Annotated in this window: 102 protein-coding genes (2 of these 102 only partly in view); 42 read left to right on the forward strand and 60 right to left on the reverse strand. The window is 41.5% G+C overall.

Going from position 1 to position 115,343, the window contains the following annotated elements:
* The 6 genes in view from ACH3Z1_RS12935 to rnr are tightly spaced (at most 45 nt apart) and all read left to right on the forward strand, a layout consistent with a single transcriptional unit that may run on beyond the window.
* Positions 1–434 carry the 3' portion of a DUF3822 family protein gene (locus ACH3Z1_RS12935; protein ID WP_490822393.1) on the forward strand. The gene continues 403 nt to the left of window position 1, outside the view, so 434 of the gene's 837 nt are visible here — the last part of the coding sequence; its start codon lies beyond the left edge, outside the window; it ends in the stop codon at positions 432–434.
* Positions 431–973, forward strand: coding sequence for an RsmD family RNA methyltransferase (locus ACH3Z1_RS12940; protein WP_490822394.1), 543 nt, complete (start codon positions 431–433; stop codon positions 971–973). Before ACH3Z1_RS12935 ends, ACH3Z1_RS12940 begins: the two co-directional genes overlap by 4 nt.
* Before the next feature lie 45 nt (positions 974–1,018).
* Positions 1,019–1,708, forward strand: a complete 690-nt coding sequence (bioD, locus tag ACH3Z1_RS12945; protein ID WP_490822395.1) for a dethiobiotin synthase — start codon at positions 1,019–1,021, stop codon at positions 1,706–1,708.
* Position 1,709: 1 nt separating this feature from the next.
* Positions 1,710–2,279, forward strand: a complete 570-nt coding sequence (locus ACH3Z1_RS12950) for a 5-formyltetrahydrofolate cyclo-ligase (protein ID WP_490822396.1) — start codon at positions 1,710–1,712, stop codon at positions 2,277–2,279.
* Positions 2,269–3,354, forward strand: a complete 1,086-nt coding sequence (gene lpxK, locus ACH3Z1_RS12955; RefSeq protein ID WP_490822397.1) for a tetraacyldisaccharide 4'-kinase — start codon at positions 2,269–2,271, stop codon at positions 3,352–3,354. Before ACH3Z1_RS12950 ends, lpxK begins: the two co-directional genes overlap by 11 nt.
* Entirely contained in the window at positions 3,351–5,372 is a 2,022-nt protein-coding gene (rnr, locus tag ACH3Z1_RS12960) for a ribonuclease R (protein ID WP_490822398.1), read from the forward strand. Before lpxK ends, rnr begins: the two co-directional genes overlap by 4 nt.
* Positions 5,373–5,376: 4 nt before the next feature.
* On the opposite strand, the gene ACH3Z1_RS12965 is transcribed toward rnr, so the two are convergent.
* Positions 5,377–6,687, reverse strand: a complete 1,311-nt coding sequence (locus ACH3Z1_RS12965; protein WP_490822399.1) for a saccharopine dehydrogenase C-terminal domain-containing protein — start codon at positions 6,685–6,687, stop codon at positions 5,377–5,379.
* A 174-nt stretch (positions 6,688–6,861) separates the two neighbouring features.
* Between ACH3Z1_RS12965 and ACH3Z1_RS12970 the strand changes: the two genes are divergently transcribed.
* The 4 genes from ACH3Z1_RS12970 (at position 6,862) to ACH3Z1_RS12985 (ending at position 13,118) form a co-directional block, all read left to right on the forward strand.
* The gene (locus ACH3Z1_RS12970; protein WP_490822400.1) at positions 6,862–7,590 is read left to right on the forward strand and encodes a head GIN domain-containing protein; all 729 of its coding nucleotides are present in this window, start codon (positions 6,862–6,864) and stop codon (positions 7,588–7,590) included.
* 218 nt (positions 7,591–7,808) lie between these two features.
* Positions 7,809–10,460, forward strand: coding sequence for a DNA gyrase subunit A (gene gyrA, locus ACH3Z1_RS12975; RefSeq protein ID WP_490822401.1), 2,652 nt, complete (start codon positions 7,809–7,811; stop codon positions 10,458–10,460).
* A gap of 11 nt (positions 10,461–10,471) precedes the next feature.
* On the forward strand, positions 10,472–11,845 hold the full coding sequence (locus ACH3Z1_RS12980; protein ID WP_490822402.1) for a hypothetical protein: 1,374 nt from the start codon (positions 10,472–10,474) through the stop codon (positions 11,843–11,845).
* A 112-nt stretch (positions 11,846–11,957) separates the two neighbouring features.
* Positions 11,958–13,118 (forward strand): PQQ-dependent sugar dehydrogenase, encoded by a 1,161-nt coding sequence (locus ACH3Z1_RS12985; RefSeq protein ID WP_490822403.1) that lies wholly within the window; start codon positions 11,958–11,960, stop codon positions 13,116–13,118.
* 76 nt (positions 13,119–13,194) lie between these two features.
* On the opposite strand, the gene ACH3Z1_RS12990 is transcribed toward ACH3Z1_RS12985, so the two are convergent.
* From ACH3Z1_RS12990 to ACH3Z1_RS13000, 3 genes are all read right to left on the reverse strand, one after another.
* On the reverse strand, positions 13,195–13,596 hold the full coding sequence (locus ACH3Z1_RS12990; protein ID WP_490822404.1) for a septal ring lytic transglycosylase RlpA family protein: 402 nt from the start codon (positions 13,594–13,596) through the stop codon (positions 13,195–13,197).
* Complete coding sequence (locus ACH3Z1_RS12995; protein WP_490822405.1) at positions 13,571–14,560, reverse strand: glycosyltransferase; 990 nt, start codon at positions 14,558–14,560, stop codon at positions 13,571–13,573. Before ACH3Z1_RS12995 ends, ACH3Z1_RS12990 begins: the two co-directional genes overlap by 26 nt.
* Positions 14,561–14,789: 229 nt before the next feature.
* Positions 14,790–15,692 carry a hypothetical protein gene (locus tag ACH3Z1_RS13000; RefSeq protein ID WP_490822406.1) on the reverse strand — a complete coding sequence of 301 codons (903 nt, stop codon included), beginning with the start codon at positions 15,690–15,692 and terminating at the stop codon, positions 14,790–14,792.
* 175 nt (positions 15,693–15,867) lie between these two features.
* Between ACH3Z1_RS13000 and ACH3Z1_RS13005 the strand changes: the two genes are divergently transcribed.
* Positions 15,868–18,303, forward strand: coding sequence for a TonB-dependent receptor domain-containing protein (locus tag ACH3Z1_RS13005; protein ID WP_490822407.1), 2,436 nt, complete (start codon positions 15,868–15,870; stop codon positions 18,301–18,303).
* A 96-nt stretch (positions 18,304–18,399) separates the two neighbouring features.
* Complete coding sequence (locus tag ACH3Z1_RS13010) at positions 18,400–18,711, forward strand: phosphoribosylpyrophosphate synthetase (protein ID WP_490822408.1); 312 nt, start codon at positions 18,400–18,402, stop codon at positions 18,709–18,711.
* Positions 18,712–18,789: 78 nt separating this feature from the next.
* Here the strand turns inward: ACH3Z1_RS13010 and ACH3Z1_RS13015 are convergent, their stop codons facing one another.
* On the reverse strand, positions 18,790–19,437 hold the full coding sequence (locus tag ACH3Z1_RS13015) for an energy transducer TonB (RefSeq protein WP_490822409.1): 648 nt from the start codon (positions 19,435–19,437) through the stop codon (positions 18,790–18,792).
* Positions 19,438–19,649: 212 nt separating this feature from the next.
* Here ACH3Z1_RS13015 and ACH3Z1_RS13020 point away from each other — a divergent pair, with 212 nt between their 5' ends.
* The 3 genes from ACH3Z1_RS13020 (at position 19,650) to ACH3Z1_RS13030 (ending at position 21,995) form a co-directional block, all read left to right on the forward strand.
* Entirely contained in the window at positions 19,650–20,666 is a 1,017-nt protein-coding gene (locus tag ACH3Z1_RS13020) for an isoaspartyl peptidase/L-asparaginase family protein (RefSeq protein WP_490822410.1), read from the forward strand.
* A gap of 80 nt (positions 20,667–20,746) precedes the next feature.
* Positions 20,747–21,469: a copper homeostasis protein CutC gene (locus ACH3Z1_RS13025; protein WP_490822411.1), complete on the forward strand. Its 723-nt coding sequence runs from the start codon at positions 20,747–20,749 to the stop codon at positions 21,467–21,469.
* 16 nt (positions 21,470–21,485) lie between these two features.
* Positions 21,486–21,995: a HEAT-like fold family protein gene (locus ACH3Z1_RS13030; RefSeq protein WP_490822412.1), complete on the forward strand. Its 510-nt coding sequence runs from the start codon at positions 21,486–21,488 to the stop codon at positions 21,993–21,995.
* 80 nt (positions 21,996–22,075) lie between these two features.
* Here ACH3Z1_RS13030 and serA read toward each other — a convergent pair whose 3' ends face one another.
* A complete protein-coding gene (serA, locus tag ACH3Z1_RS13035; RefSeq protein ID WP_490822413.1) occupies positions 22,076–23,314 on the reverse strand; it encodes a phosphoglycerate dehydrogenase in 1,239 nt (412 codons plus the stop codon).
* 100 nt (positions 23,315–23,414) lie between these two features.
* Between serA and ACH3Z1_RS13040 the strand changes: the two genes are divergently transcribed.
* Both ACH3Z1_RS13040 and ACH3Z1_RS13045 read left to right on the forward strand, forming a co-directional pair.
* Positions 23,415–24,614: a serine hydrolase domain-containing protein gene (locus ACH3Z1_RS13040; RefSeq protein ID WP_490822414.1), complete on the forward strand. Its 1,200-nt coding sequence runs from the start codon at positions 23,415–23,417 to the stop codon at positions 24,612–24,614.
* 106 nt (positions 24,615–24,720) lie between these two features.
* A complete protein-coding gene (locus ACH3Z1_RS13045) occupies positions 24,721–27,132 on the forward strand; it encodes a sodium-translocating pyrophosphatase (protein ID WP_490822415.1) in 2,412 nt (803 codons plus the stop codon).
* A gap of 61 nt (positions 27,133–27,193) precedes the next feature.
* Here ACH3Z1_RS13045 and ACH3Z1_RS13050 read toward each other — a convergent pair whose 3' ends face one another.
* Positions 27,194–30,025 carry a hypothetical protein gene (locus tag ACH3Z1_RS13050; RefSeq protein WP_490822416.1) on the reverse strand — a complete coding sequence of 944 codons (2,832 nt, stop codon included), beginning with the start codon at positions 30,023–30,025 and terminating at the stop codon, positions 27,194–27,196.
* 160 nt (positions 30,026–30,185) lie between these two features.
* On the opposite strand from ACH3Z1_RS13050, the gene ACH3Z1_RS13055 reads away from it, so the two are divergent.
* The 3 genes from ACH3Z1_RS13055 to ACH3Z1_RS13065 all read left to right on the forward strand — a co-directional run bounded on the left by ACH3Z1_RS13055 (position 30,186) and on the right by ACH3Z1_RS13065 (position 33,202).
* A complete protein-coding gene (locus tag ACH3Z1_RS13055; RefSeq protein ID WP_490822418.1) occupies positions 30,186–30,662 on the forward strand; it encodes a hypothetical protein in 477 nt (158 codons plus the stop codon).
* 189 nt (positions 30,663–30,851) lie between these two features.
* A complete protein-coding gene (locus tag ACH3Z1_RS13060; RefSeq protein ID WP_490822420.1) occupies positions 30,852–31,232 on the forward strand; it encodes a BlaI/MecI/CopY family transcriptional regulator in 381 nt (126 codons plus the stop codon).
* Positions 31,232–33,202: a M56 family metallopeptidase gene (locus ACH3Z1_RS13065; protein WP_490822422.1), complete on the forward strand. Its 1,971-nt coding sequence runs from the start codon at positions 31,232–31,234 to the stop codon at positions 33,200–33,202. The genes ACH3Z1_RS13060 and ACH3Z1_RS13065 overlap by 1 nt, the downstream gene beginning before the upstream one ends.
* A 73-nt stretch (positions 33,203–33,275) precedes the next feature.
* Here the strand turns inward: ACH3Z1_RS13065 and ACH3Z1_RS13070 are convergent, their stop codons facing one another.
* The 4 genes from ACH3Z1_RS13070 to ACH3Z1_RS13085 form a co-directional block, all read right to left on the reverse strand.
* Positions 33,276–34,274 (reverse strand): PorP/SprF family type IX secretion system membrane protein, encoded by a 999-nt coding sequence (locus ACH3Z1_RS13070; protein ID WP_490822424.1) that lies wholly within the window; start codon positions 34,272–34,274, stop codon positions 33,276–33,278.
* A 28-nt stretch (positions 34,275–34,302) separates the two neighbouring features.
* Complete coding sequence (locus tag ACH3Z1_RS13075) at positions 34,303–37,965, reverse strand: PKD domain-containing protein (protein ID WP_490822426.1); 3,663 nt, start codon at positions 37,963–37,965, stop codon at positions 34,303–34,305.
* Positions 37,966–38,170: 205 nt separating this feature from the next.
* Positions 38,171–41,803 carry a gliding motility-associated C-terminal domain-containing protein gene (locus tag ACH3Z1_RS13080; protein WP_490822428.1) on the reverse strand — a complete coding sequence of 1,211 codons (3,633 nt, stop codon included), beginning with the start codon at positions 41,801–41,803 and terminating at the stop codon, positions 38,171–38,173.
* A 95-nt stretch (positions 41,804–41,898) separates the two neighbouring features.
* Positions 41,899–42,519, reverse strand: a complete 621-nt coding sequence (locus ACH3Z1_RS13085) for a WbqC family protein (protein WP_490822430.1) — start codon at positions 42,517–42,519, stop codon at positions 41,899–41,901.
* Positions 42,520–42,925: 406 nt separating this feature from the next.
* Here ACH3Z1_RS13085 and ACH3Z1_RS13090 point away from each other — a divergent pair, with 406 nt between their 5' ends.
* From ACH3Z1_RS13090 to ACH3Z1_RS13100, 3 genes are read left to right on the forward strand one after another with little or no spacing between them, the layout of a single operon-like run.
* Entirely contained in the window at positions 42,926–43,855 is a 930-nt protein-coding gene (locus tag ACH3Z1_RS13090) for an IS1595 family transposase (RefSeq protein ID WP_490822432.1), read from the forward strand.
* A 16-nt stretch (positions 43,856–43,871) separates the two neighbouring features.
* Positions 43,872–45,284, forward strand: a complete 1,413-nt coding sequence (locus ACH3Z1_RS13095; protein WP_490822434.1) for an AAA family ATPase — start codon at positions 43,872–43,874, stop codon at positions 45,282–45,284.
* The gene (locus tag ACH3Z1_RS13100; RefSeq protein WP_490822436.1) at positions 45,284–45,772 is read left to right on the forward strand and encodes a hypothetical protein; all 489 of its coding nucleotides are present in this window, start codon (positions 45,284–45,286) and stop codon (positions 45,770–45,772) included. Before ACH3Z1_RS13095 ends, ACH3Z1_RS13100 begins: the two co-directional genes overlap by 1 nt.
* Before the next feature lie 292 nt (positions 45,773–46,064).
* Here ACH3Z1_RS13100 and ACH3Z1_RS13105 read toward each other — a convergent pair whose 3' ends face one another.
* From ACH3Z1_RS13105 to ACH3Z1_RS13115, 3 genes are all read right to left on the reverse strand, one after another.
* Positions 46,065–46,529 (reverse strand): MAG6450 family protein, encoded by a 465-nt coding sequence (locus tag ACH3Z1_RS13105; protein WP_490822438.1) that lies wholly within the window; start codon positions 46,527–46,529, stop codon positions 46,065–46,067.
* The gene (locus ACH3Z1_RS13110; protein ID WP_490822440.1) at positions 46,510–46,989 is read right to left on the reverse strand and encodes a Panacea domain-containing protein; all 480 of its coding nucleotides are present in this window, start codon (positions 46,987–46,989) and stop codon (positions 46,510–46,512) included. Before ACH3Z1_RS13110 ends, ACH3Z1_RS13105 begins: the two co-directional genes overlap by 20 nt.
* 155 nt (positions 46,990–47,144) lie before the next feature.
* Entirely contained in the window at positions 47,145–47,363 is a 219-nt protein-coding gene (locus tag ACH3Z1_RS13115; RefSeq protein ID WP_490822441.1) for a hypothetical protein, read from the reverse strand.
* 504 nt (positions 47,364–47,867) lie between these two features.
* Between ACH3Z1_RS13115 and ACH3Z1_RS13120 the strand changes: the two genes are divergently transcribed.
* Positions 47,868–48,320 carry an LEA/WHy family protein gene (locus ACH3Z1_RS13120; RefSeq protein ID WP_490822443.1) on the forward strand — a complete coding sequence of 151 codons (453 nt, stop codon included), beginning with the start codon at positions 47,868–47,870 and terminating at the stop codon, positions 48,318–48,320.
* A 111-nt stretch (positions 48,321–48,431) separates the two neighbouring features.
* On the opposite strand, the gene ACH3Z1_RS13125 is transcribed toward ACH3Z1_RS13120, so the two are convergent.
* Together ACH3Z1_RS13125 and pyrE are read right to left on the reverse strand one after the other, a co-directional pair.
* Positions 48,432–48,836, reverse strand: coding sequence for a heavy-metal-associated domain-containing protein (locus ACH3Z1_RS13125; protein ID WP_490822445.1), 405 nt, complete (start codon positions 48,834–48,836; stop codon positions 48,432–48,434).
* A gap of 123 nt (positions 48,837–48,959) precedes the next feature.
* Entirely contained in the window at positions 48,960–49,592 is a 633-nt protein-coding gene (pyrE, locus tag ACH3Z1_RS13130) for an orotate phosphoribosyltransferase (protein ID WP_490822447.1), read from the reverse strand.
* An 80-nt stretch (positions 49,593–49,672) separates the two neighbouring features.
* On the opposite strand from pyrE, the gene ACH3Z1_RS13135 reads away from it, so the two are divergent.
* A complete protein-coding gene (locus tag ACH3Z1_RS13135) occupies positions 49,673–50,074 on the forward strand; it encodes an NUDIX hydrolase (RefSeq protein ID WP_490822449.1) in 402 nt (133 codons plus the stop codon).
* Positions 50,075–50,215: 141 nt separating this feature from the next.
* Here ACH3Z1_RS13135 and ACH3Z1_RS13140 read toward each other — a convergent pair whose 3' ends face one another.
* The 6 genes from ACH3Z1_RS13140 to thrS all read right to left on the reverse strand — a co-directional run bounded on the left by ACH3Z1_RS13140 (position 50,216) and on the right by thrS (position 55,822).
* Complete coding sequence (locus ACH3Z1_RS13140; RefSeq protein WP_490822451.1) at positions 50,216–50,671, reverse strand: hypothetical protein; 456 nt, start codon at positions 50,669–50,671, stop codon at positions 50,216–50,218.
* A gap of 88 nt (positions 50,672–50,759) precedes the next feature.
* The gene (locus ACH3Z1_RS13145) at positions 50,760–52,190 is read right to left on the reverse strand and encodes a type III PLP-dependent enzyme domain-containing protein (RefSeq protein ID WP_490822453.1); all 1,431 of its coding nucleotides are present in this window, start codon (positions 52,188–52,190) and stop codon (positions 50,760–50,762) included.
* 147 nt (positions 52,191–52,337) lie between these two features.
* Positions 52,338–52,682, reverse strand: coding sequence for a 50S ribosomal protein L20 (gene rplT / locus ACH3Z1_RS13150; protein ID WP_295204209.1), 345 nt, complete (start codon positions 52,680–52,682; stop codon positions 52,338–52,340).
* A gap of 77 nt (positions 52,683–52,759) precedes the next feature.
* Positions 52,760–52,960: a 50S ribosomal protein L35 gene (gene rpmI / locus ACH3Z1_RS13155; protein ID WP_133475824.1), complete on the reverse strand. Its 201-nt coding sequence runs from the start codon at positions 52,958–52,960 to the stop codon at positions 52,760–52,762.
* Positions 52,961–53,232: 272 nt separating this feature from the next.
* A complete protein-coding gene (infC, locus tag ACH3Z1_RS13160) occupies positions 53,233–53,823 on the reverse strand; it encodes a translation initiation factor IF-3 (protein ID WP_490822456.1) in 591 nt (196 codons plus the stop codon).
* Between the two features lie 61 nt (positions 53,824–53,884).
* The gene (gene thrS, locus ACH3Z1_RS13165) at positions 53,885–55,822 is read right to left on the reverse strand and encodes a threonine--tRNA ligase (RefSeq protein WP_490822458.1); all 1,938 of its coding nucleotides are present in this window, start codon (positions 55,820–55,822) and stop codon (positions 53,885–53,887) included.
* A gap of 244 nt (positions 55,823–56,066) precedes the next feature.
* Between thrS and ACH3Z1_RS13170 the strand changes: the two genes are divergently transcribed.
* Positions 56,067–57,350 carry a hypothetical protein gene (locus ACH3Z1_RS13170; protein WP_490822459.1) on the forward strand — a complete coding sequence of 428 codons (1,284 nt, stop codon included), beginning with the start codon at positions 56,067–56,069 and terminating at the stop codon, positions 57,348–57,350.
* Between the two features lie 136 nt (positions 57,351–57,486).
* Here ACH3Z1_RS13170 and ACH3Z1_RS13175 read toward each other — a convergent pair whose 3' ends face one another.
* Together ACH3Z1_RS13175 and ACH3Z1_RS13180 are read right to left on the reverse strand one after the other, a co-directional pair.
* Entirely contained in the window at positions 57,487–59,838 is a 2,352-nt protein-coding gene (locus ACH3Z1_RS13175; protein WP_490822460.1) for a TonB-dependent receptor, read from the reverse strand.
* A gap of 54 nt (positions 59,839–59,892) precedes the next feature.
* Complete coding sequence (locus ACH3Z1_RS13180) at positions 59,893–60,477, reverse strand: DUF3347 domain-containing protein (RefSeq protein ID WP_490822461.1); 585 nt, start codon at positions 60,475–60,477, stop codon at positions 59,893–59,895.
* An 85-nt stretch (positions 60,478–60,562) separates the two neighbouring features.
* Between ACH3Z1_RS13180 and ACH3Z1_RS13185 the strand changes: the two genes are divergently transcribed.
* Complete coding sequence (locus ACH3Z1_RS13185; RefSeq protein WP_490822462.1) at positions 60,563–62,536, forward strand: ABC-F family ATP-binding cassette domain-containing protein; 1,974 nt, start codon at positions 60,563–60,565, stop codon at positions 62,534–62,536.
* A 101-nt stretch (positions 62,537–62,637) separates the two neighbouring features.
* On the opposite strand, the gene ACH3Z1_RS13190 is transcribed toward ACH3Z1_RS13185, so the two are convergent.
* Positions 62,638–63,564, reverse strand: coding sequence for a fasciclin domain-containing protein (locus ACH3Z1_RS13190; RefSeq protein WP_490822463.1), 927 nt, complete (start codon positions 63,562–63,564; stop codon positions 62,638–62,640).
* A 685-nt stretch (positions 63,565–64,249) separates the two neighbouring features.
* Between ACH3Z1_RS13190 and ACH3Z1_RS13195 the strand changes: the two genes are divergently transcribed.
* The 3 genes from ACH3Z1_RS13195 (at position 64,250) to ACH3Z1_RS13205 (ending at position 67,066) form a co-directional block, all read left to right on the forward strand.
* Positions 64,250–64,525 (forward strand): hypothetical protein, encoded by a 276-nt coding sequence (locus tag ACH3Z1_RS13195; RefSeq protein ID WP_490822464.1) that lies wholly within the window; start codon positions 64,250–64,252, stop codon positions 64,523–64,525.
* 335 nt (positions 64,526–64,860) lie between these two features.
* On the forward strand, positions 64,861–65,967 hold the full coding sequence (locus tag ACH3Z1_RS13200) for a hypothetical protein (RefSeq protein WP_490822465.1): 1,107 nt from the start codon (positions 64,861–64,863) through the stop codon (positions 65,965–65,967).
* Positions 65,968–66,004: 37 nt separating this feature from the next.
* A complete protein-coding gene (locus tag ACH3Z1_RS13205; RefSeq protein ID WP_490822466.1) occupies positions 66,005–67,066 on the forward strand; it encodes an Ig-like domain-containing domain in 1,062 nt (353 codons plus the stop codon).
* A 20-nt stretch (positions 67,067–67,086) separates the two neighbouring features.
* Here the strand turns inward: ACH3Z1_RS13205 and ACH3Z1_RS13210 are convergent, their stop codons facing one another.
* From ACH3Z1_RS13210 to ACH3Z1_RS13240, 7 genes are all read right to left on the reverse strand, one after another.
* Positions 67,087–68,187, reverse strand: coding sequence for a Gfo/Idh/MocA family protein (locus ACH3Z1_RS13210; protein ID WP_490822467.1), 1,101 nt, complete (start codon positions 68,185–68,187; stop codon positions 67,087–67,089).
* A gap of 132 nt (positions 68,188–68,319) precedes the next feature.
* Entirely contained in the window at positions 68,320–68,775 is a 456-nt protein-coding gene (locus ACH3Z1_RS13215) for a hypothetical protein (protein WP_490822468.1), read from the reverse strand.
* Between the two features lie 749 nt (positions 68,776–69,524).
* Positions 69,525–69,962 carry a hypothetical protein gene (locus ACH3Z1_RS13220; RefSeq protein WP_490822469.1) on the reverse strand — a complete coding sequence of 146 codons (438 nt, stop codon included), beginning with the start codon at positions 69,960–69,962 and terminating at the stop codon, positions 69,525–69,527.
* 173 nt (positions 69,963–70,135) lie between these two features.
* Positions 70,136–70,543 (reverse strand): hypothetical protein, encoded by a 408-nt coding sequence (locus tag ACH3Z1_RS13225; RefSeq protein ID WP_490822470.1) that lies wholly within the window; start codon positions 70,541–70,543, stop codon positions 70,136–70,138.
* Positions 70,544–70,687: 144 nt separating this feature from the next.
* On the reverse strand, positions 70,688–71,614 hold the full coding sequence (locus ACH3Z1_RS13230) for a hypothetical protein (protein ID WP_490822471.1): 927 nt from the start codon (positions 71,612–71,614) through the stop codon (positions 70,688–70,690).
* A 322-nt stretch (positions 71,615–71,936) separates the two neighbouring features.
* Positions 71,937–73,094: an acyl-CoA dehydrogenase gene (locus ACH3Z1_RS13235; RefSeq protein ID WP_490822472.1), complete on the reverse strand. Its 1,158-nt coding sequence runs from the start codon at positions 73,092–73,094 to the stop codon at positions 71,937–71,939.
* A gap of 260 nt (positions 73,095–73,354) precedes the next feature.
* Positions 73,355–74,164 (reverse strand): N-acetylmuramoyl-L-alanine amidase, encoded by an 810-nt coding sequence (locus ACH3Z1_RS13240; RefSeq protein WP_490822473.1) that lies wholly within the window; start codon positions 74,162–74,164, stop codon positions 73,355–73,357.
* A 191-nt stretch (positions 74,165–74,355) separates the two neighbouring features.
* On the opposite strand from ACH3Z1_RS13240, the gene ACH3Z1_RS13245 reads away from it, so the two are divergent.
* The 3 genes from ACH3Z1_RS13245 to ACH3Z1_RS13255 are packed head-to-tail and all read left to right on the forward strand — an operon-like array spanning position 74,356 to position 76,945.
* Positions 74,356–74,976 carry a hydrolase gene (locus ACH3Z1_RS13245; protein WP_490822474.1) on the forward strand — a complete coding sequence of 207 codons (621 nt, stop codon included), beginning with the start codon at positions 74,356–74,358 and terminating at the stop codon, positions 74,974–74,976.
* A 30-nt stretch (positions 74,977–75,006) separates the two neighbouring features.
* Complete coding sequence (locus tag ACH3Z1_RS13250; protein ID WP_490822475.1) at positions 75,007–76,347, forward strand: M24 family metallopeptidase; 1,341 nt, start codon at positions 75,007–75,009, stop codon at positions 76,345–76,347.
* A 1-nt stretch (position 76,348) separates the two neighbouring features.
* Complete coding sequence (locus ACH3Z1_RS13255) at positions 76,349–76,945, forward strand: methyltransferase domain-containing protein (RefSeq protein ID WP_490822476.1); 597 nt, start codon at positions 76,349–76,351, stop codon at positions 76,943–76,945.
* A 133-nt stretch (positions 76,946–77,078) separates the two neighbouring features.
* On the opposite strand, the gene ACH3Z1_RS13260 is transcribed toward ACH3Z1_RS13255, so the two are convergent.
* The 10 genes from ACH3Z1_RS13260 to ACH3Z1_RS13305 all read right to left on the reverse strand — a co-directional run bounded on the left by ACH3Z1_RS13260 (position 77,079) and on the right by ACH3Z1_RS13305 (position 87,628).
* On the reverse strand, positions 77,079–78,116 hold the full coding sequence (locus ACH3Z1_RS13260) for an agmatine deiminase family protein (protein WP_490822477.1): 1,038 nt from the start codon (positions 78,114–78,116) through the stop codon (positions 77,079–77,081).
* Positions 78,117–78,187: 71 nt separating this feature from the next.
* On the reverse strand, positions 78,188–79,063 hold the full coding sequence (locus tag ACH3Z1_RS13265; RefSeq protein WP_490822478.1) for a carbon-nitrogen hydrolase: 876 nt from the start codon (positions 79,061–79,063) through the stop codon (positions 78,188–78,190).
* A 103-nt stretch (positions 79,064–79,166) separates the two neighbouring features.
* Positions 79,167–79,895 carry a bacillithiol biosynthesis deacetylase BshB1 gene (bshB1, locus tag ACH3Z1_RS13270; protein ID WP_490822479.1) on the reverse strand — a complete coding sequence of 243 codons (729 nt, stop codon included), beginning with the start codon at positions 79,893–79,895 and terminating at the stop codon, positions 79,167–79,169.
* Between the two features lie 198 nt (positions 79,896–80,093).
* The gene (locus tag ACH3Z1_RS13275; RefSeq protein ID WP_490822480.1) at positions 80,094–80,891 is read right to left on the reverse strand and encodes a hypothetical protein; all 798 of its coding nucleotides are present in this window, start codon (positions 80,889–80,891) and stop codon (positions 80,094–80,096) included.
* 92 nt (positions 80,892–80,983) lie between these two features.
* Entirely contained in the window at positions 80,984–81,793 is an 810-nt protein-coding gene (locus tag ACH3Z1_RS13280) for a hypothetical protein (protein ID WP_490822481.1), read from the reverse strand.
* A 153-nt stretch (positions 81,794–81,946) separates the two neighbouring features.
* Complete coding sequence (locus ACH3Z1_RS13285) at positions 81,947–82,198, reverse strand: type B 50S ribosomal protein L31 (protein WP_490822482.1); 252 nt, start codon at positions 82,196–82,198, stop codon at positions 81,947–81,949.
* 185 nt (positions 82,199–82,383) lie between these two features.
* A complete protein-coding gene (locus ACH3Z1_RS13290; RefSeq protein WP_490822483.1) occupies positions 82,384–82,875 on the reverse strand; it encodes a YajQ family cyclic di-GMP-binding protein in 492 nt (163 codons plus the stop codon).
* 328 nt (positions 82,876–83,203) lie between these two features.
* Positions 83,204–85,651 carry a TonB-dependent receptor domain-containing protein gene (locus ACH3Z1_RS13295; RefSeq protein ID WP_490822484.1) on the reverse strand — a complete coding sequence of 816 codons (2,448 nt, stop codon included), beginning with the start codon at positions 85,649–85,651 and terminating at the stop codon, positions 83,204–83,206.
* A 249-nt stretch (positions 85,652–85,900) separates the two neighbouring features.
* Entirely contained in the window at positions 85,901–87,058 is a 1,158-nt protein-coding gene (locus tag ACH3Z1_RS13300) for a prolipoprotein diacylglyceryl transferase (RefSeq protein WP_490822485.1), read from the reverse strand.
* Between the two features lie 153 nt (positions 87,059–87,211).
* Positions 87,212–87,628 (reverse strand): BrxA/BrxB family bacilliredoxin, encoded by a 417-nt coding sequence (locus ACH3Z1_RS13305; protein WP_490822486.1) that lies wholly within the window; start codon positions 87,626–87,628, stop codon positions 87,212–87,214.
* A 226-nt stretch (positions 87,629–87,854) separates the two neighbouring features.
* On the opposite strand from ACH3Z1_RS13305, the gene ACH3Z1_RS13310 reads away from it, so the two are divergent.
* The 5 genes from ACH3Z1_RS13310 to ACH3Z1_RS13330 all read left to right on the forward strand — a co-directional run bounded on the left by ACH3Z1_RS13310 (position 87,855) and on the right by ACH3Z1_RS13330 (position 91,181).
* Complete coding sequence (locus tag ACH3Z1_RS13310; protein WP_490822487.1) at positions 87,855–88,283, forward strand: Hsp20/alpha crystallin family protein; 429 nt, start codon at positions 87,855–87,857, stop codon at positions 88,281–88,283.
* Between the two features lie 131 nt (positions 88,284–88,414).
* Positions 88,415–89,287 carry a TraB/GumN family protein gene (locus ACH3Z1_RS13315; protein ID WP_490822488.1) on the forward strand — a complete coding sequence of 291 codons (873 nt, stop codon included), beginning with the start codon at positions 88,415–88,417 and terminating at the stop codon, positions 89,285–89,287.
* A 9-nt stretch (positions 89,288–89,296) separates the two neighbouring features.
* Entirely contained in the window at positions 89,297–89,797 is a 501-nt protein-coding gene (locus tag ACH3Z1_RS13320; RefSeq protein WP_490822489.1) for an RNA polymerase sigma factor, read from the forward strand.
* Between the two features lie 10 nt (positions 89,798–89,807).
* On the forward strand, positions 89,808–90,437 hold the full coding sequence (locus ACH3Z1_RS13325) for a DUF8845 family protein (protein WP_490822490.1): 630 nt from the start codon (positions 89,808–89,810) through the stop codon (positions 90,435–90,437).
* Positions 90,438–90,635: 198 nt separating this feature from the next.
* On the forward strand, positions 90,636–91,181 hold the full coding sequence (locus ACH3Z1_RS13330) for a hypothetical protein (RefSeq protein WP_490822491.1): 546 nt from the start codon (positions 90,636–90,638) through the stop codon (positions 91,179–91,181).
* Positions 91,182–91,263: 82 nt separating this feature from the next.
* Here ACH3Z1_RS13330 and ACH3Z1_RS13335 read toward each other — a convergent pair whose 3' ends face one another.
* The 4 genes from ACH3Z1_RS13335 to pyrR all read right to left on the reverse strand — a co-directional run bounded on the left by ACH3Z1_RS13335 (position 91,264) and on the right by pyrR (position 93,907).
* On the reverse strand, positions 91,264–91,701 hold the full coding sequence (locus ACH3Z1_RS13335; RefSeq protein WP_490822492.1) for a hotdog fold thioesterase: 438 nt from the start codon (positions 91,699–91,701) through the stop codon (positions 91,264–91,266).
* A 10-nt stretch (positions 91,702–91,711) separates the two neighbouring features.
* Entirely contained in the window at positions 91,712–92,179 is a 468-nt protein-coding gene (gene coaD / locus ACH3Z1_RS13340; protein WP_490822493.1) for a pantetheine-phosphate adenylyltransferase, read from the reverse strand.
* A 154-nt stretch (positions 92,180–92,333) separates the two neighbouring features.
* Positions 92,334–93,254, reverse strand: coding sequence for an aspartate carbamoyltransferase catalytic subunit (locus ACH3Z1_RS13345; protein ID WP_490822494.1), 921 nt, complete (start codon positions 93,252–93,254; stop codon positions 92,334–92,336).
* A 131-nt stretch (positions 93,255–93,385) separates the two neighbouring features.
* Entirely contained in the window at positions 93,386–93,907 is a 522-nt protein-coding gene (gene pyrR, locus ACH3Z1_RS13350; RefSeq protein WP_490822495.1) for a bifunctional pyr operon transcriptional regulator/uracil phosphoribosyltransferase PyrR, read from the reverse strand.
* 81 nt (positions 93,908–93,988) lie between these two features.
* On the opposite strand from pyrR, the gene recF reads away from it, so the two are divergent.
* A complete protein-coding gene (recF, locus tag ACH3Z1_RS13355) occupies positions 93,989–95,110 on the forward strand; it encodes a DNA replication/repair protein RecF (RefSeq protein WP_490822496.1) in 1,122 nt (373 codons plus the stop codon).
* Here the strand turns inward: recF and ACH3Z1_RS13360 are convergent.
* Positions 95,081–95,554 (reverse strand): c-type cytochrome, encoded by a 474-nt coding sequence (locus ACH3Z1_RS13360; RefSeq protein ID WP_490822497.1) that lies wholly within the window; start codon positions 95,552–95,554, stop codon positions 95,081–95,083. The two genes, recF and ACH3Z1_RS13360, sit on opposite strands and share 30 nt — an antisense overlap.
* Positions 95,555–95,622: 68 nt before the next feature.
* Here ACH3Z1_RS13360 and ACH3Z1_RS13365 point away from each other — a divergent pair, with 68 nt between their 5' ends.
* A complete protein-coding gene (locus ACH3Z1_RS13365; protein ID WP_295204327.1) occupies positions 95,623–95,904 on the forward strand; it encodes a DciA family protein in 282 nt (93 codons plus the stop codon).
* A gap of 163 nt (positions 95,905–96,067) precedes the next feature.
* Here the strand turns inward: ACH3Z1_RS13365 and ACH3Z1_RS13370 are convergent, their stop codons facing one another.
* The 3 genes from ACH3Z1_RS13370 to ACH3Z1_RS13380 are packed head-to-tail and all read right to left on the reverse strand — an operon-like array spanning position 96,068 to position 98,759.
* A complete protein-coding gene (locus ACH3Z1_RS13370) occupies positions 96,068–97,111 on the reverse strand; it encodes an ABC transporter permease (protein ID WP_490822498.1) in 1,044 nt (347 codons plus the stop codon).
* A 10-nt stretch (positions 97,112–97,121) separates the two neighbouring features.
* Entirely contained in the window at positions 97,122–98,210 is a 1,089-nt protein-coding gene (locus ACH3Z1_RS13375) for a BT_3928 family protein (protein WP_490822499.1), read from the reverse strand.
* A 3-nt stretch (positions 98,211–98,213) separates the two neighbouring features.
* Positions 98,214–98,759, reverse strand: a complete 546-nt coding sequence (locus tag ACH3Z1_RS13380; RefSeq protein ID WP_490822500.1) for a DUF1599 domain-containing protein — start codon at positions 98,757–98,759, stop codon at positions 98,214–98,216.
* 68 nt (positions 98,760–98,827) lie between these two features.
* On the opposite strand from ACH3Z1_RS13380, the gene folP reads away from it, so the two are divergent.
* On the forward strand, positions 98,828–99,655 hold the full coding sequence (gene folP / locus ACH3Z1_RS13385; protein ID WP_490822501.1) for a dihydropteroate synthase: 828 nt from the start codon (positions 98,828–98,830) through the stop codon (positions 99,653–99,655).
* A gap of 60 nt (positions 99,656–99,715) precedes the next feature.
* Here the strand turns inward: folP and ACH3Z1_RS13390 are convergent, their stop codons facing one another.
* Entirely contained in the window at positions 99,716–100,633 is a 918-nt protein-coding gene (locus ACH3Z1_RS13390; protein ID WP_490822502.1) for an FKBP-type peptidyl-prolyl cis-trans isomerase, read from the reverse strand.
* Positions 100,634–100,640: 7 nt separating this feature from the next.
* Positions 100,641–101,648 (reverse strand): DHH family phosphoesterase, encoded by a 1,008-nt coding sequence (locus ACH3Z1_RS13395; RefSeq protein WP_490822503.1) that lies wholly within the window; start codon positions 101,646–101,648, stop codon positions 100,641–100,643.
* Between the two features lie 139 nt (positions 101,649–101,787).
* On the opposite strand from ACH3Z1_RS13395, the gene ACH3Z1_RS13400 reads away from it, so the two are divergent.
* A complete protein-coding gene (locus tag ACH3Z1_RS13400; protein WP_295204350.1) occupies positions 101,788–102,204 on the forward strand; it encodes a nucleoside-diphosphate kinase in 417 nt (138 codons plus the stop codon).
* 175 nt (positions 102,205–102,379) lie between these two features.
* Here the strand turns inward: ACH3Z1_RS13400 and ACH3Z1_RS13405 are convergent, their stop codons facing one another.
* The 8 genes from ACH3Z1_RS13405 to ACH3Z1_RS13440 all read right to left on the reverse strand — a co-directional run.
* A complete protein-coding gene (locus ACH3Z1_RS13405; RefSeq protein WP_490822504.1) occupies positions 102,380–103,168 on the reverse strand; it encodes a carboxylesterase family protein in 789 nt (262 codons plus the stop codon).
* Positions 103,169–103,177: 9 nt separating this feature from the next.
* Positions 103,178–104,566, reverse strand: coding sequence for a glucoamylase family protein (locus ACH3Z1_RS13410; RefSeq protein ID WP_490822505.1), 1,389 nt, complete (start codon positions 104,564–104,566; stop codon positions 103,178–103,180).
* Positions 104,567–104,646: 80 nt separating this feature from the next.
* Positions 104,647–105,537: a LamG domain-containing protein gene (locus ACH3Z1_RS13415; RefSeq protein ID WP_490822506.1), complete on the reverse strand. Its 891-nt coding sequence runs from the start codon at positions 105,535–105,537 to the stop codon at positions 104,647–104,649.
* A gap of 27 nt (positions 105,538–105,564) precedes the next feature.
* Entirely contained in the window at positions 105,565–107,112 is a 1,548-nt protein-coding gene (locus ACH3Z1_RS13420; protein WP_490822507.1) for a RagB/SusD family nutrient uptake outer membrane protein, read from the reverse strand.
* A 22-nt stretch (positions 107,113–107,134) separates the two neighbouring features.
* Positions 107,135–110,416: a TonB-dependent receptor gene (locus ACH3Z1_RS13425; RefSeq protein WP_490822508.1), complete on the reverse strand. Its 3,282-nt coding sequence runs from the start codon at positions 110,414–110,416 to the stop codon at positions 107,135–107,137.
* A 248-nt stretch (positions 110,417–110,664) separates the two neighbouring features.
* Positions 110,665–111,858, reverse strand: coding sequence for a FecR family protein (locus tag ACH3Z1_RS13430; protein WP_490822509.1), 1,194 nt, complete (start codon positions 111,856–111,858; stop codon positions 110,665–110,667).
* A gap of 159 nt (positions 111,859–112,017) precedes the next feature.
* Positions 112,018–112,596, reverse strand: a complete 579-nt coding sequence (locus ACH3Z1_RS13435; protein ID WP_490822510.1) for an RNA polymerase sigma-70 factor — start codon at positions 112,594–112,596, stop codon at positions 112,018–112,020.
* A gap of 379 nt (positions 112,597–112,975) precedes the next feature.
* On the reverse strand, positions 112,976–115,343 hold the 3' portion of the coding sequence (locus tag ACH3Z1_RS13440) for a beta-L-arabinofuranosidase domain-containing protein (protein ID WP_490822511.1). Its footprint extends 680 nt past the window's final position; 2,368 of the gene's 3,048 nt are visible here — the last part of the coding sequence; the start codon falls outside the window, past its right edge; it ends in the stop codon at positions 112,976–112,978.

Below are 115,343 nucleotides of genomic sequence, written 5' to 3' on the forward strand. Positions count from 1 at the left end.
CCATTATCGATCAGGCAGTACGTCATTTTCATTTGTTTCAGGCACATCATTTGTACAGCCAGATAACCAGAGATTTGTTTGGAAGAACAGAACTACCCGTTCATTTTCTAAAAATACAGGTCTACCCAGGCACACTAATTGCAGCGCTGATGATTAACCAGCAATTGCAAATGATTCAGACTTTTTCATTCGAAACAACCGAAGATGCCTGCTTTTATCTATTATCCATGCTGAAAGAACATGGCATCAGTACGCAGGAAACACAGATTGAAATGAGTGGTTTTATTGAGCCTCATGCGGATCTTCACAGGAGATTGCAACAATTGTTTACCAACAGACATTTTCACAATTTGCCCGAAGAATCATTATTACCGGGTATGCTGGAACAATACCATCCACACACATTCACTCCATTTTTTAATACGGTAGCATGAGGATCATTTCAGGAAAATGGGGTGGAAGAAGAATCAGTCCACCGGCCAATATGCCGCATACACGTCCAACTACGGATATAGCCAAAGAAGGGCTTTTCAATATTCTACAGAACAGGATGGATTTCGAAGACAGTAAAACACTTGATCTGTTTGGCGGAACAGGTTGTATCAGTTATGAACTGGCATCGAGGGGTGCTGCCAATCTTACGATTGTAGAGAAGGATACTGTTATGCATGGGTTTATCAAAAAAAATGCTGAAATGCTGGGTATGCAAAACCATAAGATATTAAAGATGGATGTGTTTGCCTACCTGAATAGTTGTACAGAAGATTTTGATTTCATTTTTGCCGGCCCCCCTTATGCACTTGGTGCAATCGATGAAATTCCCAAAATCATCGTGTCCCGTAAAATGATTCGTAAGGGTGGTTTTTTTGTACTTGAGCATACACCCAGGAATAACTATGAAAAATTTGAAGGCTTTGGTTTTCAAAGAAATTATGGAACGACTTTGTTTTCTTTTTTTATAAAAAACGAATGACGGCCGTGAATGGTGAATGATGAAGCGTCAATAAAACGCTTGCCATTGACCACTCACGCTTCACCATTCACTATTCACCTCATGCCCCATCCCATACTCATCACCGGAATAGGTACCGATATCGGTAAAACGCTGGTAGCAGCCATTGTTACCGAAGCATTGGGTGCCGATTACTGGAAACCTGTACAGGCAGGTTATGAAACAGGCACCGATGCACAAACCGTTGCCTCCTTAATCAGTAACCAGACGAGTGTGATTCATAAAGAATCATATTGTCTGGCAATGCCTGCTTCACCACATATTGCAGCAGCAAAAGAAGGAGTAGAAATAGAAATGGCAGTTCTGCAAAATAGCTGTTCAACCATTTTGCATAGTATCGGTAATAAACCGCTGGTTGTAGAAGGTGCTGGAGGATTACTGGTTCCACTGAATCAAAATGAAACAGTGGCTGATCTTGCGAAAGCCATTGATGCCCGTGTAATTTTGGTGAGCAGGAATTATCTCGGCAGCATTAATCATTCCAGACTTACGGCTGCTTATTGCAGACAGGCAGGGCTGAATGTGGCCGGATGGATATTCAATGACCAGTACCTCGATTATGAAAAAGAAATTGTGCAATGGACGGGATACCCCTCTCTTGGAACTATTGCGTATCTTGAAAATAAGGATCCAAAAACGATTCGTATGTATGCAGATCAGTTGAGGTATTCATTACAAAACTTGATAGCAGGTTAACATGACCAAACAGCAGTTAAGACAACAACTCATCGCCGAAAGGAAAAAAATTTCCGCACGAGACCGTATGCTGATGGACGACCTGCTGCTAATACAGTTCCAGCGTTTGCCTTTGGGTAGCTGGCAAACTGTGTTGAGTTATGCACCGATGGAACAAAAGGGAGAGCCCAATATTTCTTTGTTTGAAGGTTACCTGGATCATTTTATTCCTCAAATACAATTTGCCTATCCGGTAAGTGATTTACAGCAGCATACCATTACCGCTCACCTGGTAACGGAAGCTACCTTATTCCAAAAAAATGAATGGGGTATTGAAGAGCCACTGTATGAACCGGTATTGGATCCCTTACAGATCGATATGGTTTTTGTTCCGATGCTGGTCTGCGATGCCCATGGCTACCGCGTGGGTTATGGGAAGGGTTTTTATGATCGCTTCCTGCCACAATGCCGACCCGATACTGTTAAAATCGGATTTAGTTATTTTGAACCTGTTCAGTCTATTACAGACACCCACGAATTTGATGTACCTTTGAACTACTGTATCACGCCGAAGGATATCTATGAATTTTAATACCCTTTTCCTCAAATCATTTCGTGTTCTGCTCTTACCTGTTGCATTAATTTATGCACTCGTCATCCGCATCAGAAACTGGCTGTTTGATAAACACTATTTAAAATCATCCAGTTTTAATTTTCCATTGATTTGTGTAGGTAACCTGGCTGTTGGAGGCACAGGCAAATCACCTATGGTAGAATATTTACTGTATCTGCTCAACCCACAGTTTAAAGTAGGAACACTCAGCAGGGGGTATAAACGAAAAACCAAAGGATATGCACTAGCGCATGCCAATACTACAGCACTTGAAATAGGGGACGAGCCGATGTTGTTTCATATGAAATTTCCAACTGTTCCTGTTGCCGTGGGAGAAGAAAGATTAGTGGCCATTCCCCAATTATTACAGGATATTCCCGATCTGCAGGCCATTATTCTGGATGATGCTTTCCAGCACCGTTCCGTTAATGCGGGCTTTAATATTCTCCTTACAGAATACAGCAATATTTATGTACATGATTTTTACCTGCCTACCGGCGACCTGCGAGATGAAAAAGCATCAGCCAAAAGAGCATCTGTTATCGTAGTCACCAAATGCCCGCAGGATCTGAGTAATGAAAAAAAACAACAGATCATACGAAACCTGAAACCAAGAGCAGACCAGAAAGTATTTTTTACACGGATAGCTTATGGGGTGCCTTACCATATTTTTAACTACGACGATGAATGGCTGCTCACGCCACGCGATGAAGTATTACTGGTGTGTGGTATTGCCAACCCCAAACCATTGAAAGACTATTTACACGAAACCACCCATACTTATTACCAGCAGGATTATTCAGACCATCATATTTTTTCGATTGATGACCTGAATGATATCAGAAAAAAATTTGAACAGATATACGCTAAAGATAAAATCATCCTAACCACCGAGAAGGATGCGGTTCGACTCATGAAATTCAGGGAAGAACTGGCCAATTTGCCCATGTATGTATTACCCATCCGACATGAATTTTTGTTTGGAGAAGGTGAACAATTTAATATCATGGTTACTGATTTTATCAGGAACTTTAGCTTCAAGTCAATGACATGAGCAGAAAACCATCCAAACAGAAACAAAAACAGAAACAGAAGGCCAAATCCTCACAGGTACAGGTGCTGAAAGGAAAACTTGAAGTAACCCGTTCCGGTATGGGATATGTAGTGATAGAAAACGGAACAGGCGATGTACTGGTGCGTCCCGGCGATTTTATGAATGCACTGAATGGCGATATTGTTCGTGTAAAAGTGGTAAAGGAAAATGGCCGCACCGGAAAGAAAGAAGGAAAGATCACAGAAGTAGTTACACGTCGTCAGACAGAATTCATCGGGTATGTTCAGCTCTCCACCAATTTTGCCTTTTTTGTACCGGATACCGATAAACCCATGCCCGATCTTTTTATTCCACTGACTTCCTTAAATGGGGCTAAACATAAAGACAGGGTAGTAGCAAGGCTCGTTAAATGGGATAAGGACGATAAAAAACCAGTAGGTGAAATTGTCAACGTCATGCAACCCGAGGATGAGAATGATGCAGCCATGAAAGAATTGCTGGCTCAGGCAGGTTTCCCGCTTTTCTTTTCGGAAGATGTATTGGAGGAAGCGGAAAGATTACCGGAAATACTTGACAGCGAAGAACTCAAAAAAAGAAAGGATTGCCGTAATATTCTAACATTTACCATTGACCCGGTTGATGCAAAAGATTTTGATGATGCATTGTCCATCCGTTTACTGTCGAATGGTATTTATGAAATAGGTGTACATATTGCAGACGTAAGCTATTATGTGGAACCGGAAACTGAACTCGACGAAGAAGCCTATAAAAGAGCCACATCTGTATACCTGCCCGATCGCGTAAACCCGATGTTGCCGGAACGCATATCCAATGAACTCTGTTCACTGAGACCGCATGAAGACAAGTTTACTTTTTCTGCCATTTTCCAGATGAATACAAAGGGTGAAATAAAACAATACTGGTTGGGCCGTACAGCTATTCATTCGGATCATCGGTTTACCTATGAAGATGTACAGGAAATCATTGAAAAGAAAGAAGGAAAATACCTGGATGAAATTTTACTGTTGAATGATCTCGCACAGCGGATGCGAAAAAAACGATTCAGTAAAGGAGCCATCAATTTCTCTTCACAGGAAGTGCGCTTTAAACTCGATGAAAAAGGGAAGCCTGTTGGCATCATGGTAAAAGAAAGTAAGGAAGCGCACCAGCTTATTGAAGAGTTTATGTTACTGGCCAACAGAACGGTGGCTGAAAACATTTCGAAAATACAGATCAATAAAAAACCACTGCCTTTTCCATACCGGGTGCATGACCAGCCAGATGCTGAAAAACTGATGCCTTTTATGGATTTTGCTAAAAAGTATGGACACAAATTCGATCTGGGATCACCAGAATCGATTGCGCGTAGTTTTAATTCCATGCTGGAAGCCGCGAAAGGAAAACCAGAACAGCATGTGCTGGAACAACTGGGTATACGAACCATGGCCAAAGCAGTTTATACAACAGAGAATATTGGTCACTATGGACTTGCCTTTGAACATTACTGTCACTTCACCTCACCCATCAGACGTTACCCTGATGTACTGGTACACAGGGTACTGGAATCGGTACTACAGGGCAAGCCGCTGATCGATAAGAAAATGGAAGAAAAGTGCAAACACAGCAGCGACAGAGAACGCGCTGCCATGGAATGCGAACGCGCTGGTAACAAATACAAACAGGTAGAATACATGCGCGATTACCTGGGTGAAATGTTTGAGGGAGTGGTGAGCGGTGTTTCCAGTTTTGGTTTCTGGGTAGAAACTGTGGCCCATAAATGTGAAGGACTGGTAAGTCTGATCAGTTTATCTGATTATGATGATTTCAGACTGATCGAAAGCGACTACAGCCTTGTTGGCAGAAGAAGTGGCCGCACATTCCGCATGGGAGACAAAGTGATGATCAGGGTAGTAGCAGCCAATCTCGAAAAACGACAGCTTGATTATGAATGGGTATTGGGTGGGGAGGAAGAAAAAAATCAAAAGTCAAAAGTCAAAAGTCAAAAAAAGAAAAAATAAAAACTTACCCTTCTTTAAATACGATTCCTTCTTTCTCTAGCATGACCAACACAGGTTCGTAAATAGCAGGGATGATGGGAATGTGTAATCCTGTTACGGTTAATTTTCCTTCTGCAATTAAAACAGCAGCTATAGCCAGTGGTAGTCCAACTGTTTTGGCCATGGCGGTGCGGAGATGGTCTTCGCCTTTTACCACAAGACTGCTTTTCACTTCGTGTTGCTGTCCGTTTAACGAATAAACTATTTCGTGTAACATCACAATCATATCCTTATCTGCAGGTTGTAAAATCCAGCTTTGTTCCATTCGCCATTGAAGGATATCAGCCGCTGTACATCGTCCTTTGTTAATAGGCTCATTATTCATGAATCCAAGGAATTCAAACTGGGTGCGTATTAAATCATCAGACATATATTGATTAAACAAAACCCTGAGCTGTTTTTCTTGCAGGTGTTGCTGGAGAAACTGATGGATGGTTAAGCCTTCGGTATCATACAATACTTTTTCATCTGTCAGTTGCAGGGCAACGATGGCGGCCCAGCCTTTACAAAAATCGGGATACCGCAAAGTGGTTCTGAGGAAATCTTTTGTTTCCGTTAACTCATACAAATCAATATAACTCAATGAATCGCGGTTGGCATAATAGGCGAGTGTGCCTACCGAAGGAATGTTCACAGTTGTGCCTTGCTCAAAAAGCATTTCATAGGAAAGCTTTTTTACAACAGTATTCTCACGGTAAACAGCTCCGGCTTTACCTGCCAAAACCACATTTCTGGGGTTCCAGCTTATTTTATAATGCCAGAGATTATCATCACTTTCTGGTGCAACCAATCCCCCGCAATGCGAGTAAAATGATTCGATGCGTCCGCCTTCGGCTTTAATCCGGTGAATCAGTTGCATGGCGCTCATATGGTCTATGCCCGGATCAAGCCCCATTTCACATAAAAATAAAATACCTTTCTCCTCAATAGAAGCGGCCATTGCCCTGATGGCGGGATCTACATAGGAAGCAGTAAGTAAATGTTTCCCCAACCGAAGACAATCTTCTGCAACTGGCAGATGTAATGATGGCGGCATCAATGAAATCACAACATCAGCCGCTTTAATCAGTATAGCTCTGTTTTCTGCATCCAGAATATCCAGTTGTACAGCATGGGTACCTTTGGCATTGCCCAGTTTATCCTGTACCGTTTTTAAATCGCCATCGGCAACAGTAAGTATCCATTGACGCTCTGCGACGACCTTTTTCAGGTAATCAATCAATACCGTGGCAGACTTGCCTGCACCAAATACCAGCAGATGTTTTGTGGTTAACATGGGCGCAAGCTAAGGAAAGTCGGGAAAGTCAGAAAGTCCGAAAGACGGGAAGTCCGGAAGTCGGAAAGAACAGGTGATAGCATTTATCATTACTTCATACCGCAGACTCTCAACTTCGGTCTTTCCTCCTCCCTGTAACATCTGCCCATCTTGCACGTTTAATAAAAAAAAAGTATGAAAAAACTGATAATCCTGCTGATGGCTTGTTGCATGATGGGTGGACAGGCCTGGTCACAAAAGACGGTACAAGATGCCAACGCAAAAGCCAGATCCCTGAAAAATTTCCAATCGATACAGGTATCGCATGGAATTGATCTTTACCTCACACAGTCATCTGAAGAAGCGGTGGCTGTTAGTGCGGCAAAAGATGAGTACAGGGACAAAATCATCACCGAAGTGGAAGATGGGGTGTTAAAGATTTATTATGAAAAAGAAAATGGTGGATGGAATTGGGGCGGAGACTGGGGCAACAGGAAGCTGAAAGCATATGTATCGGTAAAAACGCTGGAAAGATTGAGTGCATCGGGTGGATCTGATGTGTTTTGTGAAGGAGTAATCAAAGCCGGCGATCTTAAAGTGCAGATTTCCGGTGGATCTGACCTGAAAGGGAATTTTTCCTGTAACCTCTTGGCACTTTCAGCCAGTGGTGGCAGCGATGCCGATTTAAAAGGCAAAGCTGTAAACTTAAAAATCAGTGCATCGGGCGGAAGTGATGTAGATGCTTATGAATTGAGTAGTGAAACCTGCCAGGTACACTCATCGGGTGGGAGTGATGTGAATGTGAACGTAAGCAAATCCATTGATGCACATGCCAGCGGTGGAAGTGATATCCATTACAAAGGAACTCCAACAGAAACCAAGACCAATAAAAGCGGTAGTTCAGATATCAGAAGAGTTTTGTAAGCAGACAGTTTTAGGTATAGAAGTGACCCCGGATCAGATGCTGATACAGCAACGGATTCAGGGGTCTTTTTTTATGCAGTTTTGTGGATAAAACCCCTTAAAAAACAAGGTTTTTTACACCCCTTTCACACCCAAAAAAGCTATCTTCGCCAACCGGCAAATAAAAGGGTAAATCCCAGCCGGAAAGAACTTAAAAATTCAGTACGAGATCAGCGAACATGGAAGAAAATCTGTTACCGGAACAAACCAGCGATAACGATCGGATTATACAGGTCAATATCGAGGAACAAATGAAAACTGCCTACATCGATTATTCGATGTCGGTGATCGTAGGACGAGCTTTACCCGATGCACGTGATGGTTTCAAACCTGTACACCGCAGGGTGCTGTACGCCATGAATGAACTGGGCAACAACAGCAATAAGCCTTATAAAAAGTCTGCCCGTATTGTGGGGGAAGTAATGGGTAAATATCACCCCCATGGTGACTCCTCCATTTATGATACCCTTGTTCGTATGGCCCAGGACTGGACCATGCGCTATACACTGGTAGATGGTCAGGGTAACTTTGGTAACCAGGATGGCGACCCACCGGCTGCCATGCGTTATACAGAAGCCCGTTTACAGAAAGTGGCCGAAGCCATGCTGGATGATATCGAAAAAGAAACGGTAGATTTTCAACTCAACTTCGACGATTCACTCAAAGAACCTACAGTTCTCCCTTCAAGAATTCCACAATTGCTGGTGAATGGATCATCTGGTATTGCCGTAGGTATGGCCACCAACATGATGCCACATAACCTGAGCGAGGTAATTGATGGATGTGTTGCTTATATCGACAATAAAGAAATTACAGGCGAAGAACTGATTACCTATGTAAAAGCACCCGATTTCCCAACCGGGGGTGTGATTTATGGTATGGAAGGGGTAAAACAGGCATTGTTAACCGGCCGCGGAAGAGTAGTGGTACGTGGTAAATGTCATGTTGATACCAAAGCCAGCGGACGTGAACAGATTGTCATCACCGAAGTGCCTTATCAGGTAAACAGGGATCAGTTAACGGATCGTATCGGACAACTGGTAGTAGATAAAACCGTTGAAGGCATTGCACATGTCAACAATGAAAGTAATAAGCGTGAAGGCACCCGGATTGTACTTGACCTGAAGCGTGATGCTGTGGCACAGGTGGTAATTAACCAGTTGTACAAATACACAGAATTGCAAACCAGTTATGGTATCAATAATGTGGCACTTACCAAAGGTAAACCCAAGATCATGAACCTCCGCGACCTGATCGTGGAGTTTATTGATTTCAGGATGGAAGTGGTGATACGCCGCGCGAAATTTGAACTGAGAAAAGCAGAAGAGCGTGCCCATATTTTAGAAGGTTATTTAAAAGCGCTGGATCATCTGGACGAAGTAATTACACTGATTCGTGCTAGCAGAACACCAGATGAAGCAAAAGAAAGCCTGATCCAGAAAAGTAAGGAAGGTCAATGGCTACTCAAACAGGAACTTTTCAGCGATCTTACCAATGAACTGTATACACAGGAACAAGGTTTGTCGGAGGCACAGGCTAAAGCCATCCTCGAACTGCGTTTACAGCGACTGACAGGTATGGAACGTGACAAGATCATTGAAGAATTCAATGGTTTGATCAATACCATTAAAGACCTGAAAGCTTTATTGGCCAGTGAAGAACTGCGTTATGCACTGATCCGTACAGAACTGCTGGAAGTAAAAGAACTGTTTGGGGATGCGCGTAAAAGTGAAATACAATACCTCGCTGATGAAATGCGTATTGAGGACCTGATTGAAGAAGAAGATGTGGTCATCACCATTTCGCACCTCGGATACATCAAGCGTACTTCTGCAACGGAATACCGTCAGCAAAGAAGGGGCGGACGTGGTGCGGTAGGTTCCAAAACAAGAGATGAAGATTATGTAGAACACCTTTTCGTGGCATCTACACATGATACCATGATGTTCTTTACCGAAAAAGGACGTTGTTACTGGATGCGTGTATATGAAATTCCGGAAGGAGAAAAGCAAAGCAAGGGAAGGGCTATCCAGAACCTGATACAGTTACCGGGTGATGACAAGGTAAAAGCCATTATTGATGTGAAGAACCTGGCAGATAAAGACTTTGTTCAGCAGCATTATATTGTACTTTGTACCAAGAAAGGAATCATTAAGAAGACATCACTGGAAGATTTCAGTCGCCCGCGTGCCAATGGGGTAAATGCGATTACCATTGTGGAAGGTGATGAATTACTGGAAGCAAGAATGACCGATGGTAAATCCGAAATCATGCTGGCGGTAAAGAGCGGAAGGGCCATTCGTTTTGAAGAAGAAAAAGTACGTTCAACAGGTCGTGGTGCCATTGGTGTAGCAGGTATCGAAGTGGAAGATGAGAAGGATGAGGTAATTGGCATGATCTGTGTAAATAAGGAGGATACCAGCAGAACCATACTGGTGGTAAGTGAAAAAGGATTTGGTAAAAGAACAGCCATTGATGAATACCGTATCACCAACAGGGGGGGTAAAGGCGTGAAAACCATCAATGTTACCGATAAAACAGGAAGTTTAGTCGGCATTCTCTATGTTACTGAAAAAGAAGATCTTATCATTACATGTAAATCTGGTATTACCATTCGTACGGGTATCAACGATATCCGCGAAGCGGGTAGGGCTACCCAGGGTGTTAAATTGATTCGCATTGATGAGGGTGATGAAATTGCTGCTATTTCTCAGATTGAGGAAGATGATGAAGAATTGACTGATCTTGAACCAACCCCCGAAAATACAAATACACCCGGTGAACAAACACCTGGTGAAAACGAAACAAATTCAAACGAAAACCAAGTATAAAACCTCCCGTTATGAAGAAGCTTTTATTGCTTTCCATGTTTGCCATGTTAATGCAGTTTGTTACTGCACAGGATTATAAAAAAGTATCCAATGCGTTATTATTGGGTAGAGTAGAAGATGCCAAAACAGAAATTGACAAGTTAGCTGCCGATCCAAAGGCCCAGGCCAAAGCCGAGACCTATATGTGGAAAGCAAAAATTTATGCTGCCATTTTTAAAAACCAGCAGTTAAATGCTAAATTCCCGAATGCGGAGACAGAAGCTGAAGCAGCAATCAGGAAATACGAAGAAATGGACCCAACTTATGCAGTAGCAAAAGAAAAAGATGGCATTACAGCGTATTTCGATATGTATTCATCTTTTATTAATCAGGGAAGCAACCGTTTTAATGCAAAAGATTGGGCTAATGCAGGACAGTCATTTGTAAATGGAATAAAATACATTGATCAGATTATAGCCAATAAGTGGACCAGCAATTCCATTGGCATGGATACAACTTCTATTCTTTATGCTGCTATCTGTTTTCAGAATGCCAAACAACTCGAAAATGCATCTATTTACTATAAAAGAATTGCAGATAACAAAGTAAATGATACCAACTATGTAGATGTATATCGTTTTCTGGTTGATTATTATACCCGTGGTAAAAAAGATGAAGGCCAGTTCTACAAATACCTCGCTATCTCAAGAGAAGTATTTCCAGCAAACAATGAAGAATGGGAAAGTTATGAAATGGATTTTATCGATACCTATGATCTGAAAGCAAAAACAGCTTTGTATGCCAAGGAAGAAGCGGCGGGTACACTCACTGAAAATAAATACATCCAGTATGGAAGTGCTTTTGCCAATGCAAAGATGAAAGATGATCTTGATAGTGCTACGGCAGCCATGTACAACAACAAAGCAGTAGAAGCTTTCAAAAAAGCATTTGCCAAAAATGATAAGAATGCCATTGCTGCATTCAACACCGGTGTTATTTATTATAACAGTTTTGGCGAATTAGACGATAAAGTACGTGATAATATCAGATCAGTACAACGCATCAATGCAGAAAAACCAGTAGAAAAAGATCCTAAAAAGAAAGCAGCTGCAGATGCCAAAGCAAAAGCTGAAGCAGAACCCTACCTGAAAGCCAATGCAGCCCTCGAAGCTCCCATTGCCCAGCAGGTAGACCAGGCAGTGGAATGGCTCGAAAAAGCCTACACTTTATTGAAAGACAAAGCTACCAGAACCAACAATGAAAGAAGTGTTATCAATAAATCTGTTGACTGGCTGGCGAACCTCTACAGCTACAAACGCGATAAAGTGAGGGGTAAAGACAATGCCGCTTTTGATAAATTCGAAGCTAAATTCAAAGAATTCGATGCATTGCACAGTAAATTCTAACAACTCATAAAGTTTTCAAAAAAGCTCCGTTAAAACGACGGGGCTTTTTTTATTGCTGCAAACAATCAGTACATTTAGGAAGCTATTTTGCATCACGATATATCCTACAGCTATGCCAACGACATTGCAAACGATCAGATCGCTTATTTTTTGTGTTGTATTACTGAGTTCCTGCAAGGGAGCAGCCGATAAGCAAACAGAGACAACCGTAGCAGGTACACCAAAACTAAAAACAACAGTATTGGTGAATAACCACGAAATTATCTGGGGTATGGATTTTCTTCCCAATGGTGATCTGCTCTTCACCGAAAAACGTGGGCGTATCTACCGTTATACAACCGGAGGCGTTACGGAAGAACTAACAGGCGTGCCTGCAGGTATTAATACCAACGGACAAGGTGGATTACTGGATATAAAAGTACATCCATCCTACAACAGCAATGGATGGGTGTATATATCCTATGCTTTCAATAATCCGGGAGGAGGAAGTCTGCTTCGTTTAACCAGGTTTAAATTGAATGGCAATGCCATAACCAATGCCGAAACCATTTTCACCAGTAAAACGGCCAATACCTGGTACGGTCATTATGGAAGTCGCATTGTATTTGATAATGCGGGACTCTTATACCTGAGTATCGGAGAAGGGGGTTCAGGCAGTTATGGTGGGGCCAGCAGCAGCAACCAGAATGCACAGGATACCAAAAGCGATTGGGGTAAAGTACATCGTATGTCAGATGATGGTAAAGTGCCGGCAGATAATCCGGTATTACCTGGCAATACAAGTGCAACAACGGTCTATTCATATGGACACCGCAATCCTCAGGGCATGATCTTCGATCCGGTAAACAACCGTATCTGGGAGAATGAACATGGACCAATGGGAGGCGATGAAATCAACCTCGTAGAAAAAGGCAAGAACTACGGATGGCCACTGGTTTGTTTTGGCAAGAATTACGATGGGGTAGCGGTGTCGGCAAGTCCAACAGCAGCAGGTATCACCAATCCTGCCAAATACTGGGATCCATCCATTGCACCTTCGGGTCTTGCCGTTATCACCAGTAACAATTTTAAATCATGGAAAGGCAGTCTGCTCACAGGGTCATTAAAATTCAATCATGTTAGCAGGGCAGTGGTACAGGGCGATAAAATTGTGGAGGAAGAAAAAATTCTCGAAGGCATTGGCCGCGTACGCAATGTAAAACAAGGCCCAGATGGAAACATCTATGTATCTGTTGAAGGACCGGGGAGGATTATTAGGGTAACAGGAGAATAGGAGAAATTTCTGATGTATGATGTCGGATGTCTGATATAAAAAAACAAATCCGACATCAGACATCTGACATCATACATTATTTCTTCCGGTATTTTAGTGTAACCTCCGCCACACCCTGTTGGCGCATGTTTATTTTCTTGGCGGCTTTTTCGCTGAGGTCGATGATACGGCCTTTTACAAAGGGGCCACGATCGTTGATGCGTACTTTTACCGTTTGACCATTACTCAGGTTTTTCACTTTCACCACCGTGCCAAAGGGTAATGTTTTATGGGCAGCGGTTAATTTATTTTTATTGAAGGTTTCTCCATTCGCTGTTTTTCTACCGTGAAAGCCATCGCCGGCACCATAGAAGGAAGCCATGCCCGATTCTGTTATTTTTCTGGAACATCCCGTAGTAATGAATGCAATAGTTAACACAAAGAATAAGCTAATTGCTATACCACATCGGCCACTATTCAAACGGAAGAAACTTTTCATACTGTATTTCTTTCAAAACGGGTGGTTGGGTATGTAAAGTATGTCCGTTCAATACTTTTTCATATTTCGAAAGATAGGCGCGCATCATACCATCAGCAGAAAAATGTGCCATTGCATACTCGTGACAATGATTCGCGCTGTAGGAACCTATATTGGATAATGCTTCTACCAGTTCAGCTGATTTAGCAGACAAAAAACCCACCTCGCCAGGAATAATTTCGGGTAATGAGCCGTAGGGGGTACCAAAAACCGGGCAACCAAAATAAAGACTTTCAACCAGTGCCAGACCGAAAGGTTCATGCCAGCGAACAGGAAATAAAAACCCTTTGGAACCACGCAGTATTTCATTCTTTTCTTCTCCGCCTTTCATGCCATGAAAATGAACATGGCGGGAGAAGGTTAAACGAATCCCCTGGTTAAAATTAAACCGATGGCCACCGATGACATGTAAGGGTAACCCTGCTTTCTTAGATACATCAATGGCTCCCTGGACATTTTTCACACGCCAGGCGGCATCGCCCAGAAAATGAAGATAGGAACGGGGTCTGTCGAGTGCAGGATCGCCATAATCATCCGGATCAATTCCATTGTGTACAAAAGAATCAGAACAAAAACGATCGGCATGATTGCGTGATACGAATACCGTATTCAACGGTAAAGGAACCTGTACATTAAGGTTGCCGTGTAAAGTCATCATATAGGGCAGTAAAGGTTCTTCATTCACTGTATGGTTCAAGTGAATAAGATCTATGCCTATGTTCTTAGGTACTTGTTCGTTAAAAGGAATGGAAGGATGGAAAGGATACACTTCTGCAAAAGGGCAACTGGAGCCTGCAGGAACAAGGTAAGAAACACGATGCCCCGCTTTAACCAATGCCTTACCCAACCACCAGATCACTCTTTCTGTGCCTCCGTATTTGAGAGCTGGTATAACCGTATTGTTGACAATAAGAATATGCACCATCAAAAATAGGCATATGGAATAAGTATAGATACTATTTCTGAATCGGAATTCTTACAACTGAAGAGAGACTGGCCGTTTTCTTTTTTACTCGTATTTCGCTGTGTTCGATTTAACATAATATTAATTATAGGATAATTATAATAAACTAAATTAATTCAAGCCGTTAGTAGATTATAAACTAACTAACTGATAATGTTATACATATAATAATATAAGGGGTAACGAAGACTTATAATTTCCTGTTCAGCGTAAAACCGAAATCAGCATTGCCGATATAAGGCTCTTGCTGTTTATTGAGGAATAACAATACATGCTGGTCAGCCACCAGGAATGCGATAGATTCAGCCGGTTTATCAGGTTCAATGATATACATGATCTGTCCCTGGTTGGCACCGGTTCCTTTCCGGATGATCCATTTACCGGTAACATGTTGCGCCTTGCCATCGATTATTTTGCGGATCCTAAATGTGGTGGGCAAAAATGTAACTGGATCCCTGTTTAAAACCAACTGCCATTTAAGTTTAAAACATTCTGCACTTACTTTCATTTCCGGGTGCTCAGCGGCAATCTCACGACAAGGCGTCCGGCCTTCGTAAATTACCTGTGCAGATGGTTCTTCCTTTCCGGAGGATTTAATGAGTATGCTATTGGACGCTACCAGTTTAGCACGGTTCAACGCATAACTCCAGCCACCATTGCCATTCATAAATGCGCCCTGCGCTGTTAAGAAGTGAAAAACATTTTCACTGATTTTGACCAGCGATATGGTTTCTGGCAGACCTTCAGTACGTAACTGATACAATACTTTAAACCGCTCATTTGCAGCCACCGTATACTGTCCGGTAAACCTGCTTTTGGCGCCTCCATTCCTGAATCCTACTGTATTGGGCTGCGATTCTCCAAATTGAATATCGAGTACAAATTGATGATCATCCTGTAATACCAATTTCCACCTGATAAAGTCTACAGCAGTTGTTGTCGGTATATTCAGCATACGCTTCATCAATGAATCGCCTGCTGTACTACCTGTTAAAACCAATCCCTTTTCATCTGTTGCTGCAACACAGGAATAAGAATATATGATCAATCCCATAAGCAGCAGGCTTTTACAACCAAACAGTATTGTACGCATATTCCTGAATTTATAGGTGATTTCATTCTATGCAACGCCATTTAAAAATACAAAACATTTCCGGTCCACTTATCTGCATCAGCAACCGTTCGTCACGACATACATATTTATGCGATTGAATACCACCTGTTTCATGACCAGTTTTGCAACAGCATCAGACAAATATTCAACCAACATGAAAAAAATTACAACCCTTGCCATTATACTCCTGACGGTTACTCTTCAGGCCATTGCACAGCGAAATGGAAAAGTATCGGGCATCGTATTACATAACGGGAAAGCCATTGAAAGCGCTTCCATCACTTTATTAAAAGCCAAAGATTCGAGTCTGGCAAAAGCCGCTGTTTCTGACAGGAACGGCGGTTTTGCTTTTGAAAACCTGCTCTATGGTTCTTACCTGGTTGCCGTAAACAGTGTTGGCTACCAGCGTTATTTATCTTCTGTTATTACACTTACAGAAGATAAGTCAGACATTATACTTGGTAATCTCTCACTTGATCCCGCTGTGAGTTCACTGGGTGAAGTAACGGTTACCAGCAAAAAACCTTTCCTGGAAATGAAGGCCGATAAAATGGTCTTGAACGTAGACGCCTCCCCTTCCAATGCCGGCAATACTGCGTTGGAAGTTTTGGAAAAATCGCCCGGTGTAACGGTTGATAAGGATGGCAATATCAGTCTGAAAGGCAAACAGGGTGTTACTCTTCTGATAGACGGTCGTCCTACTTATATGAGCAGTGAAGACCTTGCGAATATGCTGAGGGGTATGAATGCCAACCAGCTTGATCAGATTGAAATCATGACCAATCCACCTGCACGTTTTGATGCATCGGGTAATTCAGGTGTGATCAATATCCGTACCAAGAAAATAAAAACCAAGGGCTTTAATGGTAATGTCAATACTACATACGGTCAAGGTGTTTATCCTAAAGCAGGCATTGGTACCAACCTGAATTACCGGATCAATAAAATCAATCTGTTTGGGAATTACAATTACAGTTATCGTGAAGCCTATCAGCAGTTTAGTATCCTCCGTAATTTCATTAACCCAACCACCAAAAATATCACGGGCACTTTTGACCAGCGTGCGTATATGCCCGATAAACGCAATTCACATTCGGGTAAAATTGGTATTGATTATACTTTCTCGAAAAGAACTTCTGCAGCACTTACACTGAATGGTTTTGGTACCAGAATGGAATTCAACAACAACAGTACCAGTCTGCTCACCGATGGTAATGGTGTATTACAATCCACCACTCATGGTAATACATTCATGACGCCCAATGTTACCAACTACAGTGGTAACTTCAATATCCGTCACCAGTTTGATTCAACGGGCAGAGAACTGAGTTTTGATGCGGATTATATCAGCTATAAGGACAAACACCGCCAGCGTTTCATCAACAGCATTTATGATGCCAATGGTAATATCATAGGCAAGGCTGACAGCCTTGTTGGTGATCTTCCTTCCGGTTTTGATGTATATGCCGCCAAATTAGATTATGCACAACCCCTGAAAAACAAAGGAAGATTTGAAGCTGGTGCCAAACTGAGTTTTGTAACCAGTGATAACAACATGAAGTTCGACAGCATCATCAATGGCAACCGTGTTCCCGATATTACACGTTCCAACTATTTTATCTACAAGGAGAATGTATATGCAGCTTATATGAGTCTGAATACCCCACTGAATGCCAAATTATCGCTACAGGCTGGCCTTCGTTATGAATATACCGATGCCCGTGGCGATCAGGTTACCAGTAGTATTCAGTTTAAGAATTCATATGGCCAGCTCTTCCCTACCCTATACCTCAGTTATAACCTGAACGATAAAAACATGTTTGCCATCAATGCGGGCAGAAGAATCATGCGTCCACAATACAGGAACCTCAATCCTTTTGTGTTTATTGTAGACAGGTACACCTATCAGAAGGGTAACCCTTATCTGCAGCCTCAGTTCAGCAATAACCTGGAATTAACGCATACCTATGCCGGCATGCTTACCACTACGTTGAATTATTCTGCTACCAGTGGTGTTATTTCTGAAGTGATTGAACAGAATGAAACAACAAAAGAAACATTCCTGATCAGAAAAAATATTGCTTCACGTAAACAGTATGGACTGGCCATCAATTTCTACAAACCGGTAACCAAATGGTTAACACTGAGTCTGAATGCCAATCTCTTTAACAATCGTTTCAGGGGAATTGTGAATGATACGCTCATCAACTTAAGTGTGAACTCAGGCAATTTCAATGCAGCCGTACAAACCAAATTGGGTAAAGGATGGGATGCTGAGGTAAATGGTTTTTATAATACCCGTGGTGTAGATGGTGTGATGGTTTTTAAAAGTATGGGCATGTTCACCTTTGCGGTGTCGAAGACAGTGTTGAAGAACCAGGGCAAGATTACACTGAACTATCGTGATCCTTTCAAACTCCAGCGTTTTTATGGTACCACACGCTATTCAACTGTTGATGCCACTATAAACAGCAGATGGGAAAATAGTATACTGAACCTTACCTTTAATTACAGGTTTGGTAAATCCTTTAAAACCAACAAACGCAGTGCAGGCAGTGCTTCGGAAGAGGCTGGCAGAATGGGAGGATAAGAGAAATGTATGATGGCTGATGTAGGATGTCTGATATTAGGTATTAAATCAGACATCCTACATCAGCCATCATACATCTTTTTGTACCTTAGTGTCATGAGAACATACGACAACCTCGTGGAAGCTATCAGCGATCTGAAAGCGGCTGGTTATACAACAGATTTTAACCTGGCTTTTGACCAGATTAAATGTGCCAGTACAGGCACTTGTTTATTGCCTTCTCAATTTGATATTGTTGCGCATCATCGTTTTGAGGGTGATACCGATCCTTCTAATTCCAGTGTGTTGTATGTTATTGAATCGCATGATCATTCCATGAAAGGGGTGCTCATCAGCGCTTATGGTATGTATAGTGATACCCTGGATGATGATATGGTAAGGAAACTGGGTATGAATGAGATAAGCTAATGCTGTATACAAAAGCGATCCTTCATAAGAATGAAGAATCGCAGGGGGAACCTATTCAAAACCAAACAATAAACTGACTTAATAAATCCTGAATTTGATGGGCAAACTGAAATAACTTTTTACGTTACGGCCCTGGATCTGTCCGGGATTCCATACCGGCATCTTGGCTACAACATTTGTGGCTGCTTCATCTAAACCATAGCCAGCCAGGTCGCCCTTGATAATGGGAGTATAGATAACACCTCGCTCATCAACTGCAAATCCTACCATCACTTCTCCTTCCACACCATTTTCGATGGCGGCTTCAGGATAGATAATGTTTTCCTGGATAAATTTTGCCAGCGCTTTTTCTCCACCCGGATAAGAAGGTTTTACTTCAGCACGGTAATAAATACCTAACTGGTCTTTTTCCAGCATCATGTTGGCATATTCTTCTTCCCATTTACGGTTGCGTTCTACAATTACCTCCCATCGACCATTCTTTTTAGCCGGATTGGCAACTGCTTTCCCGGTAGTAATAATGGTAGTGGTTGTAGTGGTGGTAACTGTTTCAGCCGCTTTTTCTGCCTTTTCCACAGAATCTGCGGTCAAAGAATCTTTTAGCTTTTCATCGGCATTTTTTCCGGTTTTACAGGCATGTAAACTCAGCATACCTGTCATCACAATGAGCAGGTATAAAGAAGTTTTAATGATAACGTTGTTTTTGACCTTAATTTGATATAACATATGTAACTACAAATGAATGAATCAGGCATAAAACCAGCTCATCATCCTGTTGCAAAGCTGCATTATTCATTACAGGTTCCTTTACATCTTCATTGAATAAGGTTACATATTTTACTGTTTGACTGTAAATAAAGTAAAAATCAAAACTGAGAAGATTTGACTTTTGGTTTTTGACCTGTCTTTCCTACATTCGGTTAAACAAACACAAACGCATGCTTCATCGCCGTCATTTTCTGCAAATCAGTTCATTGGGTTTAACCGCTTTGGGTTTTTCTTCTTTCAGGGGAAAAGCAGATGCTAAAAAACCTGTAGTACTTTCTACCTGGGATGCAGGTATTGCTGCCAACAAAGCAGCCTGGGAAGTGTTACGTTCGGGTGGCCGTGCACTCGATGCAGTGGAACAAGGTGTACGTGTAACAGAAGCTTCTTTGAACTGCTGCGTGGGTTTGGGTGCCAATCCAGACCGTGATGGCTTTGTAACACTGGATGCCTGTATCATGGATGAATTTGCCAACTGCGGCAGTGTGGCTTTTCTGGAAAGAATCAAACACCCGATTTCAGTGGCGCGCAGGGTAATGGAAAAAACACCGCATGTAATGTTGGTTGGTGAAGGCGCACAGCAGTTTGCTGTTGCAGAAGGATTCCCATTAGAGAAAGCGGAACTGTCTGATGATGCAAAGAAAGCTTACCAGAACTGGCTGAAGAAAAGCGAATACAAACCCGTCATCAATATTGAAAATACCAAAAGACAGGAAGCATTTGTTCCTGCCAAATTAGAGAATGGCGATTGGAACCATGATACGATCGGTATGATTGCGCTCGACGCAAAGGGTAACCTGAGTGGCAGTTGTACCACCAGTGGTATGGGTTTTAAAATGCGTGGACGTATTGGCGACTCTCCTATTATTGGCGCAGGTTTATATGTTGACAATGAAGTGGGTGCAGCAGTAGCAACGGGTCAGGGTGAAGATATTATCCGTATCTGTGGTGCACATACCATTGTGGAACTGATGCGTCAGGGATTATCGCCGGAAGCTGCCTGCAAAAAAGCGATGGAAAGATTATTCAAAACCAAAGGTGCTGAAAAAGCAAAAGCTATTCAGGCCGGATTTATCGCCATTGCCAAAAATGGTGAGTATGGGGGTTATGCTTTGCAGAAAGGTTTTAATTATGCCGTTTGTTATGCCGATGATAAAAACTTTTTAGTAGATGCCAAACCTTTGATCTGAGACAAAATTCAAAACAAAATAATCGCATTCAATATCCCAGCACCGGACTTAAGTCCGGTGCTGGGATAAAAAAAATAGATATGGCATTGCCACTTGAAATATGTGTATTTAATACAGCTACGGCCATTGCAGCCGCTGAAGCGGGTGCCGACAGGATTGAACTCTGTGAGAATTATGCCAATGGTGGTACTACCCCATCCTATGGTTATTTGAAAACAACAAGGGAGAAAGTGAGTATTCCCATCTTCCCAATGATTCGTCCACGCGGTGGTGATTATTTTCACAGACCGGAAGAAATAGAGATTATACAGAAAGATATTTTACTCTGTAAGGAACTGGGGTTTGAAGGTGTGGTATTTGGTTTACTAAACAGGGATGGTTCTATTGATCAGGAGAATACGGCAAGACTGGTTGAACTTGCTTATCCACTGGATGTAACTTTTCATCGTGCATTTGATCGTTGTAAAAATCCATTGGAAGCTTTAGAGATAATTATACAGTGCGGTTGTACAAGAATATTAACCAGCGGACAACAACCCAAAGCGCCGGAAGGAAAAGAACTGATCAGGCAACTGGTGGAACTGGCCGATGACAGAATCATCATCATGCCCGGAAGTGGTATCAATAGTAAAAACCTGGACGATATGATTGTATTTACCGGGGCCAAAGAATTTCATACTTCTGCACGGATCATGCGGCCCTCCCAGACCGAATATATAAATCCACTCATTCCTGAAGATTTCAGTCAGGATTTTACTGATGCAGTTGAGATCCGTAAACTAAAGCAAATACTTGGTCAGTAAAGGCTGTGGTTATACAATGAATATCAGAGATGAAATAGAAAAGGAGCATTCAAAAGAACAGGCTTTACGTATTGCCGGTTACGCTGTTCAAAGCAGAAAGCATTTTAAAGAGCTGATGGATTGTTACACTGATCCGGATGATCGTTTATCACAAAGAGCAGCATGGAGTGTGAGTTGGGCGGCTAAAAACAAGCCAGCCATGATAGAACCTTATATTGCTGTGCTGGTGAAGCGATTACAGGAACCGGGTGTAAATCCCGCTGTTATCAGAAATGCTGTAAGGATTTTAGAAGACATCAATATCCCCGAACAATTTCATGGCGAAGTCGTGAACAGTTGTTTTGCCTTTATTGAAAACCCTGCAACACCTGCAGCCATCAAAGCTTTTTCACTTACCGTATTGTTCCATCTTTCCAAACAATATCCCGACATAAAACCTGAATTAAAACTCATCATCGAAGAACGATGGGATACAGAAACAGCGGCGTTTCGAAGCAGAGGAAGGAAAATATTGAAAGGATTGTAAGATGTGAGAAGGCAGATGTCAGATTTGAATGTTCACCCATTAGAAAATCTGACATCTGCCATCTTACATCCAACATATCCCTAGTATAGCATCCGCACCTTAATCGTTTCCTTTACTTCTTTCAGCAGTTCGACTGCTTTTTTAGAGAGTTTTTTATCGACATCAAGTACTACGTAGCCAATTTCTTCATTGGTTTTGAGGTATTGTCCAACGATATTGATATTGTTTTTAGACAATGCTGTATTGATCGCACTCAATACCCCGGGAACGTTTCTGTGAATATGTAATATCCGGTGAGCACCATCTACAGGTGGTAAACCAATGGCAGGAACTGTATGTGAGCCATTGGTGATGCCACGTTCGAGGTATTGAAAGAGTTTGATGCTTACATCTTCGCCAATATTTTGTTGCGCCTCTTCTGTAGAGCCTCCGATATGTGGCGTGAGGATTACATTGGGTAAACCCTGTAATGGTGTTTCAAAATGATCGCCGTTTTTTTCTGGCTCCCATGGATATACATCAATACCTGCTCCTGCAATGGCACCGTCTTTTAGCGCTTCACTCAATACTTTTAAATCAACCACTTCTCCACGGGCATAGTTCAGCAGGATGGCTCCTTTTTTAAAGTATTTTATATTGTTTTTATTGATCAGGTTTTTGGTCTGTGCGGTTTCAGGTACATGAAGAGAAATAATATCGCTGTTGCTCAATACTTCTTTCATTGATTTGGCAGCAACCGCATTACCCAATGGCAGCTTGGTTTCAGTATCGTAGAACAATACTTTCATACCCAATGCTTCTGCCAATACACTGACCTGTGAGCCGATATTGCCATAACCAATAAGTCCTAGTGTTTTGCCACGGAGTTCATAACTGCCTTTGGCTTCTTTCATCCAGATGCCTTTATGTGCGGCCATATTTTTATCAGAGATTTTCCGGATGAGCATCACAGAAATACCGATGACCAGTTCGGCTACACTTCTTGTATTGCTATAAGGTGCATTAAAAACAACCACCCCTTTTTTGGTGGCAGATTTTAAATCGACCTGGTTTACGCCAATACAAAAACAGCCGATGGCCTGTAATTTCCGGGCAGCTTCCAATACTTTAGCCGTAATCTGTGTTTTGGAACGTATACCGATCAGGTGAACATCTTTTACTTCTTTGATGAGTTCTTCTTCGCTAAGGGCGCCATTGAGTTTGCGTACATTGGTATACCCCTGTTGTTTGAAATACTGAACCGCTTTGTCGCTGATATTTTCAAGAAATAAAATATTGATCCGTTCTTTTGGATAACTTGTGATAGCCTGCTTGCTCATGTAGCGAAAATAATGTTTTTATTTTCTGCATAACCTTTCGCTTTTTAACCATTTCAATAACACATTGTTTTTTATTTTCGCCGCGTAGAAAAACTAACAGATGATCGTAAGAGCCTTTAGTACTGCTGTTTTGATGTTTTTTTTTCAGTCTTGTTCGGCACAGCCTCCTGAAAAAGATTCAGTAGAAACCTATGCCCCTATACCATCTGCCAACAAAGCAGTGTATGCGGCTGAAATCGAGAAACAATACAAACAATTGTTAGGCAATCGTGGATTCAATGGTAGTATCCTGGTGGCTAAAAACGGAGAAATTTTATTTGAGGATTATCAGGGATACAGCAATTTCAAAACCAAAGAGCTTATTACTCCTAATACTCCTTTTCATCTTGCCTCTGTCTCAAAGACATTTACAGGTATGGCCATCATGAAACTGCGCGAGCAGGGAAAACTGAACCTGGATGATATGGTGACTGATTTCTTTCCCAACTTCCCCTACCCCGGTATTACTGTTCAATTATTGCTGAATCACAGAAGTGGATTGAATAATTATGTTTATTTCCTGGTCGACAAAAAAGTAGAAACCTACCGGGTTAAAACAAAAAAAGGGCGCTGGGTCAGAAGAAAACGTACCATTAAAATGCCTCCTTTAAAACCGGGTCTGCTTACCAACCAGGATATGCTGGATTATATGGTACAATACAAGCCAGATCCTCTCTTTGCACCTGACAGGGCTTTCCGATATAGCAATACCAATTATGCACTGCTGGCACTCATTATTGAAAAAGTTACCGGACAATCCTATCCCACTTATATGAAAGATAGTTTGTTTACTCCGCTGGGTATGACAGACAGCTATGTATTCGGGTTAGCTGATACGGCCCGTTATATTCCATCCTATAAAAACAATAATGTGCCTTACGGGATTGAGAAACTCGATTGTATTTATGGAGATAAGAATGTGTATTCAACCGTAAGAGACCTGTTTTTATGGGACAGGGCATTACATGAAGGAACTTATGTGAATCAAAGCTCCCAAACACTTGCATATCAGCCATATAGCTTTGAAACAAAATCGTTCCACAATTACGGGTTAGGCTGGCGTTTACTGAATTCACCCACAGAGGAAATCGTTTATCATAATGGATGGTGGCATGGCAATAACACGGTTTTCACGCGTTTTATCAAAGATACCGCCACCATTATTGCCTTGGGTAACCGCTATAATCGTAATATTTATAAGGCTAAAAAGCTGTCGTCGGCCTTTACCGGTCGAACAGACAGTACTGAACTGGAAGAATAGGCCACTTCGAATAGTTTTCAATGAGCTTGGACAGGGAGGCCGATTTTAGGCTTTTACCCCTATTTTTGCAGACTTTTAATATAAACTTTACCGACACACACTGATTATGGACAAAATCTTGTTTTATGCCGTTCCGGCGATGGGAGTTGTAGGTCTTCTCTACACTTTTTTAAAGTTTAATTGGGTTTCAAAACAGGATGCGGGTAATGACCGCATGAAAGAGATCAGCACATATATTGCTGAAGGTGCCATGGCTTTTCTGAAAGCTGAATGGAGAATACTTACTTATTTCGTAGCCATTGTTGCGCTTTTACTGGGTGTAATGGCCCAGAGCAACCCGCATTCACACTGGTCTATTTCACTGGCATTTGTATTGGGTGCCGTTTGTAGTGCGGTTGCCGGTTATATTGGTATGAAAGTGGCCACTAAAGCCAATGTTCGTACTGCCCAGGCTGCAAGAACCAGCCTCTCAAAAGCATTAAATGTTTCTTTTACCGGTGGTGCCGTTATGGGACTTGGGGTAGCTGGTCTGGCCGTTTTAGGTCTGGGTGGTGTTTACCTGATCCTGAAACAGGTATTTGCACCTGAAGCTGCTGCCAATTCACAGGAAATGTTACGCACGATTGAAGTGCTGACCGGTTTTTCACTGGGTGCTGAATCTATCGCGTTGTTTGCCCGTGTGGGTGGTGGTATCTATACCAAAGCAGCCGATGTGGGAGCCGATCTGGTTGGTAAAGTAGAAGCAGGTATTCCGGAAGATGATCCGCGTAACCCCGCTACCATTGCAGATAACGTAGGTGACAATGTGGGTGATGTGGCAGGTATGGGTGCCGACTTATTTGGTTCTTATGTGGCTACTGTACTGGCTACCATGGTACTCGGTCAGGAAACCCTTTCGTCTGATAATTTTGGTGGATACGCTCCTATCCTGCTGCCGATGCTGATTGCAGGTGTGGGTATCCTTTTCTCCATAGTAGGTACCTGGTTTGTTCGTATCAGCGATTCAGCAGGCATTAATACGGCCAGTGTGCAGAAAGCCCTGAACATGGGTAACTGGGGTTCAATTATTCTTACTGCCGCGGCCTGTGCAGGTTTGGTATATTATATTTTACCAGAAACCATGAGTCTGCGCGGCAACGAATTTACACGTGATGGTGTATTTGGAGCCATTGTTGTAGGTCTGGCCGTAGGTACTTTAATGAGTATCATTACCGAGTATTACACTGCTATGGGCAAACGTCCTGTCATGTCTATCATCCGTCAGTCATCAACAGGTCATGCTACCAACGTAATTGGTGGTCTGGCAGTAGGTATGGAATCAACCTTCCTTCCTATCCTGGTATTGGCAGGTGGTATCTGGGGGTCTTATGAGTGTGCAGGTTTATATGGTGTGGCAATTGCTGCCGCAGGTATGATGGCCACTACAGCGATGCAATTAGCGATCGACGCATTTGGTCCGATTGCAGATAATGCAGGTGGCATTGCTGAAATGAGTGAACTGCCAAAAGAAGTGCGTGAAAAAACAGATGTACTTGATGCTGTTGGTAACACCACTGCTGCTACCGGTAAAGGTTTTGCCATCGCCTCTGCAGCATTAACCGCACTGGCCCTTTTCGCGGCTTTTGTGGGTGTTGCAGGCATTGAGGGTATCGATATTTATAAAGCAAAAGTATTGGCCTCCTTATTTGTGGGCGCTATGATTCCTTTCATATTCTCATCACTGGCTATTCGTGCGGTGGGTGAAGCTGCCATGTCGATGGTAGAAGAAGTTCGTCGCCAGTTCCGTACCATTCCCGGTATCATGGAAGGAACAGGTAAACCCGAGTACGATAAATGTGTGGCCATTTCTACAGAAGCATCCATCAAAAAAATGATGTTACCTGGTGCTATCGCTATTGTATCTCCATTGATTATTGGGTTCCTGTTGGGTCCTGAAGCATTGGGTGGTTTCTTAGCCGGTGCTACGGTGAGCGGTGTACTCATGGGTATGTTCCAGAACAATGCCGGTGGTGCATGGGATAACGCTAAAAAATCTTTCGAGAAAGGTGTGGAGATCAATGGCGAAATGTTCTACAAAAAATCTGAACCACATAAAGCATCTGTTACAGGTGATACTGTCGGTGATCCTTTTAAAGATACATCAGGTCCATCTATGAATATCCTGATTAAACTAATGTCGATTGTATCACTGGTGATTGCGCCAACACTTGCACAGTTACATGGAGCATCTGCTGATCATGCTATGGTGGAGAAAAGAATTGAAATCAAAGCTACTGATGGCGGACAATCAGCCAGTGTTACTGTAAATGGTGCGGATGTTAACATTGACAACCTGGTGGAAGAACTGAAAAAAGCAGGTCTTGCTACAGGTAACAATGTAAATGTTGAAATTAAAGACGGAAAGATCATCCTGAATGGCCAGGAACTTGCCGCAGATGTTGCACAACAGTTTTCCAAATACCTTGATGGAAAAGAGAAACTGAATATTAAAGTTGATGTAACAGAAGAGAAAAAATAAAACTTGCAAGTATAAAAGAGAAAGGCTCCAGTTTTCTGGAGCCTTTCTCTTTTATGATCTGTTATCTTTTTTTGCTGTACACGATATGTTTTCTTTCCCAGAAATTAAACAATGGTAAATCAAACATCAACCCCAGATAAGCGCGTGTTGTATTGAACTGTTGTTCATTGGGTTTACCCGCTTCCTGGTATTTACGTAATTGTGGTGTGTACTGAATACCGGTGGAAACCGTAAATGGACTACCCGGTAATGCGACAGCAATGTGTAAACCCGGACTAATTAACTGCGACCATTTGAAACTTTGTCCGATTGTGGTATCCTTTGATTGAAAGAGTCTGTAAGATACCGGTGCTCCAAGATCCACTATGCTGGCAGTAATGGTAAGCGTCCAGCCTGTTCTGTTGTACAGGTGTTCTTTTTTGATTTTTACTTTATCCGGATTTCTCACATAATCATCAGGGAACATACCCTTGTGTACATCAAATTCTTTTTTACCCGCCTTCCATTTCCTGCCAAAAGTTTTGCTGACAGATATACCAATGGGTACCGAAAACCCCCATACTGCCCCACCCCTTCTGCCACTGAGTTTGCTGGTATCATTCTGTTGACGGCGGGCCCATTCATAACCTGCATACACCCCTGCAAAAGCATTCAGATCAACCGACCACCAGTTGTTTCGTTTCCGCTTATAGGAACCTACAGGCATGGCATAAGATTCCACTACTTTAGCGAGTTGTTTATCGTTTTGTGCAAGTGCAGCATCGTTGAGGAAACCACTCATTTTCCGGATCAGTTGAATGGCCTGTCTGTCATTATCAAACAGCAGAGCCGCCACCGGACTTTTCTTTTCAAAACTGATGGATCTGTTGGTTGAGTCGTAACTAAACAACAAGGTTTTAGCATAATAATCTGTTCGGCGTAAAACTGAATCTTTCAAAAAAGAAGCGGCATATAAATAGTCATCACGAATATCTTTCAGGGCTACAGTTAACTGGTGACCCGGTTTTGTTTCATAGAACAAAGTATCAATCAGCGACAATGCATTCATCACTGCTCCGGCAAAATTCTTTTTGGTTACCAGGTTATATATTTCGAATACCTGCTCACCATAACCGAAAGCTTTTTTTGCCAATGCAGAAACATTGTGGCGAACCAGTTGTGTATCCAGATCATTCAGCACATGAAATACCTGGTTCACAGCCCCCCAGATATTATAGGTACTGTAAAACCAGTCTTTCTGTCCATTTTGTTGCAATCTTTTCTGTTCCTCCTGGTATTCTGTTCCAATTTTTTCCACCTGTCCAATAGCTGTTCTGAGGTTACCCAGCAAACGTCTCATTCTCTCTACGTCGAGTAGTTGCTGTCCACTCACAGATTGCCTGATTCCTTTAAAGAATTTACTGAAGACTGACTGGTATTTCAAATCGAGCAGTCCCATCATGATCTCAATTTCTTTGCGGTTCATGTTCCTGAAATCTTCATAGGCCAGCAGGCGTAAACGACCGGCTGAATCAACCACAAATAATTCCGTATTGATGGCATAGAGTAATGTGATATAATCCTGGAAAACAGGTTTTAACTGTACCGAATCAATGGTTACGGGTATTTTAGGCAGAGAGAGATAGAGCGATTTAATAGCGTCGCGGTAACTGTATCGCTTCACAACTAGTTCCGCAAAATCGCAGACACCGGTCATATAGGCAGCGTAGGTTGATGCTTCGGGCCAGCGTTTGGAGAGCCATTCACTGTTCAATACATTTTTAGGCATCTGCATAAAATCTTTCGACAATGCATATTGCCATTGTGCGCCGAGATTGGGAATTTCATACACTTCATTTCCCTGCAGCAGTTTCATGGTGGTTGGAAAAAACAGGTTGAGCAATTCATATCGGTTTGCATTTTGTGTAATCTTTTCAAAGAACCACATCACCGATTCCTGTTTGATGCGATTGGCGAGGTAAATGGCCAGTGCATTAATCATCTCAGCTTCTGATGGCAACTTGAACGACAGCTTATAAGCATTCTCTGCTTCTGCAATTACTTTCTGAATATCAGGCAATGTTTTCTGGTTAAAGATATTCAGTGCATCTTCAAAACTCAACCCATCACGGCCGGCTGCTTCCGGTATGTCGCTGACTTTTAAAAGAAAACCGATCAGCGCATCCTGTTGATCCTTTAAATACTGCAGCCCGATTGATTTCCATTGATTAAAGCCTGCTTCCTGTGTAAGAAAAGATTTTCGGGCAGAATCATATTGAAGATTGGTAACATGAATAAATGCATCCAGTTGCTGTAATGAATCGGTTGCTTCTTTCCGAAGTCGGGAATAGGTAGCCGTATCTGTTACCCGCCGCATCAGCGTATCAAAATATATAACAGCCTGTTGCTTTTTGGCAACGAGTTCAGTATTAGCAGATCGGAGATCACTGGTATAATCGCGATAGGCTTGTTTCTGGGTCAGGTATTCTTTGAGTTTTATAGCATAGGTACGTTTCAACCCTATTACGGAATTTTTCAAGGATGCTGGTAATATCGATGCATAGTTTTGGATGACAGCAGAATCCAGCTCAAAAAATCTTCCGAATTTGATCAGGCTGTCTGACAACTTATCTCTTACCTGATCGAGAAAGGAATAGGGTTTCAGTTTTTCGATTAACTGTCCATACAAATCTCCATTGGCATCTTGTAAGTCTGCATACCAGATGAGGCTGCCCAATAACTGTTGTTTAATGGAGTCTGGCAATTTCTTTACATAAGCATCTGCAGCATAAAGGGCTCTTGCGGTTTCGTAAGCGTTTCGTAATTGCAGTGGTTTGCCGGCATTGGATAATTGTGCCTGTACCGTTGTTCCCCACAACAGTATCGACAACAACCATGTTAGAATACTCTTCATGGGTGTAATTTTTTGTCAGATGAACAAAGCGAAAAATTGCGGGGGACAGTTTTCGTTACTATGGGAGGTTTTTAAAATTATTAAGTGATCATCAGATTTACAAACAAAACATATTAATTTCCTGTTTCATACCAATAAATACCCATTTATCGTGAGAAGCATGAAATACCTTGCTCTTTCTTTTCTTGTCATTCTTTTTAGCTGTCAGGGCAATAACAATAACACAGATAAAGTGGTAAGCGCAAGTGTTATTGTGCTTACAGATACCCTTTCAGACCTGCGCACTGTTGTACGGAAAGAACCCGTGGCCAGTCATATAGAAAAAGTACCTGATGAACTGAACGACTGGAAATTCTCTGTAAATGTGTATGAAACAAAACGCAGGTCTCATTATGTGGTTAGAATACAATACAAAGAATTAAGGGTAACTGATTCGCTGACGATTCCCAATATTGGTATTGATCCTACTGTACAGATTCAAAAAGACAGCGATCCCTTCTCCTGCACGCTTGGGTTTCCTGATAAAAAAGGCCAATTCAAACCCGTTTCACGAGCCAGCGTAAAAGCCGACAGACTTCGGTTTAAAACGGTGGCGAGTTATGCAGTGGGGGTTTACAGGACAGAAGCGAAGAAGTAGCGTGAATGGTGAATGGTCAATCGTGAAACTACGAATCTACTTAAAGAATAAAAACAGTAAATAGTACCTCAAAATCTCTTTATTGACGATTGACCATTCTCCATTCACTCCCACCCCTGCCGTTTAACAAATTTTTCACCTCCAATTACGATTTGTCTCGTAAATTGCTTACGAATTAAATCGTAAAGCATGGTAAAGCATATCAAACCAACGGAAAGTGAGCTGGAAATACTCAGGGTTTTATGGGATAAAGGAACGGCTACCGTTCGTGAAGTACACGAAATTTTAAGCGAGCACAAAGATGCCGGATACACGACCACCCTTAAACTGATGCAGATCATGTTTGAGAAAGGGATCGTGAAACGCGACGACAGCAGCAAAACACATATCTACCGCGCCAATGTTAGCAGGGAAAGTACCCAGCAGCAGATTGTTGGCAAAATGATCAACTCATTGTTTGGCGGTTCATCGAGTCAGCTTGTGATGCAGGCACTCGGTAACCAGGCGCCGAATAAGGAAGAACTGGATGAGATTCAAAAAATGTTAGACAACCTGAAAAAACAATCCTGATGCAGTCTTTGTTTCAGTCTGCTTTTCTGCAAGCCCTCGGCTATTCCATTGCCAATAGTTTATGGCAAATGGCATTGTTATGGCTGGTATATGTTGTTGTTACGGCAGTATTGAAACCATCGGCTTCCCGTAAATATTTACTGGCAGCAGGTTTACAAACTATTGGCTTTATCTGGTTTGTGTTCACCTTGCAGTTTTATTATAGTCAGTACAACCGTTTCCTTTCCATAGAAGAAACGGGGTTCGATAGTAAAACCATTGCCACACTGGTTCCGCAGGGACAAGGTTTTCGTTCACAGATTATTGAATGGATGATTCGCGGTGAACAACTGCTTCCTTATTTATCTGTGGCTTATCTGCTTTTAATGCTCGTTCTATGTATTCGCTGGATAATGGGTTACCGCTACACTACCATGATCCGCAAACAGGGTTTGGTTAAGATTCCGGTCGACTGGCGTTTATTTGTCAAAAACACGGCACAGCAGTTGGGTATCAAAAGAGAGATTTCGATTTACCTGTCTGAGAAAATTGGTTCACCTCTTACCGTTGGTTTTATCAAGCCATTGATTCTTGTACCGGTTGCCAGCATCAACCATCTTACGGTGGCACAACTCGAAGCAGTGATATTGCATGAGATGGCACATATTAAACGCTATGATTATCTCATTAATATTTTATTGTCGGTAACCGAAATCAGTCTTTTTTTCAATCCATTTACCCAGTTGCTATCCCGTCAAATAAAAAAAGAGCGTGAGAACAGTTGTGATGACTGGGTATTACAGTTTCAGTACAGTGCTGAAACCTATGCAGAAGCATTGTTACGTATTGCAAAATTGCAGGCGGTTCCAGCATTTGCAATGGCAGCCAAAGGATCGAACGAACATGAATTACTTACCAGGGTTAAAAGAATGATTGGTGTACAGGATCAGGGATTTAATTATCGGAAACAATTATTTGCCTTCTTATTGGTAACGGGCATTCTCAGTTCTGTTGCATGGCTTAGTCCCGATCAGCAACAACAGCTACAGAAAGATAAGGTGAACGAATCTGCATTAAAAGATAAACAACCCGCAACATCAATAGATATTCAACCGGTTACTGTTGAGCCAATGGCCATGAAAGTAACCAACCCTTTATTCAATCCGGCTTTCTTTCTGTCAAAAACATTGAAAGAAGAGATGAACGATAATCTGCAGAAAGCTACGGATGAAATGAGGGCTACATTACAAAGCAAGGAAGTACAGGATGCGATAAAAGAAGTACCGGTTGTATTAAACGATGCATACAACACCCTCACTGCCGATCTTTTCAAAAATACAGCCGGCTGGAAAAAAGAGCTCGCAGAGCTGGAGAAAGCAAAAGTTGACATGAAATCAGCGCTGGCTTCTCTTGATACCCTTCCTATACCTGCAGCAGAAAGAAAACAGGCAAAAGAAGAAATGGCACTTTCCATTAAAAAAATGGAACTCGATTTTGCAGAAGCCAGGGAGGCCATCAGTAAAGTAACCAAGACAGCCATCCCGTTTAAAGTGGAGCAGGAACTGGTCAATAAGGAGATTGAAAAAGCCATCCTGGAATTACAAAAAATTCAACTCGATAAAAGTCTGGTTCCGGTTGTTGATCTGCTAAAAATGGTTGAGAAGATGGATATCAAGCTGGACAAAAGTGCACAATCAGAAAAACAGAAACTAAAAAAGGCAGATAAAAAGATACAGGAAAAGCTACAGGCAGATAAAGAAGAACAAGAGATACTGTTAAGTGATGAAGAACCAGCAATACCTTTTATTCAGGTTAGTCAGCCCCCGGTTGATCTCGACGCCTTATTTGAACAATGGGTAGCCCGTCAGATACAACAAATAAATGCATTTGAAAGTCGCCGTACACAACAGGACAGCGCATTCAAAGCGAGGCTGGAACAGTATAAAGCAAAGTTGATTCAGGTGAGAGGCAAAAAGAAAGCCAGGATCTAATTCCGATCTTTTATCCCTAATCTTTTAGCCCGGGATTTAAATCCCGGGCTAAAAGATTAGGGATAAAAGGAGTTTACCATAAATTTCTCGGGCACCAGTCTCCATACCTGTTACCCAACTGAAAGCCGATCAGTATTTCATGAGTACCCTTACTAACCGTATTCAGTCTTGAAGTCTGCAGATCGTATGAATAGCCGATATTGATATTGTGACTCACATTCAGCCCCAACATTCCTGCAAAACCATCCTGGTAACGATAAGAGCCACCCAACCATAATAAATCCTGGTACATGAATTTTGCATTGATATCAAACCCAACTGGCAGGGGTGATACATAACGGATCAGCGTAGAAGGTAATAGACTTACATCACGTGATAATTGCATGCGATAACCGGCACTAAAAAACAAATGCGGTACCAGCTTCCCTTTTTCTACATATACTGTGTTGTTAGAAAAAGCAATATTCTGTGGAACAATCTGCTGAGCAGACAATCCAAGGAAATAATCTTTGGAATACAACCATAAACCAGCACTGATATCAGGTCTTATCTGGTTAATCATACCACTGCTGGCAACAGCCGGATCTACCACTGTACTTCCGAAATTTAATTTGGACGCATCCAGACTCATATTGGTAACGCCTGCTGAAATACCTGCTGCCAAACTTGTACTGCTGGATATACCCAGGTGATAGGAATAAGTACCAAAAGCAGCAAAACGATTCAATGGTCCGGTTTTATCATTGAGTATGGTAAAACCAGCACCATGATGTGGTGCGGCTGATTGATAGCTACGCCAGTAAGCTTCGCCCCTTGGGTTCTCTCCTCTTGCACGCATACTCGTGGCTGTTTCCCATCCAAAATCATCCTTCTTCAAAGGACCGTGTATGGTAATATAAGTGGTAACAGGAGCATCCTGTATGCCCACCCATTGCATGCGGTGTGATGCTTTTACATCCCAGTAATTTTCAATACCAGCTACCGCTGGATTGATGATATAATTGTTCATGATATACTGCGTGTAATAAGGACGCTGTTGTGCCGTCAGCATTACAGGCAGTACCAGTATCATCATTAGATATATACCTCTACGGTTCATATTATTTTATAATGGTTATGGCTCCCGACATCATCGGTCGGCCATTTTTTGGATGTACAATATAGTAATAAGTCCCAATAGGCAACACTTTGCCATTCAGTTTGCCATCCCAGGGTCTTGAATAACCGGATGATCGGTAAACCACCTGACCAAACCGGTTAAATATATCAACAGTGGCACCCGGGTATCTTTCCAGGTATTTGATCTCCCAAACATCATGTACCCCATCTCCGTTTGGAGAAAATGCATTTGGAATGACGGGTGTCTTCAAAAGTATAACCCTGATTGTATCACTCACAGAACAATCACCAGTACCAGTAACTGTGAGCCTGTAAGTAATATCATCCAATGGGGTAGAGACAGTTGTAAATGCAGAAGTGCTGCCCAGAAAACTTACAGGTGTCCAGTTGAAACGCAGATTGTTACCATATACCCATAGTGGTGAAAGTGTAATATTTGTATTTTCCATTACGGTTACCGTTTTCTTTCCCATGGCTATCACCGGATTGGGGTATACTTCTACCTGGCGTGTGAATGTATCGCTCACACAACCTTTATCATTCATAACCGCTAATCGGATCAACTGCATACCTGAATCCTGGAACCGTTTTACCGGGTGTTGATTGGTGCGTATATCACCCTTACCCAGATCCCAATGCCATCCGGTAAGCGCAGAAGAACTTCGGGCATCACTTCTGTCGAAAAGATTAACAGGTTCGTTATAACAAACTGCTGTTGGATTTATTTCAAAAAAAGATTCCGGTGCCGGATGAACAAGAATGGTTTGCGTGCTTTCATGCATACAACTATGTCCACCAGAAAAAGCCCGCATACGGATGGTGTAGGATTGGCTGATATTGGTTGTTAACTGGTACTTATGTGTGTATGGCTTACCGGGTTGTGGGTTCTCATCAACTTCAACAATACCCGGCTGGTTGATAAGATCCCAGGTGATCTCCAGTCTGGTAACACTTCCAAAATCAACGGTTGAACGGTTCACCAGATGCACTGTTTTATTGGAACAAAGCGTAAGTGGTGATGTAATATCAAATGCCGCTTTCGGAATCGCTCCATTGACCGTAAAAACAGCAGTTTTACTGGCACTACAACCTTCTTTGGAACGTACTTCGAGCGATATATTATAGTGAGCTGCTTTATTAAATTTTACTACCGGATTTTTTTCGGTAGCTGTTAATCGATCCGGTCCAGGACTCACAGGAGAAACACCCGTATTAAAATTCCATAGATAGATAAAATCTGCCGGGTTGGCTCCCGTTATTTTACTGCTGTCGATAAACTGAGCTGAAGCATCATTCAAACAAACTTCCGGAAGTATAAACCCGGGTTCGGGTGATGGGTGAATGACAAAATCGGGAAGCAATTTAAACGGAGGGCTCTTACATCCATTGTTATTCATGACCACCAGGCTCACCTGCTTAACACCACTTGACGGGTATCGAATGATTTCTCCGGCATTCGTGGTTTTACTGACTACACCTCTCCCATCATCAAAATTCCATTGCCACTGTACCAGTTGTCCATCGGGAGTAACCGATGCATCCGTAAAAACAATATCAGTATCCACACATCTTATGGCAGAAGTCAGAAAACCAGCTTTGGGTGCTTCGGGTATCACCAGTTTTAATGTAAGCGGATCGGAGATACAGCCCACATCAGTTATACTTTGCATCGACACGGAATAATCTCCTGACTGCCCATACAATACTTTGAATACACTGTCTCTTTTATCATATACAGCACCATTACCCATGTTCCATAAGAACCTGTTGCCTTCTCCCAGGGCAGTAAACTGAACCGAATCGCTGGCACAACGTGTATGATCCCATTTAAAACTGGCCACTGGCTTGGGCAAAACCGTTACCGGAATACGTATTATACGTTCTACCGGGCCACAGCCACCTGCATTATCTGCATAAGCGTGAACAGTAATGGTATCTATACCAGATTGATTGAATGAATAGGACTTACCAGAACTGTAATAATAAAAAACGTTTCCATTGATGACACGTAAACTATCTGCCACAGGATTGGTTATCGGGCCAATAGTTGTAGATGGATTGATATATTGTGCTGCCGAAAAATCCCATGTAATACGAGTAGGCTCAAACTCAAGTTGTACAGCAAGCTGAACCGGCGTATTGATACAGGTAACAGCAGCATCGATACTTGCATAAGGATTACTGATCCTCGATCTGTAGCTGATATCTTTCAAACCGGTACCACCATTGTACGCATAAGATTCACCCACGCCTACTCCATATACAATGGCAGAAAAGCCCGTATCTGCCGTAATACGGTGCACCGGATTAGCAGATGAACTGATGGTTACATCTTCCTGCAGGTATGCATAATCTGTACCCTGTATATCTACAAAATTACCTTTGGGCAAGGCCTGGTCGATACGTACAGACTGTTTGAATTTTTTATCGATAACAATATTGACGAAATGATCGGTAATAGCCGACTGTGCGGGTGGTGCATAATTTCTGTCTGCCGAAAAGAACTGAACATCGTTTATAAATTGCTCAACAGGATTCAATACTACCATATCAGCATCGCCATAACAATCCGTTCCTTTCTGTACCACACAACTGTTGGCACAATTACCTGCATCCATATACTGTACAACTGATATAGACTGAGAAGCGGTAATAAGAATGGGTTGATCACTCAGAAAACTGGTCATATTGGCCAGGCTGGCAGGTGGTTTTGTGAGTGTGATCACCGTACCATTGAATTGCTGTATTTTAATTACCGTTTGCGGATCCTTAAAAAAAATCCGGTAAGTGGTATAAGCTTTTCCAAAAGGCACACCAACAAATTTTCTGCCCCAGGTATGTACCGGAAATATCTGCTGGTATAAATTATCGCCGGTGGCTGCACCCGAAGCAGCCGTGCAATTAAAAGAACTCCAGGTACTGCCTGAAAAAACAGCAATCGGTTTGCAGTTACCTATTCCGGATGATACCGATCGAACGATTGTTCCACTGATATCTTCTTTGCGTTTGCTATCGAGCATGTACACATCACCGGCATTGGTGAGGGTAATTTGCATGGGTTTCCCTGCTGGTTTCTGGTTTCGGCTTTCAAATGCAGGAGTTACTTCAATAATCGTATTGGGCTGTGTTGCAAGAACCGCAATGGATGAATATTCTCCATAAGTATTAGGGCCTGCTTCAGCAGTGCTGTAATGGCCAGGTACAACATATTCGGAACCCAATGAACTAACGGGTAAGATCATGGTGGCCCCGTTTTTTTCTTTTCCCAATATTTGAGAGAATACCGAAACGGGATCTGCTGTGGTTACCCTGATACCAGCACTTGCGTGAATACCATCAGTCAGACTGAGGTAGACAGAATTGTTACTAAAATCCGCACCGGTAAGATTGGCTGGTCCGATAAAAATCTTACAAGCTTCATTGGCTTTGATGCTGATATTTTTAGGCGCTTCTTTCCCCACCTGTATAGTGCCTGTGGTATTAACAGGAGAACTGATGTACACACCCATGGCAGAACTCAATCCTTCGAGATGAGAAGTATATGCTATCCAGAAATCTTTTCCTTTATTGGTGAGTTGTGCGGTTGCAGAAAGCTTTATCAGCCAAAAACAAATACAAAAACAAAGGATCCTTCCATGCTTCATGAACTGCGATTACTTTCTGTAGTGATGTGCTATTTTACCGCTTCTACAAGTTTACAATTTAGGCACAGTCGCTATTATTCTGTCTTCTTTTAGATAAACGGAAATGTTTTTATATGAACGACAGTTCGTAAAACAAATCTTTGCATCTACGAAAGAATCGAATTGTCTTATTTATACATGAAAAGACTCCACAAAAGAAAATTAATTACCTGATGATGGTAATGGCCCCTGTCATCTGGGGTTTACTATTTTTCGGGTTGATAATATAGTAATAGGTGCCAATCGGTAATGCTGTACCCGATACCCTGCCATCCCATGCCTTACTGTAACCCTGAGAGCGGTATACGATTTGACCGTAACGGTTATATACTTCTACCGTAGCACCCGGATAACTTTCCAGGTATTTAATATTCCAGGTATCATTGATGCCGTCGCCATTGGGTGAAAAGGCATTGGGTATTTCGGGCGACTTCAGCACTTTCACAAAAATGGTATCACTTACAGTACATCCGCCTTCTGCAATAAGGTTGAATGTGTAACGGATATCATTCATCGGTTTGGACAATGGCGAAAAAGCTGTGTCACTGCTGAGGTAACTGAATGGTGTCCACAGATAACTCAACTGGTTACCATACACAAATGAAGGTTTCAACCGCAGTTCGCCACCCTCGAGTACAGCGGTACTTTTTGTACCCATGATGAGTACTGGTAACGGATATACTGTAAAGCTCGCTGTTGTAGTATCGCTGCCACAACCAGCAGCACTGAATACATATAAACTGGTATTGAATATGCCGGAATCACGGTATGCTCTTACCGGGTTTTGGATGGTAGATGTATTGTTTTTACCCAGGTTCCATTCCCAGCGTGCAGGTGCCACGATTGAAGCGGCAGCAGACTGATCAGTAAAAGACATGGGCTCATCAAAACAAACCGAAGCACTTGAAATAGCATAAGCGGCTTTTGGATTAGGATGCACCGTAATGGTTTTACTTACTTCACTTACACAGGTATTACCTCCCGAATAAGCAACCATACGAATGGTAAAGTCTTGTCCGGCGGCATTGTTCACCGTGTATTTATGCGGATAGGTTTTGTCGGAAACAGGATTATCATCCGTCTGAAACTGTGTTGGTGTATTCACCCGATCCCAATAGATTTCTGATTTGGTAACCGATCCAAAATCAACTGTTGATTTATTCAAGATAACAATGGGTACTTTATCACACAGCACATTGTTCATCTGTACTTCAAAATCGGCTTTCGGAACAGAACCATTCACAGTGAATGTTTGTGAGGCCGTATTCACACAGCCATCTTTGGAAGTAATACGTAAGGAGACGGTATAGTTATCTGACTTGTTATACTTCACCTGCGGATTCTTGAGCGTACTGCTGCTGATATTGGGGCCTGGTGTAACTGCAGGAGTAGCTGCATTAAAATTCCAGAGATAACTAAACTGTGCTTCAGAGCCATCTGCTATTTTACTGGTGTCTGTAAACTGGGCAGATGCATCATTCAAACAAACTTCAGGTAATATAAATCCGGGTTGTGGTAAGGGATGTACAAATAATGCTGTAGCAGGCGTAAATACATCGCTCTTACAGCCAGTGCTGGTTTCTACCTGCAACGTAATGTTTTTGGTACCCGTACTGGCGTATTGTGCCACTTTAGCTGCATTGGTCGTACTGGTAACGGGTCCTGCCCCATCGTCGAGGTTCCATATCCATTTGGCAATGCTACCCGACTGTGTGGTGGATGCATCAGTGAATATAATATCATTATTTATACAGCGGATAGTTGAATAACTAAAGGAAGCTACTGGTTTTGTAGTAATCGAAATTGGCTTACTGACTTCATCAGAAATACAACCGATGTCGGAAATGGAACGAAGTTTTACGTTAAACACTCCGGGTTGAGCATATACTGCTCCTAATAAATCAGTGGTAATATCCAGGTTTGATCCATTACCCAGGTCCCATAACCACCTTACCCCTGAATTAAGAGTGGCTGCAAAACTGACCGGTTCATTTACACAGCCTGTGTGCTTCCAGGTAAAATCGGTAATCGGTCTGGCATTTACTTTAACGGGAATGGTATAGAGCTGTTCATTACTGCCGCAACCATCCGGCGAAGCAGAAGTTGTATATAGCTTTATCGTATCACGTAAAGTAGCTGTATTGGCATTGAAAAAACTGAAGCTTTGACCCGGACTGAAATAATAAAGCGTTTGTCCTCCTACAATTGGTGTGCTGTCGGCTATCGGGCTGTTAACGGGTCCAATTATAGCATTAGGGTTGATATTCGGCGCTGCTGAAAAATCCCATTTGACAGATGTAGGCTGAAATCCCAGTGGTAATGAAAACTTAACGGGGGTATTAACACAGGTTACCGCAGAATCAATTCGACCGTATGGATTAGAAAAAGCAGCCTGTCTGCTGAAATCCTTTACATTGGTTCCCGCATTATAGCCATATGATTCAACATTCCCGAAGCCATAAGCGATGGCAATAAAACCGGAGTCTGCCGTCAGGTTTTGTACTGGGTTAGTTAATGATACAGTTGTTACATCTTCCTGTAGATAAGAATAATTGGTACCGGTTATTGAAGTAAATGTAGCAACAGGTTTAGCGCCATTGATTTTAAAACTGGCGGCAGCATTGGAAGGAATGATAATATTTAAAAAACAGTTGGTAACCTGACTTTGGTTACGTGGAATCCAGTTTCTGTGCGCAGAAAAAACCGTGATATTATTGATGGTTTGTTCAACTGGATTCAATAGCACCATTTCAGGATCGCCTGTACTGGCTCCTGGCTGACAAGCTTGTGTAGTAAAATACTGTACAACAGAAATGGGTTTATCGGCCTCTATAAATGTTGCATTACCTGTAGCATATTCATAAAAGGAACTTTGTGTGAGCCCCGATAAAGTAATGGTAGCCCCATTCTCCGTTTTTTTAACAATCGTTGTGGGATCAGAAATATAAACACGGATAATATCACTTGTTCTTGTTTTGGCAGGTGCTGTCAGAAAATTTTTACCCCATGCCGTTACCGGGAAAAGCTGTTGGTACAAATTATCACCGCTGGTTGCGTTACCACAACCAAATGAACTCCAGGAAGTGCTGGAAAAAACACCTATACTTTTGCATCCTCCTCCTGAAGACTGAGATTCCACCAGTGTCCCGGAAATATCAGCATGTCTCTGAAACAATAATTGATAAACATCTCCAGGATTGGCAAGTGTAATCGTAAAAGGTGCGCCGGCGGGTTTACCGGTTGCTGTTTGTACTTTGGGGGTAATTTTCACCGTAGTATTGGCTTCTGAGGCAATTACCGTGAGTGTACCATAACCCGCTAAATTTCCCTGATTTGTGCTAACATTTGTATAACTCGGAACGATATACTGTTTTCCCCAAACGTTAGAGGGTAATATCAGGGATGCTCCAGACCGGGCATTATTAATAATATGTGCATATACAACTACCGGTTTATCAGAAACAACATGTATTCCCGCTCCTGTTTTTATACCGTCTGTAATTGTCTGATCCAAATAAACTGATGTACTGCTGGCGTCACAAGTGGTGCAGTTACTCCCACCAATAAACTTCTGCACAACTGCATTTGGAGTCACTGTGAAATTGATTGTTTGTGATCCCACTGAAATCGTTCCCTTGGCATCCACATCAGAAGTAATATAAATACCCATGAGCGAAACGGTACCATCAATATGCAAAGGATAAGATATCCAGAAATCAGTCCCTTTATTTGAAAACTGTCCCTGAACAGTCAAATTAAACAGTAGAAATATAGTAACAAATGAGAGGTATCTTTTCATTAGTGGGTTCAGTAAATCAGTTAGGCGGCTCAGTCGGATATGGGAGATTAAAATTAAGGGCTTAAGACTTATTGTGTAAAGATTATTTAACCGCATCAAACGTTGCCTGACAATAAATTACGTGCCCCTGGTCCTTCACAAAAAAGCAGATCGAGGATACTGAGGTTTTTTTGAAAGCCGATCCTGTCTTCAAAAACCTGGCGGTACCTGATACCGGTCTTCCCATCCTGGAAATGTCGGGGCAGCCACCGGTTTCTGTAATCGGCCGTTTCCGACGGATAAGTAGCCAGGAATGCCTCCGTCTCACTTAGCTGAGCGCCAGGCTTTAATTGTTTCACCAGCCAGGTCATGATCTCCCGGTTCAGGTCGAGCAGGAAAACAGGGCGGCGGTGATAGAAAGCTTCCAGCCAGTCGCGGTAATATTCATAAAAAGGAGAACGGTTATAACAGGATTCTATGGTTCGCCAATGTTGCTGCTGCCAGGGCAGGGAATAGCTGATCCTGACATCCTTCAACAACTGCTTCTGATCTCTTCCTTTTTCCAGCGGTACCGACAGATTCACCAGCCCATTACTTCCCGCCAGTACCATCCGGTTGCGAAAACTCATCTTCTGGAAGGTTTCATATACCTCAAATTCAATATTCGAAAATTGAAACAAAGTGTTTATGTAACTAACACATCCAAAGTATTGATATTCAAGTATTAATTTATTCATTTAGATGATCGCTATTCTATTTTTACAAGACTGATAAATGGTACAAAAATAAGGATATTTTTAATTTATTAAAATGTAAACAAAACGTTGTAAGTATTTGATTTATAGTCGCTTATTAACTTAATAAAATAACCAGTAAATTTAGTAATACAAAAACATCTTTTTGGAAGATAAAAAACTAAACTTATTAGCTATTTTATATCTGACGAATAAGGCTACGATATACGAGTTCCCACAAGGCAAAACTACCCACCTTAGCAATACAAGTTAATTCGGGATGAAGTTGGGAAAATCCACAAAAGACCCACACTCCTATTTCTGCTAAAAAGTTTCGTCATACTCTGGGTTACTTCCTGCCTTAGCAGAGTATTAACAATCCACCAAAAAATATAATACGATAAATCAAATGTTTTCAGAGTTCAAAAATTTAAGGGAAATGATGGCGGCTTATTCTGATGAAGATAAATGCCGGGCATACATGGAACAGATGCGTTGGGGCGGGAACCCTACCTGTCCTTTCTGTGGTATGCACACTCCCTATAAATTGAAGGACGGGAAAACATATCGCTGCAAAGCATCAACCTGCCGTAAGGATTTTACCGTAACCGTTGGTACTGTATTTGAAAACTCAAAGGTTAAACTATCGGTTTGGATGGCAGCGTTATACCTATGTACCGGGCATAAAAAAGGTGTTTCAAGCCACCAGTTAGCCCGTGATTTAGGATTGACACAGAAAACAGCATGGTTTGTTGAACATCGTATTAGGCTACTTATGGGTGATCCTGAACCAGATGTAGCTATGGATAATGTAGTGGAAGTAGACGAAACCTATGTAGGCGGCAAATGGGATAAAATGACCCGTTCAAGACGTAAGAAGCACCAAGAAAGCGGAAAGGATAATAAAGTGGCTGTTATGGGCTTATTAGAGAGGGATGGTAAAGCTAAACTAACCGTAATAGGTACAAACACCTTTAAGGACGTAGTAAGGCAACACGTAGCCCCTTCTGCGGTAGTTATTACCGATGCCCATAAGGGATATGTAGGACTTAACGAAGAATACCAAGCACACGAGGCAGTGAACCACTTAGCCCAAGAATTTAGACGGGGCATAGCCTATACTAACAGCGTGGAAGGTTTCTTTTCTGTGTTTAAACGCACCATATTTGGCACATACCATCAAGTATCTCCGAAGCATCTGCACCGCTATTGTGCTGAAACATCCTACCGTTTCAATACCCGTAAAATGACCGATGCAGCACGGTTTCAGGCTGTAATCTCCAACCCACAAGGCAGGCTCACCTACAATCAGCTCATAAAAAATGATGATGATGCGTAATTAAATTTTTATATTTATGAAAAAGAAATTAATGGGGTACACTATAAAAAATATTGAGATTGAAAATTTCAAATGCTTTAAGAAAAAAGTAATCATAGATTTTGAAAAAATTACAATCTTAACGGGTGCTAATAGTAGCGGCAAAAGTTCTATTCTTCATGCCGTCTTAGGATTAATTCAGTCAGGCGAATTCCCTTATAAATTTTCAACAAATGGAAAATTTGTAAACATGGGCGATTTTATTCAAATCTCAAATGAACATAATGAAAACAATAAAATAAGAATAAATATAAAGTTTTCAACAACAAATACTACCCCAGTCTACCAGTATCAAATAAATACAGAATGGGTTCAAGATTCTTCAACTTATTTACCCAAATTAAACTATTTGAAAATACTTACAGACGGAACAATATTCGAACTAAAAAGCAAACGGTCATATTACTCATTGAATTTTTTTTATGACCCGAAACTTGATCCAGAATACACCCCAGAAAAAGCAGTTAAAATTAGAAAAGATTTCCAAGAAAGAGTAATCAATCAATTTTCAAAAGAAAAATTCACTTCAAAATCAGAATATAATAAAGAAATCAGAAGACTAAAAATACTTAGTAGTTCTATTTTCAAAAAATGGGAAGTGGTAAATTATAAGATTGATAATATTGAAAATATTATTGAAGAGACGGAAGTATTGGCAAACATGAATTTAGAGTACGTTTTAAATGGATTGATAAGAGGACTTTCAACTGGTTATCTTAATTCCATTAATGCCATCAGTTCGTTCAGACATCACCCCGATAGGACATATTTAGAGCAATCTAAAGATCGATTGAAGATTGATAAATTCGGAGAAGGATATTTAGATCAGATTCTTCTATGGGAAAGAAAAAATCAGAAAAAATTTGGTGAGCTTAACAGCATTATGAAAGAACTGGGGTTATTTGATCGTATTTCTTCTAATAGAATAAAAGGCGGTAGATATGAAGCTCAAATTTTGACTAATAAAAGTAAAGTAATGAACTCAATATTTGATGTAGGGTTTGGAATTAGCCAATTTCTTCCAATTATTGTTGCTGATTTACAATTAAACAACTATTCAACATTATTTGTTGCTGAACCAGAAATTCATTTACATCCAAGCGTACAAGCAAAATTCGCAGACTATTTGGTTGATAAAATTGAAAAAAATAAAAAGACTTACATCATTGAAACTCATAGTGAATATCTATTGAATAGGTTAAGGCTTCACATTGTAAAAGGTACTTTAAAAGAATCTGACTTGTCTATTTATTTTTTGGAAAATATGGGAGAGGATGTTATTCTTCACAAGCTAAATTTCAATAAAAAGGGGCAAATTGAAAATGCCCCACAAAGTTTTTTTGATACATATTATATGGATATTAAAGATATTGCTTTAAATAGCTTCTAATGAATGATATATTTGTAGACGCAGATAGTGCAACGAATTTCCCGGGTCCAACAAATGAATCATTTGGAAGGTTTGTTCAATGGTTGTACGAATACGATCAAAATAACCCGAACTTAAACGCCCATTTAATAGTATCACAAAAATTATTAGTTGATTATTTTGCAGGCTGTAAAAACACAACTTGTAAAAATTCTATTGCATCCATATACAATTATTTAAATAATCAAAACAGAATAATTCAAAAAAGCACACAAGAGATAAATCAGTTTATTAAACAATATTTTACAAAAAGTGTTTGGGATTCTCTTCGTTGCAAAAGACCCGGTAGTAATGATCCTTATCATTTAGCACTAATCTTTCTTTCAAATAGAAAAATAGCACTATCTCAAGACAATGATTTGTTATATGATTTAACGAATGTTAAACTGAAAAAAATAAGAAATACGATCATTGCTTCTAATAACCCAGATGAACTACCTTACAGATAAATGTTGAATAAAACGCCTTCAAATAAAAAAGATAAAGGGAGAACTAAACTCAACATGACTTTTGAGGAAGCCATGAAAAAGGCTTTGTCTACTCCCCTGCCTAAAAAGAAAAAAGCTACAAAAGCATCAAAGAAACAATGAAATCCGAGAAAATTATACAGATAATAGGTCTGGCATTAATAACCTTTTGCGGTGCTTTTATCCTGTATAGTTCCTATAAATTTGAGGGTAAAGTAATAGTCTTACCTGATACAGTAGTTATTTTAGATAGTTCGGTATTGAAATAAAAAGGCTAAGTAATTGCATGATCTTTATCTAACCAACAAATATAAAAAACAGATTTATCTCTAAAACCATGTACCCTTTTAGTTTGATCAACTCTTAATTCAAACATAGTGATGTTAGGGTCAATTTGGTCTTTAAAATCACAATTGGGATATTGATGCAACGGTATTATAGTGTAAGCAAACCCATTTTTCCCTTGTCCCTTGTTGGCGGTTTTATAAATTTGTGTCCATGTATATTGATGAATCGTATCAATAAACCCCCAAAATACTTTCATATCAGCTTTACTCCATTCTGAAAAGCACTGAAATGGATATTGACAAAATCTTATAGATACCAATACATTGGCTTCATCTCCCGGATTAGTCCACCCATGCATTATGGTTGGATCTGAATTGAAATATTTAAACTGAACTTTCTTTTTTGAAACATCTTTTGGGATGATGCTTTGTTCAAGATGCCTTTTCCCCATGTTTTAAAAATTGACTATAATATTCAATCATTGATTGGGGGGTAATTTCATTATTTGATTTTGCATATAAAGGGACTCCATTTCTGGCATTAATCCAAGGAGATTCCTGATGAGTTAATTCTTCTAAGTAACTGGCAGAATGCTCTCCGTAAATAGCAGTTACTTCTTTTAGAAGAACACTTGTTTCAGGTTCAAAGTCGACAACCTGAACATCTGAATTAGCTATATCAATATTAGAATAAATAGCTGTTGCTTTAAATCTCTCATAAATTGATGGAATAACAGGGCCATGAACCCATGCTTCTATTTTTTCTTCAAAAAGAGGTTTATTAAAAATAGTCAAATGCCATGCTTGAGCATAATAAACTAATTTCTGGAGTTTTAAAGGAGACATTGTATCACCACTTTCTTGATTAATACTTCCTAAGAAGTAATCTGCTATTTGATTTGCGTGATACATACAAGGTTTTTTAAAGGGCGGCAAAGATAAACTAAGATAAAATAATTTAGTACAAATATTTGTATTTCTTGTAAAGTACAATACTAATACAAGAAACGTTCCAAAGAGATTAAAATTGTATGGTTGTCATGTTCTTTTAAACAAACATCTAAAAATCAACGAGTTAGCCATTTCATTACACCTTCCTTCCCTCCTGTTAAGAAAGCCATAATAATGCCGAAAATGACAACTACTATAAATATCATCCAAGCATCTGACCGGGCGGCAGACTGTTCCTCTGGGGTCATATTGTTGTATTCTTCTAGTCTTTGCTCCCTTAGTTTTCGCCTTCCATAGGCTGTGTTGGGGTTGTATGGTTTACGTTGTTTTGCCATCAACTAAAATATTTTATTCTCTATTTGACCAACTATTTAGCGGTTGGCTATTTACGGTTATGAAGATTATCAACAAATTAAAAACCGCCCTTAAATTAATCATTGAGATATTGAAATTAGGGCTTTATCTGATTAAATGTATTAGAGAAATTCTTTAATCATTTTAACACCCGAAATGGGCTGTTTCGGGTGTTTTTCACTTTATTGTACGAACCCGCTCGTATCGTTATATAATTTTATAAAGCGTAGAAAAAGTAGTAATTTGTATTATAAATGAGGACTAATTAGTTGTATTACCTTGTGGTAAGATGTATATCGTTACCACGAATAAGGCGCAGGATTTAATCCTCCATCCTATTCGCAGCTCATTTATTGCCATAAAGATAAAATGCCCCCTTCACTCCCATTTTCACATTCTGCCCACAAAAACCCAACTAATCTGAATTATGGTTGAATGGAAAAACTTCCATTCTCTTATCCCCTATATTGCAGCAAATTGAATTTGTGAGAACCCTTTCCCTCTTCACCCTGCTCATCATCATTGCCCTGAGTTCCTGCCAGAAACCCCAGGCATTTGACTACCGTTCCGTAAAAAATGTAAAACTGGAAAAACTGGGCTTTGAGAAATCTACCCTGAATATGGATCTGGTATATTATAACCCCAACAACTTTGGGGTCGACCTCAGGAAGGTTGACTGTGATATCTATATCGATAACCATTACCTTGGCAAATACAAGCTCGACACACTCATGCATATCCAGCGTAAGGCGGAATTTGTTCTCCCCTCACGCATACAGGTTGATATGCAGGGAATCTTTAAAAATGTACTAACGGTACTTTTTAATAAGGAGGTATTGGTAAATGTAAAAGGCACTACCCGGGTAGGTAAAGCCGGGTTTTTCAAAACGATTTCCTTCAATTATGAAGCCCGCCATAAGATTGATCTGGGGTTGTGAGGCAGTAAGTCCGAAAGTCGGAAAGTCAGAAAGAACGGTGACAATAGTACGAGGTTAACGAATTTATAGTGCCTTTATAGTCTCCTAACCTATCTTCCGGAATCTCTTCTATCAATAAAACGGCTTCACATGACATGGCTTTCTCGGCTGTGGGCCGCCGCCGTCTTCTGCACGTTTACAGGCTGGAGGTAATTTTTTATAGGCATCTTCGGTTGCTTTGCTGCTATCGGCATCGAAACCGGCATTGTTCAGGGCTGTTCTGATACCATCAGCACTTGCACGATCGGGCAGAAACTGTACTTTAATCTCCCCCTGTAACAGGTTGATTTTCCATTGCATAATACCTGCTTCGGTATTGCCCTTCTCCATTTCCAGGTACTTATCTACCCTTTCCTTACACTCCCAGCATTTCAAATTGGGCGATTTTATGGTTACCCACTCCGATTTTGGCTGCTGTGCAGTAGCAGCAAGTCCGGCGAAAACAAATACTAACAGAACAAATACCATCTTTTTCATACCATAATATTTAAACGATAATCTGTGTCCCTCTGTGTCTTCAGTGGCAATTCACTTAATCTTAGACACTTTATAATAAAGATTTGTTGCCACAGAGGACGCTGAAATACACAGAAAACAAAATCAGATTCCCTGCCAGCCTGCAGGGTCCTTTCTCCATTGCAGCAATAACTGTTCCGTTTCTGCTGAAATCTGTCCTTTTTCCACTGCCAGACTGATCAGGCTGCTGTAATTGGTGAGCGATTTATACGTTACACCAGCTTTGGCAAATGCTTCATCGGCATGCGGAAAACCATAGGTGAAAATAGATACCATACCCACTACTTCTACTCCTGCTGCTTTTAATACATCTACCACCTGTAAACTGCTTTTACCTGTTGAAATCAGGTCTTCTATTACCAGCACTTTTTGTCCGGGTTCATAAAAACCTTCGATCTGGTTACCCATACCATGCTCTTTAGGCTTGGGACGAACATATACATAAGGAAGTTTTAACTGGTCGGCCGCCATCGCACCCCAGGCAATACCTGCAGTGGCCACACCCGCCAATAGTTCTGCATCAGGAAAACTTTCAAAAATGACATTACACAATTCACTCTTGATAAAATCACGTACATAAGGAAAGGACAACACTTTGCGGTTATCGCAATAGATCGGGCTCTTCCATCCGCTTGCCCATGTAAAGGGTTGTTCCGGACTTAATTTTACGGCTGCTACCTGTAATAGCTTTTCTGCGACGGCTTTTTCATTGGTCATGATGCAAAGAAAGGACAATTCAATTTGAAAATTTGAAAATTTGGGAATTTGAAAATTAGGGGCAAATTTGATGTATGGGAATGAAAACAATTTTAGCAGCGGGCGGATTGGTGTATAATGAGCATCAGGAATTATTGATGATTTTCCGAAGGGGCAAATGGGATCTGCCGAAGGGTAAGCTCGATGAAGGGGAAAGTATAGAAGATTGTGCGGTAAGAGAAGTCATGGAAGAAACCGGGTTAACGACAGTTACGCGGGGTGATCTGATCGGCATTACCTATCACCAATATTTCGACCAATGGCTAAAGGAAGATGTAATAAAAGAAACCCATTGGTACCGGATGCAAGCGCCCGGCAAACAGGAACTGATTCCACAAACAGAAGAAGATATTGAAATCATTGAATGGGTAAATAAAATAGCGCTGGAAGACTATTTACAGAATAGCTATGATAATATTGTGGAGATAGTGAGGAAGGCGTGAATGGTGAATCGTCAATGGTGAATAAAAAGTTGTATAAACTAATGTAACCCGATGGTTAAAAAAATCTGAATACTCCGAAAAATGTTTACGAATCAAGAAAACATGTACGATTGACCATTGACCATTGACGATTCACGACTACTATTTCTCACAAGGTTCTTTTCTCCTTGTATCTACCAGGTACAATATTTTCCATCCGTCTTTTGTTCTTAATAGCTGGAAAGAATTCACACCACAATGACTGAAATTCCCGTTGAAATAAAATTTATAGGGTGTCCATACAGAAGCCAGCGGTCCATCAATATGGATGGAAGCAAATTCAATTCTTTCGTCTGCCGCATTTTTTTGCAGCCGGCCGATACTACGGCCAAAGTCAGTCACCAGATCGTTTTTTGCCTGCATATTACCCTCTTTATCACGCACCAGTGTCTGCAAAACATGTTTATCTGCAAAGCTGTTTACAACGGCGGCAGAATCTGCATTACGCATGGCAGTAAATAACTGGTTGATGACCGCTTTTACTGAATCAGTGGCTGTTTGTGCCTTTGATATATAACCTGCTGCGAGTAAAGCAAATACTAAAATCGTTTTTTTCATGTAATACTATTTGATGCTAAAATAGATGGAAATGATGGCTATTGAAAGCCTTTCATAAAAAACTCCCGCTATGAACGGGAGTTTTTATTTACCTGAGATAACCCAGTATTTTTAACATGCTTTGCGCCGTTTGTTCTTTGGCATACACCCAGTCTTCCAGTTTACCGTTTTTATCATACTCCACAATCACGTGTTTGGGTGATGGAATCAGACAGTGTTTAATACCACCATATCCGCTGATCTGGTCCTGGTAAGCACCGGTATGGAAGAACCCAACATAAAGCGGTTCTTTATTGCCTTCCACGTCTTTGGCATCTGTATTCTGCAACTTGGGCAGGAACACTTCATTGATGTGTTCTTCCGAATCATAATAATCGTGGCTGTCGCAGGTAATACCGCCCAATACCACCCGGTGATATTCATTGTCCCATTTATTCACCGGCAGCATCAGGAATTTTTCACCTATACCCCAAGTGTCGGGCAAAGTGGTAATAAAAGAAGAATCAATCATATACCAGCACTCACGGTCGTTCTGAATTTTTTGTCCGAGTACACTGTAAATATGCGCCATGCTCTCTCCTACGGTAAAACTTCCGAACTCTGTATAGATATTCGGCATGGGTACTTTGGCTTTCTTACAGGCTTTTTTGATATTGCTTACGATCTCATTGATCATAAACTGGTAATCGTATTCAAACCCTAATGAGTGTTTGATCGGAAAACCGCCACCTATATTAATGGAATCCAGCTCCGGACATATTTTCTTTAACTGGCAATACAGGTTGATGATTTTGTTCAACTCCGACCAGTAATAGATATCATCCTTAATACCTTTATTCAAAAAGATGTGAAGCATTTTCAATTGGAACTTGTCTTCATATCCTTCAATCTCATCCACATAAAATTCCAGGATATCTTTTGCACGGATACCCAGTCTTGAAGTATAAAAAGGAAAATTGGGTTCCTCTTCTGCTGCTACACGGATCCCTAAACGGAAAGGCTGCTTTACACTACGTTTGTAGGCCAGCAGTTCTTCTTTGTTATCGAGGATCGGAATGACATTCTTAAAACCTGTATTGATCAGTTTGGCAATCCTTGATGTGTATGACTTTTGTTTATAGCCATTACAAATGATATAGGTTTCCTTGTTGATCTTTCTTCGCTGGTGCAGACGATTGATAATTTCAATATCGTATGCATAAGAAGTCTCGAGGTGAATATTGTGCTTCAATGCTTCTTCTACCACAAAAGAAAAATGCGAACTCTTGGTACAATAGCAATAAAAATATTCGCCTTCGTACTTATGCTTTTTAAATGCATCGGCAAACATTTTCTTGGCTTTGTTGATCTGCATACCAATTTTCGGGAGGTAGGTCAGTTTCAACGGAGTACCATATTTTTCGATGATTTTTTTGAGATCCAGGTCATTGAACTGGAGATAGCCATCATCATTAACTTCAAATCCTTCTTGTGGAAAGTGGAAGGTCTGGTTCACCAGTGAGGTGTAGGTATTGTTCATTAGCCGGGTTAGAGGTTGTTTAATGTGAACTGAAGGGTACCTTTATATAAACAACAAAAATAACTGTTTGTACAGTTCTGCAAATAAAAAAACCGGGGAGTAAGGTTACTTCCCGGTTATATTTTTAGATCTGGGATCTGACGATTGTTATTTTACAGAGTTCACCAGTGCTTTAAAGCTTGCAGGCTCATTCATAGCCAGGTCAGCCAGCACTTTACGGTTCAGGTCAATTCCTTTAACAGACAGTTTGTTGATAAACTGGCTGTAGGTTAATCCTTCTTCTCTTACTGCTGCATTGATACGGGCAATCCAAAGCTGACGATATTCGCGCTTTTTCAACTTACGGCCAACATAGCTGTAAGTCATACCTTTTTCAACAATATTTTTGGCTACGGTATATACATTTTTACGTTTACCGTAGAATCCTTTGGCCTGCTTCAGGATACGTTTCCTGCGGGCTCTTGATGCTACTGCATTTACTGAACGTGGCATAGTATCTTTTTTTTGTCCCGCCTCAGGCGGGATGGTGTTTTAAATGGTTTGAACTCCCTTCCGGGAAATGGCGGTGATTAACCTTTCAGACGCAATAAGCGCAGAACGAAATCTTTGTTAGGTGCACCAACAAGACCTTTCTTGTTCAATGCTCTTTTACGTTTTTTAGACTTCTTGGTTAAGATGTGCCTTTTAAAAGCTTTCTGGAAGGTGATCTCTCCACTGCCGGTCACCTTAAAACGCTTCTTAGCGCTGGAATTTGTTTTTACCTTTGGCATATTAATAATCTGCTTAAAGATTACACCCTGCTGGCGGCCCCGAACAGACGGGACACTTGTTGAGCCTTACGGGAAAAATTTGGAGTGCAAAAGTAAGGAAATAATTTGAAAATCAGGCAATTTGAAAATTTGAAAATGAGGGATCTGCCTCCGGCTGGAGATTACTTAAGCCGCTCTTTACCAATTACTTATCTGCAATTAAATATAAAAAGGCCGTTGCGCAGCAACGACCTCCTATTATTTTCAAATTAGCACATTTTCAAATTCTCAAATTATTCCTCTGTTTTCGCTGCCTTCTTCTTCCCTGTTTTAGGGGTAAAAATGGCGAACATGCGCTTACCTTCTAATTTAGGCATGCTTTCGAGTGAACCGGCTTCAGCCAGTCGCTCAGCGAATTTGAGGAGTAAAAGCTGACCACGATCCTGGAACATGATGGCACGTCCCTTGAACTGTACATAGGCTTTTACTTTATTGCCATCTTTCAGGAATTTTTCAGCGTGTTTGGCTTTAAAATCGAAATCATGGTCATCGGTACCAGGCGTAAAGCGGATCTCTTTGATCTCACTCTGCTTGGAATTGGCCTTCATTTCTTTTTCCTTCTTCTTCTTTTCGTAAAGGAACTTTTTATAGTCGATCACCTTACAAACCGGAGGGTCAGCCGTTGGAGAAATTTCCACGAGATCCAGTTCCTGCTCCTGGGCGATCTTTAATGCATCCTGGGTAGAATAAACACCTACCGTTACATTGTCGCCAACCAAACGCACTTGTGGTACCCGGATTCTTTCGTTGATACGATGTTCAGGCTCCGGTTGCCTGTTAAACCTGGGATTGAATCTTCCGCCCCCTCTTGGTGGTAATGCCATTAAAACTTGTTTTGTGAATAATTGTTTTGGTGTTAAAGATATAGCTATTTCTGTATTCTATTTATTCTGCTGCTTTTCTGTGCAGAATTTCGTCCTGTATCATGCCCACAAAAGCTTCCAGCGACTGTGTTCCCAGATCACCTTTACCCTGTCTGCGAACCGACAACTGCTGTTCTGCGGCTTCTTTCTCTCCCACTACCAACATATAGGGTACACGGCTCAATTCGGTATCGCGTATTTTCTTACCTATTTTTTCGCTTCTGTCATCAATCTCCACACGTACACCAACTGCTTTCAGTGCATCTTTTACCTGGTTGGCATAGTCCATGAACTTATCGCTGATCGGCAGAATCTTAACCTGCAACGGTGCCAGCCATACCGGGAATTTACCGGCATAATGCTCGAGCAGGAATCCGATAAACCTTTCATGTGTACCCAATGGTGCACGGTGAATAATCAAAGGCACTTCGGGCTGGTTATGCTGGTTAACATAATTCAGTTTGAATTTGTTGCCTGAATTAAAATCAACCTGATTGGTGGCCAGCGTAAATTCTCTTCCGATGGCACTCCAAATCTGCACATCAATTTTTGGTCCATAGAAAGCCGCTTCATCCGGTACTTCCACAAAAGGAATATCTGATTCGATCAATACATTACGTACCATTTCTTCTGTTTCTTTCCACAGCTCCGGTTCATTTACATATTTGGCTCCGAGTTTAGATGGTTCATGTAAACTCAAGCGCATCACATACTTATCGATACCAAATATTTTAAAGTATTTGATGTACATCTCATTCACTGCACGAAACTCAGCCGCAAACTGTTCTTTGCTGCAATAAATATGTGCATCGTTCATATGTAAACAACGAACGCGCATCAGACCGAATAACTCACCGCTCTGTTCATACCGGTAACAGGTACCATATTCTGCAATACGGAATGGTAAATCCTTATAACTCTTCGGTTCTGCATCAAAAATTTTATGGTGATGCGGACAGTTCATGGCTTTCAGGTAATACTTCGTACCATCCAGTTCCATGGGTGGAAACATACTATCGGCATAATATGGCAGGTGACCGCTGGTGAGGTACATGCTTTCTTTGGCGATATGTGGTGTTACCACGCGTTTATATCCCGCCGCTTCTTCTGTTTGTTTGGCCAGTTTTTCCAGTTCTTCAATAATCACGGTACCATTGGGTAACCACAAAGGCAAACCCGCTCCCACATCATCATCCATGGTAAAAATACCCAGCTCTTTACCGAGTTTACGGTGATCACGTTTTTTGGCTTCTTCCAGCATCAGGAGATACTCATCGAGTTCTTTCTGGTTAGGGAAGGTTACGCCGTATAAACGGGTAAGCATTTTATTCTTCTCATCTCCTTTCCAGTATGCACCTGCAATGCTGGTAAGTTTAATGGCTTTGATAAAACCGGTATGTGGAATATGTGGTCCACGACATAAATCAGTAAACTGACCCTGTGTATAGAAAGTAATTGAGCCATCTTCCAAACCTTGTAAAAGATCCAGTTTATACTCATCAGATTTTTCGCTGAAATAGTTTACGGCTTCTGTTTTGGATATTTCTTTACGCTGGTACGGATTATTCTGTTTGGCCAGTTCATTCATCTTTTTTTCGATGGCTGACAGGTCTTCATCAGAAATATGGTTTCCGCCCAAATCAATATCGTAATAGAACCCTTTATCCAGTGCAGGTCCAACCCAGAATTTCACACCCGGATAAATGGCTTCCACTGCTTCGGCCATCAGGTGTGCCGAAGAGTGCCAGAAAGTATTTTTTCCATCCGCATCATCCCATGTCAGTAATTTCAGTGCGCTATCGGTCGTTATCGGACGCGTGGCATCCCACACTTGTCCGTTCACACTGGCGGCCAAAACTTTTCTGGCCAGTCCTTCGCTGATTGACTTTGCAATATCGAGGGCACTCACCCCCGCTTCATACTGCCTAACTGCCCCATCGGGAAAACTGATGTTGATCATTTGATTGCTTAATTCTAAGGGATGCGAAAGTACGAAAAAGCTGTGAGCTGCGAGCAGTTAGCTACTAGCTTCTAGCCTCTAGCTGTCAGCGGGTTTACTGTATTTGATCTTTCGAATAGGGAATTGACTATTTGTTCTGTAATAGAACGGTCTTTACTTTCTATTAGCTAGAAGCTAACAGCTAGCAGCTTATTTAACGCTTCTTTATCAGCATACACTATATTGCAGTTGTAGTTTTGCCCGAATGAAACTGAAGTTTACCCTAACCCCTATTTTACTGGTGTTCGCTATTGCCGCAGGTGCTCAGGACCTGACCGGTATCTGGCGCGGGTATTTCAGTTCTTCCAGCGGTTTGTACAGGGAAGATGTTCGTCAGGAACTCTATAAATACGAAGTACAAATTGACCAACAAGCCAATAACGGACTCAAAGGCGTTACCTATTCTTATAAAAGCACTGTCTTTTATGGCAAAGCTGCTTTCAGGGGTATTTATACTGTTCAAACCAAAAACCTGATTCTTACAGAAACTGGTCTGGAAGAAGTAAAGATCACCGACAAAAGTCAACCCTGTTTAATGACCTGTTACCTTGAATATTCCAAAATAGGTAAGCTGGAAGTATTACAGGGCACTTTTAGTTCTGTGAATGAAAAAACAAAAGTGGACTGTGGTAGCGGTAAAGTGTACCTGGAAAGGGTAAAAGAATCTGATTTTGAACTGGAACCTTTTCTGCTGAAAAAAAGACCTGAGTCTACTGCCAGGAGAACACCCATCATTCCACCACCCACTACCCAGCAACAAAAGAAAGTTACAGTACCTAATAATAACAACACTCAAAAAGACAATACAACAAAAGCGCCGGTAAAAATCAATATCCAAAAACCTGCGACCACGCCACCGGCAAAAACAAATACGACTGCCAAAGCAGTTCCACCGGCCAACAACAAAACCAATACCAGTAAACCACCGGTAAAACAAAATACAAACGCACAAAATAAAACGGCTGCCAAAACAAATAATGCAGCAGCTAAACAGGATGTAAAACCAGGCACAGCTACTACCCCACCTCCTGCCGCTGCAACAACATGGAAACCCGATGTAACGGTATCAGGAAGAAAAACAGATACCCCCATTGTGAAATGGGAAAAACCACCGGCATCACAAGGCCCGATTCCTAAAGTATTATTGGAACGTGAAAACAATCTTGTGAAAACCATCTATACCAATGAACGTATAGCAACCGTAGAAATTTTTGATAATGGTACCATCGATAATGATACCATCTCTCTCTACCACAATAATAAACTGGTCATCAGTCAGGCTAAACTGACTTATACACCACTCCGTTTAAAAATTGATTGCTCAGATGAAAGTAAGCGACATGAATTAATCATGGTAGCAGAAAACCTGGGCGAAATTCCACCCAACAGCGCACTGATGGTCATCACCGCCGGAAAAAAACGCTACGAAATCTTCCTCGTTTCCAATGAACAAAGGAATGCGAAAGTGGTGATTGAATACAAGGAATAATTTGAAAATTTGAAAGTGTGCTAATTTGAAAATGAAGAAGCATTGAGTGTGTCAGGTTACTGAGTAATGATTTAAACTAAACAAATGCTTTGCTTGCAAAGTCCTTACATTTTCAAATTTTCAAATTAACTAATTTTCAAATTTTAATATTCCACGTCACCGCCGGAATAATGGGAAACAAAGACACCTGTTTTGCTTTTACCTGTAATGTTCCGTTACTGGCATCGCCTTCCTGGTCGAAGTAGATGAAGTATGGATTCAGCCGGCTATAGGTATTGTATAAACTGAAGACCCAGTTGGATGTGTACTTTCTTACTTTCTTCGGCGTAGGTGTATAGGTGAATGACAGATCCATTCTATGGTATGCTTTCATTCTATAGGCATTGATGCGGCTGTATTCCTGTGTAAGTACCCCTCCTACAAAATAAAAACGTTCTGGCAGCGAAGTAGCATTACCTGTTCCATAAATAAATACGGCAGAAGCTTTCCATTTCTTTGATAATTCATATGTACCTACAATCGACATATCATGACGGCGATCGTAACGGCTTGGGTATTTCAAACCATCATTCAGATCGGGAAATTTGCGCCATGTCCAGCTAAGGGTATAACCAATCCAGCCGGTAAGTCTTCCCTTTACTTTATTGATGAAAAGTTCTGCACCATAACTCCAGCCTTTACCAAAAACAAATTCTTCTTCCGGATCTTTTAAAGAAGGTGTGTAACCTTCTCTGTATTCGATCTGGTTATTCATGGTTTTGTAATAGAGTTCAACAGATGTTTCAAACATGCCATTGTTGAAGTTTCTGAAATAACCCATGGCATATTGCCAGCCGGTTTGTGGCTGCACACGAATGGTACTGGGCACCCATAAATCGGTGGGTAATGTGGTACCTGCATTAGTCACTAAATGTATATACTGGATATTGCGCGTTACCGCTGCTTTAAACGAAGACAACTCATTGAATGCATAACGCAGCGTAGCCCTGGGTTCCAGTCCACCATAGGCTTTTACAGTTTGTCCCCTTTTATATACAGTGCTGTCTAGTTTATTTCCGTTGGCATCGCGTTCGTAAAAAGTATATCGCCCCACCTGTTGAAAAACACTGTAACGAATACCATAATTTAATTTCAGCTTACTGTTCAGCTCCCAATCATCCTGAACATATACCGCATATTCATTGGCGAATTTCTTAGTAGCATTATTGGGTTCAAACACCACCGTATCCTGGTTGCCGCTGAGTACATTGGGTAAGAATGTATGGAATGTGTATTGTGCACCGAATTTGAGTTTGTGTTCGGGACTTGGATAATAATCAAAATCTGTTTTCAGGTTCAGGTCGCGGATACCGGAAGAGAGATTGATGTTGAAATCATTCTGTCTGCCTGTTAACTGAAACTTATAATCATTGTAAACGGCTGTGGTATTGGCGAATAATTTTTTACTGAAAATATGGTTCCATCTTAACGTAGCCGTACTGTTACCCCATGGAATATCGATGGCAAAGGAACGTTTGCTGTTATTGAAATTAAACTGGTCGCGACCAAAATAACCACTGAGGTAAAGGATATCTTTTTCGGAGAAGCGATAATTCATTTTGGCATTCAGGTCGTAGAAATAATAACCGGAGCCATAGAATTCATTGTCTTTTTTGATAAAAGGTTTAGTCAGCATGTCTACATATGTTCTTCTTGCCGATAACATATAAGATGCTTTATTTTTTTTCAAAGGTCCCTGTATCGAAAAACGTGAGGCAATCAAACCAATACCTGCATCAATCTGTGTTTTATTGTTGTTGCCTTCTTTCATGGCCACATCAACCACAGAAGATAAACGGCCACCATATTGTGCCGGCATACCACCTTTAATGAGCGTTACGTTTTTAATGGCATCGGCATTAAAGATGGAGAAGAATCCAAATAAATGTCCGGTGTTGTATACCACTGCATCATCGAGCAGAATGAGGTTTTGATCGGGTCCGCCACCACGTACATAAAAACCCGCATTGCCTTCACCTGCATTGCGTACACCCGGTAAGAGTTGTAAAGTTTTCAGCAGGTCTACTTCGCCTAGTAAAGCGGGTAATGCTTTGGCGGTGTTTACACTCAGTTCTATCTTACCCATCTGCGCCGTCTTCACATTATTGTCTCTTCTTCTGCCAATCACTGTTACGTTGCTGATGATGGCCGCATTGGGTAATAAGAGAATATTTTCCTGGAGATCTTTCTGCAGGTCAACCGTAATTTCTTTGGGCTGGTAACCAATAAATGAGACCAGGAGTTTGTAGGTTCCTTTATTGAGTGTGATGGAATAAAAACCATACTGGTTACTCTGTACCCCCCTGCCCTCGCCTGTTACCAGGATATTGGCACCAATAAGTGTTTCGCCGGTGAGAGAATCTTTGAGGTAACCATTCAGTGTTACTTTTTCCTGTGCGGTTGCAATTAACGAGAAGAGAAAAGAAAACACCAAAAAAGAAATACGCATATATAAAAATTACTTAACCCTGCCCCGGACTTAAGTCCGGGGCAGGGTTATTCATTAGAATTTCCGGAAATCAATCGAATCTTTTACCTCACCACAGGTCAGCATTTTTTTGGGGAGGTAGGGATTACGGATATCAGATGAGTTGCTTAACCAGAAGGCGCCTGCGTCGTTAAAAGCCATAGGACAATACTGGTGATATACCACTGCCCTGTCGTAACGAACGGTACGGAGGAGGTCATATATCTGCTCACTTACCACCTGGAAGGATTTACGTCGCTCTTCGCGATCGGTTTCAGAGACAATGGATTTGAGTTCTGAACTAATGCTTACCGCATAACTATGGGCCGTAGAAGCCACTGCAGAATCGGCTTTCAGTTCCTGGAAACCAACGGCTGCTGCTGCCACATCGCTGATGAGTGCCACTGACTGCTGGGCAATCAGCGTATCTTTTTCCGCAATAAAATGGTCTTTTAACTGAAAATAACTATCGAGCATCTTGCCAAATGCAAGGTTGAAACTATCTGAATGGGCACTTGCGGCCAGTGTTTTGGGGGTAGTATCGGCAACAGCCGCTTTTTCATCCTTGCCACCGCAGGCAGCCAGGAAAACGATTCCTGCCAGTACCAGTATCTTATTCATATGATAAAATTTTGCACAAAACTAAAGCAAATTGAATTGGCAGCCGTTTGCAATTACCTTTGCGCTCCTAAATCGTTGTTAAGAAATGTTGATCGGCTTACAGAATGTGACTTTTGAATTTGGTGCCCGTGTAATTGTGGAAGATGCTACCTGGCATATACAACCCGGCGACCGTATTGGTTTGATTGGTTATAATGGTACCGGAAAATCTACCCTGCTCAAAGTGCTGGTAGGTGAATACACCCCATCCAAAGGAACCGTAGAAAAAGGAAGAGATACCACCATCGGTTACCTGCACCAGGATCTCCTGAGTTTTGATACCAATGATACCATTACCGAAGTGGCATTGGGTGCTTTTGAAAGGGTGCGCCAGCTCGAGAAAGATATTGAACGTCTGGGACACGAACTGGAAAAAGACTCCGAAAACAATGACCTCCTCATCCAGTACACCGATGCATTGCATGAGCTGGATGTACTCGATGGCTATAATATTCACCACAAAGCCGAAGAAGTGTTACATGGACTGGGTTTCAGCAATGAAGACCTCTCCCGCCCTTACAAGGAATTCAGTGGTGGATGGAGAATGCGGGTGCTTCTGTGTAAAATGATATTACAACAGCCAGATGTATTATTACTCGATGAACCTACCAACCACCTCGATCTTCCATCCATCGAATGGCTGGAGAAATACCTGTTGCATTACCAGGGAAGCGTAGTGATTGTGAGCCACGATAAATTCTTCCTCAACAGAATGGTGAACAAGATCGTGGAAGTGTACCAGCAGGAACTGCATATTTATTCCGGTGATTATACTTATTATGAAACAGAGAAAGCCCTGCGTATAGAAATGCAGCAGAAGGCTTTTGAGAACCAGCAGGATTATATTCGTCAGCAGGAACGTTTTATTGAACGCTTTAAAGCCAAAGCCAGTAAAGCAGCACAGGCCCAGAGTATTCAGAAACGCCTCGATAAAATTGAAAAGATTGAAGACGTTAAACTCGAAAGACCCGATCTGCGCATCAATTTCCAGTTAGATAAAGTGCCGGGTAAAGTATTGGTGGAATTGAAAAATGCCACCAAACATTTCGGCAAGATCAGGATTGTGGATGCGGCCAATGCCGAAATTGAACGAGGCGATAAAATTGCCCTTATTGGTGCCAACGGAAAAGGTAAATCGACCGTACTGCGTATGGTGGGTGGAACTGAGCCTTTTGAGGGAGAGCGTGTATGGGGGCATAATGTAGAGGAAAGTTTCTATGCCCAGCACCAGTTAGAAGCACTTACGTTAAACAATACCATTCTCGAAGAATTACAGCAATGCGGCAGCAAGAAAACCGATGTGGAACTGCGTGCCTTACTGGGTGCTTTTCTGTTCAGTGGTGATGATGTGGACAAACGCATTCGTGTATTAAGTGGTGGTGAAAAAGCACGTGTGGCACTGGCCAAAACCATTGTGAGCAAAGCCAACTTCCTCATTCTCGATGAACCTACCAACCACCTCGACATGCACTCGGTGGAACTGCTGGCAGAAGCATTGAATAAATATGAAGGCAGTATTATTCTGGTAAGTCACGACCGATATTTTATTTCGAAGACGGCCAATAAAATCTGGGAGATTGTAGATCACCAGATCAAAGAGTTTAAGGGCACTTACCAGGAATGGGTGGAGTGGAATGAAAGGATGGAGAAGATAAAGGGAAGTCAGGGAGACCGGAAGACCGAAAGTCCGAAAGAAAAAACACAGGTGGAGGAAGTGAAGAAAGAAGTGGTGCTGGTGAAAGAAGAAAAAACAAATACTCCTAACCAGGCGATTGACAGGGAGAAGCAGAAGGAATTACAGAAACAGAAACGCAGGCTTACCAACCTTGAAACAGAGCTGAATAAATGCAAGGAAGAAAAAGCCAGACAGGAAGCGGCATTGGGTGATCCATCCAATTATTCTGATCCTAAAAAATTCCAGGAACTCGAAGCGTCTTATAAACAAACACAGGCTAAATGGAATGAGCTGAATAAAGAGTATGAAGAAGTGTTTGAGAAAGTAATGGAGATGGAAGCGTGAAAGGAGAATTCTTCAGTGCAGTTCTGTGTCTTCAGTGGCAATGAACTGCCACTGAGAACACAGAATTACACAGAAAAAATGTATTATTTGCAAAGCCCTGCTTAAGGCAGCAATACCGCATCAATTACATGTACCACACCATTGCTGGCCATGATATTGGTACTGGTAATATTGGCTGCCGTATTATTTGAATTGCCTTTTACTTTGGCCCCACCTGTAAGTGTAATGGTCACACTGGCTCCATTCAGGGTAGCAGGTTTTGCGCCTTCGGTAAGATCAGATGAAAACACCCTTGCTCCTACTACATGATAGGTAAGAATAGAAGCCAGCGTATTAGGATCAGCCTGCTGAATAGACTCGATAGTAGGAAAACCCGCATTCTGGAATGCTGTATTGGTGGGTGCAAATACGGTGTACGGGCCGGCACCAGATAATACGCCAGCCACATTGGTATTACCCTGGCTTGCTCTTACAACGGCTGCTACCAGGAAAGATAAATTGGCATTTGCCTGCGCCAGTTGAACAAGGTTTCCGGGTGGTGGCATGAGTACTTTATTGATAACATGTACAACCCCGTTCTGTGCGTCAATATCGGCTGTTGTTACTGCTGCACCATTTACAAATACACCATTACTGTTTTTGGTAACATATGCATTTGCCTGCGCTGCTGTGGCTAATTCCGTGGTGGCAGATGGTATACTACCGGAAGCGTATTCCTGCGCCAGTACATGGTATAAAATAATCTGACGCAAAGTAGCTTCAGGTACTGCATTGATCGCTGCTTCTGTACCAAGACCCGCAGCAGCAAATGCACTGTTATCGGGTGCAAAAACCGTAAACGTACCCTGACCGGATAATGTTTCTACCAAACCAGCCCTCACTACGGCTGTTTTCAATAAAGACAAATTTGCATTTTCAGTAACCAGTGTGGCAATCGTTTTTGCAGGTACCGCTTCTTCTTTTTTACATGATACCAGCATAAAGAACAACATACCTGCCAACATCAAAATTTTGCTGTGCTTGATCATAACTCGTTTTTTAGTTTGTTAATAATGGGATGTGTAAAAAATATTGGTCTGACAAATCATGGTATCCGTTACCATCTGTATTCGACCTTTACCATGCAACAATAGAAAGACCTGTTGCCATGGCTTGGGTAATGACACAGAACTACTGTTTGGATACGTGTACGTTTCCATCAACTACGTCTTTATGTTTTACAATTAAATAACCCAACAATGATTTGTTATGGTAGTGTATTGACAGCTGCAGTCTTCAATACAACTCACTACAAAACAAATCGCATGCCGAATGTTTAAGGGTTCATTAGGGTCATGTGTACAAGCACACATTTTCAAGAATTCTGCTGCGAGGGTAATCGGATTAACAAGTGCAGCTTCCATTTGGTTGAAAAAACTTGTAAAAAAAATGTTATAACATTTTTGTTTGACCAGCATCCATTAAATCAACAAAAAAAATAAACAAATCAATACACAGTGTTAGCAAATTGAATCATCCTCTCTTTCTCAGCATTGAAACTACCTCTTGCAATAAAAAAAATCTCCGTGCAACTCCGTGTAACACTCTGCGTAACTCTGTGGTTAAAAAGTCTTAGAAATTAAACCACAGAGTTACACGGAGTACGGCACGGAGTTGCACAGAGGTTTGATCATCCACCTGATAACCCATAAATTACAGGTATATTCATATTGCATGAAAAAACCACTCAACCTATCCAACCGCACAATTTTTTTGCTGATGGTGGCTGTTGTGCTTTTCTGGTATACGGGTAAGCATTTTAATGTGTACAACAATATTTTTATTGGTGGCTTATTTGAATTACTGTCTTTACCAATGATTGTCTTACCAGTCTTCCTGGCTGGCCTGGCTAGCTGGAATCTTTTTCGCAGCAAAGGAATGGATATCATCTGGCTGGTGCTTTCTTTGGTTTTATTTGGGGTTGGAGTTTGGCAAATAATTTACAATTAGTTTGGTTCCCCGTTGTTGGTCGCCTGACCAACAACGGCGAGAGATGCAAACCTCCGTGCAACTCCGCGTAACACTCTGTGTAACTCTGTGGTTGAAAAGAGTCTTAAATATTAAACCACAGAGTTACACGGAGTACGGCACGGAGTTGCACGGAGGTTTGCTCATTAGCATGATACTCCCTGTTTTCTACCGATAAAACGGCAGTTTTTGCCCAACACTTTAATTGCTGCAGGTATTTCTGTTTAGTTTGTGTATCTTACTAAGCCTTAAAACGGCAACCCAAACCGGCAATATTTCGTATTACGATACATCCAATCACCCAACAAATAGTAACAATGAAAAAGAATTATTTCTATTTCCTTACGGTTCTGGCAGTCATCGCATTGCTGGCAGCCACCAAACCTTTTACCAACTCACCCTTTGGCTTAACCAAAGGAACACCGGATATTAAATCTGTGAGTGCCTTAACTTTTGGTAAGGATGGGATCCTGTTTATCGGCGATTCGAAAAGCGCTACCATTTTTGCGGTTGATACAAAAGATGCCAAAAACAACAACAATGCAGCAGCCATTGATGTAAGCGGCATCGACCAGAAAATAGCCGAAGCACTGGGTACCACGAAAGAGAAAATTACCATCACCGATATGGCCGTTAACCCGCTCTCCAAAAAATTATACATCGGTGTACAAAACAGTGATGGTACACCTGTGATCGTAAAACTGGAAGGTGAAAAAATAGAAGCAGTTTCTTTAAAAGAAGTAAACTACTCCAGTATTGCCCTCAATGATGTGGCCGCCGAAGATGCCAAAGATGCCAGAGGCCGTTCTTTACGCGTATCTACCATTTCAGATATGGGCTTTGCCAATGGTAAAGTATTGGTAAGCGGATTGTCGAACAAAGAATTCAGTTCTTCGCTGCGCAGTATTCCTTTTCCGTTTACCGACCGTCAGGAAATGGCTTCACTGGAAATGTACCATGGTGCGCATGGCCGTTTTGAGACGACCTCTCCTATCCGCACATTTACCACCGGCAAAATCAATGGTAAAGAATACATCATCGCCAGCTATACCTGTACGCCGTTGGTTTTATATCCATTGGATGAATTAAAATCAGGTCAGCATGTAAAAGGCAGAACCGTGGCAGAAATGGGCAGCGGAAATACACCCATCGATATGACCACCATTACTAAAGGGGGCGAAACTTTTCTGATCATGGGTAATACAGCCCGCTCTGTTACCGAAGTGAATTACAAAACCATTGCAGCATTTGAAGGTACGATCACAGAAAGGGTTGCTACTACTGCAGGAACTGCATTTGCCGTATTACCTAATTTAACCAAAGTGCAACAGATGGATAAACTGGACAATAACAGTGTAGTCATCATGCAGAAAAAAGACAATGGCTCATTGGATCTGACCACCGTTAAGAACGATGCATTGTAAAAGCTTTCAAAACATACAACATAACAGGTTATGCCAATTGCGTAACCTGTTATTTTTTGCGCTTATGTTGCTTTTCTCCTGTAAAGAAGGTCCGAAAACAATTACTATCATCCGGGAGGGGAATAAAGCCAAAGCAGTATTGATACCCTCTCATCTGGTAAAAGATATATCTACATCAGACATCAAAAGCACCGTCAGGATCAGAAAAGAAAATGACACGACCACCCTGCTTGGTTATTACCATTTTCAGAACGGCTTATTGTTCGAACCCCTGATCCCTTTTCAACAGGGTGCCGGTTATACTGTATTTGTGCAGGATAAGCAAGTGGGTCATTTTCAGGTACCGATAGATAACAATCACACAGCTCCGCAAGTCATTACGGTGTACCCGCAACAGGACACCCTTCCCGAAAATACCCTGAAGCTCTATATCGAATTCTCTCAACCCATGCGGGAGGGTGAATCTTTACAACATATCAAACTCGTCAGGAATGAAAAAGATACTTTATCTGATACCTTTCTCGATCTGCAACCTGAACTGTGGAATGAAGACAGAACGGTTCTTACCATCTGGTTCGATCCCGGCAGAATCAAACGCAACCTGCAACCCAATCTGAGGTTAGGTGCACCCATGCAGGCCAATACAACATACCAGTTAGTCATCTCCAGCAACTGGCAGGACACAGAGGGGACTGGAATGAAACAGGATTATATAAAATCATTTGTTACCGGCATACGGGATAGCATATCACCCAATCCTGCAAAATGGCAACTCGAATCACCGCAGGCGCAATCCAACACAGCCCTGTCAATTCGTTTGGATAAGGCACTGGATCATTTTTTATTATTGGACTGCTTACAGGTGTTTGACGAAAAAGGAACGAGGATCAAGGGGAACTTTGAGGTGCGTGATAAAGACAGGTCATGTTATTTTATCCCGGAACAAAACTGGAGTGCTGGCAGGTATATGCTGCGTATCTTATCTAAACTGGAAGACCTGGCAGGAAACAACCTCAATAAAGTTTTTGACCGGGACATCACAAAAACCCAGAAGCCTTCCACACAGGAATATTATACAAAGTATTTTGTGATTAAATGATAGCGTATAAAACTGTCTTCCTATTTTAAAATCACCGTCTTTCCCGTTTTGGCAGATAATTTGGCTGCTTCTAAAATTTCCATGACAACCATATTGTTTTCGAGTGATGAAAGATCGTATGGCGCCAATACTATTTCTTTTCTGATCACCATGGCCAACAATGAAAAAGGATCATTATAAGGAGATGGTCGTTCTTTTAACTGGTAAGATGATTCTTTAAACCCATCATATCCTTCTGCCATTCTCACCCGCAAATTATTTCTGTTGTCGGCATAAATCACCCCGGTAGTGCCATATACTTCCATATCCTTTCTACCGATGGGCCAGTTCCAGGAAGCCTGTATGGTTGCTTTGGCGTTATCATAGGTAAGTAGTATAGTTGACTCATCATCAACCTTCGGATTGTTCTCTTTTTGTAACTGTTGCGTTACAGCCGTTACTGAAATGGGTTTTTTACCATTTAATAGCCAGGTACTGATATTGGCACCATAACAGCCAAAATCTGTAATGGCTCCACCCCCATTTTTGATGGGGTCGGTAAGCCATTCTAAAAATTCTTTGTTGACGCCAATTTTTACAGGACCCCTATGTCCGTCTCTGATGACTAGCTGCGTAACTTTTCCGATGCTGTCCATTTTAACCCATTCGTTGGCTGTATGCACCGTTGGATACCAGCTTGTTTCATAATTCGTGAGCAGGTGAATTTTGTATTGCCTGGCCAGTGCTTCCATCTGCTTTGCATGTTGCATGCTTACCGCTAACGGCTTTTCTACCATTACATGAATACCCAATGGGGCACATGTTTTTACCACTTCCAAATGTTCATAGATGGTACCAAAAGCAGTAACTGCTTCTGGTTTTGTTTTGGCAATCATTTCTTTCAATGACGAAAAAACCAGGTCCATAGAAAAGCCATGCTGTTTTACGTAACGCTCTGCCAGTTCTTTATTTGTTTCAACAATACCTACGATGGCAATTTTCTCATCTTTGGGTCTGCCTAATATCCAATGAACATGGGTATGTGTTAAGCCTACTACACCCACCCTGAGTGGTGCTTGCTGACCATTTGTATGCAAACAAAGGACTGTTAGAAATAATATGGTAAAAACAAATTTGCTCATGGCAATGCAATATTTATCGTACAAAATAGCAAATTATCGATTGATCTCTTATACATCAGTTTATGTACTGTTGAGTACAGTGTAATTTTTCGAGATCAGTTAATTGTCAGGCACGCATAGGAGAAAGAAGTTTTATTTCACCCGCTTATACGTTAATGTATTTCCCCTTGCCATGTATTGAAGCGATAATGTTTTCTCATTCAAATCCATAATGTACCAGCATAAATCAGATGTAACACAGGTAATATAAGCAAATACTTCCGGTTCATGTCCGTTATCCTTATCGGATTCATTTACGCATTTATCAGCTAAAATAAACTCCTCTTCATCCCAATCTGTCATACCGCCAGCGATTTCCTTTCTTTTATTCCCTTCAAAAACAAGATAATTGGAAGTATCTTCTTCATGCTGCCATTTGCCCTGAAGAAGTTGCAGTACATCGTTTTTTGTAGTGCCAGGTTTTTCTGATGATAAGGTTGTTGTAGATGAAGTATCTATACCTGCACTATGTTTCTTTTCATTTGACTGATCACCTGCACAGGAAAACAATAAACCAGCAATGCCGAAGGCAAGCAATATTTTGTTCATACTAACTATTCAATGGGTGTTAATACAATATGCTATTTATACTCTGGGATAGTTAAGTTAGTGATAAATACCGATCATCTGTGGCAAACGTAAATGAAGAACCCTGGCCGTGTAACACGAAGTGTCACTTGTTTCTCGGTGAGAGAATATCCTTCGTCGCAGATAATAACCTGCGGTTATTAATGCTTCTCAGGATGACTAAAAATGCAGAAGAAATGCAGTGGGATTGATTGGCTTTGCCAATCAATCCCACTTTACTCGCCCTGTTTGTTTGTCATCCTGAGAAGCATTCCGATCACAGATCGGAAATGGCGACGAAGGATATTTTCTCGCTAACACCTGTAGTCAGACGGCCAGTAATCGCAAGAGTCTGGTTCATCTTATCCAAATATATAAGCCAGATATAAGCCGGATATAAGCCGGATACAACCCCGATACAAGCCGGTCCTTTAAAAAGTGGAATTATATTGGGATAGGATCAGTTTTATATCTGTTATACTACTGATTTTCAATACACTACAACCTGAAGTTGGTATTGAGCAGATACCATCTATCGCCGGAGAAAAGAGAAATATTGAATAATGCAGGGAAATACCGGCTTAGGCATATGTTATTAGTCAGGCGACTAACAACAGCAAAAGCAAATGACACACGCTAGCTGTGTAACACAAAGAGTGCCTCGTTCCTCGGAGACTCTTCGACGAACTTCTTTTATTTTTGAATACTCTGCTGGGAAAGAAAGAGGTGTATCAGTCATGTCGGTACATTCGCCATGTTCCCGATAATATTTCTTGAAATGTCGTGTCTGTGGCATGTTCTAAATCTATCACAATCTCCCATGTTCCGACAAAACACCTCATTTTTTCATCGAAGTGTCCTTCATATATAACTGTATGACCGGGAATGCCTTCAATTATGCTACTATTTCCAAGTTCATCAATAATAAAACTTTGGCCATAGTGTTTTGTAAAACTAACTACACCTTCATTAATAAAGCCCTTCATGACAGACACTTCTCCGTCTACGCCTAAGCCATCCCAATCAATAATCCGTCCTCTGAATTGACCATATTCATATTCTTCAATAAAAAGGCGAAATTCCACTTCATGACCTTCGACTATCGTACCGTATTCTGGCCCGTATTTAAAGAAGCCCTGCCATTGTCCGATGTAAAGTAAATTGTCCATCTTAGATTTCTTTTCTTCTCTTAGATTTAGTGATAAAATCCATCTATTTTATCACTTACAAAATATCAATAAAAACGCGGGGGTAATTACAGAACCTACACCAAACTTTTATTGATTTAGAAAGACTCTTCAACATGCTTCTTTTGTTTTTTAATACTCTATTGAGAAAAAACTCAGTTTCGACTATTTATTAAATTAAATACACGGTCAATCTCTTTCTGGTATTCATCTATTGGTTGTGTGGGAAATTCTCTTTTGGGAAGTGTTGGCATCTTACTTTCTGCATACTTGTATGCCTCATTCAGGCTTAGTATAGCGTCTTTATAAAATTCATATACATCTTCTCTACTCTTGATTTCATTGGGTGGTATTTGATATACAGATTGCACTGTTAGAACATCGTATTCCTTATTGGTATTCATGTCTAGAAGAACGAATTTTTTCGCTATTGTTAATACTAGCTTGCCATCAATAAGTTTTGGTTCTGAGTAATATGAAATAGATGTTTCTCCTAATCCAATTATAGACGGAAAATCTAATGGTGATAGCCTCATATCCACTCTATAAACTCTTGCATTCATTATGGTTTCTTTTATCATTTTTTTCTCCGCAGGTGCTCCATGTAGATGTCTTCGACAAACTTTTTTTATTTTTTAATACTCTGCTGAGAAGAAACAAACTGCAATTATTTAAAAATATTCCGCTGAAAAAGGAAGGAAGGTATTCTATTTTATCTGTAAAATAAATGGATCTAAGGGCTCTAAATTTTCATTATCAAAATCAAACTCTTGAAGTTTTAGTGCACACTCAAGAACAAAATCTATTAAAAATTGACAATTTTCATTATTCCAATTCTTTTTCTTGACTATTTCCATATGATAATCTCCGCTAGCCATTCGATATGTTATAGGAGTTAACATTTTAAATTTTGAATACTTTCGATAGTCAAAACCTAACGAAATAACTTCTAAAGCTTTTTCGATTTGTTCGAAATTTAAATTAACCTTATCAACAATTTCCTTAAATCTTCTATCAGAAGACTCACTTCTTTGTCCCATCGAATAATTCGTAGTATATCTAACTTTTTCAGTAAAATTGAAATGAGTTCTATCATTCCAATCTCTTTTATTTTTTTTATACTCAAAGAGTAATTCATAAAACCCCTTTGCAGCATTTTCCACACACCCGATAACATCTCCTTTATTTAAAAAGTCTTGCGACAACATTAAATAATTTTTAGTGTCTGAAAATTTAATTAATTCAAATAGTGAGATAGCTGAAAATTCAATATTAAAAATTGGTTTTGTATTCTGTTCAAAAAAATCTTTTGCGTTTACTCTCGAAGCCTCAACTTCAATTTTTGCAGGTATAAGACCTTTATGCTTTAAGTTAACCCTTCTTGTATTTAAGTTACGCATGCTTTCTTTCAAAGTAAGTTGAGGTATATTATCCCAATACTCAATAAATGAAAACTTATCCGACTTGATATCTTGATGTTCTGCAGCTAGCCTTAAAAACATCTCAATACTATCATGAAACGTAAGTATTGAAAAAAAAGAAATCGTCTCTGTCTGTTTCGATTGTTCAAGCCCTATTTTATATAGTAACTTTATGACAGACAATCTCTTTATCAATAAATCTTCATTAATCATATAAATCGAATATTCTTATACGTAATTTAATAAACACTTAAACATCTAAAAAAGACTATACAAAATTGCTCTCATATTAGTAAATCTATCCATCCAATATTAAATATCCAAGTAAACTTTAGGCAATTATCATTCTTCTATTGGCTTTCGCTAATATTGATTCTATTAACCTGATCATAATTGCTAATACCAAATATTGCTTAGAAGACTGTAAGCAAAATAAAAAGGTGGGCTTTTAAAGTCCACCTTTTTATTCTTTAACTCACCCACACCCCCACTGCTTCGCAAATTGAGCGTAAAAGCATTATGCTTTTTTAAATTTTTACTTCCCCAAAATGCTCCTACTAATCACAATCCTTTGCACTTCACTCGTTCCTTCATAAATCTGGGTAATTTTAGCATCGCGCATCAGTCTTTCTACATGGTATTCTTTTACAAAACCATAACCGCCGTGTACCTGAACGGCTTCGGTGGCAATCCACATGGCGGCTTCGCTGGCAAATACTTTGGCCATGGATGAGCTGAGAGTATAATCCTGTTTACTGTCTTTTTCCCAGGCGGCTTTCAGACAGAGTAATCTTGCGGCTTCTACCTTGGTGGCCATATCGGCCAGTTTAAACTGTATGGCCTGGTGGTGCATGATTTCTTTACCAAAAGCTTTACGCTGTTTACTGTAGGCCAGTGCCAGTTCATAAGCACCACTTGCAATACCCAGCGCCTGTGAGGCAATACCAATACGTCCACCTGCCAGTGTTTTCATGGCAAACTTGAAACCAAAACCATCTTCCCCGATCCTGTTTGCCTTAGGTACTTTTACATCGGTGAGTAAAATGGAATGTGTATCACTTCCGCGTATACCCAGTTTATTTTCTTTGGCGGCAACGGTTACACCCGGCCAGTTTTTTTCTACGATAAACGCATTGATACCCTTGCTTCCTTTTGCAGGATCGGTCTGCGCCATCACTAAGTACACCGATGCCGATGAACCATTGGTGATCCAGTTCTTGGTTCCACTCAGTAAATAATGATCGCCCATATCTTCTGCAGTGGTACGCTGACTGGTGGCATCACTACCCGCTTCCGGTTCGCTCAATAAAAAGGCGCCGATATATAATTCACCATCTTTACGACCCTGCGCCAATGGTGTGAGGTATTTTTGTTTCTGTTCTTCGCTGCCATATGCTTCCAGTCCCCAGCACACCAGGCTGTTGTTTACGCTCATACATACACTCACGCTGGCATCTACCTTACTGATTTCTTCCATGGCCAGTACATAACTCACGGTATCCATGCCGGCACCGCCATATTGGGGGTCTACCATCATACCCATAAAACCCAGTTCTGCGAGTTTCATGATCTGTTCTTTGGGGAACTGCTGTTTTTCATCGCGCTCAATTACGCCGGGTAAACATTCATTCTGGGCAAAATCACGGGCCGCTTTCTGGATCATCAGGTGTTCTTCGCTGAGTTGGAATTGCATAGTCTTATACTTTTTGGCGGGGCAAAAATAAGCTAACAAACGTTAGGAAAGGAGGATTTTTTGATGTCAGATGGCAGATCTCAGATTTTTTTTGAAATTATCCTAAAATAGCTCTCTGCGAAACGCTGCTAACGCACGTTCTCTGCGGTGCCGTTCCTTCGTCAGGGTGACACGTTAGGAGCCTCACCGCAGAGAAAGGAGTACGGAGAGTTTACGCAGGGAAAAGCAAATCCGACATCTGCCATCTGACATCAAAAAATTCAATAGTATTTCTTCTGCAAATTATACAACACGCTTTTATCCAGGGTCGTCAACTGCCTGGTGGTATCCTGCAGGAAATGGCGTTTGAAGGACTGGATGGCGGCGCTGGTATCTTTTACATCGTAACCAATGATTCGCAATGCCTGAATATGGTTGAAGTTGGCGGGTACTTCTTCCCGCACATCATCGTACCATAAACCAAAACCTTTCTCCGCCAGTTTTTTCCAGGGGAAACGGTAATTGGGATCGTTTTTACGGGTAGGGGCAATATCGCCATGACCAATAAAATTGGCCGTGGGAATATTGTGTTCCTTTTTGAGCCGCGTGAGTAAACTGATCAGGCTGTTGATCTGTAAACTGTCGAATGGCTCAAAGCCATTGTTATCGAGTTCAATACCGATGGAGGATGAATTGATGTCGGTCATATTACCCCACTTTCCTACCCCGCCATGCCAGGCACGCAGGTAATCGCTGAGCATATGGTGTAATACACCGCTTTTACAGATTACATAATGCGCACTCACGGCCGTTCTTGCCAGTGTAAAAGTTTTCAAAGTCTGCTCACAGGAATTCTGTGCCGTATGGTGTATGATGACAAAATTGGGTTTCCGCATATTGAAATTGGTGGTGCCCACCCAATAGGGCGGCAGACCCATAGAATCTGATACAAATGCTTCTACCGGTGCTGTTTTCAATGTTTTGGCGTATTCCTTCGCTTTTTTTGTATAGACTTTATTGGTTGACTTATATGGATTTCTTGAACAGGCAATTAATACCAATACGATACAAATGGGAATATAGTTTTTCATTTTTTTCTTAAAATGGAAAAGTACAAATAAACTGTGTATGCGTCTCCCTTACCCTTACAGTTATTTACTTATTTTTAGTATCCTGTTATAGTAAATCATTCTGTGCATCTCTGTGTCTTCAGTGGCAATTTAATGCCACTGAAGACACAGAGATGCACAGAATAGGTGGATTTCAGGATAAAATAAAACCTATGTCTCTTCACCTCGGCAGAACTGATTTTGGAAACCTTGAGAATAAAGGAAATGTATTAACAAGAGCAGAAGCAGAAGCTCTCTTTAACGATTGGGTACTCAACCCCAAACTGAAACTACACATGCAACAGGTAGCCCATCTCATGAAATGCTGGGCCGCTGAACAATTACAGGCCGATGAAGCCACTCAATGGCGCTGGGAAATGGCGGGCCTTTTACACGATGCCGACTGGGATCAGTGGCCAGATCTTCATTGCAAAAAAATAATTGAAGAACTGGAGAACAGAAATGTTGATCCCGAAATCATCCGTGCCATCGCTTCGCATGGTCATGTTCATTTTGGTGTGATGCCTGAAACCGAAATGGACAAAATGCTATATGCTTTTGATGAACTCTCCGGACTGATACATGCTTACTCACTGATGCGTCCGGGTGGATATGATGGCATGGATGTGAAAGGTGTGAATAAAAGGCTCAAAGAAAAATCCTTTGCCGCCAATGTCTCCCGTGACGATATTCGTGATGCCTGCGAAAGAGCCGGGATTGAACTGAATGAACTGATCGGGTTTATTATTCCCAGACAGGCGGAGAGAACAGGGGAACAGAGAAATATCGAATAAGGAATAAGAAATAAGAAAATCAAACCTCATATGAGAAAACTTATCATGGTCATCCTCCTGGCATCCTGCCTATCCCAGTCCCGGGGGCAGTATATTTTGCCTTTGAAAGAACAATCAAGGGTGGTGGATGAAATACTGGCTGAACGACTCAACAACCTGTTACCTGTTCTCATGAAAGAAACAGGTATTGATATGTGGGTAGTAATTTCAAGGGAATACAATGAAGACCCTGTGATTAAAACCATGTTGCCTTCTACCTGGTTTGCCGCCAGAAGAAGAACCGTATTGATTTTTTATCGCAGTGCATCAGGCGCTTTTGAAAAACTGGCTGTGTCGAGATACAATGTGGGTTCAGAAATCAAAGCATCATGGGACATGACAAAATTCCCCGACCAGTGGGATGCTGTGGTTGACCTGATCCAGCAAAGAAGCCCCACTAAAATTGGCTTGAATTATTCTGCTGACTTTGGTCATGCAGATGGTCTCACTTACACTGAACAAAAAGAACTGTTGGCGAAATTACCTGCTGCCACTGCCAAAAAAGTAGTGAGCGCAGAAACACTGGCCGTAAGATGGCTGGAAACAAGAACGGAAAAAGAAATGCAATTGTATCCGCAGTTGATTCAGATTACACATGATATCATTAAAGAAGGATTCTCCGAAAAAGTTATCATGCCCGGTGTTACCACTACCAATGACCTGGTATGGTGGTTCCGTCAGAAGATCCGCGATCTTGGACTGGAAACCTGGTTCCACCCTTCTGTTTCGGTTCAAAGAAATGATCCGGAAAATTTTGATCACCTGCGTACATTCTCTACACGGCCCAATGATGAAGTGATCAGAACAGGTGATTTATTGCATGTAGATATTGGCATCACTTATTTAAGACTGAATACCGATATCCAGCAGCATGCCTATGTTTTACAACCCGGAGAAAAAACAGCACCTGCCAGTCTCGTAAAAGCTTTTGAAAATGCCAATCGGGTGCAGGATATACTTACCGCACAATTTAAAACAGGCAAAACGGGTAACCAGATCTTGAAAGATGCACTGGCACAGGCCAAAGCAGAGAATATACAAGCCGTTATTTATACCCACCCTATCGGTTATCATGGTCATGCCGCCGGCACTACCATTGGTATGTGGGATAACCAGGTAAGCGTTCAGGGCACCGGCGATTATGCCATGCGTGACCGAACTGCTTACTCGATTGAATTAAATGCATCTACCCCTGTTCCGGAATGGAAAAAAGATGTTCGTATGATGCTGGAACAGGACGGTTTCTGGGATGGAAAACAATTCAGGTACATCAGTGGCAGACAGGTAAAATTGTTACTGGTTCCTTCTCACCCATCACATATTGGAGATTAGCATGAATGATTCGCATTCATTTTTATCTGCTGAATACTGGAACGATCGATACCAGCAACAGCAAACAGGTTGGGATATAGGTTATATATCTACCCCTCTCAAAACTTATGTAGACCAGTTGGTACATAAAGATATCAGCATACTCATACCGGGTGGCGGTAATAGTTATGAAGCTGCTTACCTGCTGGCAAATGGTTTTACCAATATTACCGTGATCGATTTTGCTCCTGTGGTGGCAGAAAGGTTAAGCCATCAATTCAAACCCTATGGAAATGCGGTTAGCGTTATCTGTAGCGATTTTTTTGAGCTGTCAGGTAGTTATGATCTTATACTAGAACAAACTTTTTTCTGCGCTATTGATCCTTCATTAAGAAAAGCATATGCAGAGAAAATGCATGCACTACTAAAACCAGGTGGAAAATTAGTGGGTCTGCTCTTCAATCGTTCATTTGACAACAGTCCGCCCTTTGGAGGCAATGAGCAAGCATACAGGGATTTATTTAGTCCATACTTCACTATAAAAAAAATGGAGACTGCCCATAACTCCATCCCACAACGTTCAGGAAGCGAATTGTTCTTTATTCTCACCCCTCTGTGAAACTCTGTGCAAAAACTCCGTGTAACTCTGTGGTAAAATATGCAATTAAACCACAGAGTTACACGGAGTACGGCACGGAGTTTCACGGAGGGAGGCAAAATAAATCAGACATCTGACATCTGACATCCGCCATCTACTTCGGTTCTTGTTGGCTGAGACAATGGAAGCTGCCGAGTCCCCAGATGATATCGGTTGAGTCGATACCCACTACTTCTCGGTCTTTGAACGCATCGGCGATTATAGATAATGCTTTATCATCTTTAGCCGAGCGGAAAGTGGGCACCATCACGTGTTGATTGCTGATATAGAAATTGGCATAAGAGGCAGGCAAACGCTGGTCTTCGAATACCACTGCATCGGGCATGGGCAGTTCGATGATGTTCAACTGTTTACCGTTGAGCAAACGCATTTCTTTTAATTGCTGCAGGTTGGTTTGCAGTAAGGCATAATTCTCATCCTGTTTATTTTCTTCAATGACTGTGATCACGGTATCTGCATTCACAAAACGAACGGTATCATCAATATGTCCGTCAGTGTCATCACCCACAATGCCTTCATCAACCCAGAGAACCTGTTCCATACCATAATAATCGATGAGGTATTGTTCTATCTGCGACTGGTTCAGGTGAGGGTTGCGGTTGGGGTTGAGCAGACAGCAGGTAGAAGTTAATACGGTTCCAGCTCCATTGAATTCAACCGATCCGCCTTCCATTACAATGCCGGGATTAAATACAGGTATATTGAAATGTTGTCCAATTAGGGTGGGAATAACATCATCTAAATCGTAGGGCGGATATTTATTCCCCCATGCATTATAATTCCAGTCAACAATTACTTTTCGCTGTTCAGCATTGGAGTTGATCAGGAAAGCAGGTCCATGATCGCGGCACCAGGCATCGTTGGTGGGGTGCTGGAAAAATTCTACCTGCGACATGTTTACACCGGCATTCTCGAGATGGCCGATGGCAAATAGTTTCATGGCTTCGTTGGCTACGTTGATGCGCACTTTCTCACTAAGGGCGAGATACTTTACAAATTGCGCATAGTTGGGATAGATGCTGTCGATTTTACCCGGCCAGCTTGCTTCTTTATGCGGCCAGCTTAACCATGTTGCTTCGTGTTGCTCGAATTCAGCGGGGAAGCGATATCCAAGAGATTTAGGAGTAGTCAATTTTATGCTTTTTGAGTAAAGGATTAGAACCACAGAGTTACACGGAGTATGGCACGGAGTTTCACAGAGGGTTACTCTTCATCAATAAATCTTTTGGTGATTGGTTGATAGGAATCTATTCTGCGATCACGCAGAAAGGGCCAATGTGTTCTATAGCGATCAGTTTTAGTCGTATCGATTTCTACTACGGTTACTTCTTCTTCATCATGCGATGCTTTATACAATAATGATCCGAAAGGATTACTCACAAAAGAACCTCCCCAGAATTTCATCGCTCCATTTTGTTCGAAGCCTACCCTGTTCACACTTACTACGTGAACGCCATTGGCTACAGCATGACTTCTCTGTATGGTTTGCCATGCGTTGTATTGTTCGGTGTTGGTGGCTTCATCCTGGCTGGTAGCCCATCCGATGGCGGTTGGATAGAATAATATCTCCGCTCCCATCAATGCAGTGATTCTGGCCGCTTCCGGATACCACTGGTCCCAGCAAATCAACACACCGAGTGTGGCATATTTTGTTTTGAATACTTTATAACCAAGATCCCCGGGTGTGAAATAAAATTTCTCATAATAAGCCGGATCATCGGGTATATGCATTTTACGGTATTTACCAAGGTAAGTTCCGTCGGCATCCAATACTGCTGTTGTATTGTGGTACAGCCCTTCTGTTCTTTTTTCAAACAAGGATGCAATGATTACCACATTCAACTCAGCAGCAATCTTCGACAATGTTTCTGTGGATGCACCGGGAATCGCTTCTGCCAGTTTGAAGTTTTCATAATCTTCCACATCACAGAAATACAGGCTGGTAAACAGTTCCTGCAAACAAACAATCTGTGCGCCTTTAGCTGCGGCAGCACGAATACCTGCAATGGCCTTGGCCATATTCTCTTCCTTTGATGCCGTGCAACTCATCTGCACCAGGCCTATTTGAATTTTTGACATACTATTGTTTTAGCTAATAGCTGCTAGCCACTAGCTGCTAGCATTTAATTATTTGTTTGTTATTATATTTTCTAGCAGCTAGAGGCTAGAAGCTGGCAGCTACTTAAGTGCTGTGTTTAATAATCGCATCAAAACTACTGATACCTATAATCTTCTCCGTTATATATCCTTCTGCATAACCTACGCCTATTCTTTTGCCCAGCATCATGGCCCTTGCTTTTACGGTTTCGAGGAATTGCGGGGAAGAAATATAGGTTTGTGGCTCATTTCCACCTGTACTGTTGAATTGTGTGGTATAGGCCAGCACAGATTCAATTTTTTTATCCATATACGCAGTAATATCAACTACGAAAGATGGCTGTATAAAACGATCCTGTATATAATGAAATACATAGGTTGGGCGCCATGCTTCCTGTGGCTGTCCATTTTCTGTTGTTTCAATTTTTCTGAGGCCGGCGAGAAATGCGGCGTCCGATACCAGTTTGGCACTTCGTCCATGATCGGGATGCCTGTCTTCGGGTGCATTGGCCAGGATGATTTCCGGGCGGTATTTCCGGATGACTTCGATGACCATGCGCTGGTGTTTTTCATCGTTCTGGAAAAAGCCGTCGGCCATCCCCAGGTTTTCTCTTACCGTTACACCCATAATGGCTGCTGCCGCTGCTGCTTCCTGTTTACGTGTTTCGGCCGTACCTCTTGTTCCCAGTTCTCCGCGGGTAAGGTCTACCACCCCTACTTTTTTACCTTCTGCCAGTGCCGCCATGATGGTACCTGAACAACCCAGTTCCACATCATCCGGATGCACACCAAATGCCAGTATATCGAGTTTCATGAATCTGTTTTAATGGTTGCAAAGGTAATACTTGCATTTTACTTGACACGCCCTGCCTCTTACCCTATTTCTCCATAAAAAAGACTCCGCGCCAACTCTGTGTCCTCTCGTTCTCTGCGGTAAATAATGCTTACCGCAGAGAACGAGAGGACACAGAGGCTACGCAGAGTCGTTTACAATTTGCTCTATGCCGATTGCTTAGTAATAACTATAGGTCACTTCTGTTTCACCCGATCCAACAGGTCCGGTTGACATGGTACGTTTTACGGGTGTGCTTTTTGTATTGTAAGTGAACTGGTAATTGTACTGTTGTTCCGTTCCCGCAATCTCATCACGGCGAATGATTTTTCTGGGGTTATTGGCCGAAAGCTTCACTCCACTCAGGTAAATAAAATGCCTGAACATATGATCGATGTTGAGGTGCTGGTCATAATCCTCATAACGAACTGTCTGGTATTTTGTAGCCTGTCCATTCTGGTTAATCTGGTACCTGATTTCTTCTTTCAGGTTTCCATCAGTATGGTAAGTATATTCCTGTTTAAATGTATACGCAAACCCTGCTGCATCTGGTGAAGTTTTTTCGTATTCTTCTACCGACTCTAACCTTGTTCCCTGCCCTACATAATTGAGAAATTTATAGCTTACTTTAACCCCATTCACATACCTGCTTACGGCGGCCAACTGATCGTTTGCATAAGCATACCTGAACTCGTCTCCATTTTCTATCTGCACGGTTGCTACTTTACCGATACTGTTGTACGTAAAATGAAATACTTCCTTATAGGTAGTGGTTCCGGTTTCTGAGAAGAGAATAATCCTATCGAGTTTACCGTCCTGTCTGTAATACAAAGAGTCAGAATAGCCTCCACCAAAATTTACTTTGGCAAGTTTTCCGCTGAATGCCTGTTGCTGTAATGGTTCATTTACATTTTTACCACATGAACTGATAATCACTGTTAGCATTACCGCTAAACAAATGTTGATGCTGTATTTCATATTTGCTGCTTGTTTTTTTTGTTGACACATGATCTGTTTGTTTCGTGTCAGACTCTTTTGCTTTAACTATTTTTTATCAATGTAAAAAAGCGTTAGTAATAACTATAGGTGCAATTCCCTTCTTCCCAGTTACCACTACCATAGTATTCAAATTTTCGTGTAAGCGGCAGTGTTGCCTGGTTATAAGTATAGGTAAACAGGTAAGTAGATTCAACACCTGTTTTTTCATTTTTAACCATCCGCAGACGGGCATTATTTTTGAAAAACTTCAGCCCGAAAAAATAAGGTACCTGCTTAAAAATATCATCCGGATTATGGTTGTTATCATAATCGGAATAAGTAATGGTTACTTCTTTAATAGGTTGTCCGGTATTCGGATGAACAGAATAAGATGTTTCTGTTTTCAGGTTACCATCAGGATAATAGGTGTAAATAAACATGTCGAGAAAATCCTGGTCATTCGGGTTGTTCAGCACATCTGCATATGTATGTGTTGAGGTGAGTATACCCTGGTTATCATAAGTAAAACCTTTGTGTCTGATTTTAAGTCCACCCACATACTGACCCACTTCTTCAAGCTGGTTGCCGGTATAAGTATATCGGTACTCTTCGCCCTGGTCGCTGCTGATACGTGTAAGTTTCCCCTGTGCATTATAATCGAAGAAATAGGTTACACTCACCGAAGTAGCAGGATCCCATACAGATTTTATTTTGATGAGGTTTCCCGCAGGTGTATAATACAATGAATCATACGCACCACTATCGTAACTGATTTTTGCGAGTTTACCTTTTACCGGTTCAACAGGTGCCGGCGGCTGGATAATGGTATCTGTTTTTTTTGAGCAGGACGTTACAGCGATCATGATCACCAGTAAAAAACGCCCCCATTTATTCGTCAACATAACTTTGTGTTTTTAAGTAATGAACACGAAAGTATCCGCATCAACAGGCTGAATAAATCGCATATTGATGTGGTTGGTGATAAACGGAAAAATGAGGCAAAAAAAAGTCCCGCCTGTTGTACAAGCGGGACTCTAATATGGTTGAAGTTGAAATTATTTCTTCTTCTCGTAACGTTTTTTGAATTTGTCGATACGACCTGCAGTATCTACCAGCATATTTTTACCGGTATAGAATGGGTGTGAAGTGTTAGAAATCTCCAATTTAATTACTGGATATTCTTTACCATCTTCCCAAAGAATGGTTTCTTTTGATGCTGCGGTTGAACGGCTCAGGAATGAATGACCATTACTCATATCCTTGAACACTACAAAACGATAACTTTCCGGATGGATACCTTGTTTCATAATTATTTGTTTTAGGTGGTACGGATTTGGCCGTACGCTTATTTTTAAGGACTGCAAAAGTAAGCAGGATGCGGGGAATTGCCAAATTAAAGGGAAATTAATAGTCCGGAAGACCGGAAGATGGTGGCACAGGAGCGTATTTCTTTCGGACTTCCGGATTTTCCGTCTTTCGGACTTGCTATCTCCTAGCTTTTCATATTAATAAACTGCAATGGAATACCCAGCTCAGCGGTCTTGCATTTTGCTATAACTTCCTGTAAATCATCGATTTTCTTGGCTGTTACGCGGATAATATCGTCCATAATGGCTGCCTGTACTTTCATTCCGCTGTCCTTGATCATTTTCACGATCTTTTTGGCATCGTCTTGTTTGAGGCCATTTCTTACCGGAACCTCTTTTTTTACGACTTTTCCGCTGGGGTAAGCGTCTTTGGAAAAATCGAAAGCGGTTCCTTCAATACCCTGTTTGATGGCACGGCTGATGAGTACATCAATCAACTGCTTCATTTTCATATCACTTTCTACTTCAAGTGATACCACGAAGTCTTTTTTGTTTAATTCCACCGACACAGGCGAATCACGGAAATCAAAACGACCCGCTATTTCTTTTTTAACGGTATTGATGGCATTATCTAAGGTCTGGAGGTCTACTTTGCTGGCAATGTCGAAAGAAGGCATGGGATTAAATTTCTGTAAAGATAAGGCTGGGAGATCGAAAGTCGGAAAGTCCGAAAGTCCGGAAGATGATTGCACCGGTGCCTATTTCTTTCGGTCTTTCGGACTTCCCGACTTCCGGACTTCCTAACTCATGAAAAAAAATAGGCCCCGATAGAAATCGGGGCCGCCTTCTATATAATGCACATGAGAAAAAAAACTAAGTTGATGCTGCTAAATTGACCTTATCGCACTACACAAAAATGTCAAAATAGGATGAGCGGAATCATTTCTGTTCAAGTGGAAAATCGCATCCTTATCTCCTGCTCAATGCTGCTCACCAATCGATGATTTAGTTTCCTCCACCTAAATTCACACGATTCTGTTCTTCATTTGCACCCCCTCTTTTACGTTGTGCTGCAGTTTTTCCTTTGCTGAAACGATAAGTAAAGCTAAGGTTTACTACGCGGCTGTCTCTGTTCTGACGGATAGTTACATCCACATTCTGGTACTTACTATATCCGTTGAAGATTTGTGTATATAATACATCTCTAACAACCAGTCTAACCATTCCTTTATTCTTCAATACCTGTTTGGTGAAACCAACATTCAATCCACCCATTGGTTTTGCAACCAATACACCTTCTACACCTTGTGTGCGATAGAAACCACTTACCTCAGCACCCCATCCTTTAGGGAATGTAAACTGGTTAGAGATATTGGCCATCATGGAAGTAGCACCTACAGAAATCTCTCCATTGTTCACCGTTCCTTTAAAGTGATTATAGAACACATTAACATACACATTTGTTCTGAACCATTTTGTAACCGGCATTCCCAGGCTGACAGATGCACCTAAATTCTGTCTGCGGGCGATATTACTTTTCTTCATAAAAGATGAGTTGGTACTATCGATCTGTTCCAGCACATCCTGAATGATATCATTCGTTCTGCTATAGTTTAAAGATGTATTCAATACGCCTCTGTATGTGTGAACCAATTCAATATTATGACTGAACTGTGGACGCAGATACGGATTACCTACCTGGTAAGTGTATTTATCAAGGAAATAATAGAATGGGTTCAGATCCTGGTAGTTGGGGCGATCAATACGGCGACCATAACTCAGGGCAAACTGGTTTTTATCATTTGCTGTATAGCCAATGTAAGCCGTTGGAAACACCTGTGTATAGTTACGTTTGAACACTTCTCCTGTTGTTAACTGGTTACCGGTGATATTGGTATTTTCGGTACGCAGACCCAATTGTGCGCTCCATTTTTTATTCAACTGTTTGCTGAAGTTAATATAGGCGGCATTGATATTTTCTTTGTACAGGAAATGGTTACTACGGGTAACATCGTTGATGAACTGTGCTCCGTTCCAGTTAGCATACTGCGCATCATTATCTGTATTCACATAACTGGTTTTAAAACCTGCTTCAAATTTCACCTGGCCTTTCATTGACTGAGAATAATCGGCTTTTAAACTATAGATATTGATAGATGCTGGCAGTATACCTCTCAGAATTTCATCGGGTGATTTTACATTTCCCATATGATCAAAAAACTCATTGCTCAATACCTGCTTGTTATTCTGGTTGTAATTGATATAATCTGCATCAATGGTTAATTCTTTACCAGTACTGTCAAATACATGACGGAGATTGGCATTCACACCCACATTTTTGAATTTCAGGTTCATATCATTGATCGCTTGTGTTCTTGTTAACAAACTACCAGCCGGATCTTTGATATAGGTTGTATTGTTGGTATATTCATCCTGTACATTATTGTAACCGTTTACCACCAATCCAAGCGTTGTTTTTTTGTTCATAAAATAGTCAAAACCTGCTTTATAATTATAACTGTTAGACATTCTGTCGTTCTTAGCCAGTTGATTGAATGTAGTTAAGAGTGCACCTGTATTCTGGTTGCGGAAATTTCTGTCAATTTTAATATTACCAAAGTTTTCATTGTAGTTATAACTGGCATTGGCAAAAAAATTGATTTTATTCTGTCTGTAGTTCAGGTTAAAACTGTGGTTCGTTTTTGGTAACACCCCTTGTGTAAAACCACTTGTAATGCTCGCATTATAACCCATGGTTTTTGTTTTCTTGGTTTTGATATTGATTACACCAGAATTACCAGACGCATCAAAACGTGCAGGTGGGTTGGTCATCAATTCAATGGTTTCAAGATTGGAGCTCGACATGTTGCGTAACATATTGGCCAGATCCTGTGCACCGAGATAGGTAGGTTTACCATCAATCAATACCACCACACCCTGTTTTCCTTTCAGGCTGATGTTGCCATCTTTATCAACAGAGATACCGGGAGACTTTTCCAGTACTTCCAGTACGGTAGCACCTGCATTGGTAGGAGAAGCATCCACGTTAATAATGGTTCTGTCTAATTTCTGCTCAATCATTGGTTTTTTAGACGTCACCACTACCCCTTCCAGTTCTTTTGAAATGTTAGTAAGTGTAATGGGTTGAACGGTATATGACTGACCATTGGCCAGATCAAATACCGGGCTGTAATATTTAACATATCCAACAGACTGCACCAGCACCAGGTATTTACCTGCTGCGAGTTTCTCTACTTCAAACTGGCCGGTTTTGTCTGTCACCGCCATTTTAACGATGGCTGAATCCTTGGCGCGTAAAACACCTATTGAAGCCGCTTCAACAGGTTTTTGTGTACCAGTTACTGCTCCATTGATTTTTGCAGTCTGGGCCTGAGCAGCTACGGAAAGCGAAACCAGTCCGATGGCAGCCAGTAAGTTTTTCAAATTTCTCATAAAAAAAGCTTTAATATTTTAGTTCTCGTTGTTGCTAATTACAGAACAAAACTATGTACTATGTTTTGCATAGTACATAGTTTTATAATGAACGGTGCTAAACAAGGATGAATGGCAAAGAGGGAAATGTAGAATAAGGAATAAGAAATAAGGGAATAGAAAGGAAAGGCTTAAGTATTCAATAGATTGATTTTCAACTAATTGAATACTTGAGCCTTGTACTGGGATGCTTGCGTTCTTCTGTCTGCCTTAGCTGGCTTTGGCTTTTCCGAACCAGTCTTTAGCCTTGATCATCAGGATGATACCAGACAAAATCATGACAAATGAGATCAATTCAGCCTGTGTGGGCTGAAGAGGTAACGCTTCATATTTTGTATTTACGCGGATTTTTTCAATGAAAAAGCGTTCTAAGCCGTTTAAGATTAAATAAAGGCCCGATAGCTGACCTGCCACTTTTAATTTTTTACGGTAGATCCATAAAATGGCAAAAAGTATAAAACAGACAATGATTTCGTACAGGGGTGTGGGGTAAACGGCCGGAACCAGTTCATTACAATATGGGCCTTCACAACCAGCAATTGGTTTTCCTTCCCCGATTACGTTATGCGGGTAGCTGTAGGCCCATAACCAGTCGGGCATCCAGCTAAATGGTTTCGGGTTGGTATTGGGTATACCCCAGTCGCCATCTCCACTGATCTGACAACCAATTCTCCCAAATGCATACGCAAACATCATGGTAGGTGCCATGGCATCGGCCAGGTGAACCACCGAAATTTTTCTCTTGCGGGCGAAATAAATAATAGCTGCACCGGCGCAAATTAAACCGCCATAAAAAGTAAGACCACTAAAAGAGATCAATGCACCAATCGGGTCTTTTGCAAACTCATTCCAGTTTTCGAGGTTGTGAAAAATTTTCGCTCCCAGGAAACCAAATAATGCCGCATATAAAACAATATCTCCTACCCTGTCGTGTGGCCAGATGCGGATGACTCTTTCTTCCGGCTTATCCAGTTTCTGTTTATTCTTCTCCCACCACTTCAAGCCCGAAAACACAATGCCCACCAGTATTCCAAGTGGCCAGCTTCCTTTAACCGACAGGATAAATGATTGGGGATCATTCAGTGCTTCATCAATCACAAAAGCACCGAGTATTTTAAATCCGAATACAAAGCCAAGTAAAAAATTAATCAGCAATTCAGCTACACTTGCTGGTGCACCTACCTTTATTTTTTCTTCGGTGTATGTAAACTGTCCGAGGTTTTGTTTCCGCTTTAACTCAAGGGTCAATATCCATGCGGAGAGTATAAATGAGAGGGCCACAAAAAAACCAAAACTGTTGACCAGTTTCAGTCCTTCCAGTTCAACTCCGAAAATGTCTTTAAAAGCGTAATATAAATTAGGATACATAAAAAGCGCGTGTAAAAGTCATTCAATAAAAAAGACAGATGCAATGATAGTCAGAAAATATGAAACTGTTTTCCGATCATCGGATACAAAAAAGGCTCCACCAAAGTGGAGCCGTACTTACTAACCCATCCTTCAACAAAACTAAAGTAAAAATCAATTGCAATGTTCATCAAAAACCGAAATAAGGTGCTGTGCAATCACCTGGGCCGGACGACCTTCAATCTGGTGACGTTCTACCATACTCACCAACTGTCCGTCTTTAAAGAGCGCAATAGCGGGTGATGATGGTGGATAAGGCAATAAATGCTGGCGAACCTTGTTAATGGCTTCCACATCGAAACCGGCAAAACTGGTGGTCAGGTGATCAGGACGCTTGGTTGAATTCTGAACAGCCATGAGTACACCTGGTCTGCAAGTGCCTGCTGCACAACCACATACGGAATTTATTACGACCAGTGTAGTGCCTTTTTGCTGTAACATATTGTCCACATCGGAAGCAGATAATAACTCCTCAAAACCACTATCTGTCAGCTCCGCTTTCATCGGTAATACAATCTCTGCTGGATACATATTCGCTTGTTTTTAATTATGGAACACAAAATTAGGATTAAAAGTTGTAACACTAAACATTAAAATGGGCGCCATAATGTCCGGTTTAAAGATGCAAGATTGACATTATGGCATTGTTTTGGGAAATATTTAGTCAGCATGACTGCAAAAAATGCATTTTTTAGCGATGGTACACAGTTTGAACATGTTTATTCGAATTCATTTAAAAACATAAAAAACATCGGATATGACACTCGTAAAACACAACACAGTTCCATTCAACAGTTTGTTTGATGAACTCTTTAACAGCTTCCCTGCTACATGGGGTAAAGATGCAAATCTGGCTTATGCCACTGTTCCTGTAAACATTCATGAAACAGCCGAAGGTTATCATCTCGAACTAAATGCACCAGGCAGAAACAAAGAAGATTTTAAAGTAAATGTTGAAAATGGCCTGTTGACGATCAGTTACGAAAAGAAAGAAGCAACAGAGCAGAAAGAGTACAAAACAATCCGCAGGGAATTCAATTTCCGTTCTTTCAAACGCAGTTTTACACTGGATGAAAAGATCAATGCAGATGCCATCCAGGCGCGTTATGAGAATGGTGTATTGAAATTATTCCTGCCTAAAAAAGAAGAAGTAAAAGTATCTCCCAAAGAGATCAGCATCTTATAAGAACAAGTTTTCATACCGTGCCGTCAGGCACGCATGCAGTTGGTTTTGGTTTCGCCCCGTGTTTCCACACGGGGCTATTTTTTTGGCGTAATATTTCAGCTATTATTGCGACAAACAAGCAAAACCGATTCATGTTGCTGAAAAAACTCCTTGCGGGTCTGTTTTCCCTCGTATTACTGATCCCTTCATTTACAAAGGCGCAAAAAAAGCCTGTCGGCTCATTATTGTGGAAAATCAGCGGCAAAGGATTAAAGCAACCCTCCTATATTTTTGGCACATTTCACATCATGTGCAAATCGGATTTTACCATCTCACCCACACTCGAAGCCAAAATTAAGACCGCCAAACAGTTTTATGGTGAGCTCGACATGGATGACCCGGGTATGCAGATGAACCTGATGGCCAAAATGCGTTTACAGGAAACAAGTCTACCTAAATTATTAGGTGAAGCAGATTATAAAGCAGTAAGCGACAGTTTCAAAAGCATCACCGGCATGCCCCTGCAACTCTTTAACCAGTTTAGTCCATTTATGCCCATGAGTCTGCTCGCCATCAGCAGTATTAAATGTACCGACAGGATACAGCCAGAAACCGAATTTGTAAATATTGCCAAAAACAACCAGCTACCGGTTCTTGGGCTAGAAACAATAGACGATCAGATCAACGCCATTAATGCACAACCGCTCGACTCGCAGGCGCTGGCTTTTAAACAAACCGTGTTGAACTATGATAGTGTTCAGCAGGTGATGCAGAAAATGATACAAGTGTATAAGAAGAATGACGCAGAAATAATTTATCGTTTTATAAAAGACAATGGCGGAACGAATGATTTTGAAACAGCCATGCTGGTAACCAGAAATAAAAAATGGATTCCAGTGATTAAAAAAGCTGTTGCTGAAAAACCCAGCTTTTTTGCTGTGGGTGCCGGACACCTGGGTGGAAAGCAGGGCGTGATAGCTTTGTTGAAAAAAGAAGGTTATACACTCACCCCTGTATTGTACTAATTTAGCCCGATGCCTGCTGAAAAGGAATTCATAGCATTATTAAACGAGCACCAGCGCATTATCCATAAAGTGTGCAACCTCTATATGGATGCACACGCGGATCGTGAAGACCTGTTTCAGGAAATTACCCTGCAGGCCTGGAAAGCATATGCAGGATTCAGGGGCGATGCCAAATTCTCCACCTGGTTATACCGTGTTGCACTGAATACTGCCATTACTTTTTTTCGGAAAGAGAAAAGAAAACCCGACATCTATTCTACTGAATCTGTTCCCGACGTAGTTACGCATGACGCACACGACCCTATTGAAGAACAGGTAAAAGCCATGTATGCAGCCATTGGCGATTTGTCGAAGATCGACAAAGCCATTGTGATGCTGTACCTGGAAGATTACAACTATAATGATATAGGAGACATGATGGGTATTACCGCCAATAATGTGGCGGTGAAAATGAACCGTATCAAAACAAGATTGAAAGAATCGACACAAAAATATATGACCCCCGCGTAAATGAAGTGTTATGGAACTCGATGAACTAAAATACCAACTCAACCAAAAACTGGCAACAGATCATGCCAGTCGTACGGATGCAGATATTGCAGCCTTACTAAAAAAGAAAACCAGTTCCGTGATCGGTAAACTGAAACGCAGCCTTATTGTTGAGATGGTGCTTTGTATACTGTTTTCTGCTGCCATGCTGTATGTCTGTTTTGTTTCCGACTACTGGTCCATCCGCATATACTTTGGTGTGTTTACCATATTGATGTTCCTGTTCACGTTTGTTTTATACTATCTCTATAAAAAAACACAACAGCTCACCAGTTCTTTTCAGCCGATAAAAGCCAACCTGCAACACGTGGTAAGTCTGCTGGAAGAATTTGTAAAAAGATATTTTCAGTTTACCATGGCCATGTTGCCAGTGTGTTTTGTATTCTCCCTTATCTTATCGATCATGGAACCTGTTTCTGTTCCGGAGGTAGATAAATTCGTATTGCATTATTTCTCTGCAAGATGGCAGGTGCTTACTTTTTTGGGTGTTTACATGATTGTACTCGCCATTACCCTCTATTATTTCACCAAATGGTACCTGAAGAAATTGTATGGTAATTATTTGGCGGAGTTGAAGAAATGTGTGGAGGAGTTGGATTAGTACCGCTTTGGGAAGATAGGTATCAAGAGTTGGGAATGAGGAATTGGGGATTTTTTTTCTGCATGGTTGATATCTGAAAATACAATAGTATTTAAATGAATATTTATAAATCTTGGATTTTTGGCGACTACACTTTTAAAGGATTACACCTTTGAATTTCGTGAGTTATTTAAAATTCACTGATCACATATCTATACGATGGAAAAGTTTTTATTTAAGATAAAATCACTTAAGAGCTTCCAAGTTTTTACAATTTTTATCCGATACCTGCTTGGGACAGCCTTCGTTTGGGCAAGTATTTTAAAAATTAAAGGGATACGATTTGAACCTCAATCAGGTGAGAGTTCGCCTATTAATTCGTTGTCACATCTTTTAGAAGCAATGTATCGTTCTGGTTTTTACTGGTATTTTATCGGATGGGGGCAATTTATCGCAGGATTTTTTATAATGTCTCAAATCTTTAGCACATTAGGTGCCGTTATATATTTCCCTATGATATTGAGCATTTTTATTCTTACTACTGCTTTCGAATCACCGATTTTTTTGGTTATGACTTCATTAATGCTTCTTGCAAATATTTACTTATTGTTATGGGATTGGAATAGACTAAAATTCATCATATTAAACAGACCTGATGAATATATTGACCAATCAACTCGGTTTTCAAGACAAAAACATTGGGCTTATATAGGTATATCTTTGTGTTTGGCAATTTCAATTTTTCGATTTCTGACTATAAAATAAATACTAGACAACATTGCGAGCTAAATATCAGACCAGATACAATAGTTGCAATTTTATGATTCTCACCCAATCTTCCCAATACTTACCCTCTGCTCCTGCTTTTCAGCACTGCGACGGTAAGCCTGCTGATACAAATCAACCTCTCTTTTTCATCATAAATCTTCATCTCCCATACCTGTGAGCTGGCGCCAATATGAACGGGTTTGGCAATACCTGTTACTACCCCTTCTCTTACACCACGCAGGTGATTGGCATTGATTTCCTGTCCAACACAAATAATATTTTCAGGATCAACAGTGAGTGCTGCACCCACACTACCAAGGGTTTCAGCGAGCGCAACAGAAGCACCTCCATGTAAAAGGCCATAAGGTTGTTTGGTACGATGATCAACGGGCATGGTGGCTTTCAGGTAATCATCACCCAATTCAGTAAAAACCATACCCAAGTGTTCACCCATGGTATTTTTACCCAATGGCTGTATATCAGCTATCGTTAATGCTTTATGAAACCAGATAGACATGATGCTGTGGTTATTTTTTGATGGAACGAATCACCGCTTCGGGTAAAAAAGGAGAAGCGTCTCCCCCATTTTTTAAGATATCGCGCACAATGGTGGAGGCTACAGATGTGTATTTGGGTTCGCCGGTAAGAAAAATCGTTTCAATATTTTTATCCAGTGTACGATTGGCATCTGCAATGGTTTTCTCATATTCAAAATCGCTCACGTAACGTATGCCTCTGAGAATGAACTGCGCACCGATTTCTTTACAATAATTAATCGTGAGTCCTTCGTACACTACACTTTTCACTTTGGGCTCATACCGGTAAATTTCCTTGAACCATTCCATCCGTTGCTCGGGACTGAACATGGGCGATTTGGCAGAATTGATACCAATACCCACATAAATCTGGTCGAACAAAGGCAGGGCGCGGTTAATAATATCTATATGCCCCAATGTAACCGGATCGAATGTACCAGGGAATAAGCAAATGCGCATGGTGATGGTTTATGACTACGAAGAAAAGGAAGAAAACAGAGAAATAAGAAATAAAGAGTAAAAAATAAAAAACATGAAATAAGAAATAAGGAATGAGAAAGTACAATATACACTTTCTCATTCCTTATTTCTTATTCCGTATTTCTCTGTTTTCTCATGCTCCTGCCAGCAAATACAAGACCGCCATCCTCACGGCTACCCCATTTTCTACCTGGTTGAGAACAATAGAGAATGGTCCGTCGGCTACATCGCTGTCCAGTTCAACACCCCTGTTGATGGGTCCGGGGTGCATGATCACGATTTCTTTACCCAGGCTCTCCAGTAAACGTCTGTTGATACCGTAGGCAAGATTGTATTCGCGAAGTGAAGAAAATAAAGGCTGGTTCTGTCTTTCCAACTGAATCCTCAGTACGTTGGCTACATCGCACCATTGAAGTGCTTTTTTGAGGTTATACTCTACACGAACATCCAGTGCTTCTTCAATATATTTTGGAATTAAGGTGGGTGGTCCGGCAATCGTAATCTCAGCGCCCATTTTACGAAGCAGGTACATATTACTCAGTGCCACACGGCTGTGCATGATATCGCCGATGATGGCCACTTTAAGTCCTTCCAGCTTACCCAGTTTTTCTTTCATGGAAAAAGCATCAAGTAATGCCTGGGTAGGGTGTTCGTTGATACCATCGCCGGCATTTACAATGGCTGCCGGTATATGTTTGGCAAGAAAATGTGGCGCTCCCGATGCACTGTGTCGCATCACCACCATATCCACTTTCATGCTCAGGATATTATTCACTGTATCGAGTAATGTTTCACCCTTTGCCGCAGAAGATGTAGTGGCTGCAAAATTCAACACATCGGCCGACAACCTGCGTTCTGCCAGTTCAAATGACATTCTGGTACGGGTAGAATTCTCATAAAACAGGTTTACAATGGTCACATCACGTAACGATGGCACTTTTTTAACCGGTCTTTGTAAAACTTCTTTGAATTGTTCGGCCGTGGTAAGAATTAACTGGATATCGTCTCGGGTGAGATCTTTTATACCAAGGAGATGTTTGGTAGAGAGTTTCATTAAAAAGCAAAGATAAAGCAAAAATAAATACGGAGGGAGATGTCTGATGGCAGATGTAGGATCTCTGATATAGGATGTCGGATTTGAATGAATTGGAGCATTCCAAATCAGAGATCCGACATCTGACATCCTCAAATTAGTACCACTTCATCCACCTCATCCCTTTCCTTCCAGCAAACTTTTACTTTCTGGGAGATGATGGTATCGATGGTTTTACCGGTAAAATCGGGTTGTATGGGTAGTTCGCGGCTGAAACGGCGGTCGATGAGTACACAGAGTGATACTTTAGACGGACGGCCAAAAGCCAGCAAGGCATCCAATGCGGCACGAATAGTTCTGCCAGTGTATAAGACATCATCAATCAGGATCACCTGTTTGTTCTCGAGACTGAAGGGAATATCGGTACTATTGGCAATATGCAGGCTTTTACGCACATCATCACGATAAAAAGTGATATCGAGCTTGCCATATTCAATTTTACCAGCAGTAACCAGTGATTGTAATTCATTAACGATGCGATCGCTCAGAAAGATACCACGTGGCTGTAAGCCAATTACGACCGTATCCTGTAAGGATGCATTGTTTTCCAATATCTGATGGGCCAGTCTTTTTACCGTTAATGCCAGTTGCTGACCAGATAATATCGTCTTCAAGCCAATTTTTTAATAAAAATAATCGCTTTCACTGATACCACACATGAATTATTCCGAAACAGGTGTGTTAATTTGCCGTTTATGTTCCGTCTTCATCAATTATCCATGGTTCAGTTTCGCAATTACGAAGATCAGCGTTTTGACTTTGGCGAAAGAATTGTGGGTATATGTGGTTCCAATGGGATGGGTAAAACCAATTTACTCGATGCCATTTATTACCTCAGTTTCTCTAAAAGCTATTTTGCCCGTACCGACGCACAAAGTGTTCATCACGGCAGTTCAGGCATGCGTTTACATGGACAATACCAGGTGGAAGCACTGGATACCAATGTAACACTCATTGTTAGAGAGACGGGCAAAAAAGAACTACAACTCGACGGTGAGCCTTACAAAAAATTTTCAGACCATATTGGCAGGTTACCGGTGGTAATGATTGCACCAGATGATGTGTCGCTGATCAGTGGTCCGGGAGAAGAGAGAAGAAAATTCCTGGATACGGTGTTATCGCAGATAGACCCGCATTATTTACAGCAACTGATCGATTACAATAAAATTCTCCAGCAAAGAAACAGCCTGCTGAAACAGGCGGCTGACAACGGAAAAATGGATGAAATGCTGCTCAATATTCTGAACGAACAATTATGCACCACGGGTACAACCATTTTTAATACCCGTAAAAAGTTTCTGCAGAATTTTCTGCCCCTGGCTTTCAGCATTTATGAACGCATTGCCCGGAATAACGATGGTATCTATTTATCATATCAGAGTCCTTTGTTACAAATAGATTTCGCTACCCTCCTGCAACAAAACCGGTTAAAAGATGTTGCCCTGCAAAGAACCAGTTCAGGTATTCACCGCGATGATATTGTATTGCAGATGGGTGAACAGTTGTTTAAAACAGAAGCTTCACAGGGACAAAGAAAAAGTTTGCTTTTTGCCCTCAAACTGGCTGAATGGCAGATATTAAAAGAACAGAAAGGGTTTACGCCCATTCTTTTACTGGATGATGTTTTCGAAAAACTCGATGATGCAAGAATGTCGCAATTACTGCATTGGGTTTGTGCTGAAAGTGATGGACAGGTATTTATTACCGACACACATCCTGAGCGATTGAAGCAGCAGTTAGATGCTATTGGAACGGGGTATCAGATGATTAGTTTGGGGGATAGTCGTCTATCGACTATAATACCGCACATAAGCTAACAAATCTGCAAATTCATCTTCCGAAAACAATTGACTGAACTTATGACTATACCTACTATTCCATGCGCTATGAATGGATCTTGCATATTGATCTCCCTGATCTCTTAATAATTTTGAATTCCCGACAAACTGAATAAAATACTTATCTGCCGGTTGTGGCAATCGGTCGAAAACACCCTGAAGAGAATTTTCTACAATTGTCTGACTTGATATTTTGTGACAATGGACACAATAGGTACAGAAAATATATCTGCCTTTCATAACGATTGAATCAGATGCACTAAGTGTAACTTCTTTCTCCGGTTCAGCTACTGATGTGGCTACCAGTAAGGAATAAAAGAAGAAAAGTATGATCACAGATATGATATGTTTTTTATGGTTGATCCTAACCATATTCATTTTATAGTTAATACCTGATATAATGATAGGTAACCTCCACCTCATTACCAAAGCGGTATTTTTGACTTTTGATTTTTTACTTTTGACTTTTCACTTTTCAGTACCTTCACCGCATGTCTGAATTTCACATTGGAGACGCTATCAGGGGCTTTTTGCACAAGAGCCATTTAAAAAACGGTATTCGCGCCGTTCAGATTGAAGAGATATGGGAACAACTCATGGGTAAAACCATTGCCCGCTATACAGACAAGATTCAGATCATCAACCAGAAATTATTTATTACCACCAGCGTGGGTCCACTCAAGAATGAACTGCTCTACCAGAAAACCCAGATCATTGAAAGGGTGAATGAAGCGTTTGGAGAGAAAGTGATTAGTGAAGTGGTGATACAGTGAATGGTCAATGGTCAATGGTCAATGGTCAATGGTCAATGGTCAATGGTCAATGGTCAATGGTCAATGGTCAATGGTCAATAAGGGAAACTTTGCTGCGGTTGAGGTTATTGCTTGCGTACAAAGCTTTTTTTCATTCACGATTCACCATTGACCATTCACCCAATCACTTCCTTATTCTCGGATCCACTACTCCATATAGTAAATCGGCGAGGATATTGACGAAGATGAAGAATGTGGCGGTTATCAATACACTGCCCATGACAACAGGGAAGTCGAGTTTTTCGAGGGCATCTACTGTTATTTTTCCAATTCCTTTCCAGCCGAAAATATATTCAACAAAAAAAGCACCGGCCAATAATTCCGCGAACCAGCCTGTTACAGCAGTAATCACCGGGTTTAATGCATTGCGCAAAGCATGTTTCACCACAATAGCCCTCTGGCTCAACCCTTTGGCCCTGGCTGTGCGTATATAATCCTGGTTTAACACATCCAGCATCGCACTTCTGGTTAGCTGGGTAATAATGGCGAGTGGACGTATACCCAGCGTAATGGCAGGCAGCACAAGATTTTTCAGTTGCAATGACCTCCCTTTGAACGGATCAACATCATACAAACTACCCGTCATTTCCAAACCTGTATATTGACTGAGCACAAAACCAAACAGGTATGCCAGCACAATGCCCATAAAAAATGAAGGAGCCGATATACCCAATACACTCGCAAATACAGAACCGGTGTCCATCCAGGTATCTTTTTTTACTGCGGCTATTACGCCAAGCGTGATGCCGATAACAGTGGCAAATAACATGGCCGACAATGCCAATACCAGCGTACCCGGTAATGCTTCAGCCAATACGGTTGACACTTCTTTTTTGGTCTGGTATGATCTTCGCAGGTATGGTACTTTGATGGCGAATTTGGTTTCACCACCGATGAAAATACCTTTCAGTTCTTTTCGTTCTATTTCTTCTTTAGCGTGAATACTGAGTGGCGATACGTCGTTCAGGTAAAACACAAACTGTTTCCATTTAGGTTGATCTAGTGCCAGCTCTTTCCTGATATTCTGAATGGTAGTACTATCGCCTGTTTGCCCCAATACAAGCCTTGCAGGATCACCAAAACCCTGGAACAGAAAAAATACAATCACCACCACTCCTGCGAGCACAAGTAAGCCATACAGGAGTTTTTTGGTGAGGTATTGAAGCATGCAATTGTGTTTATGGAATTAATGCATCTGCTTTAGCCAGCGATACTTTATTCGTCACTTTTGCTCCTTCCATCAGAAAGAAAGTGGGATTTACGCGTGCAGCCGTTTTTATCACCGTAGCATCACAGCGTATGATCGTTGTTCCGGGGAACAGTGTTCCTGCTTTTTCGGTATCAGCAGTTACAATGGCTACTGCCCTATTTTTAGTAGCCCATTTTTCCTTGAGTGCTGCAAATTTAGACGACCATTCTGCAGCATTACTCATGTCTTTTGCAAACACCAGCACATATGGGTTGGTATTGGCAAAGACAGCAGCCGTTGTATCGGTACCGGATAAATTTTGCAGCGTGAAGTCAATGATTTTTGCAGTAAGACCGTTACCTTTTTTTACCAGCTTGTCTTTCCTGTCTACATATTCATAAGTAGAATCAAAGTCGGCCGGGAATGATGTCTGGTCGAAGAAAATATCTTTCCCGTCTTTTTTATACTGAAATACGATGGCAAAACTATCGGGTATGGCACCAGCGGGTGTTTTCATTTGTTCGGTAATATCATTACCTTTTTTATAAGGCAGACAATCTACAATGGGCAGGTATTTAAGCACATACCACTGTAATCCGGCAGTGGCGAATAAACTCAGGATCACATAAATGACCGCGCCTGACTCACTCATCATGGATGGCACTTTCCGGTTGGTGAAAAGCAGTATCAGTATCAATAAGAGTAAGAGCAAATCTTTTCCAAATGACATGGCGGGTGTTAAAGGCAAACAGTCGCCAAAACAGCCACAGGTTTTAATTTTACCGGAGAACAATGCATAACCGGTGAGAAAGGTAAAGAAGATGATCAGCAACAGTAACATCCAGCTTACACTGCGTTTGCGCCAGCCCACAATAACAGCCACACCTGCCACTACTTCCAGCACATTCATCAACAAGGAGAATACCAGTGTGTAGTCATTCAGGAAATGCCAGCCCCACACTTCAAAAAATTCCTGCATTTTATAACTAAGTCCTAGAGGATCATTGGCTTTGATAAGGCCTGAAAAAATAAAAAGCAGGCCCACAAACCAACGGATAAGCATGATGACTGTCTTCATAAATCAATGTTTTCCTTCTTCAATTAAGATCAATGCAAAGACTGCGTAATTAATGATATCTACATAATTGGCATCTATTCCTTCACTGATCAGTGTTCTGCCGTCGTTTTCGAGAATCTGTCGTATGCGCAATAATTTCACCAGAATCAGGTCAGCAAAACTTTCCTGGCTCATTTCACGCCAGGCTTCGCCATAGTCGTGGTTTTTATCGAGCATGGTATTTTTGGCAAATGCTACGTAGCGGTGATACAATTCATCTACTTTTTCAACCGGCATATCTTCCACCTGCGGATTATTCAGTTCAAGCTGTATCAGGCCAATTACCGCATAATTAATGATGCCTTTGAATTCTGAAGGAATATCATCACCCACTTTCTGTGTTTTCAGGTCCTGTATGGTGCGGATACGCAATGCTTTGATGAATATCTGGTCAACAACCGAAATGGTCCTGAGCACGCGCCAGGCCGTTCCATAGTCTTTTGTTTTTTTGATGAATATATCCCTGCAACTACCAATGGCTGCGTCATATTGCTGATTCGTATTACTCATTTTTTCGAAACCGTTATGGGCTTTGACAATATCTTTGATCTGTGGATGCAATATAAACGAAACCCGCAATGTTTACACTGAACTGCAAAGGAAGATTACTCACAATTGACAAGCCCATTGTCATGGGCATCATCAATGCTACGCCTGATTCGTTTTATGAAAACAGCAGGAAAAACACGATTGATGCGGCTTTGGAGCAGGCGGAGAAAATGATTGGCGAGGGTGCCAGTATCCTCGATATTGGCGCGCAAAGCACCAGGCCGGGTAGTGAGATTGTAGGGCCGGAAGAAGAAATCAGTCGGCTCAAAGGCATAACAGAAGACATTGCAAAACGGTTTCCAGATACGATTATTTCGGTAGATACTTATTATAGTCAGGTAGCAATAGCAGCTGCCGGTATGGGTGCATCTATCATCAACGATATCAGCGGGGGGCATTTCGATGTCAATATGCTGGCAACTGTTGCAGGTTTAAAAATGCCTTATGTTTGTATGCATGTGCAGGGCAATGCAAATACCATGCACAAGGTGCCGGTGTATAATGATGTAGTAACCGATGTAATGGATTATTTTATTGAAAGAATGGCTCAATGCCGGAAAGCCGGTATTGCTGATATCATCCTTGATCCCGGTTTTGGTTTCAGTAAAACACCTGAACAGAATTTTCAACTCATCCGTTCCACTTCCAGTTTTGTTGCGTTAGGAAAACCAGTGCTGATTGGTGTTTCACGAAAGTCTACTATTTACAAAACACTCGGCATTACTGCACAGGAAGCTTTAAATGGCACAACCGTTTTACATACCGCTTCACTTTTAGCAGGAGCCCATATACTAAGGGTGCACGATGTGAAAGAAGCCATGGAAGCCATTCGCCTTACCCGTTACCTCATGCCATAAAAAAAGCGTCCCTGATCGGGACGCTTTTCAACATCAGTTTAAGGCAGGTGTAATTATTTTTTACTGACGTGGCATTTGCTGTGGCATCTGCATGTCAGGTGTAGCAGGCTTAGGTGCGGCTTTTACTACATCTACTACTTCAATATCAAAAGCCAGGTTAGAGAATGGAGGAATAACCGGCGCTGACCCCTGTATACCATAGGCGAGCATCGCAGGAATGATCAAACGGCCTTTCCCACCTTTACCAAACAAACGCAGACCTTCATCCCAACCAGGCATTACTCCGCCTGTTCCTACTTCTACATTGATCGGTTGTGCATTGGGATCCATATTGGTTTCAAATACTTTGCCCTCATTGGTTTTACCTATAAAATAACCTTTGTAACGCACTACAGCGCTCCAGCCGGTATCTACTTTCTGACCTGTACCTGCATTCTGTACTTCTACCTGTAAGCCCGATGGCTTTGATTGTACATTCAGGTTCTTTTTCTTGGCGTATTCTTTTACTGCATTGATCTCTTTCTGCTTTTCAATGGCAACCTCTTTCTCATAGTCCGCTTTTACTTCATCCTGTGTTTTAAACACTTTCAGGATTTCAAAACGGCCATTGATCAGGTCCCCTTTTTTGAACATATCGTTGTAGTCCATCATCTGCATACTCTTCAGTGTATCGATCGACAATACAAAATCAACTTTATCACCTGCACCACAAAGTGTAATGATTTCAGTGAATGTATGTTTACCCAAACGAGCCGTATCTACAGGAAAATAAACAGGAATATTATCGTATGATGACTGCAGGACAGTATCTTTTGATTTCAGTTTATACTCAATGTGCATTTTTACAAACTGGCCATGTTGCAGTTTTTCTTTGCTCGTCCCGCTGATCTTGTAAGTCATACCGGAAGGTGCTTTTTCATATTGGTTACAGCTTGCAAGCAATACGATCGCCAGTAACAGCGAGGTGGTTGTTCTCATCATTGTTTTATTGTAGTTGATTGTGATATTGTTTGAGTATGTCTTTGAATTGTTTAACCGTTGTTTCCAGGCTCTCACTGCTTCTTCCTCCTGCTGCATTTTTATGTCCGCCCCCTTCAAAATGTTCACGGGCAAAGGTATTTACATCAAAATCGCCTTTACTCCTGAAACTCCATTTTCTTTCTTCATCCCTGTCAATCACAATGGCGCCCAGTTTTATACCCTGTATAGTGAGCAGGTAATTGACCAGCCCTTCCGTATCTCCTGTTTTGATATCAAATTTCTGGAGATCTGCCTTTGTAATATACATCAGGCTGGTATTGTATTCATATAATACTTCCATCCTGTTGAGCAGGGCATGACCAATAAAACGAAGCCTGTTTTCCAGAAAACTATCATAAATATAGTCGTGTACTTTGGTATGATTGAGTCCAATCTCCTTCAGGTGGGCCACCATCCGGTGTACCGATGCAGTGGTGGCCGGAAAACGGAATGATCCCGTATCGGTCATAAGACCTGTATAGAGGCATTCACCCATTGCTATATTCAATACCTCAGCATGACCCGATGCCATGATAAAATCGTATACCATTTCACAGGTAGAACTTTTGGACGTGTCGCTGACGCCAAAGTTGAACGCTTCTCTCTGTGGCTGCTGGTGATGGTCTATCAATACTTTGATACAATTGGCTTCCGTTAATACCTGTTCCATATGCTTGGTCCGGTGAAGCACATTGAAATCAAGGCAGAAGATTACTTCGGCGGCATTTACCAGATCAGTAGCGGCATGTCTTTGCTGTTCAAAATCAATTACTTTATCCACCCCGGGCATCCAGTTGAGGAATGAGGCCCAGTTGGTAGGCGATATAACGGTTACATCGTGTCCCAGGGCCTTCAGGAAATGGTATAAACCCAATGTAGAACCCATGGCATCACCATCCGGTTTCTGGTGCATGGTAACCACTGCTTTGAAAGGCTTACTAAGGGAAGGGAAAAATAAATCGATCGACTGCATAGCGTGGCGGCAAAATTGCGGTTTCCAGACTGTTTCGGCAAATCAATTTAGCCCCATTTAACAAATTTCCTGCGATTATATCCAAAAAACGACCCGCTTTCTCGTACTTTTGCGGCCGAAATAGATAAAGCAAGAATTTATGAGCAACAGAACATTTACCATGATTAAACCAGATGCTACCGCTAAAGGATATACCGGAGCCATCCTGGATCAGATCATTAAAGCTGGTTTTAGCGTTAAAGCAATGAAATGGACCCGCCTCACACCTGAGCAGGCTGGTTTATTCTATGATATTCACCGTGAACGCCCTTTCTTTGGCGAGCTGGTTGAATTTATGAGCAGTGGTCCGATTGTAGCTGCCATCCTCGAAAAAGAGAATGCCGTAGCCGATTTCCGTAAGCTGATTGGCGCTACCAACCCAGCCCAGGCAGAAGAAGGAACCATCCGTAAACAATTTGCAGCATCAGTAGGTGAAAATGCCGTTCACGGTAGTGATAGTGATGAAAATGCAGCAATTGAAGGAGATTTTTTCTTTTCTAAATTAGAAAGATTCTAATTAATCATCCTTTATAGATAAAAGCCATCCACTTTAAGTAGATGGCTTTTTTGTGCTTAATAACGAACGCCCTGCCTATTACTTCCTTTTTTTACTATTACGCCCTAATGCCTATGCTTAAACTATTAATCGAAACAACACTTCCGGACTATCCGACTTCCTGACGCCGGACTTTTTATTTCTTTTTTTGTGAGAACAACCATTTCAACAACCCCGGTTCTGCAAATGCAGGATCCCAGCTATTGTGGTTGGCATTGGGAAATAATTTGAACTGAACATTGGCTTTTGACTTTTGCAATGCAGCAAACATTTGCTCTGAATAAACCGGCAACACTACATCGTCTTTACCTCCATGAAATATCCACCATTTCGTCTTCACCAATTGTGAAGCTGTGGCTGGATGCGCTCCTCCGCAGATAGGAATGGCAGCCGCAAATAAACCAGGCATTCTTCGCACCAGTTCAAATGTGCCCATGCCTCCCATCGATAAACCCATGATGTATACCTGATCCATCTTAACGGGATAACGTTCGAGTAAATTACCTACCAGCCCCTGCAACATTTTCATGGATTGTGATGGCTCTCCTGCAGGTACAAAATAAAATATACGCTTTCCTGTTTTACTGCCTGTTGTTACCGCCTGAACATTACTCCAGTAACTGTTAGAGGCGCATTGCGGGAAGACCACAATGGCGGGGTAATTTTTACGGATACTATCTTGCAAAAACATTTTGGCTCCATGTGTCAGTTGTTTCTCATTGTCATTCCCACTCTCTCCTCTTCCATGGAGAAACAATACCAGCGGATATTTTTTGGCAGGATCATAGTTCTCCGGCAATAATACCCTGAAAGGCATGGTATCGCCACTCTGTATGATCCATTGTTTTTCAAACAGACTTAGATCCTGTGCTTTTGCAAAAACACTACTCACTATCAGCAAAACATATAAACTGATCTTTCGCATCAATCATTTTTATTTAAGGTAAGGACTTTCAAAACCCAGTTTCTTCAACCCTGTTTGTATTTCCGGACAACTCATAAAGAGTTTCCATAACAAACCACTGCGATAGTTTTCCATCATCACTACAATGGGGCCCTGGTCAATGGCGAGATAACGTGGCAGGTACCAGTTTTCGGTTTCACTGAATGCATCATAAAAACCAAACGGTCCCCAGAGCTTGTCTTTTTTATTGAGGTACCAGTTTTTCATGGCAGCCATCGATTCTTTGGGTGTATAGGGGAATGATGATAATGCGGCCGTAGGCGAAATCACACCGATATCTCTTTTCATACCCGGTGCATGACCTGCATACCCTTTTACAGAATAACTGGATGTAAGCCCCCAGCTGTCAGGTCCATATCCTGTGAATTTTTTAGGATTATCAACACACCAGCGATAATGTATTAAAGCATGATTGGTATTTTCTTTTCCATAATCGGCATATTTATCCTTCAATCCACGTGGATCAAGACCCAGATAAGAATAATGCGCCCAGAACAATGGGCCAGACTCTGTAGCATCGCCCTGGTGATGCATCTGTAATTTAATATCGCCATAACCGGATGGGTTCTGGTTAATGGCTCCATTCTGAGCCCATCCTTCATGGTACACTTCTGCAGGTACACCATGAGTGGGCGATGAAGCGGCAAGTATGTACATGATCTGACATTCATTATAACCCCTAACTGCAAAATTCATACGCCATGCATGGTTTGGACTCCAATGCCAGTACAATACATTTTTGCCATTCCGGTACCAGTTGAAATCTACTTCTTGCCAGAGTTTGTCTATTCTTGCTGCAAGGGCTTTCTCTTCTGTTGTACCCTTCTGAAAATATTGACGTACACATAAAAGCCCCTGTATCATGAAAGAACTTTCTACCAGATCACCACCATCATCATAACGACTAAAGGGTTGCACTTTTCCAGTTTCCCCATTCCACCAATGTGGCCAGGCACCATGAAAGCGGTCTGCTTTTTCTAAAAAGCCTACAATTTTTTCCAGTCTTTGCAGTCCTTCTCCCCTGGTTATAAATTTTCTTTCAATACCTACGAGAATAGCCATGACACCAAAACCACCACCACCGCTTGTGACAACATGTTTATCATTTTGCGGATACACGTTATCGTTATGGAAACGTTCGCGTGCCAAACCGCTGGTGGGTTCTGCACCATCCCAGAAATACTGGAAAGTGGCGCGCTCCACTTCTGTAAATATTTTTTCTTCTTCTGCTGAGGCAAATGTTACGGTATTGTTTTCGGCAGAAACTTTTTGTTGGGCCGCAGGTTTACAGGAAACAAGAAAGAAGAAACAACAAGTCACAAGTGACAAGGATACAAGATTGCGATTGTTTAAACGCATATATTGGATTTTTGAGAGGCCATAAAATATGGGCAGATTGTAACACGGGTGTTACAATCTGCCCAATTGTCGATATCAACTTACTTGTTTGCCTTACCTAAATTGAACAGCGATTTGATCTGCGCATCGGGTAATGCACGGTTATAAATTCTGATCTCATCAACCTGTCCGGTCATAGGTGCAAATGAAACATCTGTATTCACCGTTTTTCCGGGGATGCCGTTATAGTTAGACCCAATGATTACTTCACTGGGTTCATAAGCATTAAAAAGATTATTACCTACACCCCTGTTAGGGAAACCTCCTACTTTAACGCCGTCCATCCAGATATCGAACACACCGGTTGTTGTTTCATAAGTCAACAGGATATGTGTCCACTTATCCATTCCAATGGCAGGCGATAGATTATTATTGATGTTATCCTGTGTACCGCCACCCACTGTCATGAAAGTAGGTTGCACACGTAAAGTATTGGTGGTCGTGGCTGGAAATGAATTGGTGTTCAGGGCGAAATTGATATTACCATTGAATATACCCGGACGAGCCAATTGAAACAACATGGTTCTTTTAGATCCGTTGTTCAGAATTTTTACCCAGGTACTGATGGTAAAACTTTTCAACGCTGCGGTTTTAAAAGCCTGGAACTGTGTAGCAAAATACAGGTAACCTGCTGTAAGGTTCAATGCTTTTCCACGAACACCACCTGTTACATAGGTATCATTGGCAGAGGTGGTTGGTGCTGTTCCGCTCTTCAGTTCATTCTTGGTGTCATCAAAACTCCAGTATGCGATAAGGTTATCGGGATATACTTCATCGGAGCTTTTATAACCATCAACAGTACCCTCATATGTTGCCGTACTTACAGACGGGAGCTTATTGGGGTTACCATCTTTTTTGCAGGAGATGACTGCAATTGTTATCGAAACAATGACCAGTGTCCTGCTTATTTTATATGATGTTGACAATAACATGATGTAATTTTTTTAATGATTCAGTAATCAATAACCAGGGTTCTGTGTGAGTACACCCGCACTTAAATCGATCTGTGGTTGTGGAATAGGCAACAACACATCTCTTGCATTACTGAATGCCGTTTTACCATGTGCATTCAATACGGTTTGAGCTACACCCCATCTTACCAGATCGAAGAAACGATCGTGTTCCATGGCCAGTTCCACACGACGCTCTTTGCGGATTGCATCACGCAACAAAGCCTGATCGGTTGCTGTAACATCAGGTAAAATGGTATTATTCCCTGCACGTGCTCTGGCCCTTACTGAGTTCAGTGCATTTCTTGCAGCAGTGATATTAGCAGTACCACCTACTTCATTGGCCGCTTCTGCATACATGAGTACCACATCGGCATAACGCAGTATACGCACGTTCATCCAGTAACCAAATCGGTTACCAATTGAAGCACGCGTTGCCGGGTTGGTGTACACTTTGTTATTATAACGTGGATTGGGTAAACCTGTTGGCAGGTTTTCACCATACAGGGTCTGGTACGTGGTTGTGTTTGTACTGGTGTACATGATGGTTCTGTTCTTACGCGGATCATTGGGTTCGTAAGCCGCTTCCAGATCAGTTGTTGGTGTATTCCAGCCCCAACCAAGATCCCATATACCTGCACCTCTTACACCCTGTATCTGTGCATACTGAACACCATTGTTGCTCGGTATAGCAGCAGATGCCGTGGCCTGTACTTCAAACACCGATTCTTTACTGTTCTCTCCTTCTTCACGGAAAATACGATCGTAAGATGTTGACAGATCATACTGACCGGAAGTCATCACTGCATTGGCTGCGGCCATGGCTTCGTTCCATTTCTGTTGTGTGAGATACACTTTGGCCAATAATCCATTGGCGGCACCACGGGTTACACGACCGGCGAATTTAGCATCCCATGACAGTGGCAGATTAGCGGCTGCAAAAACCAGGTCGGCTTCTACAAAAGCATAAATCTGTGCGGCGGTACTTTGTGGTACATTGTTTTGTTGTGCAGGATTATCAAACAACTTATCAATTAAAGGTACTCTTCCAAAAAAGCGCACGAGATTGAAGTAGGCATACGCCCTGAGGAACCTGGCTTCCGCAATGGTCTGTTGTTTGATCTGATCTGTTGCCGTAATGGTGGTATTGGTATTCACTTCATTGATGGTACTGTTACACCTGTTAATAAGGGTATAATAACCCAGCCAAAGTGCATTACAGAAACCATTGCTGGGTAATACAGGGAAATTATCCATGGTAATGGCATTGGCACCTCCATCGGCCGGAGTACTTCCCTTATCAGCATCATCACTGCGTATACTGGAAGCAGTAATAAATGCCTGGCTGTGTACATTGAAACTTCTCAGCTCATTGTACGCACCAAAAATAAACTGGTCGTATGGACCTGATCCGCCCGGATAGGGATAGTTGTCTGCATCATATGCACCCTGACGTTCCGTATCAAGGAATTTTTTACATCCGGTTGATAACAATAACATACCCATGGCTACTGGAACCAGGTAAGTCATCCGGAATATTTGTTTAAACGATTTCATATAAATGAGTTATTAAAGTCAGTTAAAAAGTAAGGTTGATACCCAATGAATAAATCGCCGGAACAGGATAAGCACCATTGTCTGCTCCACCACCCAGAATACTTCCGATCAAGGGTTCTGGTGAGTAACCGGTTACTTTGCTCCATGTTTTGATATTCTGACCGTTCAGGTAAATCCTTGCACGCTGAATACCAATTTTCGACAACATTGTTTTTTTGAACGTATAACCAATCTGTAAAGTCCTGAGACGGAAAAAATCACCCGGCTCCAGGAAATAAGTACTCATCAGGAAATTATTACCTCTGGTATTATCCAGTACAGGTTCTACATTGCTGGTACCGGGAGCAGTCCATGCATTCAAACGATTGGTTTCATAATTCAATACGGCAAACGTAGAAGTACGACGTTGTGTGTAAATTTTATGACCTGCCATACCCTGACCTTCCACCTCAATATCAAATCCTTTATAACTGATATCGATATTACCACCAAAACTGTAAGGAGGGAACGGACTTCCGATATAATCCCTGTCAGCAGGTGTAATTTGTCCATCACCATTAATATCTGCATAAGCAACATCGCCTGGTAATGAGTTTACAAAAGCAGGTGATTTTTGCAGATCGGCTGTTGACTGATAGATACCAATTTGTCTGTACCCATAAAAATAACCGATCGATCTTCCGGTCGTAGTAAGGTTGGCACCACCATTACCTATGATGGAGAAATTGAAATTGTTACCAATTGAGTTCACCACATTATGGTTATAACTGAAATTGGCTCCTACACGATACGAAAGATCCTTACCAATGATATTACTCCATGCCAGGTTTACTTCAATACCCTTGTTGGTAATGCTACCGAGGTTGGTGAAATAACTTCTGGTTTCATTCGGCAGTGTTACAGCCGTCAGGATATCAGTTGTAGTTCTGTTGTAATAAGTAATCTCTGCACTTAATTTATTGTCAAATGCTTTTACATCAATACCCACATCAATACCTTTAACGGTTTCCCAATGCAGGTTTGGATCGGGAATATAGGCAGCCTGTATAGAGCTGTAAATATTATCTCCAAAAATGGCGGTTGATGCATTCTGTACACCAGGTCTCCACAGGTTATCGGCAAAGCCATTGGCATTACCCGTTAAACCCCAAGCAGCCCTCAGTTTCAGGAAGTTTATTTTTTTCACTTTAGAGAAGAAGGCTTCATCACTGATCACCCAACCTGCACCTACGCTACCAAATGTACCCCAGCGGTTGGCTGGTGCAAATTTGGAGCTGCCATCTCTTCTCACTGTAGCATTCAACAGGTATTTGCCTTTGTAGGAGTAACCCACGCGTGCAAATCCACCCGCAATAGCATTCTCAGAACCACCACCCGAATTGGAGATCGGGTTATTGATGTTGATGATGTTGAGGTACCAGAAATCAGGATCATTCGGAACGTTCGTGAGTGTATCTCGACGAGTACCGCCTACCGATGAGCTTTTATTGTAGATAGTTGTGAACCCAGCCACAGCATTCACGTTATGACCATTCCCAAGGTTCTTGTCGAAACTCAGTGTATGATCCTGCTGGAAACGGCTTGCTTCATTTTTGGTCTGACTTACAGAAGTTCTGGCCGCATTATCGAATGTAGTAGTGGTTGGCGCACCATTCTCACCGAGGTTAATGAATGAGTATGGCAATGAAGTGTAACTTCTTGTATCATCAAAAACAAGATCAGTGTACACAGTAGAGCGCCAGGTAAAGTTTTGAAGGAATTTAATCTCTGCAAACAGGTTGCCAATGACGCGATATTGTTTATCGATGGTATTTCCATTGTTGCGGTTTAAAGCAGCAATGGGGTTACCCACCTGTGCACGCTGGAATGATGGCATGCTGTAATACGTATTGGCATCCTGCTGAATAGGCACAATGGGGGCAGCCCATAAAGCATTGGTAATAGAGGCTGCTGCCGGATTGTTGATGGCATGATAGCCTGTTAAACCACCACCCAATTTAATTTTATCATTAAAACGTAATTCTTCATTCAAACGGACGAGGTAACGTTTGAAACGGTTGTCTCTCAACACACCCTGCTGATCGGTATAACCAATGTTCAGGTAAGTGGTAGATTTTTCTCCTGTGTTAGAAATACTCAGGTTGGTAGCACTGATGACTGCATCACGCAACACCAGGTTCTGCCAGTTGGTATTGGCAGTATAGTTGGTGTAATCAAATGGAGCAGCACCTAAATTGGCGAGCTGTGCATTGTATAATTTTTTAAAACCGTCTGCATCGGTGATTTTGATTTTATCCTGTACCGTCTGCACACCAACAGAACTTTGTAATTCTATACGTGTTTGTCCTCTTGCTGCTTTTTTAGATGTAATGGCAATGACACCATTGGCGCCACGCAAACCATAGATGGCAATAGAAGATGGATCACGAAGGATATCGATGGTTTCAATATCGGAAGGATTCAGGAAATCGATATTATCGTGCAGAATACCATCTACCACATACACGGGACTGGCAGTATTGGTACTGTTGATACCCCTGATTCTTACTACCGGACTGGCACCTGCTACACCAGAGTTGGCAATGGTCAAACCGGCCACACGACCCTGCAAGGATGCGATAGGGTTGGTAGCAGGTCTGTTGGCCACTTCCTCTCCCTTTACGGATGTTACAGAACCGGTGAGGTCTCTTTTCTTTTGTGTACCATAACCCACCACCACAATTTCATCGATGGCTTTCTCAGCAGGTTTTAAGGAAACACTTATACTGACATTGGTGCCTACTCTTTGTTCAACAGTAGTAAAACCAACATAGGAAAATACCAGTACATCACCTTCTGAAACCGATATAGAAAAATTACCTGAAGCATCTGTAATGGTTCCACGGGTAGTGCCTTTAACAGCAACAGATACATCGGCCAGTGGTGCTCCGTTGTTATCGGTCACTTTACCCTTTACATCGGGTACTGCAATGGGTTCTGGCTGAACAGTAGCAGTTACGGTTGGTTCAGCATATTTGCGCTTCACCACAATGGTTTTATCACTGATGGTGTACGACAAAAGCTGATCTTTAAAACAAAGGGCGAGTACATTTTCCAGTTTCTCGTTGCGAACAGAAAGGCTTACGGGTTTGGCAGTTCTTAATGCATCATCTGCATATAGGAACTGAAACCCGGTTTGCTTTCGGATATCTTCAAAAATGCGCTGGATTGAAATGTTCTCTCCTTTGATGGTCACTTTTTGTGAAAAGCCCGCTGCACTGACCTGGAGACAGGCAATGATCATAAAAACTGTAGTAAGTTTCATAATCTTTAGCGTTTGATTTGCCCTCCGTTGTAAGTAGCCGGGAGATTGGCAAACAGAAGTTAAATACATAGATTTGTAAGTATTGAGTAGTTAATAAACAGTTAGACCTAGCTGATACATGACTTTACTCAAAATTCGCCGGATGCTGCTGCAACAGTGTCCGGTTTTTTGTAAGTCACGCTCAACCTGTTCAACCATCGCTACCCTTCGGGAACATTAACAGGTGTTTCATATATGGCGTTTTATTTTTAACGTGATACTATGACGTTCTTTCCTTCTACTTTAAACTTCACTTCCTCTGTCAGCTCCAGCATTTCCAATACTTTCGACACATTATTGTTACGCGTGATCTGACCGGTAAACTGCATGCCTACATTGCCTTTGTACTCAATATCCACATCATACCAGCGGGCAATCTGGCGCATGATGGAGCGCAGATCGGTGCTTTTAAACACAAACAACCCATTCTTCCAGGCCATCACTTCTTCGGTATCCATATTGTTCACCACACTGATTCGTCCACTTCTGGCCATACGTGCCTGCTGACCGGGTCTCAGTATTTTCACCTGCTGCTGATCGGTTTCATCGGCTGCAAATACTTTTACCGATCCTTCGAGTAAACTTGTTCTTACCTGTACTTCATCATCATACGCATTTACATTGAAATGGGTACCGAGTACTTCAATGGCCGATCTGCCAGCCGACACTTTAAATGGCTGGGCATCGTTATGTGCCACTTCAAAATATACCTCCCCCTTAATCTGCACCTGCCGGTCGCCTCCCCGGAATGCTGTAGGAAAACGAATAGATGATGCCGCATTCAGCCACACTTTGGTTCCATCCGATAAGGTTATCTGGTATTCACCACCACGTGGTGTAGAAATGGTATTGTAGAAAATTTTCTCTTCGGATACTGTACCGCCCCGGTTGGTTTGATATGCAACCAAACCATTATCAAGTTTTTTCACTTTTACATCACCTTGTTCACCAAGAAGGCCATTATTGGCGCTGTCGAGAATAATAACAGAACCATCATCCAGTGTAAGCATGGCTTTATTGCCACCGGGTGCCACATCACCAGCAGGAATCGGTGCCGATAATACCAGAGGCTGTTGTGTTGCCGTATGATCCGGCTGAATAAAATAGTAAATAACCCCTGATAATAATATGAAAACCAATGCTACAGCAGGCATACGCCATTTGCGGACACGAGGTACGGCAGACTGTTCTGAACGTTCCTCCGCCACTGCCAGACTTTCCTGCAGGCGAATAGCTATACGCTCCGCCAGGCCTTCTTCCGAAACCTGTGGAACATCGGAAACCACGGTTTGCTGGTCGTCGAAGGAATGGTACCAGGTGTCCAGTTCCTCTTTTTCGGCCGCAGACAGCAATCCCTGCTCGTATTTACTGATCAGATTTTGTATGTGATCGGGTATGTGCATACAATATAGTGTGCGTTCAGGTCGGTAGCACCTATGTAAGAAGGAAAAAAACAGAAGAACAGAGAAACAGACGAACAGACGAATGTCCAAAGTAGGAGAATTTCTATAGTCTAGCTGCTCCTTCCTTTTAACATTCGTCTGTTTCTCTGTTCTTCTGTTCTAAAAGCTTAGGAATAATATTAACAGCAACGGCAAAAAGGTTCTTACCGCTGTACGCAACTGCTTTAAGGCTTTGTTGAGCTGGTTTTCCACTGTTTTGGGGGATATATGCATCACTTTGGCAATCTGTTTTACAGACATGCCCTCATTGCGACTGTACTGGAAGATGATGCGGCATTTTTCGGGCAGCTTCTCTACTTCAGTTTTTACCAGCATGAGTATGCGTTTGTAGTGGAGACTGTTTTCTATGGGCATTTCCACCACCATGCCGGTATCGGCTGATTCGCGGTAATGTCTTTCGCGGACTTTGCTTTTAATACGGGCCAGTACTTTGTACTTGGTGGCAACGGCCAGGTAGTTTTCGAGTTGTGCTATCTGTTGTGTCTGGCGGTTTTTCCAGAGGCTAAAGAATACATCGTGCACAATATCTTCTGCTTCCTGGCTGTCCTGTAAACGGTTATGGGCAATGGTGAAAATCTTCTGCCAGAAACGATGGTAAATGGTCATAAAAGCCTGCTCATCGCTTTCGGAAAGCAGGTTGAGTAACAACTGGTTATCATATGAAGCATAATCGACCATATAGCAAGAAGAAGACAGTATAAAAGTAGGGAAAGAATTGATTATTTGAATGTGATGTTATTCACTTCAACTTTCCTTTCCCATCTCTGTAGGACCTTCACTATAAAATTTCCTCGTCAACGTCTCCTGAAACACGAAGGTCTACGGTACTCCCATTAAGAGAAGCATTCATAACCGCAGATTATTATCTGCGACGAAGAATCGCATAGGTAGAAGTATAGCACACAGATTGTCATGATTGTTATGATTTATCATGATAGATCATAACAATCATGACAATCCGTGTGCCATCTGCATTCACTTACAAAAAAGGAGACTGATCGCTCAGTCTCCTTTTTAATAATCACCCTACCCATTCACTCCATCACTCCTATCCCAGTTATTTGAGCTTTACATCCAGGTACACTGAATGTCGGCCATAGGTTTCATAAAATGGTTTGAATACCACATCATCAATCTTAAACTGTAAAGTTTTCGGATCTCCGGTGATGGATTTGCTGATATCATTGGCATCCAGTGTTATTTTTCTCCACTCTTTTCTGGCTTCCGGTTCCTGTGCCGCAAGTAAGATGGGGCCATAGAACAAGCTGGCAATATTCTGCTGGTCCATTACCGGATCGAGGTGAAACTGGAACGGCATTTTCAGTTCTATCACATCGCCATTCTTCCAGCTGCGGCTTATTTTCAGGTAACTGCCGGGATTGGCCTGCAGCTTCTGTTCTTTACCATTGATCTTTACGATAAATCCGCCGGTGGCCCATCCTGGCACACGTACATGCACATCAAATTTTCCGCTTCCTTTAACCGTTAGTTTTGTCTGGTCCTCATTCGGGAAACTGGTGGTTTGTTCTATCGTAACATTACGTTCTGTCCATTCCAGCGTGGATGGTACATAAAGATTTACATACAATGCTTTATCATCCTTGCTTTTAAAGTAGATAGAGTTTTGCAGTTTGGTACTACTCTCAATGGCTGTACCATTACAACAGGTAAAGCCTGTCATATTCGGATTGCCAAACTGTTTGATAGAACCTGGCTTCAATGGCACATGATATGTATTGGCTGGTGTATTCTCTGCCACCGATGCAAGTATATGGTTGTATAAACTACGCTCATAATAATCCATATACTCTCCTTTCTGGTCGAAGAGGAAGAGATTACCTGTTAGCTTCAGCATATTGTAGGTAGCACAGGTTTCATTCTGTCCGCCTGCAGCAAAACCATTTTCGTACAAGGTACCAGGCTGAGCGATAAAACATTCTGCATTAGCCGGATTACGCGCACCAGCAACACCACCTATACTATACATATAATCATTCACCATTTTATACCAGAAATTATCTGCAATCCTGTAATACTCGGGATTTTTAGTGGCAAGATAAGTTTCCACACTTCCTACCACCTGTGGTATATGCTGGTTGGCATGTAAGCCACGGAACAGATCTACGTTTTTAGCAAGTCCATGCGAATGTTGTGTATCACCAAAAAACACCCTGATATTATCAAACAATTGTGCTGTCTTCAGGTGATTGGGAGAACCGGTGATGCGATACAAACGCGCCATCGATTCATTCATGCCCCCAAACTCTCCTGCGATATAGGTGTTCCACATTTTAATCAGTGTATCTGTTGGTACTTTACTCAAACGCGCATATACCCATTCGCCCATATTCGATGCTATTTCCAATGCCTTTTTATTACCACTCACTTCATAGATATCTGTCAAACCGGCCAGAATTTTGTGCAACGTGTAGTAGGGTGCCCAAATCTGGGTTTTCTGTCCACCATATTTAGCACCTCTTTCAAGCATGATAAACTGATCAGGCGGATAAGCACTGATGAATCCTTTACCCCAGTTCCAGTAATCATTTCGAATAGCTGTATCACTCAAATCTGAATCATAGTCTTTTTTACCGGGCCCTACAGGTACGAGTGCCGGATCAGCTACACTGGGTCCACCGGCTGTTTTTGGTTTTCCTGATAACTGAGACAATTCATACAATGTATTCACCATGTAGTCCATCTTCTGCGCAAAGTTGGCCTGCAGTGTTTTATCATATCCCGTACCGGCATAAGCTTGTGCAATAGCTGTCAGGTAGTGACCGGTCGCATGTCCTCTTAATTTGGTATCTCGGCTATCCCATACACCCAACGGTTTTGCGCCTTCAGGTTGTTTCTGTCCGAATGCGTGTCGGAACATGTACAGGAATGAATTGGGATCTGTTTTAGCCAGTGTATTGACAAATTTGTCGCGGTTTTCTACAAATTTAGATGTATGTCCATGCGGATCATTTTGAAGTGAAACCTGTTTCAACTCAAATGCCTCCAATTTTGAAACAGGTGTTACAGATTTACCCTGTGCTTTGATCGTAACAATGGCTTTGGGTTGAAAATTTGTTCCGGCAACACGACCAGTAATGGTATAGGTACCGGTTTTTAAAACAGCATTATTATCTGCATCGGCAGGCCATACCACCCGTACTTTAGGGCCTTTGAATCCATCTTTATACGTACCGGTTGTATAACTCGGTAATCTTGGCAATGTTCCGGCTTCTGTTTCTACTTTTACATCTGCTACACTTGTTAAATAAGCAGTGTACAATTGTGGTTCTGTAGCTGCAAATTTGGGAAGGTCTTCTTCTACCCTGCGCTGGTTTACACCACCCTGGTTAATCCCTCTGCGTGAATTATTAAATACACTGCCAATCTGGGTTGTATTCAATGGAACACGATAAATACGGAAATCG

The organism is Sediminibacterium sp. FW305-C-49 (assembly GCF_058231085.1).

What these genes read in the sequence shown, in the direction of transcription:
- ACH3Z1_RS13040 (WP_490822414.1), top strand. Translation starts at nt 23,415, where the DNA reads ATGATCGTAAGAGCCTTTAGTACTGCTGTTTTGATGTTTTTTTTTCAG.
- ACH3Z1_RS13285 (WP_490822482.1), bottom strand. Translation starts at nt 82,198, where the DNA reads ATGAAACAAGGTATCCATCCGGAAAGTTATCGTTTTGTAGTGTTCAAG.
- ACH3Z1_RS13330 (WP_490822491.1), top strand. Translation starts at nt 90,636, where the DNA reads ATGGAAAAGTTTTTATTTAAGATAAAATCACTTAAGAGCTTCCAAGTT.
- ACH3Z1_RS13025 (WP_490822411.1), top strand. Translation starts at nt 20,747, where the DNA reads ATGGCATTGCCACTTGAAATATGTGTATTTAATACAGCTACGGCCATT.
- ACH3Z1_RS12950 (WP_490822396.1), top strand. Translation starts at nt 1,710, where the DNA reads ATGACCAAACAGCAGTTAAGACAACAACTCATCGCCGAAAGGAAAAAA.
- ACH3Z1_RS13105 (WP_490822438.1), bottom strand. Translation starts at nt 46,529, where the DNA reads ATGGGGAAAAGGCATCTTGAACAAAGCATCATCCCAAAAGATGTTTCA.
- ACH3Z1_RS13125 (WP_490822445.1), bottom strand. Translation starts at nt 48,836, where the DNA reads ATGAAAAAGATGGTATTTGTTCTGTTAGTATTTGTTTTCGCCGGACTT.
- ACH3Z1_RS13170 (WP_490822459.1), top strand. Translation starts at nt 56,067, where the DNA reads ATGAAACTGAAGTTTACCCTAACCCCTATTTTACTGGTGTTCGCTATT.
- ACH3Z1_RS13060 (WP_490822420.1), top strand. Translation starts at nt 30,852, where the DNA reads ATGGTAAAGCATATCAAACCAACGGAAAGTGAGCTGGAAATACTCAGG.
- ACH3Z1_RS13380 (WP_490822500.1), bottom strand. Translation starts at nt 98,759, where the DNA reads ATGAGTAATACGAATCAGCAATATGACGCAGCCATTGGTAGTTGCAGG.
- ACH3Z1_RS13200 (WP_490822465.1), top strand. Translation starts at nt 64,861, where the DNA reads ATGAAAAAGAATTATTTCTATTTCCTTACGGTTCTGGCAGTCATCGCA.
- ACH3Z1_RS13095 (WP_490822434.1), top strand. Translation starts at nt 43,872, where the DNA reads ATGAAAAAGAAATTAATGGGGTACACTATAAAAAATATTGAGATTGAA.
- ACH3Z1_RS13210 (WP_490822467.1), bottom strand. Translation starts at nt 68,187, where the DNA reads ATGAGCAAATTTGTTTTTACCATATTATTTCTAACAGTCCTTTGTTTG.
- ACH3Z1_RS13090 (WP_490822432.1), top strand. Translation starts at nt 42,926, where the DNA reads ATGTTTTCAGAGTTCAAAAATTTAAGGGAAATGATGGCGGCTTATTCT.
- ACH3Z1_RS13365 (WP_295204327.1), top strand. Translation starts at nt 95,623, where the DNA reads ATGTCTGAATTTCACATTGGAGACGCTATCAGGGGCTTTTTGCACAAG.
- ACH3Z1_RS13280 (WP_490822481.1), bottom strand. Translation starts at nt 81,793, where the DNA reads ATGTTGACGAATAAATGGGGGCGTTTTTTACTGGTGATCATGATCGCT.
- coaD (WP_490822493.1), bottom strand. Translation starts at nt 92,179, where the DNA reads ATGCGCATTTGCTTATTCCCTGGTACATTCGATCCGGTTACATTGGGG.
- serA (WP_490822413.1), bottom strand. Translation starts at nt 23,314, where the DNA reads ATGAGCAAGCAGGCTATCACAAGTTATCCAAAAGAACGGATCAATATT.
- infC (WP_490822456.1), bottom strand. Translation starts at nt 53,823, where the DNA reads ATGGCATTACCACCAAGAGGGGGCGGAAGATTCAATCCCAGGTTTAAC.
- ACH3Z1_RS13300 (WP_490822485.1), bottom strand. Translation starts at nt 87,058, where the DNA reads ATGTATCCTAATTTATATTACGCTTTTAAAGACATTTTCGGAGTTGAA.
- ACH3Z1_RS13180 (WP_490822461.1), bottom strand. Translation starts at nt 60,477, where the DNA reads ATGAATAAGATACTGGTACTGGCAGGAATCGTTTTCCTGGCTGCCTGC.
- ACH3Z1_RS13255 (WP_490822476.1), top strand. Translation starts at nt 76,349, where the DNA reads ATGAATGATTCGCATTCATTTTTATCTGCTGAATACTGGAACGATCGA.
- ACH3Z1_RS13430 (WP_490822509.1), bottom strand. Translation starts at nt 111,858, where the DNA reads ATGCACATACCCGATCACATACAAAATCTGATCAGTAAATACGAGCAG.
- ACH3Z1_RS13225 (WP_490822470.1), bottom strand. Translation starts at nt 70,543, where the DNA reads ATGAATGCAAGAGTTTATAGAGTGGATATGAGGCTATCACCATTAGAT.
- ACH3Z1_RS13250 (WP_490822475.1), top strand. Translation starts at nt 75,007, where the DNA reads ATGAGAAAACTTATCATGGTCATCCTCCTGGCATCCTGCCTATCCCAG.
- ACH3Z1_RS13420 (WP_490822507.1), bottom strand. Translation starts at nt 107,112, where the DNA reads ATGAAATCGTTTAAACAAATATTCCGGATGACTTACCTGGTTCCAGTA.
- ACH3Z1_RS12970 (WP_490822400.1), top strand. Translation starts at nt 6,862, where the DNA reads ATGAAAAAACTGATAATCCTGCTGATGGCTTGTTGCATGATGGGTGGA.
- ACH3Z1_RS13070 (WP_490822424.1), bottom strand. Translation starts at nt 34,274, where the DNA reads ATGATACTGGTACTGCCTGTAATGCTGACGGCACAACAGCGTCCTTAT.
- ACH3Z1_RS13400 (WP_295204350.1), top strand. Translation starts at nt 101,788, where the DNA reads ATGAGCAACAGAACATTTACCATGATTAAACCAGATGCTACCGCTAAA.
- ACH3Z1_RS13145 (WP_490822453.1), bottom strand. Translation starts at nt 52,190, where the DNA reads ATGAACAATACCTACACCTCACTGGTGAACCAGACCTTCCACTTTCCA.
- ACH3Z1_RS13010 (WP_490822408.1), top strand. Translation starts at nt 18,400, where the DNA reads ATGAGAACATACGACAACCTCGTGGAAGCTATCAGCGATCTGAAAGCG.
- ACH3Z1_RS13045 (WP_490822415.1), top strand. Translation starts at nt 24,721, where the DNA reads ATGGACAAAATCTTGTTTTATGCCGTTCCGGCGATGGGAGTTGTAGGT.
- ACH3Z1_RS13020 (WP_490822410.1), top strand. Translation starts at nt 19,650, where the DNA reads ATGCTTCATCGCCGTCATTTTCTGCAAATCAGTTCATTGGGTTTAACC.
- ACH3Z1_RS13140 (WP_490822451.1), bottom strand. Translation starts at nt 50,671, where the DNA reads ATGAAAAAAACGATTTTAGTATTTGCTTTACTCGCAGCAGGTTATATA.
- ACH3Z1_RS13065 (WP_490822422.1), top strand. Translation starts at nt 31,232, where the DNA reads ATGCAGTCTTTGTTTCAGTCTGCTTTTCTGCAAGCCCTCGGCTATTCC.
- ACH3Z1_RS13055 (WP_490822418.1), top strand. Translation starts at nt 30,186, where the DNA reads ATGAAATACCTTGCTCTTTCTTTTCTTGTCATTCTTTTTAGCTGTCAG.
- ACH3Z1_RS13015 (WP_490822409.1), bottom strand. Translation starts at nt 19,437, where the DNA reads ATGTTATATCAAATTAAGGTCAAAAACAACGTTATCATTAAAACTTCT.
- ACH3Z1_RS13410 (WP_490822505.1), bottom strand. Translation starts at nt 104,566, where the DNA reads ATGCGTTTAAACAATCGCAATCTTGTATCCTTGTCACTTGTGACTTGT.
- rplT (WP_295204209.1), bottom strand. Translation starts at nt 52,682, where the DNA reads ATGCCACGTTCAGTAAATGCAGTAGCATCAAGAGCCCGCAGGAAACGT.
- ACH3Z1_RS13235 (WP_490822472.1), bottom strand. Translation starts at nt 73,094, where the DNA reads ATGCAATTCCAACTCAGCGAAGAACACCTGATGATCCAGAAAGCGGCC.
- ACH3Z1_RS13220 (WP_490822469.1), bottom strand. Translation starts at nt 69,962, where the DNA reads ATGGACAATTTACTTTACATCGGACAATGGCAGGGCTTCTTTAAATAC.
- ACH3Z1_RS13360 (WP_490822497.1), bottom strand. Translation starts at nt 95,554, where the DNA reads ATGAGGTGGAGGTTACCTATCATTATATCAGGTATTAACTATAAAATG.
- ACH3Z1_RS13320 (WP_490822489.1), top strand. Translation starts at nt 89,297, where the DNA reads ATGCCTGCTGAAAAGGAATTCATAGCATTATTAAACGAGCACCAGCGC.
- ACH3Z1_RS13405 (WP_490822504.1), bottom strand. Translation starts at nt 103,168, where the DNA reads ATGCGAAAGATCAGTTTATATGTTTTGCTGATAGTGAGTAGTGTTTTT.
- ACH3Z1_RS13030 (WP_490822412.1), top strand. Translation starts at nt 21,486, where the DNA reads ATGAATATCAGAGATGAAATAGAAAAGGAGCATTCAAAAGAACAGGCT.
- ACH3Z1_RS13310 (WP_490822487.1), top strand. Translation starts at nt 87,855, where the DNA reads ATGACACTCGTAAAACACAACACAGTTCCATTCAACAGTTTGTTTGAT.
- rpmI (WP_133475824.1), bottom strand. Translation starts at nt 52,960, where the DNA reads ATGCCAAAGGTAAAAACAAATTCCAGCGCTAAGAAGCGTTTTAAGGTG.
- ACH3Z1_RS13335 (WP_490822492.1), bottom strand. Translation starts at nt 91,701, where the DNA reads ATGTCTATCTGGTTTCATAAAGCATTAACGATAGCTGATATACAGCCA.
- ACH3Z1_RS13115 (WP_490822441.1), bottom strand. Translation starts at nt 47,363, where the DNA reads ATGGCAAAACAACGTAAACCATACAACCCCAACACAGCCTATGGAAGG.
- ACH3Z1_RS12985 (WP_490822403.1), top strand. Translation starts at nt 11,958, where the DNA reads ATGCCAACGACATTGCAAACGATCAGATCGCTTATTTTTTGTGTTGTA.
- ACH3Z1_RS13435 (WP_490822510.1), bottom strand. Translation starts at nt 112,596, where the DNA reads ATGGTCGATTATGCTTCATATGATAACCAGTTGTTACTCAACCTGCTT.
- pyrE (WP_490822447.1), bottom strand. Translation starts at nt 49,592, where the DNA reads ATGACCAATGAAAAAGCCGTCGCAGAAAAGCTATTACAGGTAGCAGCC.
- ACH3Z1_RS13135 (WP_490822449.1), top strand. Translation starts at nt 49,673, where the DNA reads ATGAAAACAATTTTAGCAGCGGGCGGATTGGTGTATAATGAGCATCAG.
- ACH3Z1_RS13005 (WP_490822407.1), top strand. Translation starts at nt 15,868, where the DNA reads ATGAAAAAAATTACAACCCTTGCCATTATACTCCTGACGGTTACTCTT.
- ACH3Z1_RS13190 (WP_490822463.1), bottom strand. Translation starts at nt 63,564, where the DNA reads ATGATCAAGCACAGCAAAATTTTGATGTTGGCAGGTATGTTGTTCTTT.
- ACH3Z1_RS13000 (WP_490822406.1), bottom strand. Translation starts at nt 15,692, where the DNA reads ATGCGTACAATACTGTTTGGTTGTAAAAGCCTGCTGCTTATGGGATTG.
- ACH3Z1_RS13345 (WP_490822494.1), bottom strand. Translation starts at nt 93,254, where the DNA reads ATGAAACTCTCTACCAAACATCTCCTTGGTATAAAAGATCTCACCCGA.
- ACH3Z1_RS13425 (WP_490822508.1), bottom strand. Translation starts at nt 110,416, where the DNA reads ATGAAACTTACTACAGTTTTTATGATCATTGCCTGTCTCCAGGTCAGT.
- ACH3Z1_RS13395 (WP_490822503.1), bottom strand. Translation starts at nt 101,648, where the DNA reads ATGCAGTCGATCGATTTATTTTTCCCTTCCCTTAGTAAGCCTTTCAAA.
- ACH3Z1_RS13215 (WP_490822468.1), bottom strand. Translation starts at nt 68,775, where the DNA reads ATGAACAAAATATTGCTTGCCTTCGGCATTGCTGGTTTATTGTTTTCC.
- ACH3Z1_RS12980 (WP_490822402.1), top strand. Translation starts at nt 10,472, where the DNA reads ATGAAGAAGCTTTTATTGCTTTCCATGTTTGCCATGTTAATGCAGTTT.
- ACH3Z1_RS13080 (WP_490822428.1), bottom strand. Translation starts at nt 41,803, where the DNA reads ATGAAAAGATACCTCTCATTTGTTACTATATTTCTACTGTTTAATTTG.
- ACH3Z1_RS13295 (WP_490822484.1), bottom strand. Translation starts at nt 85,651, where the DNA reads ATGAGAAATTTGAAAAACTTACTGGCTGCCATCGGACTGGTTTCGCTT.
- thrS (WP_490822458.1), bottom strand. Translation starts at nt 55,822, where the DNA reads ATGATCAACATCAGTTTTCCCGATGGGGCAGTTAGGCAGTATGAAGCG.
- ACH3Z1_RS13230 (WP_490822471.1), bottom strand. Translation starts at nt 71,614, where the DNA reads ATGATTAATGAAGATTTATTGATAAAGAGATTGTCTGTCATAAAGTTA.
- ACH3Z1_RS12940 (WP_490822394.1), top strand. Translation starts at nt 431, where the DNA reads ATGAGGATCATTTCAGGAAAATGGGGTGGAAGAAGAATCAGTCCACCG.
- ACH3Z1_RS13415 (WP_490822506.1), bottom strand. Translation starts at nt 105,537, where the DNA reads ATGTTATTGTCAACATCATATAAAATAAGCAGGACACTGGTCATTGTT.
- ACH3Z1_RS13305 (WP_490822486.1), bottom strand. Translation starts at nt 87,628, where the DNA reads ATGTATCCAGCAGAGATTGTATTACCGATGAAAGCGGAGCTGACAGAT.
- ACH3Z1_RS13185 (WP_490822462.1), top strand. Translation starts at nt 60,563, where the DNA reads ATGTTGATCGGCTTACAGAATGTGACTTTTGAATTTGGTGCCCGTGTA.
- gyrA (WP_490822401.1), top strand. Translation starts at nt 7,809, where the DNA reads ATGGAAGAAAATCTGTTACCGGAACAAACCAGCGATAACGATCGGATT.
- ACH3Z1_RS13240 (WP_490822473.1), bottom strand. Translation starts at nt 74,164, where the DNA reads ATGAAAAACTATATTCCCATTTGTATCGTATTGGTATTAATTGCCTGT.
- ACH3Z1_RS12990 (WP_490822404.1), bottom strand. Translation starts at nt 13,596, where the DNA reads ATGAAAAGTTTCTTCCGTTTGAATAGTGGCCGATGTGGTATAGCAATT.
- ACH3Z1_RS13375 (WP_490822499.1), bottom strand. Translation starts at nt 98,210, where the DNA reads ATGAAGACAGTCATCATGCTTATCCGTTGGTTTGTGGGCCTGCTTTTT.
- ACH3Z1_RS13110 (WP_490822440.1), bottom strand. Translation starts at nt 46,989, where the DNA reads ATGTATCACGCAAATCAAATAGCAGATTACTTCTTAGGAAGTATTAAT.
- ACH3Z1_RS13175 (WP_490822460.1), bottom strand. Translation starts at nt 59,838, where the DNA reads ATGCGTATTTCTTTTTTGGTGTTTTCTTTTCTCTTCTCGTTAATTGCA.
- ACH3Z1_RS13245 (WP_490822474.1), top strand. Translation starts at nt 74,356, where the DNA reads ATGTCTCTTCACCTCGGCAGAACTGATTTTGGAAACCTTGAGAATAAA.
- ACH3Z1_RS13370 (WP_490822498.1), bottom strand. Translation starts at nt 97,111, where the DNA reads ATGCTTCAATACCTCACCAAAAAACTCCTGTATGGCTTACTTGTGCTC.
- ACH3Z1_RS13085 (WP_490822430.1), bottom strand. Translation starts at nt 42,519, where the DNA reads ATGAATAAATTAATACTTGAATATCAATACTTTGGATGTGTTAGTTAC.
- lpxK (WP_490822397.1), top strand. Translation starts at nt 2,269, where the DNA reads ATGAATTTTAATACCCTTTTCCTCAAATCATTTCGTGTTCTGCTCTTA.
- ACH3Z1_RS13315 (WP_490822488.1), top strand. Translation starts at nt 88,415, where the DNA reads ATGTTGCTGAAAAAACTCCTTGCGGGTCTGTTTTCCCTCGTATTACTG.
- ACH3Z1_RS13195 (WP_490822464.1), top strand. Translation starts at nt 64,250, where the DNA reads ATGAAAAAACCACTCAACCTATCCAACCGCACAATTTTTTTGCTGATG.
- bshB1 (WP_490822479.1), bottom strand. Translation starts at nt 79,895, where the DNA reads ATGAAACTCGATATACTGGCATTTGGTGTGCATCCGGATGATGTGGAA.
- ACH3Z1_RS13050 (WP_490822416.1), bottom strand. Translation starts at nt 30,025, where the DNA reads ATGAAGAGTATTCTAACATGGTTGTTGTCGATACTGTTGTGGGGAACA.
- ACH3Z1_RS13390 (WP_490822502.1), bottom strand. Translation starts at nt 100,633, where the DNA reads ATGAGAACAACCACCTCGCTGTTACTGGCGATCGTATTGCTTGCAAGC.
- ACH3Z1_RS12965 (WP_490822399.1), bottom strand. Translation starts at nt 6,687, where the DNA reads ATGTTAACCACAAAACATCTGCTGGTATTTGGTGCAGGCAAGTCTGCC.
- ACH3Z1_RS13265 (WP_490822478.1), bottom strand. Translation starts at nt 79,063, where the DNA reads ATGTCAAAAATTCAAATAGGCCTGGTGCAGATGAGTTGCACGGCATCA.
- folP (WP_490822501.1), top strand. Translation starts at nt 98,828, where the DNA reads ATGTTTACACTGAACTGCAAAGGAAGATTACTCACAATTGACAAGCCC.
- ACH3Z1_RS13075 (WP_490822426.1), bottom strand. Translation starts at nt 37,965, where the DNA reads ATGAAGCATGGAAGGATCCTTTGTTTTTGTATTTGTTTTTGGCTGATA.
- ACH3Z1_RS12995 (WP_490822405.1), bottom strand. Translation starts at nt 14,560, where the DNA reads ATGGTGCATATTCTTATTGTCAACAATACGGTTATACCAGCTCTCAAA.
- ACH3Z1_RS13100 (WP_490822436.1), top strand. Translation starts at nt 45,284, where the DNA reads ATGAATGATATATTTGTAGACGCAGATAGTGCAACGAATTTCCCGGGT.
- rnr (WP_490822398.1), top strand. Translation starts at nt 3,351, where the DNA reads ATGAGCAGAAAACCATCCAAACAGAAACAAAAACAGAAACAGAAGGCC.
- recF (WP_490822496.1), top strand. Translation starts at nt 93,989, where the DNA reads ATGTTCCGTCTTCATCAATTATCCATGGTTCAGTTTCGCAATTACGAA.
- ACH3Z1_RS13275 (WP_490822480.1), bottom strand. Translation starts at nt 80,891, where the DNA reads ATGAAATACAGCATCAACATTTGTTTAGCGGTAATGCTAACAGTGATT.
- ACH3Z1_RS13325 (WP_490822490.1), top strand. Translation starts at nt 89,808, where the DNA reads ATGGAACTCGATGAACTAAAATACCAACTCAACCAAAAACTGGCAACA.
- ACH3Z1_RS13290 (WP_490822483.1), bottom strand. Translation starts at nt 82,875, where the DNA reads ATGCCTTCTTTCGACATTGCCAGCAAAGTAGACCTCCAGACCTTAGAT.